At 39.8% G+C, this 115343-nt stretch carries 121 protein-coding genes, 2 tRNA genes, 3 riboswitches and 3 other annotated features (2 of these 129 cut by a window edge); of the genes, 7 read left to right on the top strand and 116 right to left on the bottom strand.

Annotated elements, in window-relative coordinates:
• The 15 genes from arsA to SAY88_RS03325 all read right to left on the bottom strand — a co-directional run.
• A protein-coding gene (gene arsA, locus SAY88_RS03395) for an arsenical pump-driving ATPase (RefSeq protein WP_332629300.1) crosses the window boundary here: on the bottom strand, window positions 1-1613 show its 5' portion. The gene continues 154 nt to the left of window position 1, outside the view; only the first 1613 of its 1767 coding nucleotides appear in the window; its start codon is at window positions 1611-1613; its stop codon lies beyond the left edge, outside the window.
• Window positions 1610-1966: an arsenite efflux transporter metallochaperone ArsD gene (arsD, locus tag SAY88_RS03390; RefSeq protein WP_332629298.1), complete on the bottom strand. Its 357-nt coding sequence runs from the start codon at window positions 1964-1966 to the stop codon at window positions 1610-1612. The genes arsA and arsD overlap by 4 nt, the downstream gene beginning before the upstream one ends.
• 53 nt (window positions 1967-2019) lie before the next feature.
• Entirely contained in the window at window positions 2020-2445 is a 426-nt protein-coding gene (gene arsC, locus SAY88_RS03385) for an arsenate reductase (thioredoxin) (RefSeq protein ID WP_332629297.1), read from the bottom strand.
• 33 nt (window positions 2446-2478) lie between these two features.
• Entirely contained in the window at window positions 2479-3540 is a 1062-nt protein-coding gene (gene arsB / locus SAY88_RS03380) for an ACR3 family arsenite efflux transporter (protein ID WP_332629296.1), read from the bottom strand.
• 27 nt (window positions 3541-3567) lie between these two features.
• Window positions 3568-3918, bottom strand: a complete 351-nt coding sequence (locus tag SAY88_RS03375; RefSeq protein WP_332629294.1) for an ArsR/SmtB family transcription factor — start codon at window positions 3916-3918, stop codon at window positions 3568-3570.
• A gap of 127 nt (window positions 3919-4045) precedes the next feature.
• Window positions 4046-4519 (bottom strand): thioredoxin family protein, encoded by a 474-nt coding sequence (locus tag SAY88_RS03370; protein WP_332629293.1) that lies wholly within the window; start codon window positions 4517-4519, stop codon window positions 4046-4048.
• Window positions 4519-4944, bottom strand: a complete 426-nt coding sequence (locus SAY88_RS03365) for a disulfide oxidoreductase (protein ID WP_332629291.1) — start codon at window positions 4942-4944, stop codon at window positions 4519-4521. The genes SAY88_RS03370 and SAY88_RS03365 overlap by 1 nt, the downstream gene beginning before the upstream one ends.
• Window positions 4945-5102: 158 nt before the next feature.
• Window positions 5103-5834 (bottom strand): MBL fold metallo-hydrolase, encoded by a 732-nt coding sequence (locus SAY88_RS03360; RefSeq protein ID WP_332629289.1) that lies wholly within the window; start codon window positions 5832-5834, stop codon window positions 5103-5105.
• Window positions 5834-6004, bottom strand: coding sequence for a hypothetical protein (locus tag SAY88_RS03355; RefSeq protein ID WP_250097014.1), 171 nt, complete (start codon window positions 6002-6004; stop codon window positions 5834-5836). The genes SAY88_RS03360 and SAY88_RS03355 overlap by 1 nt, the downstream gene beginning before the upstream one ends.
• 297 nt (window positions 6005-6301) lie before the next feature.
• Entirely contained in the window at window positions 6302-6580 is a 279-nt protein-coding gene (rpmA, locus tag SAY88_RS03350; RefSeq protein WP_250097012.1) for a 50S ribosomal protein L27, read from the bottom strand.
• A gap of 5 nt (window positions 6581-6585) precedes the next feature.
• Window positions 6586-6927 (bottom strand): ribosomal-processing cysteine protease Prp, encoded by a 342-nt coding sequence (locus SAY88_RS03345; RefSeq protein WP_332629287.1) that lies wholly within the window; start codon window positions 6925-6927, stop codon window positions 6586-6588.
• 4 nt (window positions 6928-6931) lie between these two features.
• Window positions 6932-7240, bottom strand: a complete 309-nt coding sequence (gene rplU, locus SAY88_RS03340; protein WP_332629285.1) for a 50S ribosomal protein L21 — start codon at window positions 7238-7240, stop codon at window positions 6932-6934.
• 12 nt (window positions 7241-7252) lie between these two features.
• Window positions 7253-7325, bottom strand: a sequence feature (ribosomal protein L21 leader region).
• A 63-nt stretch (window positions 7326-7388) separates the two neighbouring features.
• Window positions 7389-8891 (bottom strand): Rne/Rng family ribonuclease, encoded by a 1503-nt coding sequence (locus SAY88_RS03335; RefSeq protein ID WP_332629282.1) that lies wholly within the window; start codon window positions 8889-8891, stop codon window positions 7389-7391.
• A gap of 96 nt (window positions 8892-8987) precedes the next feature.
• On the bottom strand, window positions 8988-9845 hold the full coding sequence (locus tag SAY88_RS03330) for a M50 family metallopeptidase (RefSeq protein ID WP_332629280.1): 858 nt from the start codon (window positions 9843-9845) through the stop codon (window positions 8988-8990).
• A gap of 2 nt (window positions 9846-9847) precedes the next feature.
• A complete protein-coding gene (locus SAY88_RS03325) occupies window positions 9848-10645 on the bottom strand; it encodes a M23 family metallopeptidase (RefSeq protein WP_332629279.1) in 798 nt (265 codons plus the stop codon).
• 541 nt (window positions 10646-11186) lie between these two features.
• Between SAY88_RS03325 and SAY88_RS03320 the strand changes: the two genes are divergently transcribed.
• Window positions 11187-12107 carry an aldo/keto reductase gene (locus SAY88_RS03320; protein WP_332629277.1) on the top strand — a complete coding sequence of 307 codons (921 nt, stop codon included), beginning with the start codon at window positions 11187-11189 and terminating at the stop codon, window positions 12105-12107.
• A 218-nt stretch (window positions 12108-12325) separates the two neighbouring features.
• Here the strand turns inward: SAY88_RS03320 and SAY88_RS03315 are convergent, their stop codons facing one another.
• From SAY88_RS03315 to SAY88_RS03245, 15 genes are all read right to left on the bottom strand, one after another.
• Window positions 12326-12850, bottom strand: a complete 525-nt coding sequence (locus tag SAY88_RS03315; protein WP_250097006.1) for a MogA/MoaB family molybdenum cofactor biosynthesis protein — start codon at window positions 12848-12850, stop codon at window positions 12326-12328.
• Between the two features lie 275 nt (window positions 12851-13125).
• Complete coding sequence (minD, locus tag SAY88_RS03310) at window positions 13126-13920, bottom strand: septum site-determining protein MinD (protein ID WP_250097005.1); 795 nt, start codon at window positions 13918-13920, stop codon at window positions 13126-13128.
• A 108-nt stretch (window positions 13921-14028) separates the two neighbouring features.
• Complete coding sequence (gene minC, locus SAY88_RS03305) at window positions 14029-14712, bottom strand: septum site-determining protein MinC (RefSeq protein ID WP_332629273.1); 684 nt, start codon at window positions 14710-14712, stop codon at window positions 14029-14031.
• A 170-nt stretch (window positions 14713-14882) separates the two neighbouring features.
• Window positions 14883-15407: a rod shape-determining protein MreD gene (mreD, locus tag SAY88_RS03300; protein ID WP_332629271.1), complete on the bottom strand. Its 525-nt coding sequence runs from the start codon at window positions 15405-15407 to the stop codon at window positions 14883-14885.
• Complete coding sequence (mreC, locus tag SAY88_RS03295) at window positions 15404-16279, bottom strand: rod shape-determining protein MreC (RefSeq protein ID WP_332629270.1); 876 nt, start codon at window positions 16277-16279, stop codon at window positions 15404-15406. The genes mreD and mreC overlap by 4 nt, the downstream gene beginning before the upstream one ends.
• Window positions 16280-16292: 13 nt before the next feature.
• Entirely contained in the window at window positions 16293-17333 is a 1041-nt protein-coding gene (locus SAY88_RS03290; protein ID WP_332629269.1) for a rod shape-determining protein, read from the bottom strand.
• 263 nt (window positions 17334-17596) lie between these two features.
• Window positions 17597-18289, bottom strand: coding sequence for a RadC family protein (gene radC / locus SAY88_RS03285; protein WP_250097000.1), 693 nt, complete (start codon window positions 18287-18289; stop codon window positions 17597-17599).
• A 134-nt stretch (window positions 18290-18423) separates the two neighbouring features.
• Window positions 18424-18996, bottom strand: coding sequence for a Maf family protein (locus SAY88_RS03280; protein ID WP_332629267.1), 573 nt, complete (start codon window positions 18994-18996; stop codon window positions 18424-18426).
• Window positions 18997-19146: 150 nt separating this feature from the next.
• Window positions 19147-20235 carry a hypothetical protein gene (locus tag SAY88_RS03275; protein ID WP_332629265.1) on the bottom strand — a complete coding sequence of 363 codons (1089 nt, stop codon included), beginning with the start codon at window positions 20233-20235 and terminating at the stop codon, window positions 19147-19149.
• Between the two features lie 141 nt (window positions 20236-20376).
• Entirely contained in the window at window positions 20377-20754 is a 378-nt protein-coding gene (locus tag SAY88_RS03270; RefSeq protein ID WP_332629264.1) for a type II secretion system F family protein, read from the bottom strand.
• Between the two features lie 5 nt (window positions 20755-20759).
• Window positions 20760-20918: a type II secretion system protein gene (locus SAY88_RS03265; protein WP_332629262.1), complete on the bottom strand. Its 159-nt coding sequence runs from the start codon at window positions 20916-20918 to the stop codon at window positions 20760-20762.
• A 12-nt stretch (window positions 20919-20930) separates the two neighbouring features.
• The gene (locus SAY88_RS03260; protein ID WP_332629259.1) at window positions 20931-21680 is read right to left on the bottom strand and encodes a prepilin peptidase; all 750 of its coding nucleotides are present in this window, start codon (window positions 21678-21680) and stop codon (window positions 20931-20933) included.
• 80 nt (window positions 21681-21760) lie between these two features.
• A complete protein-coding gene (locus SAY88_RS03255) occupies window positions 21761-22057 on the bottom strand; it encodes a type II secretion system protein (RefSeq protein ID WP_332629258.1) in 297 nt (98 codons plus the stop codon).
• Between the two features lie 104 nt (window positions 22058-22161).
• A riboswitch (cyclic di-GMP riboswitch) is annotated at window positions 22162-22245 on the bottom strand.
• A gap of 234 nt (window positions 22246-22479) precedes the next feature.
• A complete protein-coding gene (locus SAY88_RS03250) occupies window positions 22480-23775 on the bottom strand; it encodes a bifunctional folylpolyglutamate synthase/dihydrofolate synthase (protein ID WP_332629257.1) in 1296 nt (431 codons plus the stop codon).
• Window positions 23776-23943: 168 nt separating this feature from the next.
• Window positions 23944-26586, bottom strand: a complete 2643-nt coding sequence (locus SAY88_RS03245) for a valine--tRNA ligase (RefSeq protein ID WP_332629382.1) — start codon at window positions 26584-26586, stop codon at window positions 23944-23946.
• A 46-nt stretch (window positions 26587-26632) separates the two neighbouring features.
• Window positions 26633-26868, bottom strand: a binding site (T-box leader).
• Between the two features lie 173 nt (window positions 26869-27041).
• On the opposite strand from SAY88_RS03245, the gene SAY88_RS03240 reads away from it, so the two are divergent.
• On the top strand, window positions 27042-27257 hold the full coding sequence (locus tag SAY88_RS03240; RefSeq protein WP_332629255.1) for a hypothetical protein: 216 nt from the start codon (window positions 27042-27044) through the stop codon (window positions 27255-27257).
• A gap of 119 nt (window positions 27258-27376) precedes the next feature.
• On the opposite strand, the gene ysxE is transcribed toward SAY88_RS03240, so the two are convergent.
• The 9 genes from ysxE to hemA form a co-directional block, all read right to left on the bottom strand.
• Window positions 27377-28405 carry a spore coat protein YsxE gene (gene ysxE, locus SAY88_RS03235; protein ID WP_332629253.1) on the bottom strand — a complete coding sequence of 343 codons (1029 nt, stop codon included), beginning with the start codon at window positions 28403-28405 and terminating at the stop codon, window positions 27377-27379.
• The gene (locus tag SAY88_RS03230; RefSeq protein WP_332629252.1) at window positions 28402-29313 is read right to left on the bottom strand and encodes a hypothetical protein; all 912 of its coding nucleotides are present in this window, start codon (window positions 29311-29313) and stop codon (window positions 28402-28404) included. Before SAY88_RS03230 ends, ysxE begins: the two co-directional genes overlap by 4 nt.
• Window positions 29314-29329: 16 nt before the next feature.
• Window positions 29330-30535, bottom strand: coding sequence for a stage VI sporulation protein D (gene spoVID, locus SAY88_RS03225; protein WP_332629249.1), 1206 nt, complete (start codon window positions 30533-30535; stop codon window positions 29330-29332).
• A gap of 152 nt (window positions 30536-30687) precedes the next feature.
• Window positions 30688-31974, bottom strand: a complete 1287-nt coding sequence (gene hemL / locus SAY88_RS03220) for a glutamate-1-semialdehyde 2,1-aminomutase (protein WP_332629247.1) — start codon at window positions 31972-31974, stop codon at window positions 30688-30690.
• Window positions 31975-31989: 15 nt separating this feature from the next.
• Window positions 31990-32973: a porphobilinogen synthase gene (hemB, locus tag SAY88_RS03215; protein WP_332629246.1), complete on the bottom strand. Its 984-nt coding sequence runs from the start codon at window positions 32971-32973 to the stop codon at window positions 31990-31992.
• Window positions 32970-33761, bottom strand: a complete 792-nt coding sequence (locus SAY88_RS03210; protein ID WP_332629245.1) for a uroporphyrinogen-III synthase — start codon at window positions 33759-33761, stop codon at window positions 32970-32972. The genes hemB and SAY88_RS03210 overlap by 4 nt, the downstream gene beginning before the upstream one ends.
• Complete coding sequence (gene hemC, locus SAY88_RS03205; RefSeq protein WP_332629244.1) at window positions 33758-34693, bottom strand: hydroxymethylbilane synthase; 936 nt, start codon at window positions 34691-34693, stop codon at window positions 33758-33760. The genes SAY88_RS03210 and hemC overlap by 4 nt, the downstream gene beginning before the upstream one ends.
• A 580-nt stretch (window positions 34694-35273) precedes the next feature.
• Entirely contained in the window at window positions 35274-36089 is an 816-nt protein-coding gene (locus tag SAY88_RS03200) for a cytochrome C assembly family protein (protein ID WP_332629242.1), read from the bottom strand.
• 18 nt (window positions 36090-36107) lie between these two features.
• Window positions 36108-37487, bottom strand: coding sequence for a glutamyl-tRNA reductase (gene hemA, locus SAY88_RS03195; RefSeq protein ID WP_332629241.1), 1380 nt, complete (start codon window positions 37485-37487; stop codon window positions 36108-36110).
• A 389-nt stretch (window positions 37488-37876) separates the two neighbouring features.
• Between hemA and SAY88_RS03190 the strand changes: the two genes are divergently transcribed.
• Window positions 37877-38353, top strand: coding sequence for a LiaI-LiaF-like domain-containing protein (locus SAY88_RS03190; protein ID WP_332629239.1), 477 nt, complete (start codon window positions 37877-37879; stop codon window positions 38351-38353).
• Between the two features lie 74 nt (window positions 38354-38427).
• Here the strand turns inward: SAY88_RS03190 and yihA are convergent, their stop codons facing one another.
• The 15 genes from yihA to ilvE all read right to left on the bottom strand — a co-directional run bounded on the left by yihA (window position 38428) and on the right by ilvE (window position 59536).
• Complete coding sequence (gene yihA / locus SAY88_RS03185; protein WP_332629238.1) at window positions 38428-39015, bottom strand: ribosome biogenesis GTP-binding protein YihA/YsxC; 588 nt, start codon at window positions 39013-39015, stop codon at window positions 38428-38430.
• A gap of 1 nt (window position 39016) precedes the next feature.
• Complete coding sequence (gene lon / locus SAY88_RS03180) at window positions 39017-41338, bottom strand: endopeptidase La (RefSeq protein WP_332629236.1); 2322 nt, start codon at window positions 41336-41338, stop codon at window positions 39017-39019.
• A 138-nt stretch (window positions 41339-41476) separates the two neighbouring features.
• Window positions 41477-43141: an ATP-dependent protease LonB gene (gene lonB, locus SAY88_RS03175; RefSeq protein WP_332629234.1), complete on the bottom strand. Its 1665-nt coding sequence runs from the start codon at window positions 43139-43141 to the stop codon at window positions 41477-41479.
• 286 nt (window positions 43142-43427) lie between these two features.
• On the bottom strand, window positions 43428-44702 hold the full coding sequence (clpX, locus tag SAY88_RS03170; RefSeq protein WP_250096970.1) for an ATP-dependent protease ATP-binding subunit ClpX: 1275 nt from the start codon (window positions 44700-44702) through the stop codon (window positions 43428-43430).
• 554 nt (window positions 44703-45256) lie between these two features.
• Complete coding sequence (tig, locus tag SAY88_RS03165; RefSeq protein WP_332629233.1) at window positions 45257-46549, bottom strand: trigger factor; 1293 nt, start codon at window positions 46547-46549, stop codon at window positions 45257-45259.
• Between the two features lie 125 nt (window positions 46550-46674).
• Window positions 46675-47733, bottom strand: a complete 1059-nt coding sequence (locus tag SAY88_RS03160) for a hypothetical protein (protein ID WP_332629230.1) — start codon at window positions 47731-47733, stop codon at window positions 46675-46677.
• Between the two features lie 694 nt (window positions 47734-48427).
• Entirely contained in the window at window positions 48428-49006 is a 579-nt protein-coding gene (gene leuD, locus SAY88_RS03155; protein WP_332629228.1) for a 3-isopropylmalate dehydratase small subunit, read from the bottom strand.
• A gap of 13 nt (window positions 49007-49019) precedes the next feature.
• A complete protein-coding gene (leuC, locus tag SAY88_RS03150) occupies window positions 49020-50438 on the bottom strand; it encodes a 3-isopropylmalate dehydratase large subunit (protein ID WP_332629226.1) in 1419 nt (472 codons plus the stop codon).
• Window positions 50439-50581: 143 nt separating this feature from the next.
• Window positions 50582-51673: a 3-isopropylmalate dehydrogenase gene (gene leuB, locus SAY88_RS03145; RefSeq protein WP_332629223.1), complete on the bottom strand. Its 1092-nt coding sequence runs from the start codon at window positions 51671-51673 to the stop codon at window positions 50582-50584.
• 13 nt (window positions 51674-51686) lie between these two features.
• A complete protein-coding gene (locus SAY88_RS03140; protein WP_332629222.1) occupies window positions 51687-53237 on the bottom strand; it encodes a 2-isopropylmalate synthase in 1551 nt (516 codons plus the stop codon).
• Complete coding sequence (gene ilvC / locus SAY88_RS03135; protein ID WP_250096963.1) at window positions 53224-54240, bottom strand: ketol-acid reductoisomerase; 1017 nt, start codon at window positions 54238-54240, stop codon at window positions 53224-53226. The genes SAY88_RS03140 and ilvC overlap by 14 nt, the downstream gene beginning before the upstream one ends.
• 59 nt (window positions 54241-54299) lie before the next feature.
• Window positions 54300-54821 (bottom strand): acetolactate synthase small subunit, encoded by a 522-nt coding sequence (gene ilvN, locus SAY88_RS03130; protein WP_034627024.1) that lies wholly within the window; start codon window positions 54819-54821, stop codon window positions 54300-54302.
• Window positions 54818-56545 (bottom strand): acetolactate synthase large subunit, encoded by a 1728-nt coding sequence (gene ilvB / locus SAY88_RS03125; RefSeq protein WP_332629219.1) that lies wholly within the window; start codon window positions 56543-56545, stop codon window positions 54818-54820. The genes ilvN and ilvB overlap by 4 nt, the downstream gene beginning before the upstream one ends.
• Before the next feature lie 127 nt (window positions 56546-56672).
• Window positions 56673-56916, bottom strand: a binding site (T-box leader).
• 3 nt (window positions 56917-56919) lie between these two features.
• Window positions 56920-58587, bottom strand: coding sequence for a dihydroxy-acid dehydratase (gene ilvD, locus SAY88_RS03120; RefSeq protein ID WP_332629218.1), 1668 nt, complete (start codon window positions 58585-58587; stop codon window positions 56920-56922).
• Window positions 58588-58642: 55 nt separating this feature from the next.
• A complete protein-coding gene (gene ilvE / locus SAY88_RS03115; protein ID WP_250096959.1) occupies window positions 58643-59536 on the bottom strand; it encodes a branched-chain-amino-acid transaminase in 894 nt (297 codons plus the stop codon).
• 300 nt (window positions 59537-59836) lie between these two features.
• Here ilvE and SAY88_RS03110 point away from each other — a divergent pair, with 300 nt between their 5' ends.
• Window positions 59837-60247 carry a hypothetical protein gene (locus SAY88_RS03110; RefSeq protein ID WP_332629216.1) on the top strand — a complete coding sequence of 137 codons (411 nt, stop codon included), beginning with the start codon at window positions 59837-59839 and terminating at the stop codon, window positions 60245-60247.
• A 435-nt stretch (window positions 60248-60682) separates the two neighbouring features.
• Window positions 60683-60851: riboswitch (cobalamin riboswitch) on the bottom strand.
• A gap of 469 nt (window positions 60852-61320) precedes the next feature.
• On the opposite strand, the gene SAY88_RS03105 is transcribed toward SAY88_RS03110, so the two are convergent.
• The 20 genes from SAY88_RS03105 to SAY88_RS03015 form a co-directional block, all read right to left on the bottom strand.
• Entirely contained in the window at window positions 61321-61761 is a 441-nt protein-coding gene (locus SAY88_RS03105) for a phBC6A51 family helix-turn-helix protein (protein WP_332629214.1), read from the bottom strand.
• A 1-nt stretch (window position 61762) separates the two neighbouring features.
• Window positions 61763-62377, bottom strand: a complete 615-nt coding sequence (locus tag SAY88_RS03100) for a hypothetical protein (protein WP_332629213.1) — start codon at window positions 62375-62377, stop codon at window positions 61763-61765.
• Window positions 62378-62414: 37 nt separating this feature from the next.
• Window positions 62415-63104: a hypothetical protein gene (locus SAY88_RS03095; protein WP_332629211.1), complete on the bottom strand. Its 690-nt coding sequence runs from the start codon at window positions 63102-63104 to the stop codon at window positions 62415-62417.
• Window positions 63101-64876, bottom strand: coding sequence for a phage tail tape measure protein (locus tag SAY88_RS03090; RefSeq protein ID WP_332629210.1), 1776 nt, complete (start codon window positions 64874-64876; stop codon window positions 63101-63103). The genes SAY88_RS03095 and SAY88_RS03090 overlap by 4 nt, the downstream gene beginning before the upstream one ends.
• 48 nt (window positions 64877-64924) lie before the next feature.
• Window positions 64925-65272 carry a hypothetical protein gene (locus SAY88_RS03085; RefSeq protein WP_332629208.1) on the bottom strand — a complete coding sequence of 116 codons (348 nt, stop codon included), beginning with the start codon at window positions 65270-65272 and terminating at the stop codon, window positions 64925-64927.
• 243 nt (window positions 65273-65515) lie between these two features.
• Window positions 65516-65818, bottom strand: a complete 303-nt coding sequence (locus SAY88_RS03080) for a hypothetical protein (RefSeq protein ID WP_332629207.1) — start codon at window positions 65816-65818, stop codon at window positions 65516-65518.
• 45 nt (window positions 65819-65863) lie between these two features.
• A complete protein-coding gene (locus tag SAY88_RS03075) occupies window positions 65864-66127 on the bottom strand; it encodes a hypothetical protein (RefSeq protein WP_332629206.1) in 264 nt (87 codons plus the stop codon).
• Between the two features lie 27 nt (window positions 66128-66154).
• Window positions 66155-66310, bottom strand: coding sequence for a hypothetical protein (locus SAY88_RS03070; protein WP_332629205.1), 156 nt, complete (start codon window positions 66308-66310; stop codon window positions 66155-66157).
• A 1-nt stretch (window position 66311) separates the two neighbouring features.
• Window positions 66312-66704, bottom strand: a complete 393-nt coding sequence (locus tag SAY88_RS03065) for a hypothetical protein (RefSeq protein WP_332629204.1) — start codon at window positions 66702-66704, stop codon at window positions 66312-66314.
• On the bottom strand, window positions 66677-66967 hold the full coding sequence (locus tag SAY88_RS03060) for a hypothetical protein (RefSeq protein ID WP_332629202.1): 291 nt from the start codon (window positions 66965-66967) through the stop codon (window positions 66677-66679). Before SAY88_RS03060 ends, SAY88_RS03065 begins: the two co-directional genes overlap by 28 nt.
• A 38-nt stretch (window positions 66968-67005) precedes the next feature.
• On the bottom strand, window positions 67006-67266 hold the full coding sequence (locus tag SAY88_RS03055; RefSeq protein ID WP_332629200.1) for a hypothetical protein: 261 nt from the start codon (window positions 67264-67266) through the stop codon (window positions 67006-67008).
• A complete protein-coding gene (locus tag SAY88_RS03050) occupies window positions 67250-67867 on the bottom strand; it encodes an HNH endonuclease (RefSeq protein WP_332629198.1) in 618 nt (205 codons plus the stop codon). The genes SAY88_RS03055 and SAY88_RS03050 overlap by 17 nt, the downstream gene beginning before the upstream one ends.
• A gap of 31 nt (window positions 67868-67898) precedes the next feature.
• Window positions 67899-68099 (bottom strand): cold-shock protein, encoded by a 201-nt coding sequence (locus SAY88_RS03045; RefSeq protein WP_332629197.1) that lies wholly within the window; start codon window positions 68097-68099, stop codon window positions 67899-67901.
• 83 nt (window positions 68100-68182) lie between these two features.
• Window positions 68183-68398, bottom strand: coding sequence for a helix-turn-helix domain-containing protein (locus tag SAY88_RS03040; protein WP_332629195.1), 216 nt, complete (start codon window positions 68396-68398; stop codon window positions 68183-68185).
• A gap of 75 nt (window positions 68399-68473) precedes the next feature.
• Window positions 68474-69169: a hypothetical protein gene (locus SAY88_RS03035; protein ID WP_332629194.1), complete on the bottom strand. Its 696-nt coding sequence runs from the start codon at window positions 69167-69169 to the stop codon at window positions 68474-68476.
• A gap of 123 nt (window positions 69170-69292) precedes the next feature.
• Window positions 69293-70720, bottom strand: coding sequence for a TOTE conflict system archaeo-eukaryotic primase domain-containing protein (locus SAY88_RS03030; protein ID WP_332629193.1), 1428 nt, complete (start codon window positions 70718-70720; stop codon window positions 69293-69295).
• A 6-nt stretch (window positions 70721-70726) separates the two neighbouring features.
• Window positions 70727-70906: a DUF5659 domain-containing protein gene (locus SAY88_RS03025; protein ID WP_332629191.1), complete on the bottom strand. Its 180-nt coding sequence runs from the start codon at window positions 70904-70906 to the stop codon at window positions 70727-70729.
• Window positions 70907-70920: 14 nt separating this feature from the next.
• The gene (locus tag SAY88_RS25920; RefSeq protein ID WP_431308834.1) at window positions 70921-71124 is read right to left on the bottom strand and encodes a helix-turn-helix domain-containing protein; all 204 of its coding nucleotides are present in this window, start codon (window positions 71122-71124) and stop codon (window positions 70921-70923) included.
• A gap of 821 nt (window positions 71125-71945) precedes the next feature.
• Window positions 71946-72239: a hypothetical protein gene (locus tag SAY88_RS03020; RefSeq protein ID WP_332629190.1), complete on the bottom strand. Its 294-nt coding sequence runs from the start codon at window positions 72237-72239 to the stop codon at window positions 71946-71948.
• Window positions 72229-72486, bottom strand: coding sequence for a hypothetical protein (locus tag SAY88_RS03015; RefSeq protein WP_332629188.1), 258 nt, complete (start codon window positions 72484-72486; stop codon window positions 72229-72231). The genes SAY88_RS03020 and SAY88_RS03015 overlap by 11 nt, the downstream gene beginning before the upstream one ends.
• Window positions 72487-72624: 138 nt before the next feature.
• Here SAY88_RS03015 and SAY88_RS03010 point away from each other — a divergent pair, with 138 nt between their 5' ends.
• Entirely contained in the window at window positions 72625-72852 is a 228-nt protein-coding gene (locus tag SAY88_RS03010) for a helix-turn-helix domain-containing protein (protein ID WP_332629187.1), read from the top strand.
• Window positions 72853-72909: 57 nt separating this feature from the next.
• Here the strand turns inward: SAY88_RS03010 and SAY88_RS03005 are convergent, their stop codons facing one another.
• The 22 genes from SAY88_RS03005 to SAY88_RS02900 form a co-directional block, all read right to left on the bottom strand.
• Entirely contained in the window at window positions 72910-73500 is a 591-nt protein-coding gene (locus SAY88_RS03005) for a hypothetical protein (RefSeq protein WP_332629185.1), read from the bottom strand.
• Window positions 73501-73607: 107 nt separating this feature from the next.
• Entirely contained in the window at window positions 73608-76445 is a 2838-nt protein-coding gene (locus tag SAY88_RS03000; RefSeq protein WP_332629184.1) for a hypothetical protein, read from the bottom strand.
• The gene (locus tag SAY88_RS02995; protein ID WP_332629182.1) at window positions 76442-77158 is read right to left on the bottom strand and encodes a M23 family metallopeptidase; all 717 of its coding nucleotides are present in this window, start codon (window positions 77156-77158) and stop codon (window positions 76442-76444) included. Before SAY88_RS02995 ends, SAY88_RS03000 begins: the two co-directional genes overlap by 4 nt.
• A 6-nt stretch (window positions 77159-77164) precedes the next feature.
• On the bottom strand, window positions 77165-77626 hold the full coding sequence (locus SAY88_RS02990) for a hypothetical protein (RefSeq protein WP_332629181.1): 462 nt from the start codon (window positions 77624-77626) through the stop codon (window positions 77165-77167).
• Between the two features lie 234 nt (window positions 77627-77860).
• Window positions 77861-78115 (bottom strand): hypothetical protein, encoded by a 255-nt coding sequence (locus tag SAY88_RS02985; protein ID WP_332629180.1) that lies wholly within the window; start codon window positions 78113-78115, stop codon window positions 77861-77863.
• Window positions 78097-79068 (bottom strand): ParM/StbA family protein, encoded by a 972-nt coding sequence (locus SAY88_RS02980; protein ID WP_332629178.1) that lies wholly within the window; start codon window positions 79066-79068, stop codon window positions 78097-78099. Before SAY88_RS02980 ends, SAY88_RS02985 begins: the two co-directional genes overlap by 19 nt.
• Window positions 79061-79270, bottom strand: coding sequence for a hypothetical protein (locus SAY88_RS02975; protein ID WP_332629177.1), 210 nt, complete (start codon window positions 79268-79270; stop codon window positions 79061-79063). The genes SAY88_RS02980 and SAY88_RS02975 overlap by 8 nt, the downstream gene beginning before the upstream one ends.
• 128 nt (window positions 79271-79398) lie before the next feature.
• A complete protein-coding gene (locus SAY88_RS02970; RefSeq protein ID WP_332629176.1) occupies window positions 79399-79605 on the bottom strand; it encodes a helix-turn-helix transcriptional regulator in 207 nt (68 codons plus the stop codon).
• A gap of 195 nt (window positions 79606-79800) precedes the next feature.
• On the bottom strand, window positions 79801-80100 hold the full coding sequence (locus tag SAY88_RS02965) for a hypothetical protein (protein ID WP_332629174.1): 300 nt from the start codon (window positions 80098-80100) through the stop codon (window positions 79801-79803).
• A gap of 23 nt (window positions 80101-80123) precedes the next feature.
• Complete coding sequence (locus SAY88_RS02960; protein ID WP_332629172.1) at window positions 80124-80588, bottom strand: hypothetical protein; 465 nt, start codon at window positions 80586-80588, stop codon at window positions 80124-80126.
• Window positions 80589-81355: 767 nt separating this feature from the next.
• Window positions 81356-82132: a helix-turn-helix domain-containing protein gene (locus tag SAY88_RS02955; protein WP_332629170.1), complete on the bottom strand. Its 777-nt coding sequence runs from the start codon at window positions 82130-82132 to the stop codon at window positions 81356-81358.
• 174 nt (window positions 82133-82306) lie between these two features.
• The gene (locus tag SAY88_RS02950; protein WP_332629168.1) at window positions 82307-83296 is read right to left on the bottom strand and encodes a tyrosine-type recombinase/integrase; all 990 of its coding nucleotides are present in this window, start codon (window positions 83294-83296) and stop codon (window positions 82307-82309) included.
• A 122-nt stretch (window positions 83297-83418) separates the two neighbouring features.
• Window positions 83419-83495: transfer RNA gene (locus tag SAY88_RS02945), tRNA-Arg, on the bottom strand.
• 4 nt (window positions 83496-83499) lie between these two features.
• Window positions 83500-83570, bottom strand: a tRNA-Gly gene (locus SAY88_RS02940).
• Between the two features lie 170 nt (window positions 83571-83740).
• A complete protein-coding gene (locus tag SAY88_RS02935; RefSeq protein ID WP_332629166.1) occupies window positions 83741-84253 on the bottom strand; it encodes a metallophosphoesterase family protein in 513 nt (170 codons plus the stop codon).
• An 11-nt stretch (window positions 84254-84264) separates the two neighbouring features.
• Window positions 84265-84855: an XTP/dITP diphosphatase gene (locus tag SAY88_RS02930; RefSeq protein WP_332629165.1), complete on the bottom strand. Its 591-nt coding sequence runs from the start codon at window positions 84853-84855 to the stop codon at window positions 84265-84267.
• 21 nt (window positions 84856-84876) lie between these two features.
• On the bottom strand, window positions 84877-85614 hold the full coding sequence (rph, locus tag SAY88_RS02925; protein ID WP_332629163.1) for a ribonuclease PH: 738 nt from the start codon (window positions 85612-85614) through the stop codon (window positions 84877-84879).
• 136 nt (window positions 85615-85750) lie between these two features.
• Window positions 85751-86836, bottom strand: a complete 1086-nt coding sequence (locus SAY88_RS02920; protein WP_332629162.1) for a GerMN domain-containing protein — start codon at window positions 86834-86836, stop codon at window positions 85751-85753.
• A gap of 421 nt (window positions 86837-87257) precedes the next feature.
• Window positions 87258-88052, bottom strand: coding sequence for a glutamate racemase (racE, locus tag SAY88_RS02915; RefSeq protein WP_332629161.1), 795 nt, complete (start codon window positions 88050-88052; stop codon window positions 87258-87260).
• Window positions 88053-88082: 30 nt separating this feature from the next.
• A complete protein-coding gene (locus SAY88_RS02910) occupies window positions 88083-88526 on the bottom strand; it encodes a MarR family winged helix-turn-helix transcriptional regulator (RefSeq protein ID WP_250096952.1) in 444 nt (147 codons plus the stop codon).
• A gap of 179 nt (window positions 88527-88705) precedes the next feature.
• Complete coding sequence (gene ptsP, locus SAY88_RS02905) at window positions 88706-90421, bottom strand: phosphoenolpyruvate--protein phosphotransferase (protein WP_332629158.1); 1716 nt, start codon at window positions 90419-90421, stop codon at window positions 88706-88708.
• Window positions 90421-90684 (bottom strand): phosphocarrier protein HPr, encoded by a 264-nt coding sequence (locus tag SAY88_RS02900; protein ID WP_332629156.1) that lies wholly within the window; start codon window positions 90682-90684, stop codon window positions 90421-90423. Before SAY88_RS02900 ends, ptsP begins: the two co-directional genes overlap by 1 nt.
• 553 nt (window positions 90685-91237) lie before the next feature.
• On the opposite strand from SAY88_RS02900, the gene SAY88_RS02895 reads away from it, so the two are divergent.
• Entirely contained in the window at window positions 91238-91462 is a 225-nt protein-coding gene (locus SAY88_RS02895) for a helix-turn-helix domain-containing protein (RefSeq protein ID WP_034627048.1), read from the top strand.
• A 172-nt stretch (window positions 91463-91634) separates the two neighbouring features.
• On the opposite strand, the gene SAY88_RS02890 is transcribed toward SAY88_RS02895, so the two are convergent.
• From SAY88_RS02890 to SAY88_RS02870, 5 genes are all read right to left on the bottom strand, one after another.
• Complete coding sequence (locus SAY88_RS02890) at window positions 91635-92021, bottom strand: acyl-CoA thioesterase (RefSeq protein ID WP_431308833.1); 387 nt, start codon at window positions 92019-92021, stop codon at window positions 91635-91637.
• A gap of 183 nt (window positions 92022-92204) precedes the next feature.
• Window positions 92205-92954: a succinate dehydrogenase iron-sulfur subunit gene (gene sdhB, locus SAY88_RS02885; protein ID WP_332629152.1), complete on the bottom strand. Its 750-nt coding sequence runs from the start codon at window positions 92952-92954 to the stop codon at window positions 92205-92207.
• Window positions 92951-94720: a succinate dehydrogenase flavoprotein subunit gene (sdhA, locus tag SAY88_RS02880; protein ID WP_250096947.1), complete on the bottom strand. Its 1770-nt coding sequence runs from the start codon at window positions 94718-94720 to the stop codon at window positions 92951-92953. Before sdhA ends, sdhB begins: the two co-directional genes overlap by 4 nt.
• 13 nt (window positions 94721-94733) lie before the next feature.
• Window positions 94734-95363: a succinate dehydrogenase cytochrome b558 subunit gene (locus SAY88_RS02875; protein ID WP_250096946.1), complete on the bottom strand. Its 630-nt coding sequence runs from the start codon at window positions 95361-95363 to the stop codon at window positions 94734-94736.
• A gap of 295 nt (window positions 95364-95658) precedes the next feature.
• Window positions 95659-97011, bottom strand: a complete 1353-nt coding sequence (locus SAY88_RS02870) for a TrkH family potassium uptake protein (RefSeq protein WP_332629150.1) — start codon at window positions 97009-97011, stop codon at window positions 95659-95661.
• A gap of 393 nt (window positions 97012-97404) precedes the next feature.
• On the opposite strand from SAY88_RS02870, the gene SAY88_RS02865 reads away from it, so the two are divergent.
• Window positions 97405-97800 carry a YslB family protein gene (locus SAY88_RS02865; RefSeq protein WP_332629149.1) on the top strand — a complete coding sequence of 132 codons (396 nt, stop codon included), beginning with the start codon at window positions 97405-97407 and terminating at the stop codon, window positions 97798-97800.
• 41 nt (window positions 97801-97841) lie between these two features.
• On the opposite strand, the gene SAY88_RS02860 is transcribed toward SAY88_RS02865, so the two are convergent.
• From SAY88_RS02860 to pheT, 15 genes are all read right to left on the bottom strand, one after another.
• A complete protein-coding gene (locus tag SAY88_RS02860; protein WP_332629148.1) occupies window positions 97842-99083 on the bottom strand; it encodes an aspartate kinase in 1242 nt (413 codons plus the stop codon).
• Window positions 99084-99200: 117 nt separating this feature from the next.
• A riboswitch (Lysine riboswitch) is annotated at window positions 99201-99388 on the bottom strand.
• Window positions 99389-99455: 67 nt separating this feature from the next.
• Entirely contained in the window at window positions 99456-101234 is a 1779-nt protein-coding gene (gene uvrC / locus SAY88_RS02855) for an excinuclease ABC subunit UvrC (protein ID WP_332629146.1), read from the bottom strand.
• A 136-nt stretch (window positions 101235-101370) separates the two neighbouring features.
• A complete protein-coding gene (trxA, locus tag SAY88_RS02850; protein ID WP_034745400.1) occupies window positions 101371-101685 on the bottom strand; it encodes a thioredoxin in 315 nt (104 codons plus the stop codon).
• Window positions 101686-101933: 248 nt separating this feature from the next.
• Entirely contained in the window at window positions 101934-102911 is a 978-nt protein-coding gene (locus tag SAY88_RS02845) for an electron transfer flavoprotein subunit alpha/FixB family protein (RefSeq protein ID WP_332629142.1), read from the bottom strand.
• Between the two features lie 16 nt (window positions 102912-102927).
• Complete coding sequence (locus tag SAY88_RS02840) at window positions 102928-103698, bottom strand: electron transfer flavoprotein subunit beta/FixA family protein (RefSeq protein ID WP_332629141.1); 771 nt, start codon at window positions 103696-103698, stop codon at window positions 102928-102930.
• A gap of 95 nt (window positions 103699-103793) precedes the next feature.
• Window positions 103794-104573 (bottom strand): enoyl-CoA hydratase, encoded by a 780-nt coding sequence (locus tag SAY88_RS02835; protein ID WP_332629140.1) that lies wholly within the window; start codon window positions 104571-104573, stop codon window positions 103794-103796.
• Window positions 104574-104586: 13 nt separating this feature from the next.
• On the bottom strand, window positions 104587-105180 hold the full coding sequence (fadR, locus tag SAY88_RS02830) for a fatty acid metabolism transcriptional regulator FadR (RefSeq protein WP_332629139.1): 594 nt from the start codon (window positions 105178-105180) through the stop codon (window positions 104587-104589).
• 100 nt (window positions 105181-105280) lie between these two features.
• Window positions 105281-106960, bottom strand: a complete 1680-nt coding sequence (locus SAY88_RS02825) for an AMP-binding protein (protein ID WP_332629138.1) — start codon at window positions 106958-106960, stop codon at window positions 105281-105283.
• 269 nt (window positions 106961-107229) lie between these two features.
• Complete coding sequence (locus SAY88_RS02820) at window positions 107230-108927, bottom strand: long-chain-fatty-acid--CoA ligase (RefSeq protein ID WP_332629381.1); 1698 nt, start codon at window positions 108925-108927, stop codon at window positions 107230-107232.
• A 377-nt stretch (window positions 108928-109304) separates the two neighbouring features.
• A complete protein-coding gene (locus tag SAY88_RS02815; RefSeq protein ID WP_332629137.1) occupies window positions 109305-109718 on the bottom strand; it encodes a DUF350 domain-containing protein in 414 nt (137 codons plus the stop codon).
• A 14-nt stretch (window positions 109719-109732) separates the two neighbouring features.
• Entirely contained in the window at window positions 109733-112093 is a 2361-nt protein-coding gene (locus SAY88_RS02810; RefSeq protein ID WP_332629136.1) for an endonuclease MutS2, read from the bottom strand.
• A 112-nt stretch (window positions 112094-112205) separates the two neighbouring features.
• Window positions 112206-113930, bottom strand: coding sequence for a DNA polymerase/3'-5' exonuclease PolX (polX, locus tag SAY88_RS02805; protein WP_332629134.1), 1725 nt, complete (start codon window positions 113928-113930; stop codon window positions 112206-112208).
• 227 nt (window positions 113931-114157) lie between these two features.
• Window positions 114158-114697 (bottom strand): CvpA family protein, encoded by a 540-nt coding sequence (locus SAY88_RS02800; protein ID WP_250098666.1) that lies wholly within the window; start codon window positions 114695-114697, stop codon window positions 114158-114160.
• A gap of 1 nt (window position 114698) precedes the next feature.
• The gene (gene zapA, locus SAY88_RS02795; RefSeq protein WP_250098665.1) at window positions 114699-114974 is read right to left on the bottom strand and encodes a cell division protein ZapA; all 276 of its coding nucleotides are present in this window, start codon (window positions 114972-114974) and stop codon (window positions 114699-114701) included.
• 239 nt (window positions 114975-115213) lie between these two features.
• A protein-coding gene (gene pheT / locus SAY88_RS02790) for a phenylalanine--tRNA ligase subunit beta (protein WP_332629130.1) crosses the window boundary here: on the bottom strand, window positions 115214-115343 show its 3' end. The gene runs 2297 nt beyond the window's last position; 130 of the gene's 2427 nt are visible here — the last part of the coding sequence; the start codon falls outside the window, past its right edge; it ends in the stop codon at window positions 115214-115216.

Below are 115343 nucleotides of genomic sequence, written 5' to 3'. Positions count from 1 at the left end.
CATGCAGCAAAGCTCTGGTTCACAACCCACCAGCTTGGTGTAATATCAGCACGAGCCAAGTCATCCTGCAGGCGGCTTGCTTCATGAACAGGAGTAGCTTCTGGCAACGTGACAATGACGACATCTGTCTCTTGCTTATTTCGTAGCCTCGGCAATAACTTTGAAACTGATTTTGGCACTTCTCCACTCGCTCGTTTTAACTCTTTATGATAGGATTGTGCTGCGTCTAAAAGAAGTAGCGTATGTCCAGTCGGAGCCGTATCAATGACAACAAAAGAATCGCTAGCTTTATCAACGACATCGGCAAAGGCTCGAAAGACAGCAATTTCTTCCGTACAAGGTGAATTTAAGTCTTCTTCTAAATAAGCAATCCCATTTTCATCGACTGTTTCTCTTGCTTTCGATAATACCTCATGCTTATAAGCTTCTACTTCTGCTTTTGGATCGATTCGACTTAATACTAAGTCACCTTGAACTTGCTTGCCAAGAACATAGGATAAATGATCCGCAGGGTCTGTTGTCGTTAAATGAACAGAATGACCGAGTTCAGCTAGTCCAACAGCAATTGCTGCAGCAACTGTCGTTTTTCCGACTCCCCCTTTGCCCAAAGTCATAATTACACCTTGTTTTTTAGCACCTACTTGTTTGATAATCTCTTTTAAAGCATATGTCTCTATGTTATGATCGCTCTCTTCACTAACTTGTTTTATCATCTGTTGATTGTTAAATAATGTTCGCAACGCCTCAACGCCCGTCAATTGATACGGAACATAGGGAAGTTCGAACGATGTAAGTGTAGTCAATTGCTTTGGCATGTTTGTTAAAGCTTTGTCTTGTTTATAATAAAAGGCTGTAGATATTAGATCACCTTCTACATAACTTTGAAGCTTACCATTTACTAAAAGAAGCTGATTGGTCAAACCAACTTGTTGTAGCTCCATTGCAGCTTTACTAGCCTCTTTAAGCGCCGATTCATCTGGTCTAGAAACAAGAACTAGTGTTGTCTGCTCTGAATTAGCTATTGCTTTTACAGCTCTTGAATACAATTCCTTTTTTTTCCCGAGTCCTGAAAGAGGTCCAAGACACGAAGCACCATGAGTACTGTCTTCAAGAAATGTTGACCAAGCAGTTGGTAGCTGCAACAGACGAAGAGTATGACCAGTAGGTGCAGTATCAAAGATAATATGGTCATATTCACTCGTACGATTTGGATTCGTTAAAATAGACGCAAATTCATCAAATGCTGCAATCTCGACCGTACAAGCACCTGAAAGTTGTTCTTCCATTTGGTCAACTACAGGAGCAGGGAGCTTATCTCTATAAGGCCCTACTACTTTATCACGATAAGCGGAAGCGGCTTCTTCTGGATCAAGGTTTATCGCTGATAGTCCCGGTACGTTTGAGATCGGTGTAGCTTCATAACCGATTTCTACTTCAAATACATCTTGTAAGTTTGAGGCAGGGTCTGTACTGACAATTAACACTTTCTTTCCTTCATCCGCAAGTGCAACAGCTGTCGCACAAGCCGTTGACGTTTTCCCTACCCCTCCTTTTCCAGTAAAAAATAAATAAGGAGTTACATTTTTTGAAGTTGGTTGAAATCGTTTTGTCATAGTAACTCGATTCCTTTTGATTTTGTCTCTGTTTTCGTCAGTGTCTCTACAGGAAGATTAGCCCACTCTGCAAACTCTTCATTCGTCGGATACCTGCCTGCAAGCTTTACTTCGCCATCTACCATAACAGCAGGAAGCGCATCTGTTCCTTTTGTATTTAACAAATTTTGAATCTTTCTTTCATCTATAAACGCTTGTGGCTCAGAGCCTAAATTATAACGAGCAATATCTATATTCTTTTTTTCTAACAGAAAGATAGCTGTAGCGACACGAGTTAATTCTGGATCAACACTTGGCCCACAAACTCCCGTTGCACAACACATCGCAGGATCATAAATTCTTATTTTAAACATATCCATCTCCTCCTTCAACGATGTAAAGAGATAAAGAGGGGTCTGACCCCTCTTTATTTCCCTGTCTCTCCGAATGTTTTGATACGGTCACCAATTTCATCGCGTACCCGTTGGAAAAACGCCCACTTTTCCTCGTCTGTACCTTCTGCTTTTGCTGGATCATCAAAGCCCCAGTGAACACGGTCCTTGTTTGGTGGGGTAGCTGGACATACATCATTCGCATGACCACATAATGTTACTACTAAATCAGCCTTCTTTAAGATTTCTTGATCAATCGTATCTGAAGTTTGACCAGAAATATCAACGCCAGCTTCAGCCATTGCTTTTACTGCATTTGGATTCACTCCATGTGCTTCAATGCCAGCAGAATAAACGTCATATTTATCTCCAAGGTATTTTTTACCCCATCCCTCTGCCATCTGGCTTCGGCATGAGTTTCCTGTACATAAAAAGTAGATTATTGGTTTTGATTTTGTCATGTTTCTCGTCTCCTTGTTATTTTATTGTTAGATTTAATTAGTAACCGGTTTTGCTGGAAACCAATGTCTAGTGTTATTTGCAATCCTGACTAAAAAGAGCATTAGCGGTACTTCCACCAAAATACCAACAACGGTAGCTAATGCAGCACCTGAATGAAGGCCGAATAAGCCAATAGCAACGGCAACAGCAAGTTCAAAGAAATTACTTGTGCCAATCATTGCAGCTGGAGCTGCTACACCATGATTAACTCTCCAATACTTTGCCCAAAAGTAAGCAATAGCAAAAACAAAGAAGGTCTGTATTGTTAATGGAATGGCGATAAGAACAATATGAAGAGGATTGCTCATAATAACCTCGCCTTGGAATGAAAATAAAATAATAAGTGTTAGTAAAAGTCCAACAATCGTAAACTTACCAATTGTTTTTAAATACACATTTTCAAACCATTCTTTCCCTTTCTTTTTTATAAGTATTACTCTAGATAAATACCCTGCAATGAGGGGGATTAACACATATAAAACAATGGAAAGTAAAACTGTATCAAACGGCACACTTACATTTCCGACTCTCAAAAGTAGCATCACAATCGGTGCATACAAAACTAATAAGATTAAGTTATTAATTGCTACTTGGACAAGAGTGTACCCTGCATCGCCTCTGGTTAAATAACTCCATACGAATACCATTGCTGTACAAGGTGCGGCTCCTAATAATACGGCACCCGCAATATACTCTGTCGCTAAATCAGAAGGGATGATTCCTCCAAAGATCACCTTTAAAAACAACCAAGCAAAAAAGAACATTGTAAAAGGCTTAATTACCCAGTTAACGATAATGGTTATGACTAATCCTTTTGGCTTCTTACCTGCATTTACAATGGAGCTAAAATCAACTTGAGCCATCATAGGATAAATCATTAACCAAATTAAAATGGCAACTGGAATCGATACTTGTGCATACTCAAACCTTGATAAGGTTTCTGGAATTAAAGGGAGAAATTGTCCAATTGCAACCCCTACAACAATACAGATAATAACCCATATCGTTAAATATCGTTCAAAAAAACCAATTCCTTTCCCGCTTTCATTACTCATTTTTCCTCACTCCTTCTTTCTCTCCAACTAGTCACAGCATACTCGTAACCCGCGTTGTTCTAATTCAATCAGCTTTCCTTTTTGATCTGGGAGATGGGCAAGTAGTGATTGAACGAATGGGTATCCCTTATGTGCAGTATTAATACTGTAGAAAATCCATTGACCTTTCCTGTTTTCTTCTACAAGTCCAATATCTTTTAGTTTTCTGAGATGCTGGCTAATCGAAGGCTGACTCATTTGAAATAATTCTACAAATTCACACACACAGCACTCATCTTCTGACAACATCGCCATCATTGTTAATCGCGTTTTGTCTCCAAGGAGCTTTAATATTTTAGTTGCTGCATCAATCTCCACAGTAGAAATCGAATTACTCATCCCAATCAGTCCTTTCGTTCATGCTGTCAATTATATAATTATATGCTTATATACGCAATTGATTTTATGTAAAGAAAAAGTAAAGGATAAGTAAAGAATTAATCCTTACTTACCCTCATATAATCTCTTATTCACTTAACACATATTCGTCAAAAAATTGCTGAAACTCTTCATCAGGGACTGCGCTAACAATTCTTCCCGCTTCCGCCCCATTTTCAAAATGGATAATCGTAGGAGTAGAATCTAAATTGTATTGGTCCCACCCTTCCTCAAATTCCTTTAAATTATATTGAACTAAGTTGATCCCATTCTCTTCTGCTAACGGAACCAATCTTGGGGTCGCCTCTTTACAATACGGACAATCCGAACTATAGAAGTAGACTGTCACTGCCTCCTCATCTGCAAGCTTCTTTTCTAATTCCTCTGGAAGAATAACATTTTGATAATTCGGATCATCTATTAATTCAATGGTTGCTGGATGTAGGCGATCTTTTCCAAATGGGTTTCCTGCTGCCTTTTGTGCTTGATTTAAATTTGAAACAACAATTAATGCAACAAAAATCAGAACAACAATACTACCAAATATAATAACTTTCTTCATTATGAATCCTCCTTAGATAACCTTAAGATCAATAAACTACATATAAAAATAATGATAAAAGCAGTCAGTGCAAGGAATGGGATTGTTACAAATCCAAACCAATTAATGTATTGCCCTGTACAAGGAACACGACCACAAGCAGGAGCAGTCTGAGTGAAAAACGGGATTTTTTGTAATGCGTAATGATAGCTTGATAGACCAATTCCAATCAACGATAAGACAGCTGAGTACAGAGCAACCGTTGCATCCTTTTTAATAATACCAATGATCAATATGATCACTAGCGGATACATAAAGATACGTTGATACCAACAAAGCGTACATGGCTCATACATTCTCACTTGAGAAAAGTATAATGAACCTAGCGTTGCTATTAACGATGTTATCCATGCTACGATAGTCAAGTTCTCTATTTGTTTTCTCATTTAAAATCCTCGTTTTCATTTTCTAAATTACTAGATTCATTATACAGATATTCAATTTTCATTGCTACTTTCAAACTTTGACAATCTTGAGAAATGAGAACAAAAAACACAGCAAACTAGGGTACTAAAAAGGTCAGTTCCTTTTTCAGTACCCTTTGTCATTCCTTTATTAAGCCACTAGAAGCAAGAACGATCTCACCTGCAAAATGCTCAGCAGCTTCTTCAACTAACTTATTATGATCTCCAAAGTGTGGAAGATGACTTAAAATTAGTTGTTTTGGCTTAGCGATGTCAGCAAGTTTACCAACGTCTTCACTTGTCATATGACCAAATTGAGCGATTTGATCTCCTTTATAGCCACTGCATTCTGCAATTAAAAGATCAGCTCCCTTTGCAAACTTAGCTAATTCTAGAAAGTAACTAGAATCAGCTGTGTATACATACGTTTTCCCTTTGCTCTCTATTTTCACTGCAAAACAAGGAACAGGATGATGCGTCCTTAAAAACGAGAACGTAAACGGTCCGATCTGTAGCGATTGATTGTCGTCATAGGTCACCGCCTTTACAACATCTTTATATCCAAGCTTCGAAAAAGCTGATGCATCTTCTATATGTCCATAAATAGTTGGTTGCTTCATCTTTGTCCCTAACCCTTTATGCACAATTTGAGCATACTGATATGCGCCAATATCTGCTTGATGATCATGATGATAATGAGATAATACGATCGCATCAAGCTCCGTAACCTGACAATAAGCTTGCAAGGATGAGAGCACCCCACTGCCACAATCGAGCAATACTTTGTAATCTTCTTCTTCAACTAAATACCCTGAGGTAGCTTCTCCATGTTCTGGGTAGGCATGCCAATAACCAACAACAGTTACCTTCATTACTCCTCACTTCCCCAATTAGAGTGAGATTGATTGCATTCTTCAATGCGTTCTCTTTCCATAATGATAGCCAATTCTGTCATAAGTTTCTTTTGCTCGTCTTCATGCTTTGCATCAGAGGCGCACTCTTGTAATCGCTTTATTTTTTCTTGTTCTTTATTTTTTTCCACCTTTAACACCTTTCCCATTTTCAGCATACCCTTAATTTTGTACAGAGAGTTAACGTAAGTACATTGCTTCTGGGGTATTATAAAAGGAAAATCTACCCATTTTCAATACCCTCTATCCCTCATTCATTATATACACATTCTCTATTAATAAACGTTTTTTCCACTTTCGCTTAGCCTATTAGTACATGAGCATTCCAAATGACAATATCTGCATCCCATGCTTCTCCAACTCGAATTTTACAATTCAAAACAAAAAAGTCCCCTCATAGCTAGTGCTATAAAGGGACTTTTTCATAATTATGCAGGGTATACGCTCACTTGCTTGCGATCACGACCAACGCGCTCATATTTAACAACGCCGTCTACTTTCGCAAATAGTGTATCGTCTCCACCTTTACCTACGTTCACACCAGGATATACGCGTGTTCCGCGTTGGCGTACTAGGATTGAACCACCTGTTACAGTTTGACCGTCAGCACGCTTAGCGCCTAAACGCTTAGAGATCGAGTCACGTCCGTTCTTTGTACTACCTACCCCTTTTTTCGATGCGAAAAATTGAAGGTTCATTTTTAACATGGAATTCACCTCCCGTATGTTTCATTGACTTGCATATTACGGCTGTATTCTTCAGAGATCGACTGAAGGGATACGACCATCCCTTCGAGTAGAAGTTGTACTTTCTCATATGTCACAGCATCCAAATCGTTCGGAACATGACAGCGGAGAAAGCCACCATCCTCCTCCATTTCAACATCAAGCTCTACTTCACAAAGTGCAGCAATCGCATTGACGGATCCAAAAGAGACAGCTGAAGCTCCAGCACAAACAATATCATGACCATGCGGACCAGCGTCTGCATGTCCACTCATCGTAAAAGAGACAATGTTACGTTCGTCGTTACGTGTTATCTCAACCGTAATCATAGACTTAAGCGTTAATCTTCTCGATTACCACTTTTGTGTATGGTTGACGATGACCTTGCTTACGACGGTAGTTTTTCTTAGCTTTCATTTTCCAAACGATGATTTTCTTTGCACGACCTTGCTTTTCAACTTTAGCCGTAACAGTAGCACCCTCTACGTATGGAGCACCAACTTTCACCTCATCGCCACCTACGAATAAAACGTTTTCGAAGCTAACTGTTTCACCAGCTTCTGCGTCTAATTTTTCGATGTAAACTTCTTGGCCTTCTTGAACCTTTACTTGCTTACCACCAGTTTCAATAATTGCGTACATACTTGCACCTCCTCATATACTCAGACTCGCCATCCCAGGTAGGTTTGAACCTTTGAAAACCTGCTCTGTGCGGTTATAGTTGTTTGGGTGCGACCAAATAACTAACAAGCGATATTGTAGCATATTTTCTTGAATTATGTCAACGTGTTTATTTCTCTTTTAATCGTTCAAGTTGTGCAATAGCTTCTTCTAAATTCCCAATATACCGAAAAGAAAATTTCTCTTCTTGCAAACTTTTATTTGGGTAGACAAGAATACGGAAGCCAAGTGCTTCTTCTAGCCGTTTTAGATGCTCACTTTTTTGTCCAAAAAGTACTGTTGAAACAGTAGCTGGCAACTCCAAGACAATTGCTTCTTCATCCATCCCTCGGTGCTCCCATAAATGTCGTTCAATCTTAAACGCCTGGGCTTCATTCGAAAGAACAACCCCTTTTCCTGTACAGGTTGGACACGTCTTTGAGAGACTTGCTTGAAGATTCTGGCGTACTTTTTTTCTTGTCATTTCTAACAAGCCTAACCCTGTTATGCCAAGAACATTTGTTTTCGTTCGATCGTTTTTCAATGCTTTTTCAAACACACTTTGAACATATTTACGATCTTCTTCTCGCTTCATATCAATAAAATCAATGACGATAATTCCAGAAATATCACGTAAGCGGAGCTGTCTCGCAATTTCCTTCGCTGCTTCGCTGTTCGTTTTCCGAACGGTATCATGTAGGTTTGTTTTCCCTGTAAACTTCCCGGTATTTACATCAATTACCGTAAGTGCTTCCGTTTGGTCTATCATTAAATAAGCTCCATTTTTCAACCATATTTGGCGTCGTAATGCACGCTCAAGCTCTTTTTCAATTCCATATGCCGAGAAAAGGTTTTCCTTCTCACGGTAAAGCGACAACGATTGCTGCAGTTTGGGAAATGGTTCGAGAAGTTCCTTAAGTAATTTATAATCATCAATACAGTCAACAACTAATTCATCAATTTCCGTAAAAGAAAAATCCCGGACAACTCTTTCAATCAAACCAGAGTCTTGATGGATTAACGCTGGAGCTTTTTTGCTCTTACCTTCTTTCCAGAGTTCCTTCCATAACTTACGTAAAAAATGAAATTCTTGCGTAATCACTTCTGCTTGCTTTCCTTCACAAGATGTACGAATAATTAAACCTTCTTTATCCTCAATAATTCCTTCTGCAATTTCTCTCCAACGCTCGCGCTCCCCCTCGTTTGAAAAACGACGAGATACCCCGACATAATCACCTTCTGGCATATAAACAAGAAACTGTCCCGGAAAAGATACAACCCCCGTTAGTCTTGGACCCTTTAAACCGAATCCTTCCTTTGTTACTTGGACTAACAATTCTTCACCTTGCTTAACAAATTCAGAAATACTACGTTCTTTTTTCTTATCCTCATCTTCGTTACATAAGTGAAAGGAGAGTAGGTCATCACGATAAAGGAAGCCATTTTTATCACGTCCAATATCAACAAAAGCTGCTTGCATCCCTGGTAAAACGTTTACAACTCTACCTCTATACACATTGCTTACAATTCTATTTTCAAGTGTGCGTTCAACCATTAATTCAACGACACGACCGTTCTCGACAACAGCCGCTCTTCTTTCTCTTGTCGCCATATTAAAATATATTTTCTTCAATGAGAAAAGCCCCTTTAATTGAATCTTTTCTTCATTGTACCAGTTTCAATGCAAAAAGTCGTACCCATGTACGGTTACGACTTTTTGCCCTCATTTTTATTTATGAAGCAACTGTGAAAGGGGAATATGTGGCTTTTTACTCGTAAAGAGCATTTGTAATAGCTCTTTTTCTTCGATTATGCACGCTGTTCCGTTTTTCACTTGGAATACTTTGTATAAATGATAACGCCCTCGTTTCAGTAACTTCATTGCTTCTCGCAGCGAAAGTGAATCGCGAACCGCTATAATAGACGTTTGCTCTGGCTCGCCACCTTTTTCAGATCTTCGCGCCATAAGAAAGCGCATAAACCTGTAATGCCGCTGCTTCCATTCAAGATAATTTGTAATAAGCAGAAATGATATGACAACCCATAAATTCAAATGATAAGGGAACCAAATTAAGCTTATTAAAATAATCACTATTAAAACAAAACAGGAAATCCACCTAGAAACAGTGAGTGCTTGAACATAAGGAAAACGGTACGTACACCATAGTTGAACAAGTCTTCCTCCATCAAGAGGTAAGATCGGAATCAGGTTAAACAGAAGAATCATTATATTATGCCAAATAAAAAGATGATGATCCGTACTAGTCCAAAAAGACGTTTGAACTAAGCAATAAGACAGAACCATCATCCAAATATGTTGTAGCGGCCCTGCGATAATAACAATCAGTTCTTCGTGAAAAGGCCGATTTCCGACATCTTCCACTTCGGCCACTCCACCAAATGGCAATAATTCAATTTTATGAATTCTCCATTTGAACGAGTGTGCCGCAATCGCATGTCCCATTTCATGAATGAACACAATCAGAAATATCATCAACACTTCTCTAAAATACCCTGTAAACACACCGATGCCGAGGATGAACCAAAATAATGGGTTAACCTTAATTTTCGCTGCAAGTTCTCTCATAATTAATCAAAAGAAATAACTTCGCTAGGATTAATATATTGGTCGCCGTCCTTTAACGCAAAATAGAAAACCCCTTTTTGTGCTTCTTCATTTGTAGAGACTAAACCAATCTTATAACCTGGTTGGATATGGTCATATAAGTTCACTTCCACCTTATCAAGCATGCCATACACTGCTTCTGTACCATCATAATGTTTTACAGTGACGGTCTTCCCAAGATTTCCACCCTCATCATCGGCTCCAACCTTGCTCACCTGTCCACCTTTTACTGCTTCAATTTCTGCGTTCATTCCTGTCTCAATTAAGATTCCTCTTCCATCATGATCAAAATCCTGACTTATTGTACCTGATGCCGGAACCGCATATACCATTTCTACTTGCTCATTTGGATCGCCTTGAGCCATATCCCGATTTGCTGGCACGAGAGCTAATGGTCGCCCGAATTGATTTTCATACCAATTAGCCACTGCTGCAAACTGAATTTCTTGCTCATACGTTTGTTGTACAAAACGTTTCGCCCCTTCTGCTTGAGGAACAGTTGATTGAAAAAGTATAGCAGTCATTAAGAAAATACAAATGGATGCCATTAAGCGAAAAAGGAAAAAATCCCCTTTCGGTACATGTACTTTGGCTCCTTCATCATTTGTAGATGGTGGTACATAAAAGTCAGGCTCTTCTCTCGCATCTTCATGTCGATTTAAGAGCATCGGCACCGTCCGTTCGCGATGTTTAACATTGCTATTGATTTGACGTCGTCTATTTTCTAGTTTTCTACGTACCTTATTTATATCCTTGGACATTTGCTCCCCCATCCTTTTTAAACTAGTTTACTTAACTATATGACTTGTCCGCAGGTGTTATGACATAATAGAGATAGATAAAAAAAGCGGTCTTCCTTTTTTATCTATCTCTATGCAATGTGCGCAGCCGCAGCCTATGTTTTTAGCCCTTTAGGAGCGGTTTTCTCCTAAAGGGCGTGCGGCGTGCGAAGCCATTGCCACGGGCACACTCTTTTGATGTAAAAAGGCCCTTGCTTTTTCATTTATCTCTATTGCAATGTGCGTAGCCGCCGTTTTGTTTTTAGCCTTTTGAGCGCTCTTCTCAAAAGGCGCACGGCGTGCGGAGCCATTGCCACAGAGGACGCTCTTTTAATGTAAAAAAGGCGGTCTTCCTTTTTTATCTATCTCTATGCAATGAGCGCAGCCGCCGCCTATGTTTTTAGCCTTTTGAGCGCACTTCACGGGAAGGCGCACGGGGACGCTCTTTTTTCATGTTTTATTCTTCTACGAACCGGAAAACAAACTAGTATGAAATACCTTATTGCGGAGAGGAGACCTGATAATGAAAACACGTAAACTTGGTCGATCTGATTTAGATGTTAGTGAAGTTAGCCTTGGCTGTATGAGCATTGGAACCGAAATAAGTCACGCAAAAAAAGTCATTGAAGCGGCGCTTGATGGCGGCATCAATTACTTAGACACTGCTGATTTGTACTATCAAGGGGTAAACGAGGAACTTATCGGTGAGATAATTAAAGGCAAACGGAACGATATTATTCTTGCTACAAAAGCAGGTAATCGTTTTGAACAAGGAAAAGAGGGCTGGAGTTGGGACCCTTCAAAAAAACATATAATGACAGCTGTAAAAGATAGCTTACGTAGACTTCAAACCGACTACATCGATTTATACCAGCTTCACGGAGGAACAATTGAAGACAATATTGATGAAACAATAGATGCCTTTGAAGAGCTAAAGAAAGAGGGGGTCATCCGCTATTACGGTATTTCTTCCATACGTCCCAATGTCATTCGCGAATATGTAAAGCGTTCATCCATTATTAGTATAATGATGCAGTATAGTTTACTTGATCGTCGTCCTGAAGAGTTATTTTCTTTTCTAGAAGAAAACGAAATAAGCGTTGTCGCTAGAGGACCTGTCGCTAAAGGATTACTTACTGATCGAACGCTTGAGACAATGTCTGATACCATTAAAGAAAAAGGCTATCTTTATTATTCATACGAAGAACTCGTATCATTACGCTCTAAATTGGAGCACGAGCTACTCGATGGTCGTCCGCTCCAAGCGCTTGCTTTGCAATACTGCCTTAACTCTCCAGTCGTAGCTTCCGTTGTAACCGGGGCAAGCAGTGCTGAACAAGTAAAAGAAAACATTCGTTCCATCGAATCTTTTGATGTTTCAAATGATGAAATCGCTTGGCTAAAACAAGTAACAAAACTAGAACTGTACGAGCAGCATCGGTAGATAGACGAAAAGTTGTGGGGGTGTCTCAAAGATCTGTTTCTGACCTTTTGAGACACCCCCTAAGCAATGAGCGGAGTCGCTAAATCTTTTAAAAGCCTTGAGAGGAGTGGGTTCCTCCCTCAAGAACGTTTTAATTCCAGAAAAATGGCTTAAACCAGCCCGCAACAAAAAGACTGCCCGAGAAATTAATCTCTAAGCAGCCTTTCTTACATTATTTATTACACTCTTACTTTATCCATAAGTATTTCTTTCATGACAGATCCGATTTCAGGAAGAATAATTCGGTCCATTGCTAATTGAATCGCTCCTGTTGGTCGAGGCATCGAGAAGATCGCCTTCCCGTCACGTACACCTGCAATTGCACGACTTAAAATCGCAGCTGTACCGATTTCTTCTTTAAAACTTAAATGGCGAAATAACTCTCCGAATCCCGGCATCTCTTTATCTAAACTATCTCTAACAGCTTCATGCGTCGTATCATGAAGGGCAATTCCTGTTCCTCCTGTAATTAGAATCGCATCTACATCGGCACGAATCGCAGCGATTTTAATCCAGTGTTGAATTAAACTATATTCTGCATTAATTATCTGGTACTCTGTCACACAGTGTCCTTCTTTTTCTAACATTGACCTAATCAGTGCTCCACTTTCATCGTCCTCGTACGAACACGAATCCGTTACCGTTAACACCATGCAGCGAATGCTCTTTGTAGTTTCTTCCAAATGTTCTTCCATCATCGTCATGTATTTTGGCCTCCTATTTTTAAAAACCACATTCTTGAAAACAATCATAACATAGCCTACTTCCTCTGTTACCGAAGTCTGCCAAATAATTGGTACGGAGCTCAGAAAGTGAATGAAAAGAAGCGTCTCGTTACTCACCGCTTCTAATCCTAGTTACTCGATAATTATCAAGAATATTGACAAAATATGAACTTTCAAAATAGAACCTGCACAACCATGCTTTAAAGCATTAAAAAGAGCAAGTGCCTCACATTGGTCACTTGCTCTACAACGTATTACCTTACGCTGAATAGCTTTTTGATTTTAGCAAACATACCCCTTTGTTCTTCGAGTGCCATTAATGGAACAGTTTCACCAAGAATTCTTCGTGCAATATTCCGGTAGGCAATCGAAGCTTTGCTTGTTGTATGAAGCGCGATTGGTTCACCTTTATTTGAATGCTTAATCACTTCTTCGTCGTCGACAACAATACCAAGAAGATCAATCGCTAATATAGAGGCAATTTCATCAACGTCTAACATATCTCCGTTTTTCATCATATGACCGCGAATACGGTTCACAATTAGCCTTGGAGCTTCAACGTCCTCTTGCTCAAGCAAACCAATAATTCGGTCGGCATCACGAACAGCTGAAACTTCAGGTGTCGTCACAACAATTGCACGATCTGCTCCCGCAACTGCATTTTTAAAGCCTTGCTCAATTCCTGCAGGGCAGTCTATAAGAACATAGTCATATTCTTGTTTTAATTCATCAACAATGACTTTCATTTGATCAGGTTCAACAGATGTTTTATCTTTCGTTTGTGCAGCAGGTAGCAAGTACAAGCAGTCAAAGCGTTTATCTTTGATTAATGCTTGCTTCAACTTACAACGCCCCTCTATCACATCAACGAGGTCATAAATAATTCGATTCTCAAGTCCCATGACAACATCAAGATTGCGGAGCCCGATGTCTGTATCCACTAAGCAAACTTTCTTCCCCGAAAGCGCAAGGGCTGTGCCTATATTAGCAGACGTTGTCGTTTTCCCAACGCCACCCTTTCCACTTGTAATGACGATTGCCTCTCCCACGCTGATGACCCCTTTCTATAACGCTCTTCTAAAATCTACGTTTAAATTAATAGTTTTTCACCTTAAAACAAGTGTGCGATCAAAAGACTATCCTCATTAAACATACTCTTACACTTGTAATTGTGCTTCATTTTTTGCAAGTTCTGGATGGGATTGTACAAGCTGCTGAACTCGTCCAATTTTAAAGGCCTTCTGTTCAGTAAGAAATGCACTAGCCATCATTTGTTCAGTTCTTTCTTCTGTATCAAATTGTTTAATTTCATCAGCAATTCTTAACTGAGCAGGAGCTAACAGAGAAGCAGATATGACGGCTTTTTCATTGCCTTCAAAACCGGCATGAGCAATTCCCCTAAGAGCACCCATCACATAAATATTGCCGTTAGCGATTAATGTTCCGCCTGGATTAACATCACCAATTAATAGGACATCTCCATTGACATGAAGCACTTGGCCTGAGCGAACAATACGGATTAATGTTACCGTTTGTGCTTCTTGACGTAATCTCTCAGACTCTTCTTTTGATAGTACACGAGATTCAAAATGATCAACAGCTAAATTACGTCCTTCTGTAATAATGTTCTCTAGTTCGGCCTGCTGATGTTCTTGGAGAAAGCGATATCCAATATCGACTTTTACGAGAACATCAGGACCTTCTGATTGTTGATAATGCTTTGAGGATAACTTTTCGATCAATTCTTCTAGCAAACTTTCATAAGAACAGCTATCATCCAATAGGAAGATTAACCCATCCTTTGTACCTTTTATTGTAACATATTGCTTCTTTTGAACCATTGTTGTGTCCACCTCAGCCTCACTCACCTTCGTTGCTACTCAATAGTATGTTCATTTTACCTGAGTAAAACGAGAAAACAGTGATATTACGTTATTCAACATATCGCATCGAAAACCCTTCTTCCTTATGTAAGAAGATGTAGAAAAATACCGCATATTTTGTCACATTCTTATCGATCACGGAGACTAGCTTGTTTCTGAACATAGGAAAATAATTTTTTTGCAGGGAAGTAAATAATAATGGCAAACGAGACATTTACTATTAACCCTGGTAGGAATCTCTCATGAAAGAAAAGTACCGCTCCTATATCAGCTAATCCAATCAGTCTGTATAGGCCATACTGATAATATTCAAATAAAGAGACAGCCACTGTTGCAAATAACAGATGAAAAAATAAAGAATCCTGGATTTGTTTATATGTATAAGCAAATGCATATCCGATCAAACCAAATCCAAACATATACACACCAAGTAATTGAGTATAGACAATATCATATATAAGACCAAAAACAAGACCGTAAACAATAGAGCTATATCGGCCGAAATGAATACCAATAAAAACAATCATCACGACAAGAAATCGCGGAACTAACGTAACATTCATATCGTGATGAGACGGCGTAATAATCTGAAATAGAGTACCTTCTATAACCAACAATAGAAAGACGAATGTAGGAATATAGAAGCGGCTCACGATGGTTCCTCCTCTAGCAATTCAGGATCAAGGGATGTACTCGTACGTTCAATAATATAGACATAGTCTAAAGCATAAAAATCAGCCGTTGGTTCGATGTAGGCATTTTGAGTTAAACCATATTCATCAGGCTCAACTCGTACAATTTCACCAATTAATAACCCACTCGGATAAACGCCACCTTTTCCAGACGTCATTACCATTTGGTCCTCTTCAATCTCTGCCTCAATATCAATCTTGCGCATAATTAATAACCCTGAATCCACATCATACCCTTCAATAAAGCCATATTCAGGTTGATCCATTGAAATCATTGCTGACACGCGGTTCGTTCGATCATTATCAGATAAAAGTTGAATTCTCGAAGAAAATTCACTTACTTGCTTTACCTTACCTATAAGACCACCTTTAGAATCAATAACGCCCATGTTTGGTTCAATTCCATCATTAGAACCTTTGTTTAAGCCAATATAATCTGTCCAACGGTCAGGGCTACGATGTATAACAACTGCTGATCTCATTAAATAATCATTTAAGCTTTCATCTAGTTCAAGCATATCTTTTAACGTATTGTTTTCATTGCGTAACAAATTCCGTTCTACAGAAATTTGTGCATATTCTTCAAGTCTTGCTTTTAATAGCTTATTCTCTTCATAAATTTGACGGATGTCCCGGACATTTTCAAAGAAACCCGCTACAGCGTATGCGGGTTTCGTAAAAGTGGTCTGCACCCATCCAACAGCATCTCTGATGACTTGTTCTGGTCCTGTGACTTGCTCTCTATCTGTACGCGAGTATCCAATCAACCCGACCAATATGATTATGCTGACAAGAAGAATAATTAATTTTTTATTAGAAAAGAAGGATGGCATGCCGGACACCTACTTACAATTTTCTATCTGAGCGTGATGTGATCCCCGCTTTTGAACGGAATAAATGTAGATTTTCAAGCGCTCTACCAGTCCCAATCGCAACACAATCTAAAGGATTCTCAGCAACTAATACTGGCATGTTCGTCTCTTCACTTAACACACGGTCAAGATTACGCAAAAGCGCTCCTCCACCTGTTAGGACAATTCCTCGATCCATAATATCCGCTGCAAGCTCTGGCGGAGATTGCTCTAATGTATTTTTCACTGATTCAATGATCGTTGCCACAGTATCTGCAAGGGCTCCAGCAATTTCTTCGGCTGTGACTGTAATGGTCTTAGGTAAGCCCGTTAGTAAGTCGCGTCCACGGATATCCATGTCATCAACACCTTCCGGAGCGCCTGCAGAACCAATTTCGAGCTTCAATGCTTCTGCCGTTCTTTCACCGATCATTAAATTATATTTCTTCTTAATGTATTGGATAACCGATTCATCCATTTCATCCCCTGCGACACGAATCGATTGACTTGTTACAATTCCACCAAGTGAAATGATTGCTACTTCTGTTGTTCCTCCACCAATATCAACGACCATACTACCAGTCGGCTCCCATACTGGAAGGTCCGCGCCAATCGCTGCTGCGAATGGTTCTTCAAGGGTATATGCTTCTTTTGCACCAGCTTGCTTTGTTGCATCTTCTACAGCCCTTTTTTCAACTGCTGTTATTCCAGATGGTACACAAACCATCACAGAAGGCTTACGTGTGAAAATCGAACGGTTTTTTAAAGCTTGTTGAATAAAGTATTTCAGCATGGTTGCTGTTGTATCGAAGTCAGCAATAACCCCGTCTTTCATTGGGCGAACAGCCACGATATTGCCTGGCGTACGACCAATCATATTCTTTGCATCATTACCGACAGCTTCGATGGAACCTGTATCAGTTCTTAGTGCAACAACCGACGGCTCACGAACAACGATGCCTTTGCTTTTAACGTAAACGAGCGTGTTTGCTGTTCCTAAATCAATTCCTATATCTTTTGAGAACCCACCAAACATCTATGTATCTCCCTTCATACAAATCCGAAATCATAACCTTCATTATAACGAATTATCATCAAAAAAAATAGCCTTAAGTTCCCCAAGTTTCGTAAAAATCTACGAATACAAAAACTTTCGTGAACATTTCTCAAATTCATCCTTTCACCCTTTACAATGGATACATACCAAAGAAAAAGGCAACACCCCTATGTTACCATTCTCTTACCCGAATCGCTATGCTCTTTACTCGCTCACATCCTTTATAATCATCTGCCGAATCATTATATGACATATCCTTGTTCTTTCAGACTAACAAATTTACGATCACCAATAATAATATGATCAAGAAGCTCAATTCCGAGTACTTTTCCTGATTCTGATAACCGTTTCGTCACTTCAATATCCTCTCGACTCGGTGTCGGATCGCCACTAGGATGGTTATGCATACAAATAATCGAGGCCGCCGAACGGCGAAATGCTTCTTTAAACACCTCACGGGGATGAACAATGCTCGCATTCAAACTGCCAATAAATATGGTTTTACGTAACAGGACTTGGTTCTTCGTATTTAAATACAAGCAATCAAAATGCTCCTGCTGCAAAAAGCGCATATCCTCCATTACATAGTTGGATACATCTTCAGGAGATCGGATCACATAACGCTCATCTGGTTGCATGTTATGAATTCTCCTACCAAGCTCAATGGAAGCTGCTAGCTCAACTGCCTTCGCTTCTCCTATACCATTAACTGTGCACAATTCCTCAATAGCAGCATCTTTTAATAACATAAGTCCATCAAACTTCGCTAAAAGGTGTTGAGCTACTTGTAAAACCGATTCTTTCCTCGTACCACTACGAAGGATAATGGCGAGGATTTCTTGATTCGTCAATGCTTGAGGGCCTTCTTGTAACAAGCGTTCTCGCGGTCTTTCTCGAACAGGGACATCTCGAATAAGGAAGGATGAATGGGACAAAGGAAACACTCCTTTCTACTTTGCACAAAAATGGAGATTTTATGAAGTTTTATAAAAGAGAAAAGAAATTGTTTTTGTACTTGATATGAATACTCGTAATAAGAACATGCTATGCTTCCCAAAAGAACAATCCATTACATGTTTGGCGTTATGTCGATTTTTTTTAATTCTCGCATCGTTCTAGCAAGAGGAAGTCCAACAACAGCGAAATAATCACCAACAATGCGTTTTACTAAAAAAGCACCAAAACCCTGGATCCCATAGCTACCTGCTTTATCAAACGGTTCACCACTACGAATGTACATCGTAATATCCTCCTCTGATAAAGAATAAAACTCTACATCCGTTTTCTCATAAAAAGTCATCACGCCTTCTTGTGAGCAAATAGCCACACCCGTATAAACGCTATGAGTATGCCCAGATAACATTTGGAGCATTGCCTTTGCTTCCTCTTCATTCTCTGGTTTCCCAAGAATTTTATCTTCAAAGGCGACTACAGTATCTGAGCCAAGCACAACAGCACCCTTTGCTTTTGACCATACATCCTCTGCTTTTTGCTTGGCTAATTGCTGTACAACCTCTGCAGGAGACAATCCCTCCTCAACAATTTCTTCTACTGCACTTGTTTGAATGGAAAAAGAATAATGAGCTTGTTCAAGTAGCTCTTTACGCCTCGGGGAACCTGAGGCTAAAATGAAAGATTTCATGAAGGGGTCACCTCTACAATGTTTTCTTTTTATTGTACAGGTTCAAGAGTATAATACCAAATTCTTCTTATCTCAACAATTCGTTTGATAGAAAAACTACCACGACACAAAAAAGGATGAACTCTCTAGCAAGTTCCATCCTTTCTGCTATTACTGCAACGCTTCTACGATTAGCTCATAATTAACAAGTGCATCCAAAAGAGCTTGCTGTGCTTGCCAGAGATCTTTCTCTTCTTTACTATTTACATATGCTGAAAGTTTATCTCCAGCAAGAACCAGATTATCTCCAAGTGCTAGTGCTTGATCTTGAACTGGCTGATTTAAATTAGTAAAGGCTTGATCTCGATCTGCTTGCAAGCTAGCTGTCGTCTTTTCAACTTGCTCGATACGTTCGGAAGTTAATAAAGAACCTCCACCAAAACCATCTACAGTTAACTGTAATAGTTCCTTATAATGAGAAATTGCGTTTGTGAACCAAGCCGTTACTTCTTCTGCTTGTCCAGTAACCGTTTGACCATCAACACGATACGTCTTTAAATACGTATCTTGACCATACCCTTCATATAAAGAACTTATTTTCGTCGCCTGAGCTCGATCTCCACCAGCTCCAATGAACATGTAAATCGGATCTGTCGATTGCGTTAATGCCGCAGCTAACCCTTGCTCTTGTAGCTTAGCAACAATCTCTTGTCCAGTAGATTGCTCACCAAATGCTCCCCCTTGCACCACTTCTAATGCCAAATCTGGGAAAGTATTTCCACCAGCTTCAGCAGCCGTTGGAATCGCACTGGTAACAGTTTCTCCTGCACCTGCTATACTAGCTCCACTCCCCGTAAAGACAGTTAGAACCATGAAGCCCAAGCTTAACCCCACAATAACGGCAGAAAATAAGGCTACCACCAACATAACCGGAAACTTCGGTTTATTTTTAGCATGGTACGATTTTTTCTTCCGTTTAAAAGGCAGCTTCGGACTTTTCTCACTGAAGCCATCATCCCAATATGGCTGTTGATTTCTTTTTCTTTCTTCTTGTTTACTCCCAAAATCTATGATGTTATCTGGTTGAGGAATGATTTCAGATAAATCTTCTGCTGTATTGTCACGGGCCGCTACGATTTCTTCTGAAACATCTTGTGCATTATGTGTATTTTTACTAGAATCATCTTCACGAATGCGATCTTCAATTTTTTGTTCTTTCCCGTTTAAGCGGACCGATATTTTATATTTGTCTTGTTCCATGTAACCACTCCCTTCCTCATTCTTTTTCTTATAATCCTATTCTATTAAACAATAATGGTAGATAGAACAAATTACTGAAAAATTTACTATGAGGGGATAAAAAAAGAAACCTCTATTTTACATAGACGTTTCTTCTAACCTTTAGCCTCCAAAATCGTTGTAAATTGTGAACATTGGTAGAATTGTCGCAAGAACAATCGTACCGACAATTACTTCTAGAATAACGATCATTAGTGGGTCAATGATCGAACTCATGTGGGAGGCCATTTGCTCTACTTCTTCATAAAAATCAGCAACTTTTTCAAGCATCTTATCAAGTTGCCCGGACTCCTCCCCAAATTTAACCATGTGACTAACTAGCTTCGGAAAAACCCAGCTATTATTTAGTGGTTCTGATAAACTTTCCCCCGCACGTAATGATTCTTTTGAGTCATCTAATACTTTTTTGATCACATCATTATTAGCTATTTCCGAACTCATCGTTAATGTTTGTAAAACAGGAACAGAGCTTGCAAACAAACTCATTACAGTCTGAGCAATATAAGATTTCGTGTATCTTGATCTTGGCTGACCGTACGAGAAAATGTCCCTGTCATAATCGTTAGTAGAGGAACGAGGATGATTCCAGCTATAACAATCGCCACAAGCAATTCAATTAACGTTACACCTTTCTCATCCCTCACCCTACTACCTCCTTACCAAAAGCTTGTATACCAATTCCAAATATCAAATCCAAATAAATAGGCAGCTATCGTTCCAATAAAGATAAAAGGCCCAAAGGCAATCGGTTGTTTCCGTTTCACTACTCCTGTCAGCAACAAAATTCCACCAACAACAGCACCAGCAAATGAAGCAAGCACTAGACTCATCACTGTCAGCCAAGGGCCAAGTGCTACCCCAATAGCTGCATAAAGCTTTATATCGCCACCACCCATGCCGCCACGACTGGCAATTGCGATTACTAGTAACAAAACAAAACCAACAACCCCACCAGCTAGATAATACCAAAATGGCTCACTACCAATAAATAGTCGACTAATGAGCAAAACGCCAAGCATTGGCAAAGTAACCACATCTAGAATCAGTTGTTCCCGAATATCTGTTAACACGGAAATAACTAATAAAACTGTAAGGATCAAAGCAGGGATCAATTCCAACTGAAACCCAACAAACGTATAGACAACAAAGAAAGATGTAGCTGTTAACAGCTCTCCAAATGGATATAAAGGAGAGATCTTCACCTTACAATAACGACATTTTCCTTTTAAAAAAAGAAAGCTAAAAGCTGGTATTAGATCAAAGACTGACAGCTTATGTTTACAATGTGGACAATGAGAAGAAGGGAAAGCAATAGATTCTTTTTTTAATAGACGGATGGCTACAACGTTGAAGAAGCTGCCGAGTATAAGACCTAAGACAAAGATATAAATGTCTATAAACACCATATGTATTCCTCTCCTTAATTTAATTTAGAAAAAAGCTGTCGCTATTAGAATTGCGACAGCAAATTACTCAAAACTATACTTTAAGAAGTCGGTTCAGTATAAGTAACTTCGACAGTTCCTTCTGCAATATTTACGCTAGCTCCAGAACGAAGATTAATTTCACCCGAAAGATAATCTGGCACTAACTCATCATAATCTGGTTGACCTGTACTTGTTCTTGGTACATTATTCTCATTTTCGACCATATAGCGATTAACTGCATCTTGAAGCAATTGTACACTTCTTTCGTCTGAAGTAACTGAAGCATTGTCTTGATTAGTCATCACCATCGGAATAACAATCGCAGCAATAATCCCTAAAATAACAATAACAACCAATAACTCAGACGGGCCCACCGTGCTTTTATGAGCTTTTTCAAAATTCAAATTCACTCAAAATTAGTTTATTCTGCATAAAAAAAGACCTCATTTACTTCAAAAAGCAAAATCAAGGCCGGTTGCACCAGTTGCTCTGTACGACTTAGGTGCCCACATACAAGTCGTACTTCATCGCGTTCCAAATATGTAATATTGTTAAACTTAGTGTAATTTCATAGTATCTTAATGTCAATACTATTATCCTGCTAAACGGCAATATCAAGTATTTTCAACAATTTTGTCAATGTTTAAACAAGACTTTTGTTACACTTTTCCAAAAAAAAAACGGTGGTCTCAAATCTCTTCTCCTTCTTTTTACCTATTCGTCCTTTAAAAAAAGAACTCACTAGTTTTATCTAATGAGCTCCTTTCCCCTCTTCACTCTACTCCTTCAACCACTTACCCCTTACAGAAGAAATAAAGTATAGAGAACCTGCAACAATAAGCATTTCATTCTGTTTTAATGCATGTACTTCCTCTTCTAAAGCTTTCTCCCAATCATCTTCAAAACGCTTATTTGCAACTGGGGCTTGTTCATATAATGACTTGCTAGCAGCTGCTCGGAAGAAATCAAAACTAGTAAATGTAAACGAGGAATTCAATTGTTCAAATGGCTTTAATAAAATGCCCATATCTTTTTCTTTCGTTGCCGCAAGCAAAAATCGATATGTTTTATCTGGGTAATGAAGCGTAAGCGTTTTTTCTAGCGATTCCATCCCTTCTTTGTTATGCGCACCATCAATCACGATGAGTGGATCTTCGCTTACTTGTTCAAAACGCCCTATCCAAGTTGTTGCACGTAATCCTTTGTGAATAGAAGACATAGGAATATCAAAATGATAATTCTCCACCAATATTTCCAAAGCCCTTATCGCTACAGCCGCATTTTCTCTCTGATGTGGCCCCGACATTTGAATGGTTACATCATTTATTTGGTTATTCATTTTTTCATAAGAAAATACTTGAAATCTTCCTTCAATTCCGATTAAGGTTTCTTTAAAGTCAATTCCAAGTTGCGTATAAGGAGCCCCTACATTGCGCGAAACATCCCCTATAATCTCCTGAGCTTTTTTTTGCGAGACACCCGATACGATCGGAACACTTGGTTTTATAATCCCTGCTTTTTCAGATGTGATTTCCGGAAGCGTTTCTCCTAATATATGCATATGGTCAAATCCGATTGATGTAATAACTGATACTAGTGGAGTAATCACATTTGTCGAATCAAACCTCCCACCTAAACCGACTTCAAGCAATACAATGTCCGGCTTAGCAATCGTAGCAAAGTAATAGAAAGCAATCGTGGTGATGACTTCAAATTCAGTAGGGCTTCCAAGTTCGGTACTCGTTAATTCATCAACTAATGGTCGAATTTGTTTTCCAGCTTCAACTAGCGCTGCCTCCTCAATAGGAGTTCCGTTAATCGAAATCCGTTCTTCAAAACACTCAATGTACGGGGATGTAAACGTTCCTACTTTATAACCAGCTTGTTCGAGAACATGTCTCATAAAACTGACAGTCGAACCTTTGCCATTCGTTCCACCTATATGAACTGCTTTTATTTTTTGTTCAGGATGTTCAAGACGCTCAAGCATCCACTCCATTCGTTTTAATCCTGGCTTTATTCCAAATGGGAGCAACGAATGGATCCATTCTATCACTTCTGTTCCTGTTTTCACTGTAGACCCCAACCTTTTTTATTATGTATTCAAAAAGTCTATTCTTAATAGTACCGTAGAAGCCTGTCGAATGAAAGGCGGTCTTCTTTTAATAGAAAAATGATCGTAACTTCACCTTTTTTAAACTCAAAAGAAAGAAAGCCCCAAAAGGCTTTCTTTCCTTATTAATTATGCTTTTAACTCAGCTATTCTTGCTTGCACCGTTTCGCGTTTAGCCATATAGTCAGCTTGCTTTGCTTTTTCTTCTTCAATCACTTTTGCAGGTGCTTTTGCAATAAAGCCTTGGTTTCCTAATTTCTTTTCAACACGTTCTACTTCTTTGTTTAACTTATCCAGTTCTTTTTCTAATCGAGCAATCTCAGCATCTAAATCTAGCAAACCAGCAAGAGGCAAAAATAATTCTACTCCTGAGAGAACTTGTGACATTGACTTTTCAGGCGCCTTCACATCTGTTCCTATTTCAAGCTTACTCGAATTACAGAACTTCTCAATATAGCTTTGTCCCCGTGTTAATTTCCCTAACACCTGATCATCTTTTGCATGAACGAGTAACTCAATTTGCTTGCTCATTGGAACGTTTAGCTCCGCTCTCGTATTACGAACAGAACGAATCATTTCCTTAAGCAGTTCCATATCCTCTACGGCCTCTTCGAACATATATGCTTCCTGCTTCTCAGGCCATGCAGCAATGGTAATTGATTCGCCTTTATGCGGCAAATGCTGCCAAATTTCCTCGGTAATAAACGGCATCATTGGATGAAGAAGTCTCATCGTCTGATCTAATACATAGGCTAAAACAGAACGTGTCGTTTTCTTAGCTGCCTCGTCTTCTCCGTATAAAGGCAACTTCGCCATTTCAATATACCAATCACAGAAATCATCCCAAATGAAGTTATACAGAAGTCGTCCTACTTCACCGAATTCATACGCGTCGATTAAGCGTGTTACATCAGAAATCGTTTCTTGAAGACGGGTAAGGATCCACTTATCCGCAATTGTTTTATCACCACTTAAATCAATTTCGTCATACGTTAATCCTTCCATATTCATTAACGCAAAACGTGAAGCGTTCCAGATCTTATTTCCAAAATTCCACGTAGATTCGACCTTTTCCCAGTAAAAACGCAAGTCATTTCCCGGGGAACTACCGGTAGATAAGAAGAATCGCAATGAATCTGCGCCGTATTTGTCGATAACATCCATTGGGTCAACACCATTACCAAGTGATTTACTCATCTTGCGTCCTTCTGAGTCACGTACAAGCCCATGAATTAATACATCATCAAATGGGCGTTTCCCTGTAAACTCAAGACCTTGGAAAATCATTCTAGATACCCAGAAGAAAATGATATCATAACCTGTTACTAATACATTTGTAGAATAAAAACGGTCATAGTCGGAAGAAGACTCATCTGGCCAGCCCATAGTCGAGAACGGCCATAGTGCGGAGCTGAACCATGTATCTAATACATCTTCGTCTTGCTTCCAATTCTCTTCATCTTCTGGGGCTTCATGACCAACATACACCTCTCCTGTTTCTTTATGATACCAAGCTGGAATACGATGCCCCCACCAAAGCTGTCTTGAAATACACCAATCACGAATATTTTCCATCCAGCGTAAGTATGTTTTCTCAAAGCGTTCGGGAACAAAGTTTACTTTTTCTTCTGATTTTTGAAGGTCAATGGCTGCATCAGCTAATGGCTGCATTTTGACAAACCATTGTGTTGATAAATACGGTTCAACAACCGCGCCACTTCTCTCTGAGTGACCAACAGAATGCATATGTTCTTCTATTTTGAAAAGAATTCCTTCTTCTTGTAAATCCTTCACAAGCTGCTTACGGCACTCAAAACGGTCTAATCCTTTGTATTTTCCAGCTTTCGCATTCATAGTGCCATCTTCGTTCATGACAAGGATGCGTTCAAGATTATGCCTATTGCCAATTTCAAAATCATTTGGATCATGAGCTGGAGTGATTTTTACTGCTCCTGATCCAAATTCCATATCAACATAATCATCAGCAACAATCGGAATTTCACGATTCGTAATAGGAAGAGTTACCGTCTTACCTATAAGATGTTTATAACGCTCATCTTCCGGGTGAACGGCCACAGCTGTATCACCAAGCATTGTTTCCGGACGCGTTGTTGCAACTTCAATATGTCCGCTGCCATCTGTTAAAGGATAATTCATATGATAGAATGCGCCTTGAACATCTTGATAGATTACCTCAATGTCTGATAGAGCGGTTTTCGTTTGCGGATCCCAGTTAATAATGTATTCTCCACGATAAATTAAGCCTTTTTCATAAAGTTTAACAAATACTTCACGAACTGCTTTTGATAGCCCTTCATCAAGGGTAAAGCGCTCACGAGAATAATCCAATGAAAGCCCCATTTTTGACCACTGGTTGCGAATGAACGATGCATACTCCTCTTTCCACTCCCAAGACTTTTCTAGGAATTTTTCTCTTCCTAAGTCATAACGGCTGAGTCCCTCTTCTTTTAATTTCCCTTCAACCTTTGCTTGAGTTGCAATCCCCGCATGGTCCATACCTGGTAACCAAAGAGTATCATAGCCTTGCATTCGCTTTACACGCGCGAGAATATCTTGTAACGTTGTATCCCATGCATGACCTAAATGCAATTTCCCAGTTACGTTAGGCGGTGGGATTACAATTGAATACGGTTGTTTCGTTTCATCACCTGTCGCCTCAAAGAATTTTCCTTCCTTCCAAAAAGAATACCATTTCGATTCGGTTTCTTGTGGATTGTATTTTGTTGGCATCGTTAGCTTTTCATCACTCATCATTCTTCCTCCTTAAAATCAAACAAATAAAAAAAACCCCCTCCATCCAAAGGACGAAGAGAGTTCACTCGCGGTACCACCTTTGTTTGCAGCACAAAAAAACTTATGTACTACACACTCAATCTGATAACGGTCAGTTGCCGGCTAAACTTACGAATCAAGGATTTTTCAGGATAGCTGCTCCTAGGCGACATTCGAATCATACATCTTAAGAAATCTCTCAGCTATTGATTTCTCTCTCTGAAAGGTTCTGATTCTACTCTTCCTATTCAATGCATTCATTATTGTGGTTATATTTTAGCTCGAATCGAGCTCATTCGTCAATAAAAGCATCGCCTATTTTTTTCTTTTATATACGTTTTTTGTTGTAATTGAGTAGTAACCAAAGAGCTAGCACAACTATCCTCTAGCTGCATACCGTAATAGAAAGGAGTTCATGAAAGTGAGGTGTTACGATGCGTCGACGTAATTGGCGTTTCCATCATCATCATCACCACCACCATAAAAGCCCACGCTGGTGGTTAAAAGTAAAGGCCATTTTTGCTCAAATTCTTGTTCCTCTTATCTGCTTTCAGTTATTGCGTACTCTAATCTTACCAACTACCTTTGATTTGATTCTGTTAACCATTATGGTCGTGACATATTTTTCAATCACATTACGACTCATATGAAAAAGAGGTTGTCTCATATGGATCTGACCCCCATCGTGACGTACAGTATATATACTCTCACTTGTATAGAGCATATATAGTGTGTGCTTGGGGGTCTGAAACTTAGTTTTGAGACAACCTTATGTTTTATCTATCTGTTGTGCTTGCTGTTCTTGTATGATAATAAGCTTTTGCGTTAGTCGCTGCACTCTGCGCATTGAAGTAAGGCGCTTTTCTAATCTTTGGACATGCTCAAATTCTCGCATTGACCCTTTGCTTGCTACATAAGAATCGACTGCAAAAGCTATTGGCTCTGGAAAGTTTAAATAGGCACATATCAAATGCTTTTCTTCCTCTAACAATGGCAAATGTCGTTCATAATTCATGAACCATTGAAGGACTTCTTCTTCCACCCAATATGCATACTTGAAACTATACCTGCAAAAACTAGCCAAATCTCTTGATGGAGTATCAATGCCCGCTCGCTCAAAATTGAGTAACAACGGTTCATTTTCCGGAGAGAAAAAGGAGTGTGAGCGGTTAACTCTACCATGACATAAAACGGTTCGATATTTCTCTTTCTCTAAGCATTTATCATACCATTTCTTTAAATGGCCCTTCGCAGCTTCCGCCATTTGATCGAGCATAAAAGCATGTGTTATAAATGTTAATTCAAAAGGTGACATATACGTCTTTTGTTCAGCTTGATCAGCGAATCGTTTTAATTCAAGCTGCCGCATTTCCCAGCGATGAAGTAGCTGCTGGTAGGCTTCTTCTACATTCTCTTTTACAAAAGGCTGAGTCTTTACAGTTAAGCGATGTATAATACCAAGTTGAGACGCTAGCTTTTGCTCTTGTGACTCTTTAGCTGTATATTCATTGGTTTCCATCCATGGCATAAGGTAATACGTATGTGTTCCTGTTGAAATTGTGTACTCTCCATATTTCGTTGGAAGAATGGGGATTGCTTTCTTATAACCAAGCTTTGTTAATTTCCTAAGAGCATGAATGAATCCATCAGCTTGTTGTTTTCCCATCGTTGTCTCTTTTAAAGCATACACACCATGATTAGTTGTTACCTTTTTTATTTTCCCAAAATCTTCAACTGACTGAGGATAAAGATCATAGTAAAAGAGCACAGAATCATAAGGCGATTGTGCTTGAATCATTGGGTTAACACCTTCTTTTTCTTTTCTATGAGTGAGCTAATTACTTGAACAAGCTCTTTTGACCGCTCCCATTCACTCGTTACCTTTTGTAACTCTCCTTCGATTTCCTTATCGGTTACATTTCGTTTCACAACGGCCACAAGTCGGTCTAGTTCATACGCTTTTAAACACTCAATTAGTAACAACATTGCCTGATCTCTGGACACCTTTTCGTGCTCGACGATTGCTGATATTAACCGAGTAGCAGAATCCTTCCCATGTTGTTCTAACCAAGTTGCTAAAAATTCTCGTAATGAATAATAGCCTAGCTCAGGGTGCTGCTTTGTTCCATACCAAATGATAACGTCATACACTTTCTTTACCTGATCTATTGATGAGATCGGATCCATTAATGGCATTTTCTCTTCCTTAACTTGTTCCTGTAGAATCTTTACTTTCTTCATTCGATGATCGGATTCACGAAGCAGCGAACGGATAAATGTCCTTTGTTGCTCATTAAAGTAAGACAAATGAGAATACAGAGAACGAAACATGGGCTCCTTTACATTTTTCGGTTTCATTTCCGTTGTTGAATGAAGACCATAATGTATCATACAACCAATCATATTTCCGATCTTGTCTTCATTCGATACTACTTGCAATGGTTGATCAACTTCATCGTGAACCGTTACCCAACCATCTTTCCATTCAATTGCTGGCTCTTGCTCCTTATTCCTAATCATCCGGTCGGTTAGCATATATGGCGTGACACTACATTTGTCACGCCACGTTATATGCCAATCAAGGAGGGCTTTATCGGACCAATAGCGCAACCTTTTTCGACCATGGTCTGTCTCTATCAAAGCTTCATTTACAAATTTGACGTTTCGCCATTGATAATTCTCCTTAAGCCAATCCAACAATTCCATGTTGTAACTCCTTTTTTTAAGACTCTTTGCTAACCGGTATATAAAGGATTTGTCCTTCTTCTACTTGCTCCCCTTGCAAGCGATTCATTCTTACAATTTGACTTGTGCTAATTGCATACCGATCAGCAATCGTGTCTAATGATTCATTTTCTTGAATAATACACATTCTCCATTTTGAAAATCTCTCTTCTCCTTTGGAGAGCATTTTGGTTAAGTATAGAGCATTTTCTTCACGAGGAGTCGGTGCTTTGCTCTTTGATTCATCCGGTTCTTCTTCCTCAGGACGATCTTCTAAAGCCGGTTGCTCATCAATTTCTTTTAATGGGTTCAGATTGATTTTTGTTTCTGGTTGTGCTGGTTCCTCTCTAACTTCTTCAACTACCTCTTCTACTTCATCAACTGCTTCAAGCACTGGTTCAGTAGATTCAACCTGCTCTGTTTCTACTTCTTCTACTCTAGCTACTTCAGGTGTAGCATCTGTAGATAATTCTTTGTGTGAATCATTAGGTCTCAATGTAGGTTCCTCCTCTTTCGGTTGCTCATATCTTGATGTTGGAGACCCCGCCATTGCAGGTGGTTTTTCCTCAGGTTTGTAATATTGATTGTGTGAAGTTATTGCAGCTAGTTGTTCAGTTGACTCAGTTTGGGCTGGAACTTCAGGTTCTGGGCGTCTTTTTGCCTCGAACGAGAATGCAGTTGGAACATCCTCTTCTTCAGGTTCAGGTTGCTGTGCTACTGCTTTTTCAATTTCTTTTTCAACACGCTTTTCAACAGTCACTTGATGGTGTGTCATACCCGAAATGCTTATATCAGCCGTTAGCTGAATGCAGCTTCTTTCTGGTAGGTCATAATCAAACGAGTCTACTTCAACATAGACATCATCAAGATTTTGGATTCGACTTAACGGGATTGTCACATCAATTGGGAAAAAATGTTTAATTTGTCCTGAACCGTCTGAAGCAATTGTTACATCACCTGCTGAACGAAAGGACACTTGTTGTTCGAGCGATTGATTGTTATTACTAGATTCATCCGTGCCTGTAGGCCGATATTCCCCAATGAGACGTAACCCACCCCTAATATAGACATGGTGATCTTTTTCTTCGATTACAATTTCAGGCTCAAGAGACATACCTAAAATTTCTTCTACTTCTTGACCTTTATTTAACCAAACCGATTCCTCAATCGAAAATGATAACTTAGACGGGTGTTCTTGTGTCACGTTGCATTCCTCCTCATCGTATTTTCTACCTTCTGCTACGGTCATAGTCAGTACAATATCACTCTATGACAAGTTCTCTGGCATTATGCAAGTTAACGATAAAAAAAGCCTATTCATTACTACAAATCTTAATAATGAATAGGCTTGTCTCTTTATTTTAATTTTGAAAACGCTACTTCTGCAGCGGCAATCGTTTGATCGATATCCTCTTCTGTATGCTTTGTTGATAGGAACATTCCTTCAAACTGAGATGGAGGAAGAGAAATACCTTGGTTTAACATCTCTTGGAAATATTTCGTGAAATAATCTAAATTCGATGTTGCTGCCTTTTCAAAGTTAATTACTTTCTCATCCGTGAAAAAGAAACCAACCATTGAACCCGCACGGTTAATCGAATGCGGAATTTCATGTTTTTTTGCTGCAGCAGCTAAGCCATTTGCTAAACGATCAGCAAGCTGTTCAAAACGAACATAATCGGCTTCCGTTAATTGAGATAATGTTTCATAACCTGCCGTCATGGCGAGTGGATTTCCAGACAACGTTCCTGCTTGATAAATCGGACCACTTGGTGCAATTTGTTCCATAATTTCACGCTTTCCACCATAGGCTCCAACTGGCAAGCCACCACCAATAACTTTTCCAAGACAAGTAAGGTCAGGTGTTACGCCAAGCTTCCCTTGAGCACAATTGTAACCAACACGGAACCCTGTCATAACTTCATCAAAAATAAGAAGGGTACCATTTTCTTCTGTAATCTTACGAAGTTCTTCAAGGAATCCTGGCTCAGGAGGGACAACACCCATGTTACCAGCAACTGGTTCAACGATCACACCAGCAATATCATCACCGAATTCTTTAAACGCATAACGAACACTTTCTAAATCGTTGTAAGGAACTGTTAATGTGTTCTTAGCAACTGATTCAGGTACTCCTGGACTATCCGGTAATCCAAGTGTAGCTACACCAGAACCTGCTTTAATGAGTAATGAATCACCATGTCCATGATAACAGCCAACAAATTTTAAAATTTTATTACGACCTGTATAGCCTCTTGCTAAGCGAAGAGCACTCATCGTTGCTTCCGTCCCTGAGTTAACCATTCTCACAACTTCAATTGACGGTACTCTTTCGATTACTAATTCTGCTAGCTTTGTCTCAAGCTCACTTGGAGCACCAAAGCTTGTCCCCTTTTCTGCTACTTCTTTTAAGGAGGCAACGACTTTTTCATCGGCATGCCCTAAAATAAGAGGTCCCCATGATAATACATAGTCAATGTATTCATTACCATCAATATCATAAATTTTCGAACCAACTCCACGTTCCATATATACTGGATCCATCTTTACCGATTTAAAAGCACGAACAGGACTATTTACCCCACCTGGCATTACTGGTTTTGCTTTTGCAAATGCTTCTTTTGACTTTGTATATGTACGCATGACTTTTCTCCCTTCTTATTGATCTTCGCGTAACCAACGAACAGCATCTTTCGCATGGTACGTTAAAATTAAATCCGCCCCTGCGCGTTTCATGCTTGTGAGCTTCTCTAACACAATTTCTTTTTCATTGATCCAGCCATTTTGACTCGCTGCTTTAACCATTGAATACTCACCACTTACGTTATAAGCAACAAGCGGGTAACCAGAAATGTCTTTTACTTCTCGGATTACATCCAAATAAGAAAGCGCTGGTTTCACAATAAGGAAATCGGCTCCTTCTTCCATATCCGACTCAGCTTCACGAATGGCTTCTAGACGATTGGCTGGGTCCATTTGATACGTTTTGCGATCTCCAAACTTTGGAGAACTATGAGCGGCATCACGAAACGGACCATAAAACGCAGATGAGTACTTCACGGCATAAGACATAATTGGTATGTCAGTATATCCTGCAGAGTCTAATCCATGACGAATTGCAGCGACAAAGCCATCCATCATATTTGAAGGGGCAATAATATCGGCTCCTGCTTCAGCTTGAGATACAGCTGTTTTTGCAAGCAGGTCAAGCGTACGATCATTTAATACTTTGCCTTCTTCAATCACTCCACAATGACCATGATCCGTAAATTGACATAAACACGTATCAGCAATAACCGTTAAATCAGGGTGATTTTCTTTAATTTGACGTATTGCTTTTTGAACAATTCCTTGATCATGAAAAGCCGAGGAACCTACATCGTCTTTGGAATTTGGGACACCAAAGACGATAATCGCTGGAATTCCAAGTTCTACTACTTCGTTTACTTCAGCGTCTACTAAATCAAGCGACCATTGATATACTCCTGGCATAGACGGTACTTCATTTTTTTCATTTGCCCCTTCTGTCACAAAGATTGGATAAATAAAATCTTCACTATGTAAATGAGTTTCTCTTACCATGCTTCGGACACTTGCCGATTGACGAAGTCTGCGGTGGCGGCGAAATGATAGATCTTTCATGATAACTTTCCTCCTCTTGAATGAATAACAATTTGTTCTACTAAATGTTCAATCGTATATGTATGTGGAACAATCGTTACGTTTAATCCGTTGTTGACTGCAGTACGTGCTGCGATTGGTCCAATGCATGCAATTGTTGGTTGAAAATCCTTCTGTTCATGTTTAAGGAGATTGAATAGTTTTATGTAATGACGAACAGTTGAAGAACTAGTGAAGGTGATATAGTCTAGCTGCTTATGTACTTGTAATACTCTGTGTAACTGCTCTTTTGCTTGTATCGGACAAACTGTTTCATAAACAAACAAATCCGTAACCATTGCCCCCATTTGAGATAATTGATGAATTAGATCAACTCTCCCTAGGTTACCTCGAGCTACAATTACCCGCTCCCCTTTTTTAACCTTTCCCATTAGAGCTTCTACTAGCCCTTCTGCAACATATTCCTTTGGGATGACCGTTGCTTTTAAACCAAAGCTTGCAAGCATCTCTTCCGTTTTCTCTCCTACGACAGCTATTTTCAATGCTGTAAAATCGAGCTCTGGCTCCAAGCTTTTAACGTGTTCCATAAAGAAGCGCACTCCATTTGTACTCGTAAAAATAAGCCATTGGTAATCCTGTAATTCGTTTAAAACTTTTTGAACTTGATGGTTATTGGTTGATTGAAATTCAATCAGAGGAACTTCAATTGCTTCTCCTCCCTGCCCTTCAATCAACCTTGATAAATCATGTGCTTGTTCCTTTGCTCGTGTAACGAGAACCGTTTTACCAGCTAAAGGTCCACTTTTCATCCTTCATCTAGCTCTTTCTTCACTTGATCAAGTATTTCTTTCGCTCCTTGATCTAGTAGCAACTGAGATGCTAGTTCTCCTACAGTAACTGGATCTGTTCCGCTTACGGTTTCCTTTAACAATACCTTTCCATCAGGTGAACCAACCAAAGCAGTAAGCTGCACTTCATTGCTGTCAGTTATCGTAGCATACCCTGCAATAGGCACTTGGCACCCACCTTCCATTCGGTTTAAAAAGGTACGCTCAGCTGTTACCGTACGATTTGTATGGTTATTATTAATATGTTGTAACAGTTCCATTAAATCTTCATCATCTGAACGACATTCTAGTCCTAGAGCCCCTTGTCCAACAGCCGGAACACACATGGTTTCATCCAGACATTCAGTGATTAAGTCTTCTGGAAATCCTAGACGTTTAATACCAGCTACCGCCAAGATGATTGCATCAAAGTCTTCTTCTTTTAGCTTTCGTAATCTTGTTTCCACATTACCACGAATCCATTTCACTTCTAGATCAGGCCTAGCAGCTAAAATTTGAGCTGAGCGTCTTAAACTACTCGTACCGATAATTGAACCAGCTGGCAAATCAGCTAATTTAACATGATTATTGGAAATGAGTGCATCACGCGGATCTTCACGCTTTGTAATGGCGGCAAGCGCAAAACCTTCTTGCAACACAGAAGGGACATCTTTCATACTATGAACAGCCAAATCGATTTCCCCATCTGCTAATGCTTGTTCAATTTCTTTAACAAATAATCCTTTTCCGCCTACTTTAGAAAGGGTCACATCAAGGATTTTATCCCCTTTTGTGACAATTTTCTTCACTTCAAACTCATAGGGTAACCCTGTCTTCTTCAGTTGTTCAATTACCCAATCCGTTTGTACTAGAGCAAGATTGCTCTTTCTTGATCCAATTACAATTTTACGCATAAGATCCTCCTGTTTTTTACTTTCATTTTGGCCCTTTTATTCTTAACTTAAAAGGTTATCAGATAGACTGAAATAGAAAAAGGGTAGTTCGTTCTTTTTCCTGAGTTTGCTAGTGCCTTGATTGCAGTGGCTCCTCTCGCCGTGCGCCTTTTGAGAAGCCCGCTCAAAGGCTTAAAACATGACGGCGGCTCCGCTCACTGCTTAGTCGCAAGAGAAAAAGGGTAGTTCGTCCTTTTTCCTGAGTTTGCTAGTGCCTTGATTGCAGTGGCTCCTCTCGCCGTGCGCCTTTTGAGAAATCCACTCAAAAGGCTTAAAACATGACGGCGGCTCCGCTCACTGCTTAGTCGCAAGAGAAAAAGAGTGGTTCGTTGTTTTTCTTTGTTTGCTGGTGCCTCAGTTGCAGTAACATAAAAAGGGTAGTTCGTCCTTTTTCCTTAGTTTGCTAGTACCTCGTTGGCAGTGGCTCCTCTCGCCGTGCGCCTTTTGAGAAATCCACTCAAAAGGCTTAAAACATGACGGCGGCTTCGCTCACTGCTTAGTCGCAAGAGAAAAAGGGTAGTTCGTCCTTTTTCTCTTGCGACTAATACCATATATGGAATGAGGAGTATTGGCCGGATAGGAAATAGTTTATGAGAAGGACTAAAAATCCGGCGATTCCAAGTAGGGCCATGTTGTAGCCTCTTACTAGTTTAACGACTCTCTGGTAGATAAAAACAGCATAAATACCTAATACAATTAAAGAGCTTACTACTTTCGAATCGAAAAATGGAACGTATGTAAGCTGGCTATGGGCCCAAATAAATCCTAATATGAGTCCGATTAACAAAAATGGCCAAGCGATCATAACTGCTATAAAAGAAAATGAATCTAATTTTGACAGTGCTCCAAATCGAAGCAATCGCTTACCCCAAACTTTACGCTTTAACATTTGATGCTGAATGGCGTACATGATTTGACATGCAAATGAGAAGGTAAAGGCTGCATAGGAGAGCAGGATGAACGAAATGTGGATGATGAGGAGCTCTGATGCTAAGAGAGCGGAAAGTGATTCAGGAACATCTCCATCAGGTGTAAACAAACTAAAGGCCATCATACTAAACCCTATGACATTTGTGAATAAAACAAGAAAGTCTACGCGAAAAAACCAGTTGATAGCCAGCGAAAGTGTAACGACTAACCATGCATAGAAAAACAGCCCTTCAAAAGGTGTTAACAATGGAACACGGTCTAGTTCTATAGCTCTTATAACAAAAAAAACCGTTTGAAGTACCCAAACAATAGAAAGCAACCAGAAGGCCATTATATTGACCTTCCGGTTGTGCTGTAAGAAATCAACGAAATAACCAATTAAGCTAATACTGTATAAAACAATCGTAATAGGATAAATCCAATTCATACGTTTGTCCCTTCTTCCCTATGAACGGACAACAGCTGTACGTTGTCTTGATACGTTTACGTATTCTTGTTTTTGATTCTCCCATTGTTTCTCGGCTTTTTCAATTCGAAGCTCTTCTTCTTGTGAAGCTAATTCATCTTCTAGTGCAAAGATCTTCGTAAATAGTTCCAATGCTGCATCGGCATCAGGCTCAGCAGCTAGCTCTTTCACTCTTGTTACTGGATCACGTAAAAGTTGATTTACGATGCTTTTCGTATGCTTACGTAACACTTTTATTTCGCGCTCTGATAAGTTTGGTAGCTTTCTTTCTATACTTTCCATCGTTTCAGCTTGTACAGCAAGTGCTTTTGTTCGAAGTGCTGAAATGATCGGTACGACACCAAGCGTATTCAACCATTGCTTAAACTCATCGATCTCTGCCTCTACCATAATCTCTATTTTCTCTGCTTCACGCTTACGTTCAGCCAAATTAGCTTCCACAATATTTTGTAAGTCATCAATATCATATAGATATACGTCATCAAAATCAGCTATCGCTGGATCTAGATCACGCGGCACAGCAATATCCACCATAAAAAGCGGGCGCCCCTTACGTTTTTTCATAGAGCCTTGCATCATTTCTTTCGTCACAACAAAGTCTCGAGCACCCGTTGAACTAATCAACACATCTGCTTCTGCTAATGTTTGCTGAAGCTCTTCAAAAGGACGCGCTTGTCCGAGAAAACGAGCTGCTAGTTCAACCGCTTTTGCTTCTGTACGATTAATGACTGTAATTTTCTTTGCTCCGTTTGCATGCAGGTGCTTCGCTGTAAGTTCACTCATTTTCCCAGCACCTAAAATCACCACATGCTTTCCTGAAAAATCCCCGAAAATATTCTTTCCAAGCTCTACAGCTGCATAGCTGACAGACACAGCATGTGCTCCAATTTCAGTACCTGTATGAGCTTTTTTTGCAAGTGTTACAGCTTGTTTGAACAGTTGATTAAAGATCGTTCCTGTTGCTTGGTGTTCTTGCGCTAATAAGAAACTATCTCTCACTTGTCCTAAAATTTGAGTTTCTCCAAGGATCATCGAATCTAACCCACAGGAAACACGGAACAAGTGCTCAATTGCATGATGATCTTCCCGAATATCTAAATAAGGGATGAACTCGTCTTTAGGTAAGTCAAACCACTCTGCTAGAAACGCTTTCGTGAAGTGACGGCCTGTATGCAATTGATCAGCCACAACATATACTTCTGTCCGGTTACAGGTAGAGATAATCGTACATTCAAGAATGCTTTTCATATTTCGTAACTGTGCTAATGCATTCGGTAGCTCTCCTTCTTGGAACGAGAACTTTTCTCGTAATTCGACAGGAGCTGTTTTGTAATTAAATCCGACAACAAGAATATGCATCCTGACGTTCACCCCCATTTTTAATATCCGTTCATATCTCTTTATATCTATTATAAAAGTTATTTTATTCGTAAACAACATACTGGATTAACCCTACCAGTATAACTCAGTACATTATAACATGTCTAATGTAGGAGTCCAAAAAAAATTGTGAACAGATCATGAAGCATATGCTATCATGATGGTATTGTTACAACGTATTGGCTTCTAAGCCAAACTCTACCTTTATCGATTATTGTATCCAATTTATTTAATATGTATAAATAATTGTCTAAAATTGCGAAATATAGACCAGTACTGATTAACTTTAAAGAAAAGACAATTTATGCTTACGAAATACCCGTCTTAAAGAGTGCATTAAAAAAGGCACTTATGAAAGGAGAATACTAATGAAGACACAGCGTATCTTCCCTGGTGTCCTACTTATAGGTGTCGGTTGCTATTATTTGCTTCAGCAATTCTCTATACCTTTTGACCAACAGCTTTTAAGTTGGCCCTCTATCTTACTTGTTTTAGGCCTTGCTCTATTATTACAAGCTTACATAGGCCGTGAATATTCGATGACTTTCCCAGGAGTTATTCTATTTGGGTTGGCTATTCACTTTCACTTTCAATCATTGGCAAACTGGTGGCCGAACCATGGGGGGGTCTATACGAGTATTGTCGGTCTAGCTTTCATTCTTTCTGCTAGAAAGCAGAAAAAAGAAGGGATGCTTATAGGCATGCTACTAATTATCTTTTCCCTCCTTAGCTTCGCCTCTATCAATCCATTTAGTTGGTTATACGAGGCCTATTCCTTCCTAAGTTCGTTGTGGCCAATTTTCCTTATTGCCGTAGGATTGTTTTTACTTTTAAAAAGAAAATAAATCTTATTAAATAACAAATAAGAGGTTTCTAAAAGGTGCATTCACCTCTTTAGAAACCTCTTTAGCTATCCCCATTACTGAGATATATAGTGCTGAATCGTTTTCCACACCTGTTCTTTTCCTTGTGCCGTTTCAGAAGAAAAAAGAAGTAATGGATCTGACTCGACTTTTTCTAAATCATTTCTTATCACTTTCAAGTGCTTCTCCCATTTTCCTTTAGGAATTTTATCGCTTTTTGTTGCAACGACAATGACGGGAATATCAAAGTGTTTAAGCCAGTTATACATCATTTTATCATCTGCAGATGGCGGATGACGCAGGTCCACTATAAGCACAACCGCTTTTAATTGTTCACGATCTTGTAAGTACGTTTCAATCATTCGACCCCATGCTTCTCGCTCAGGCTTTGGGACTTTCGCAAAGCCATAGCCGGGTACATCAACAAAATAAAGCATTTCATTGATCTCATAAAAGTTTAACGTTTGCGTCTTACCTGGTCGTTGCGACGTGCGCGCCAACCCTTTTCGGTTAATCATTTTATTTATAAATGATGATTTACCAACATTTGATCTCCCGGACAAAGCGATCTCAGGTAAGCGAGATGTTGGATATTGCTCTGGTTTCACTGCCACATGGGCTAATTCTGATTTTGTTACTTTCATTCTACTCTCCTAACGCGTGCTTTAAGACTTCATCTAGGTGAGATACAAGAATGAACTGTAAGTCTTTTCGCACGCTCTCTGGTACATCTTCTAAATCTTTTTCGTTATCTTTAGGGATTAAGATTGTTTTTAACCCTGCACGGTGAGCACTCATCGATTTTTCTTTTAAGCCACCGATTGGAAGGACACGCCCTCGGAGTGTAATTTCTCCTGTCATTCCAACTTCTTTCTTTACTTTTCGTTCTGTTAGTGCTGATACAAGTGCCGTAGCCATTGTGATCCCTGCAGAAGGACCATCTTTTGGTGTTGCCCCTTCAGGAACATGAATGTGAATATCATTTTTTTCGTTGAACTCAGGGTCAATATTCAACTCAGCTGAACGTGAGCGAATATAACTAAATGCGGCTTGAGCCGACTCTTTCATTACATCACCAAGCTTACCAGTTAAGGTTAGTTTCCCTTTTCCAGGTGCTACTGACACTTCAATAGATAACGTATCGCCACCCACTGTCGTATAAGCGAGCCCAGTTGCTGCTCCAACTTGATCTTCCTCTTCTGCTATTCCGTAGCGGAATCTTGGTTTTCCAAGCATTTCTTCTACTGTATTTGCAGTAAGAATGACTTTTTTCTTTTCAGCGGTTACTATCTTCTTTGCAGTTTTTCGGCAAAGTGTTGCGAGTTGGCGTTCAAGATTACGGACCCCCGCTTCACGGGTATAGTAACGAACCACCTTTTGAATCGCTTCATCCTTCATCTGTAGCATTCCTTTGCTAAGTCCGTGATCCTTCATTTGCTTAGGTAGTAAGTAATCCTTCGCAATATGAATTTTCTCAAGCTCTGTATAACCAGCTAGGGAGATAATTTCCATTCGGTCTAAAAGTGGCCCCGGAATCGTACCGATATTATTTGCTGTAGTGATGAACATAACTTTAGAAAGATTATAAGGCTCTTCAATATAATGATCACTAAACGTATTATTTTGTTCCGGATCAAGCACTTCAAGAAGAGCAGAGGACGGATCCCCTCTAAAATCATTGGCCATTTTATCAATTTCATCTAAAAGGAACACTGGATTTATTGAACCCGCTTTTTTCATCCCTTGAATCAAACGTCCAGGCATTGCCCCGACATATGTTCTGCGATGACCACGAATTTCCGCTTCATCACGAACCCCACCAAGGGAGATACGGACAAACTTTCGATTTAATGAACGCGCAATTGAACGCGCTAAGGATGTTTTTCCAACCCCTGGAGGACCAGCTAAACAAAGGATTGGCCCTTTTAACTCACGAGTCAGTTGTTGAACGGCTAGGTATTCCAGAACACGTTCTTTCACTTTTTCAAGCCCATAATGATCTTCATCTAAGATCTCTTCTGCTCGGACCACATCTAATTGATCTTCGGTTTCATATGTCCAAGGGAGTTGAATAAGCCAATCTAAATAATTACGTAGTACAGAACTCTCTGCTGAATTTGCCGGCATTTTCTCATAACGATCAAGCTCTTTTAAAAATTTCTCCTTCACGGAATCAGGCATTTCTACTTCTTTAGCCTTTTCTCGTAATGTTGAAACTTCTCCTGTACGCCCTTCTTTATCGCCCAGTTCTTTCTGGATTGCCTTCATCTGTTCACGTAAATAATATTCTTTTTGTGTCTTTTCCATTGACTTTTTGACACGTTGGCTAATCTTTTTTTCTAAACCGAGTACTTCTTGTTCATTGTTAAGGATTTCAATTAGTTTAAGTAAGCGAGCCTTAATTGAATGCATTTCGAGCAGCTCTTGCTTTTGATTTAATTTTAACGGTAAATTAGCAGCAATGACGTCAGCAAATGGGCCTGCTTCATGAATATCTTTCACGGAAGCTAACGTTTCAGCTGAAACTTTTTTTGAAACCTTTGTGTACTGTTCAAACATTGATAATAGGTTTCTCATTAATGCTTGTATTTCTGGTGTGAGAAAAGAATCTTCCTCAACAATAAGTTCAGCCTCTACTTGTAAGAATTCATCCTTTTGAATAAACTGGTCAATTTTTGCACGTTGCAAACCTTCAACGTGAATTCGAACTGTTCCATTCGGAAGTTTAAGAAGGCTCTTCACCTTAGCCAATGTACCAATATGATAAATTTCATCTTCTGTTGGGTCATCTATTGATATTTCTTTCTGAGTTGCGAGTAAAATTTGATGGTCTTTCTCCATCACTTGTTCTAACGCCTGAACGGATTTCGGTCTTCCAACATCTAGGTGAAGAACCATAGCTGGAAAAACTAGCAATCCGCGTAACGGTAGAAGCGGAATTTGTCGTCTGTCATTTGATTCGACCATCCGCATACACCTCCATCTCCAATACATCCTATTTCCTATACCAAACCTATTCCAAATTTTACCTTGGTATGATTTGGTGTTTTTACTAAAAGGTTTGAATGATTCAATTTTATCTTATCGCTATATGTTTGTCTAATATTAGACAGGAGCGATGGAAGTGGTTAGATCTGTACTTGCTGGTACAACTTCTTCTTCTTCTTGCTCAATGGCAAGATCAAGCACTTCGTCTAAGTGCTCCACAGCGACTATTTCAACTCCCGTAATCTCCTGCAAAATGGCTTGTTTATTTTCTTTTGGAATGATCACCATTTCTGCACCTGCTAATTTCGCTGCTTCCACCTTTGCAACAACCCCTCCAATTGGCTTCACTTTTCCATGAATTCCAAGCTCGCCAGTCATAGCAATTGTGTTCTTTACTTTCTCTCCCCGAATTGCAGAATAGATTCCTGTTGCAATCGCTGTGCCTGCAGATGGTCCATCTACTGGACCGCCGCCAGGGAAATTTACATGGATATCATAATCCTGTGTTGGAATTCCCATACGTCTTAAAACCGTTACGACATTTTCAACCGATCCTTTTGCCATACTCTTCCTTCTAATTGAACGCATTTGGTTACCAGTACTTTCTTCTTCTGCAATTCCTGTTATATTTACAGTGCCTTTACCCGGATTTTCTAGGACATTCACTTCTATTTCTAATAATGCCCCTAAATTGGGTCCATAGACGGCAAGCCCATTAACAAGTCCAATAGCTGGGTTACTATGGATCTTCCTTTCCGGTCTGGGAGCAATTTGACTCGCATGAAGTACCCACTCCACATCTGCGACAGTCAGTGCGTTTCGATTTTCAGATGTTGCAATCCCTGCTGCAATTTGAACAATGTTTACTGCCTCTCGTCCATTTGTTGCATATTTCGCAATTCGTTCGATGGCTCCATCTTCCGCATCAAAATTAATCTTTTTCGCTGCTTTTTCAGCAATCTGAATAATTTCTTTTGGTTTTAATGCACGGAAATACACTTCTAAACAACGAGAGCGAATTGCAGGCGGCAATTCGTCTGGAGTTCTTGTTGTCGCCCCTACTAGCCTAAAATCTGCAGGTAACCCCTTTTGAAAAATTTCATGAATATGTCGTGGGATTTGCTGATTTTCTTCACTATAGTATGCACTTTCAAGAAACACCTTGCGATCTTCTAACACTTTTAATAACTTATTCAATTGAATCGAATGAAGTTCACCAATTTCATCAATAAAAAGCATACCACCATGCGCTTTAGTAACCGCCCCATGCTTCGGTTGCGGAATTCCAGCTTGTCCCATTGCGCCTGCCCCCTGATAAATTGGATCATGGACAGACCCGATAAGTGGATCTGCAATCCCTCTTTCATCAAAGCGAGCAGTCGTCCCATCAATCTCAACAAACACAGCATCCTGTTTAAATGGAGACCCGGCATTTTTTTTGGCTTCTTCTAATACAAGTCTAGCTGCTGCAGTCTTTCCGACACCTGGTGGTCCGTAAATAATGACATGTTGAGGATTCGGTCCACACAGTGCGGCACGCAATGAACGAATGCCTTCTTCTTGCCCAACTATATCTTCAAACGAAATCGGGCGAACTTTCTCAGATAAAGGCTCACTAAGTGAGATAGAACGCATTTTTCGTAGCTCTTCCATCTCCTTGCGTGATTCACGGTCTATAGAGACCTTTTGATTACGTTGACTTTTTAATAAATTCCAAAAGTAGACACCTATGATGACCCCGAAAAATAATTGGATCACCAAAGCAATTCCTGTCCAGTTCATGATGAAACCTCCCAGAAGTAGTCGTTTTGTTTCCCTTAGTATGACCGGGAAAAACAACACTAATCAAAGAAAGTTTTGAGAATGATTGGAGAAATTCAACATGCCCAATTCAAAATGAGCTACTTAAAATGTGAAAATCACCTGTTCCCTCCTTAAAAAGCGGTTATTTTTTAAATGCAACCGTAAATTTTAAGTGTTAATTACTGTTGGTTTTTTATGTACTTTTTGAAAACAAGCTATCATTGCGTGTAAAAAGCGGATCCGCAAATGCGGATCCGCTAAAAATTTAAGCACTCTCTTTTGGTTCTGTTTTTGGCAACGTGATTTCTTCACCATCTGCAGTGAGCAACGTTGGTAAGTCGTTTTCTGTAACACATTTTTCATGAATGATACATTTTACGATATCTTCACGTGACGGAAGATCAAACATAACATCAAGCATAAGTGTTTCAATAATTGAGCGTAATCCACGAGCACCCGTTTTACGCTCAATAGCTTTATTGGCAATTTCACGTAAGGCTTGTTCTGTAAACTCAAGCTCCACATCGTCTAACTCCAATAGCTTTTTGTATTGTTTAACTAATGCATTCTTCGGTTGTGTTAAAATCTCTACTAATGCATCTACATCCAGTGGCTCTAGGCTTGAGATTACCGGTAGACGCCCGATGAATTCCGGTATTAAACCGAAACGCAGCAAATCTTCAGGCAGCACTTTTCCTAAGTATTCTCCAGGCTTAAGATCTTCTTGTTTCACATCGGAACCAAAACCAATTACTTTTTTACCAAGACGACGCTTAATAATTTGCTCAATTCCATCAAACGCGCCACCACAAATAAATAGAACATTTGTCGTATCAATTTGAATAAATTCTTGGTGCGGATGCTTACGTCCACCTTGTGGAGGAACACTTGCACTTGTTCCCTCAAGAATTTTCAGAAGCGCTTGTTGAACCCCTTCACCAGAAACATCGCGTGTAATCGATGGATTTTCGGATTTACGTGCAACTTTATCAATCTCATCAATATAGATGATTCCTTTTTCAGCTTTTTCTACATCATAATCAGCAGCTTGAATTAATTTAAGAAGAATGTTCTCAACGTCTTCCCCTACATAACCAGCTTCTGTTAATGATGTTGCATCTGCAATTGCAAATGGAACATTTAAAATTCGAGCCAATGTTTGTGCGAGTAACGTTTTCCCGCTGCCTGTTGGCCCAATCATACAAATATTACTCTTTGATAATTCAACATCATCAGAACGTGAAAGTGAGTTAACACGCTTATAGTGGTTATATACTGCAACCGATAGTGATTTCTTAGCACGATCCTGTCCAATGACGTAATCATTTAAAATTTGCCTAATTTCATTTGGTTTCGGGATCTCTTGAAATTCAACTTCTTCTTCTGTTCCTAGTTCTTCTTCAACGATTTCCGTACAAAGTTCAATACATTCATCACATATATACACGCCTGGTCCGGCAACTAACTTTCGAACTTGGTCTTGTGTTTTTCCACAAAAAGAACACTTAAGTTGTCCTTTTTCTTCATTAAACTTAAACATTCAATCATCACCCCTTAGAAAATATTGTACCATCCTCAAGTAACTCTGCCTTAATACCGGCTTTTTTATGAATGGACACGACAATACAATAACTACAAACAGATAGTAACTAAGACTATTTAATCGTATGTGTCGTCATTGTATCACATAAACGATAAGAACCACTAAAGATAACCCTTATGGCCTGTAGAATGCACCAACATCGACTCGTAATGAATTTGACCAATAGGTTCTCGCTTCACACCTCCATGTCCCTTTGAATTAACGGAATTTCTATGTACTTGTGACTAGACATAGAAGAAGAGCAATCAAGTATGATTACTTCATTTTATGTATGGATTGATTATACATTCAAGATTAAGTAAGAAAAATCCTTTTTCTTGTACAAATTTCATTACAGTACAATTTTTGTGCGTGCCCATCCTTATACTAAGCTTGTTCAATTCCTGCAAACTCCATACATACAGCCAAAGCAACCTGGAAAGCAAGGAAAAAACAAGGTACGAAAAATCGCACCTTGTTTTTTTAATTAATCTACATTAATAATCAAATTCTTACGCTTTTTTGCTGTTTTCAACAAGAAATTCAACAGCTTTTTGGATTTTTAGATCGCCTTTGATTCCTTCAAGACCACCTTGTGCTGCTAAAATATTTTTAATTTCTTCAGCAGAACGTTGGTACATTTCTGCCATTTTTTCAATTTCTTTATCTACATCTTCATCAGTAGCTTCAAGATTTTCTACAGAAGCAATTGCTTCAAGTGTAAGATTTACACGAACACGCTTCTGGGCATCTGTTTTGAATTGCTCACGCATTGCATTCTCATTTTGTCCAGAGAATTGGAAATACATTTCAAGATTCATACCTTGAGCTTGAAGACGTTGCTCAAACTCTTGAAGCATACGATCTACTTCAGTAGTAACCATTGCTTCTGGAATATCAATTGTTGCATTATCAGCAGCTTTTTGTACTAATGTATCGCGAACTGCATGTTCTGCTTGATGATCTTTATCCTTTTGTAGCTTGTCTTTTAGTTGAGTCTTAAGCTCTTCTAACGTTTCTACTTCTTCGTTTGCATCTTTTGCAAACTCATCATCAAGTGCTGGTAATTCCTTGCGCTTGATGTCATGGATTTTCACTTTGAATGTTGCTGGTTTACCAGCTAGGTTTTCTGCATGGTACTCTTCAGGGAATGTTACTTCTACGTCTTTTTCTTCTCCAGCTTTTAAACCAACTAGTTGTTCTTCAAAACCTGGGATAAATTGACCAGAACCTACTTCTAAAGAGTAGTTTTCAGCTTGTCCACCTTCAAATGCCTCACCATCAACGAAACCTTCGAAATCAAATACAGCTGTATCACCATTTTCAATTGCTCCATCTTCAACGACAACAAGCTCAGCTTGACGCTCTTGAAGCTGCTTAAGTTCAGCATCTATATCTTCGTCTGTTACAGTTGTGTCTTGCTCTTCTACTTCAAGACCTTTGTATTCACCAAGCTCAACCTCTGGTTTCACAGTTACTTTAGCTGTAAACACAAGAGTAGCTCCTTTTTCCATCGTTTCAATGTCAATTTCAGGACGGTCAACCGGCTCGATTCCAGCTTCTGCAACTGCACCAGCATATGCTTCTGGAAGTAAAATATCAAGAGCATCTTGGTAAAGTGATTCTACACCAAATTGCTTTTCAAATAATGAACGAGGTACCTTACCTTTACGGAATCCTGGTACATTAACCTTTTTTACAACCTTTTTAAATGCTTGATCAAGTGCTGCATCCACTTTTTCAGCTGCTACATCAACTGTAAGGACGCCTTCATTTCCTTCTAACTTTTCCCATTTTGTAGTCATTTACTTTCCCTCCAACTTATACACATCTCGTTTTTTTCAAACGATAGATTTCTTCTATTATCTTTGACAACCACTCTAGTATAACATATCGTCAGTTCATTTCAAATAGTTGATCCAAGCCCAGTCTACGTTTCGTCGTTCTTATTAATAAGATAACTTGTATCAATTTGATAGACAGACGATTCTAGTTCTTTTACTTCTTTTACTTTCTCCATAAATAACTTATTTTTAAATTGATAGCGCTCTATTAAATCTTCGAGATTTTCTTCTAAACCGATTCGTTCACAAGCGCAATAATGGAAGACATCACCCCAGAACTCAACATCTTCTGGTTCTGGTAAGAAAGGATAGATTGACCAAAGGTGGGTCCAGCTAAGTTGCTTTGTAATCTCATATAAAAGTGGGTCGTTATGTTCGAGCTCATTACTAAGATAACTTAGTATTTTTTCGTAAAAAGCCTGTTGAACGTCATTGTTCATATCTCTTGGAACAATATGTTTTTCTCTACCTTGTTTCTTTATATGTATGATTTCATCACATTCTTTTTCCTCTAATGTCTTCAGTGCAATGCTTTGCAAGACATAATCACGATCTTCGTCTTTTAAAAATTCAACAATTGCTCTTGTTGCACCTTTATTATCAATCTCTCTTAAATATTGAAGCGCTTTAGACTGAAGTTCCAAAGAATCAGAATGAAGCATTCCTACTAACTCTGGCGAAAGAGGTTCATCCTTTATTTCTAATTGATTCAACCATACTTGGTCTCCTACCATCTGTCTACTGAAATGGAGCAATTGATAAAATGACTCGGCAAATTGAGGCGGAAATTGATTTTCAGATAGAACGGCATCTAATATGTCGACTACTTCTTGATATTTTCCTAACTGAACAAGCAAAGAAATATGTACTTGTAAATTTTCGTAATAATCTCCGATGCCTTCTTTAAGTAGACTATTTGTATGCTCTACAGCCTCTTCTAGCCGACCTAGCTCAACTAAACTTAACATTTTACCAAATAGTACTTGTGGATTTTCGGGCTCATGCTCCTCTGCTGATAAAAAAAAGTCATATGCAGCTTGCCCATCTTTATCCTTTAAAGCGTCCATTCCTTTTTCTATTAAGCGCTTAACGAGGCCGGGGTATAATATTACTTTCTTATCTTTTTTATGTATTCGTTTATCCACTAGAGAACCGCCTCACTCTATATCATGAGTTTACGTGAGTTTAAAAATGATTCATTGTAATTGTTGAATTGTCGTTCACGCTATTACCTAAGTTTATCAGTTCCCCCCCTCCATTACAATGAATCGCATTAAGAAAAGCCGCACACTCTCTTTTCTTAAATGCAATGCGCGAAGTTGTCTCTTTCTTTTTCGCCTATTAAGAGTGAGTTTCTATGCAGGCGTACAATTTAAAGGCTGTTTTCGCATACTTTGTTGTTTTTATGGGGGACGCGTCTCCACATGTTCGTTCCATTGCGCTCGAGCCACTCGCTTTCCGCGGGGAGGTGTCAAGCCTCCTCGGCTACGCCTGTGGGGTCTCGACCCTACCTCTTCATGAGGCCACTGAAAAAGGTACGGTTTATACCTTTTTTCAGTGGCCTCTAAGCAATGAGCGGAACCGTTGCTTTGTCTTAAGCCTGTTATGAGTGGGTTTCTCATAGCAGGCGCGCAACGCGTGGAGCCATTGCTGCTTCCTCGAACCTGCTAAAAAGAACTTTTTCAGTACCCTACCTCTTCATCCCGCAGGAGTCGAGTGACTTCCGCTCCATTTCACTACGAGAAAACACTTTTCTTCACAGCAATAATCTTTACGAAAACAACCTATTTAAAAAAGGGCAATTCTATCTCGCCAATGGCGTTAGAATCACCCTTTTACTTACGCTTTTTGTTCAAATGCTTCTATTTGCTTCTCATACTTAAGAGTTAATCCGATCTCATCCCAACCATTCAGGAGCATTTCTTTCCAATAAGGATCAATTTCAAAAGAAGCTTCAAATCCTTCTCCACTAATCGTTTGCTCTTCTAAACTAATGCTTAGCTCAAAAGATTCATTTGCGCCTTTTTGTAAAAGCTGCTGAACCTTTTTCTCGTCTAGTCTAATTGGTAACATGCCGTTCTTTACACAGTTATTATAGAAGATATCAGCAAAGCTAGGGGCAATGATTACCTTAAATCCATAATCATGAAGAGCCCACGGTGCATGCTCACGTGAGGAGCCACATCCGAAATTATGTGCGGCAACTAAAATGGTTGCACCTTGGTTGTGCTCTTGGTTTAATTCAAATTTAGGATCTGGGCTGCCATCAGCTAAAAAGCGCCAATCATAAAATAAAAATTGACCAAAACCTGTTCTCTCTACACGCTTTAGAAATTGCTTTGGTATGATTTGGTCTGTATCTACGTTTACTCTGTCCATTGTTGCAACGATGCCTTTATGATTTACAATCGGTTCCATTGTTGTCCCTCCCTTACTGCGCTATTTGTTGTTTTTTCCACTCACGAACATCAACGAAATGTCCGGCTATTGCTGCTGCTGCTGCCATTTCAGGACTAACTAAATGCGTACGTGCCCCTTTTCCTTGACGTCCTTCAAAGTTCCGGTTAGATGTTGACGCACAACGCTCTCCTTCTGGAACAACATCAGGGTTCATGCTTAAACACATGCTACATCCAGAGCTACGCCATTCAAAGCCAGCCTCTGTAAAGATTTGATCTAACCCTTCCTCTTCAGCTCGTTGTTTCACTTTTTGCGATCCAGGAACAACAAGGGCTCTTACATGTTCTGCAACTCTTTTTCCTTTAATAACACTAGCAGCTGCTCTAAGGTCGCTTAAGCGTGAATTTGTACAGGAGCCAATAAATACATGTTGGATTTCAATTTCTGAAATTGGCGTACCAGGTGATAGTTCCATATAGTTTAACGCTTGTTGAATCGCACGTTGATCCGTTTCTGTCTTCCCATCTGTTGGTGAAGGAACCAGCTTTGATACTCCTACACCTTGTGCAGGATTTGTTCCCCATGTTACCATCGGTTCAATTTCTGATGCATCAATCGTTACGACTTGATCATACGTAGCCCCCTCATCTGTTGCTAACTGCTTCCATTGTTCTACTAACTCATTAAAAGCAGCTCCAGATGGAATGTACTCACGGCCTTGTAAATAGTCAAAAGTCACTTGATCTGGACTGATTAAACCTGCTTTCGCTCCAGCTTCAATTGACATGTTACAAATTGTCATTCGTTCTTCCATCGTCATCCCACGAATCGCATCACCAGTAAATTCAATAACAGATCCTGTTCCGATGTCTACTCCGAATTTAGCAATAATTGCTAGAATCACATCTTTCGCTGAAAGTTCTGACGATAACTTGCCTGTTACACGCACCTCTAGCGTCTTTGGTCGAGATTGCCATAATGTTTGAGTAGCTAGAACATGTTCTACCTCACTCGTTCCAATTCCAAAAGCAAGCGCTCCAAATGCACCATGTGTTGAAGTATGACTATCTCCGCAAACAATCGTTTTACCCGGCTGAGTCAATCCAAGTTCAGGACCAATGACATGGACAATTCCATTCTCAGGATGATCTAAGTCTGCTAGATCAATGCCGAATTCCTTGCAATTTGCTTCAAGTGTTTCCATTTGAGTTCTTGCAATTTGATCCGTTATGTCATAGCGGTTTACCGTTGGGACATTATGATCCATCGTTGCAAACGTTAAATCAGGTCGTCTTACTTTACGATTAGCCAGTCTTAACCCTTCGAATGCTTGAGGTGATGTCACTTCATGAACCATGTGCAAATCGATGTAGAGGAGACTTGGCTTTCCTTCTTCTTGAATTACTTCATGCGATTCCCAAATTTTCTCAATGATCGTTTTAGGTGCCATATTCGCTCCTCCTCGTTGTTAATAATTTAGTAGACTAATAGGATGACGTAGAAACCCCTATCACTACAACCTTCTAGTATGACTAGTAGACTGAGAAAAAGGCTTACGGTCCCTTTACGTCATCCCTTTTTATTTCAATTTTTTTATGAGATGACCACTTTCTTTGCTAAAGCATCAATTACTTGATTCGTCATTTCTTCTGTCGATAAAGCATTGCTTGCATCATTTGTTAAGTCAGCTGTCCGGTGTCCTGCTTCTAGTACGTCATTAATTGCTTCAGCCAATGCAGTTGCCTCATCCGTCATCTCAAATGCATACGTCAACATCATTACAACGGAGGAAAGTGTTGCTAGTGGATTGGCAATTCCTTTTCCTGCAATATCAGGAGCAGAGCCATGAATTGGCTCAAATAGACCTGGACCGTCTTGACTTAAACTAGCAGAAGGCAACATCCCTAGTGATCCAGTAATCATTGACGCCTCGTCACTTAATATATCACCAAACATATTTTCTGTCACAATAACATCAAATTGTCTTGGATTACGTACTAATTGCATAGCCGCATTGTCGACAAGCATATGACTATATTCAATATCAGGATATTCCTTAGCTACTTCGTCAACAACTTCACGCCATAAACGACTTGATTCAAGTACATTTGCTTTATCAACTGACGTTAAAGCTCCGCCGCGAATCTTAGCAAATTCAAATCCTTTACGTACGATGCGCTCAATTTCTTTTCGTGAATAAACGAGAGTATCAACCGCAAGCTGCTCTTTACCTTCGCCTCGGCGTTCACGTGGTTCGCCAAAGTACAGACCTCCTGTTAGCTCTCTCACTATAACAAGATCGACACCTTGAATGACATCATCTTTAAGTGGTGAAGCATCTGCTAATGCATCATAAATAGTAACAGGACGAAGGTTAGCAAAAAGATCTAGCTCTTTTCTAAGCCCTAGTAAACCTTTCTCAGGACGCTGGTCCCCAGGAAGAGTATCCCATTTAGGACCACCTACTGCCCCAAGTAATACTGCATCACTTTTTTTACAAACTGATAAAGTCTCAGCTGGGAGAGGTGTACCTGTCTTATCTATCGCTGCTCCTCCAAGATCAGCAAATGTAAACTCAAATTCATGTTGATACATTTTTCCAATTTCTGAAAGTACTTTTGTTGCAGCTTCACATACTTCTGGGCCGATCCCATCACCAGGGAGAATCGCAATGTTCTTTTTCATTTCTTTTCCTCCCCTATACGTTTAATGGATTAGTACGTTGTTGTTCATTGAATTGTTTGCGGTTAATTGTTCGATTGACCGCGTTAATATACGCTTTAGCTGACGCTTCGAGAACATCATGTGCCGTACCTCGGCCAGATGACTCCATTCCATCATACTTTACCGTAACATACACTTCTGCTAACGAGTCACGTCCAGCAGTTGTTGATTGAATTCGGTAGTCCATAAGCAAGACCTCTTCATCAATAACACGCTCTAGTGTATTGTAAATTGCTTCAACACTACCAGAACCCGTAGCTGCTTCTTGAACTGTATCACCCGTTGGCAACTTCATCGTAATTGTAGCTGTCGGAATATTTGTTGTTCCATAGTTTACTTGCAACGTTTCTAATTCATAATGAGCAACTGCAGCTCCAACTGTTGCTTCAGTCATAAGTGCAAATAGATCTTCTTCAGTAATATCTTTCTTCTTATCTGCTAGGTCTTTAAAAGCAACAAATGTTTTTTGTAATTGTTCATCTGTTCCATTAAAACCAAGTTCCAACAGCTTTTCTTTAAATGCATGGCGACCTGAATGCTTACCAAGTACCATTCTATTTGAAGAAACTCCTACAAGCTCAGGAGTAATAATTTCATATGTTTCTTTATTTTTCAACACACCATCTTGGTGAATACCAGATTCATGAGCAAATGCATTTGCTCCTACAACTGCTTTGTTGTTTGGTACAACCATCCCTGTTAACTTACTAACAAGAGAGCTTGTGCGTTTAATTTCTTTTAAAACAAGCCCTGTATCAGCTTTATAGTGATCCTGACGAATGTTTAAAGCAACAGCAATTTCTTCAAGCGCTGCATTTCCAGCCCTTTCTCCAATTCCATTAACTGTACATTCGACTTGGCCAGCACCATTTTGAATCGCTGCTAGTGAGTTTGCAACCGCCATTCCAAGGTCATCATGGTTATGTGTAGAAAGAATCGCCCGATCGATGTTAGGTACATTCTCTGTGACATAACGGAACATTTGACCAATCTCATAAGGAGTCGTGTAACCCACTGTGTCGGGTAAATTAATAACCGTTGCTCCTGCATCAATCACTTCACGAATAATTTTAGCAAGAAACGGCAGCTCAGTTCGGCTTGCATCTTCAGCAGACCATTGAACTTGAGGAAACGTCTTCTTCGCTTTTTTTACAGCTGCTACTGCATTTTCAATGACTTGATCAGGCGTCATTTTCAGTTTATATTCCATGTGAATCGGTGATGTTGCTATAAACACATGGATTCTTGGTTCTGCACTATCTTTAAGTGCTTCCCAAGTTGTCCCAATGTCACGCTCAAGCGAACGGGAGAGACCTGTAATTGAACTGCTCTTAATCGTTTGAGCAATAGCTCTTACGGAAGCAAAATCTCCTTGAGAGGAGGCTGGAAACCCAGCCTCAATGATATCTACTCCCAAACGTTCAAGTTGCTTTGCAATCTCAAGTTTCTCTTGAAAGTTTAAGTTAACTCCTGCTGATTGTTCTCCGTCCCTTAGCGTGGTATCGAAGACATTAATTTTTCGCACTACCAACCACTCCTTTAGATTTTACGAATGGCATCATTTCACGAAGCTCGCGACCAACCACTTCAATTGGGTGTTGGCTTTCTGCTCTTGTGATTGCCGTGAATTCAGGACGATTTGCTTGGTTTTCAAGAATCCATCCTTTTGCAAATTTACCAGTTTGGATATCTGTTAGAATGCTCTTCATTGCTTTCTTCGTTTCATCTGTTACAACTTGAGGACCAGCTACATAATCTCCCCATTGTGCTGTATCAGAGATAGAGTAACGCATTCCTTCAAGTCCACCTTCATACATAAGGTCAACGATTAATTTTAATTCATGTAAGCACTCAAAGTAAGCAACTTCAGGTTGGTAGCCAGCTTCTACTAATGTCTCAAAACCAGCTTTAACAAGTGCTGCTGTTCCTCCGCAAAGTACTGCTTGCTCACCGAATAGATCTGTTTCAGTTTCTTCTTGGAATGTTGTTTCAAGAACACCGGCACGAGCTGATCCGATTTGCTTTGCGTAAGCTAGCGCAATATCTTTTGCTTGACCTGTTGCATCTTGGAATACAGCAATTAAGCCTGGTACCCCTGCTCCATCAACGAATGTACGGCGCACAAGATGGCCTGGTCCTTTTGGTGCTGCTAAAAACACATCAACATCTGCTGGTGGGACAATTTGGTTAAAATGAACGTTAAATCCATGAGCGAATGCTAATGCTTTTCCTGCATGTAATTCTGGCTCAATTTCGTTTTTGTAAACTGTTGGTTGATGCTCATCAGGAAGCAAGATCATGATAACGTCAGCTTGAGCTGCAGCTTCTCTAACAGGGAAAACTTCAAAACCATCACTTACTGCTTGATCCCATGACTTTCCTGGACGAAGACCAATGATTACATCTACTCCATTTTCACGAGCATTTTGTGCATGTGCATGACCTTGAGAACCATATCCTACGATTGCTACCTTTTTCCCGCTTAATACTGCTTCGTTAACGTCTCCATTGTAATATACCTTTGCCATAATAAATCTCTCCTCTTGTTTTAATTAGTTTTTTATGTTGAATTTATGAATTCACTAGTTTAATTAATGAGTGTTAATCGATATGGATCATGTGTAGGCTTTTTCGTACTGCGATTAAATGCTGTAATTCCTGTACGAGCAATTTCCTTTATGCCATAAGGGCGAAGCAAATCAATAAAAGCTTCTACCTTCGTATGATCCCCTGTAATTTGAATCGTCATTGATTCTCGACCAACATCTATAATAGTTGCTCTAAATGGATTAACAAGTGCAGCTACTTCTCCACGTTGTTGAGGTGTTGCTACAATTTTAACTAATGCTAACTCTCGAGCCACGATGGACTCATCAGTTATATCTTTCACTTTTAGAACATCGACTTGCTTATTCAGTTGCTTAATGACCTGTTCTACATTTTCCATACTATCGGCAGCAACAACAAATGTCATTCTTGAGATGGATGGGTTTTCTGTTACACCAACAGTAATGCTTTCGATGTTGTAATGCCTACGAGCGAACAGACCAGTGATTCTGTTAAGCACACCTGAAGTGTTATTTACAAGAGCTGTGATCGTACGTTTCATTGTGGCTTAACCCCCTCCATTTGATGTTGTCCTTTCCCTGGTGCAATCATCGGATACACATTTTCTTCTTTTGCTACACGTACATCCAGTAACACCGGTCCAGGATGAGCTATCATTTCTTCTAAAGCACCCTTTAAATCAGATAGCTGTTCGATTTTCATTCCTTTAATGTCATATGCCTCTGCAAGCTTGACAAAATTCGGTTGAATCGGGAACAGTGAGTTAGAATAACGCTCTCCATGGAATAGCTGCTGCCATTGTCTCACCATTCCTAGAGATGCATTGTTTACAATGACGATCTTCACTGGCATATTTAACTCTTGTAAAATGGACATTTCCTGTGCTGTCATTTGGAAACCTGCATCTCCAATCACAGCAATTACAGGTGTTTCAGGTTCTGCAAATTGCGCTCCAATCGCTGCAGGAAAACCAAAGCCCATTGTTCCAAGACCACCTGATGTTACCCAACGGTTTGGCTTATTGAAACGATAAAATTGTGCTGACCACATTTGATGTTGACCAACATCTGTCGTTACAATAGCTTCACCATTTGTCACTTCATGAATCAATTCAATTAGATTTTGCGGCTTAATTACTTCTCCATCTTCTTTATACCAAAGCGGGTACTCGGATTTTCTTTCTTTTTGGGTATCAAGCCATTCCTTCGTATCACCAGGTTTCCCCTCTTCATCCAACAACATTCTTATTGCTTCCTTAGCATCTCCAACAACTGGAATTTCAGTTTTGATATTTTTGCCAATTTCTGCTGGATCAATATCAATGTGAACGACACGAGCATTTGGTGCAAAGTGTGCCAGATTCCCTGTTAATCGGTCATCAAATCTTGCACCAATGCTAATCAGTAAGTCGGACTCATATATGGCCATATTTGCAGTATAGGTTCCGTGCATGCCTGCCATTCCGAGGCATAATTCATGATCGCCTGGAAAACTACCTAGTCCAAGCAACGTATTTACAACAGGAATTTGCATTTTTTCAACATATTCAAATAATTCACTAGACGCTTTTCCATGTAAAACCCCTGCTCCAGCCAAGATAACAGGCTTCTTCGCTTCAGTTACTGCTTCAACTACTTTTCTAATTTGTAATCGATTCGGTACAATAGTTGGCTGATAACCAGGAATATTCACTTCTTTGCTATAATCAAACATTCCCGTAGCAAGTGAAACATCTTTCGGTAAATCTATTAAAACTGGACCAGGACGTCCCGTTGTTGCAATATGGAAAGCCTCTTTAATAATTCTTGGAAATTCTTCAACAGACCGAACTTGGTAATTATGTTTTGTAATTGGCATCGTGATGCCTATCATGTCAGCTTCTTGAAACGCATCTGTTCCAATTACCGTTGTTGCTACTTGACCAGTAATGACGACAAGCGGCAAAGAGTCAATCATTGCATCTGCAATTCCTGTGACAACGTTTGTCGCTCCTGGTCCAGATGTCACAATACAGACACCCGGTTTACCAGATACCCTGGCATACCCTTCAGCAGCATGAATTGCTCCTTGTTCATGCCTTGCTAGAACATGATGAATACCCGTTTTATAGATTTCATCATATGTTGGTAAAATAGCTCCTCCCGGATAGCCAAAGATAACATCAACGCCCTCTTTTGCCAAAGCTTCAATTAGCATACTTGAACCAGAAAGTTGTTTAGGTTCTTCACTTGTTTGTTGTTCTTTCTTTTTCACGTTCGTACTCATGTTTCATGCCTCCTTACAAAGATTCTCTCGTAAACGACCCCAGTATCTTAACAATACAAAGTGAACAACTAAAAAATTTAAAATAAAAAAATCTTTCCACCCCATATAAGCTACTAATCCAATAGCTAGAAGGGGCGAAAAGATTTTTCTTTCCACGGTACCACCCTTATTCATTAAATAGAATCATGCTCTATTTAATCTTGTTGTTTTGATAACGAGTGCTGTGTACACCCGACCAATCTTAATAGAAAAAATCGTTCAGATTGATACTCTGAGGCGAGCTTCGTCAAAGGCAACAACACCGCATCTCAGCACCACGGCTCTCTGTTGAAGTTGCATCATTGAGTACTTTTCCTCTTCTTCGTTTTTACCTATTATATTTTCATAACCCCACCGGTATTGGCTGAAGTAACCAATTTTGCATATCTTGCAAGATAACCCTTTTTCACTTTTGGTTCAGGTTCAACCCAACCTTCTTTACGCTTAGCATGTTCTTCATCGGACACTAACCATTCAATCGTTCTATTTGGAAGATCAATTCGAATACGATCGCCATTTTCAACGAAAGCGATTGGACCGCCATCTGCTGCTTCTGGAGAAATATGCCCGATGGAAATACCTCTTGATGCTCCTGAGAAACGTCCATCCGTGATTAACGCAACTTTTGTTCCAAGACCTCTACCAGCGATAGCTGACGTTGGTGCTAACATCTCAGGCATTCCAGGTCCGCCTTTTGGTCCTTCATATCGAATGACTACGACATGGCCTTCACGAACAAGCCCTTCATCGATTCCTTTTTGAGCTTCTTCTTGAGAGTTAAATACAATTGCCTCTCCATCAAATATTTTGATAGAAGGATCAACTGCCCCTACTTTGATTACGGCTCCATCTGGTGCAATATTTCCGTATAATACAGAAAGTCCACCAACAGGGCTGTAAGGATTATCTTTACGACGAATGACATCATCGTTAGTAATTTCTGCATCTTTTACATTTTCATACAAGCTTTTTCCAGTAATCGTAATTCGATCTGGGTGTATTGCTCCCTCAATGTTACAAAGTTCTTTAATAATTGCACTAACTCCACCAGCATGATGTACATCATCCATCGAGTAATCCGAAGCTGGACTGATTTTTGATAAATAAGGGACTCGTTCAGCTACTTTGTTAATTCGATTAAGGTCATAATCAATTTCTGCTTCGTTAGCAATTGCTAATGTATGAAGAACTGTATTCGTTGACCCACCCATTGCCATATCAAGAGCAAATGCATCATCTATCGTTTCTTCAGTAATGATATCTCTAGGTCTAATATCTTTTTCAACTAAATTCATTAAATGTTTAGCGGCATCCTTGATCAATTGGTGACGATCATTCGATGTAGCAACAATTGTCCCATTTCCTGGTAAAGCTACTCCGAGCATTTCCATTAATGAGTTCATTGAATTAGCTGTAAACATTCCTGAGCAAGATCCACATGTTGGACATGCTGTTTGTTCTATTTCTAGTAACTCTTCTCTTGTCATATTACCTGACGCAAATGCACCTACGCCTTCGAAAACAGAAACTAGCGATAAGTTCTGCCCATCTTTTGTTTTACCAGCTTCCATTGGCCCACCTGATACGAAAACAGACGGGACATTTGTTCTTACTGATGCCATTAACATCCCCGGCGTGATTTTATCACAGTTCGGAATATAAAATACTCCGTCAAACCAGTGAGCATTAATAACTGTTTCTGCTGCGTCACATATAATTTCACGACTTGGGAGCGAATATCTCATGCCAATGTGCCCCATAGCAATTCCATCATCTACACCAATTGTATTAAATTCAAATGGAATGCCTCCTGCTTCACGAATCGCTTGTTTTGCCACTTCTGCAAATTTGTTTAAGTGCATATGTCCTGGAATGATATCAATGTATGAATTACATACACCAATGAATGGTTTATCCATTTCATCTTCTTTTACACCAGCTGCTCGAAGTAAACTTCGATGAGGCGCACGATCAATCCCCTTTTTAATCATATTACTTCTCATTACTACCCGCTCCCTATTTCAATCAATGTCTCTTTATCTCAACTCTAGCTCAACTTTATCTCAAGGTTTCTGAATAAACCTTTTCTCCCTCTATTACAACTCTTTCTCTAAATGCTTCCAATAATCTCTTAGTTTCTTTTCCAGGCTTACCTTCACCAATGACGCGACCATCTACCTTAACAACAGCGATTACTTCTGCAGCCGTTCCTGTTAAAAATACTTCATCAGCAACATACACGTCGTGTCTAGTAAAAGGTTCCTCTTTTACTGTATAACCAAGATCTTTTGCAAACTCTATAATGGCATTTCTCGTTATCCCTTCAAGAGCTCCTACATAACCCGGAGGTGTTAAAAGTTCTGTTCCTTTAACAATGAAAACATTATCTGCGGAACCTTCAGCAACATAGCCTTGGTCGTTCAACATTAACGCTTCACTTACCCCAGCCAAACTCGCTTCAATTTTAACGAGAATATTATTCAAATAGTTCAGTGATTTCACTTTAGGACTTAAAACATCTGGACGATTTCTCCGGGTTGCTACCGTAACAATTTCTAAGCCAGATTCATATAATTCCTTTGGAAAAAGAGCTAACTCTTCTGCGATTATGATTACTTGAGGTCTTGCACATGATGATGGGTCTAACCCTAAATTCCCAACTCCTCTTGAAATGACAAGTCGAATGTACGCATTACTTAGTTGATTCTTTTGTAATGTCTGAACGACTAGTTGTTTCATTTCCTCTTTTGAATGTGGAATGGAAAGCATAATCGATTTTGCTGAATTATATAATCTGTCAAGATGTTCCTGCAGCCTAAAAACATTACCTTCATATACACGAATGCCCTCAAAGACGCCATCGCCATATAAAAATCCGTGATCATATACTGAAATTTTCGCTTCGTGTTTTTCGACGAAGTCTCCGTTTAAATAAATCCATTGCTCACTCATGACGTATACTCTCCTCGTGTATCATGTACATTTGTATAAAGTTCGCCCACAAACATAACATTTATCTCTCTAGAGCGGACATTTGTTTTTTTATATAGTGTTGTTTGAGATTTATCATACGCTCATTCCTCACTATGGTCAACCATTTTTTTAAAATAATTTGACTATTTTGATTAGTCGTTTTTGTTGAATGCGCTTACACCTTTGTTATTACTAGATTTTAAAAATTATATTTCCATTCAAGCCTATTCAGGGCATATTCCGAATACTTACGGACATCCTATACTTGGGTGATAAAATATGTTAAAAAAATACAAAAATTACATTCGTGTATCAAAGAAATTTCCGTACATTCGTTTTCAAAAACGAAAACGTGCCTCTCTCGTGTTAGTAGAAGAATTAGGAAAGATTTGTAATACCGAGGGAGAAAAATTGCTCTATCATCAATTGCGAGCTAAAATGTATTATCCTACTCCACATTATTGGATCGAGAACATCCGTGCAAACTTGGCCCTTGTTCCATACAAGCTTGCATTAATTGAATTACGACCAGGATTAAACGAAAAAAGAATTGTTCGTCAGTTAAAAAAACGTGGATGGCGTGTTCTGTTTTACGATACTGATCAATTATTAGAAAATGAACAAATTTATGTAAATCAGGTACTCCAGCAAGCTCCAACACAAACAAAAAACGTCTCCACCTCATCATAGGTGGAGACGTTTAACTGTTTAACTTTATTATGTAATATAAATGGCGTCCCAGGAGAGATTCGAACTCCCGACCGACCTTTGCACGTTATCTCTCAGCGCTTGTTATATCCGTAAGTTGAAACGGTCGTTGAACGGTCACTGGACCGATAAGACCGATTTACTTAATAATAGCACGTCCATCACCCGATAGCAAGTGCGCCCACTTAATAAGAAGAAACTCGTTATACGCAAAAATAAATCTAATTGCGCGAGAGACGTCGAGAGAAGCATACGAAAAAAGGCAGCCCGCTCAGGACCGCCTTTGTATTAATTATTATCGCTTTTCAATTTTTATTTTGTAGTTTATGAGTACATAAAATATAACGTTAGCAATTAATGAAGTTACAATTGATACATAAATGCCCATAACTATTCCGCTCACCTCGCTTTACTTTTAAGTATCAAAAGTAATAAGCAGGTATCCTGACTTGAGCTTTAAGCTACTCCGGGCCATTCTAGTAGGCTTCGTTTCACAATAATCACTCTTACAGTTGCGGTAACAGTTCTGGACTTTAACCAGATTCCCTATTAAGCCATAAATGGCACATATTCTTTGTAAATCAATATTTAGTTACGCTTATTATAGCTCGTACACCACATATTGTAAATAATAAATTATTAAGTAATTGTATCACGAACACACTTTCGCATATAATGGAATAAAAACAGTAGCGGAGCTGGCGGAAAATGAACGATATCGAGCGGAAGCTTAAGCAGATAATTCAAAACGTAAGGCACACGAAAGGGAGAAATCCTACGCTTGAGGAATTAGCGCAGTGGACCGGAAGGAGCGAACAAGACTTACGCGGTATCTTAAGTAGACTTGCAGAACGCGGATAGAATGACTGCGATCTCTTCTTGCTTTAATTTACGTTTAAGTTGTTTCTCAAGATACTCGATTACTTCGGTAACTGTCGGATTCATGGCGGCACCTCGTTTTTAATTTTATATTAGTCGATATTTGCGGAATAGCAACGCTTTTTGTTAGTTTATGTAACGCATCTTTTAAAAAGCGAGCCGAAGCCCGCCCCTTTTTAATTTAAGTGTTTTGTCATATCCGCTAATCGCTCGGCAATCTCGGAGTCTGTCAGCTGCTTTCTTTCGCCTTCTTCTCCGTTCATGTTAACGATCTCCGACTTATTAACGATACGACCCGCCAATTTGTAATAGAGGTCTAGCGCCTTAATTGAGCCTAGCCCGTTATTCCCTCCGCGAATCAATTTCATAAGCATCGCATCAGCTTCAGCGCGGAAACTATCTAGCTCGATATCCGAAACTAGTCCGAGATACTTTACGAATGCCGGGTCTTTCTTGCGCCAATTATAAAGCGTCTTTTCATCGCATCCAACTTCGTCCGCTAGTTCTGCATAAGTTTTCTTTTCCTTTCCGGCTAGGTCGTTTTGTACCAATAACCATGCGGCCTTTTGTTGCTGCGTCGATAATTTCGTTTCTAATTGTTCCAATACGTTACTCATTTTAATATTCCCCCTTAATTTTTTCGTAGTGTTGACGCCATTTGGCGATTTCCTTTTCTAACTCTTCAGGATTATCTAATAGGCGTTTAACCTCGAGTCTAACTTCCCGTATTTCTTCTTTATTTCTAGCGATATCATTGGCTTTGTAATCGTACGCATCGCTTGAGCTAGGTTTACATCTAAGAAGCTCAATTGATAGAAACAATCGGCGCGAAAACTCAATTACGTTATATTCGTACTCCCCTATACTTGCTTTTCGAATGTGATTAAGTGCGTCTTTCATAACCGCTCCACATAACCTCGAATTAAATCCAGGCGAATTCGTTTCCGCTAATAACAAGCAATCCGAAATATAATCGTCAAATTTAGACGTATCAATTTCGATAAATCGTTCGCTTTGTCTTACAAGCGCTGTATATTTGATAATGAACGCTTTAATGTCCTTTAATCGATTTTCATAAAGCGCAATTGCAACCGGTAAAGGGAGGAAAGGTGCTGGCGGATTGGTCGGTTTCCCTTTTGCGATTCGTTCCGCCTGTAATGCTGGTAGTCCGACTTCTTCCCACTCTTTTACCTCACGTTCTAGCTTCTGCCAGTCTTTTTCTGTTAACGTCATTTCTACCTCCTAATAAAAAGAGAAGCCACCGCGATGACTACTCATTAATCCAGCCTTTCGTATCGACGCTACCATCGAAATGGGTAAGCGTTCCATCTTGCAAGTTTTTCATTATTCCGTAATAGTTACATTTGGTCGACACTGTATCCTGCTCTAAATACGCCAGTGTCGCGTGAACAGTAGCAAGGTAATTAATTACCGCCTCGTGCTCTCGCCCTTGTGCAGCTTGAGGAAATTTTGTGTTTTTTATAATCGCTTCTAAATGATCCGCAGACGGAGCAATAATCGTGCCGTCATACCGAAAATTATTGAAGCGTTTGAATCTTACCCCTGTCTTGAAGTCGTCATATTTAACCTCTCCGGAAGTGCCGTCCTTACAGAAACCTGAAATAACAATCTGCAAGAAAAAGTCCTCATCTTTTTCGGAAGAAAGCGAACCATCGGCCCGCATCTCCCCTAAAACTTTCTCTAACGCCTTTCCACATTCCACCAGGTCAGAAGAAGGCGTCATTATTTCACTTAGCCTCTCTTTAATTTCTGTCCCTAATAACGAGTCACCACCGGAACCGAATAATGTAAAGTCGGATAAACGCGATGCTTTATTCTCGTTATCATGATACCTAAACGTTTTTTCTACATTACCGATCTTTAATCTACTGACTTGACGAGTATCAGCGGTCATCACTGATAAATAAGAGCCAAAACCACCCGACATTACCAAAGTCACGCTAACACAACCCTTCTTTGTGGTGACTTCGCCTGCATTTTAGCAAGTAGTAAGCCAAGCTCCTTCGCATCTTTCTTAGTCTCGACATCACTCTTCTTAATCGGAGAATTAATATTGAGCGCATTTTTGATTCCACCAGTAACCGTGCTCGCAATATTTCCAATAGCTCCAGCAACAGCGCCGACTTTCGATACAATACCCTTAATAAGCCCGTCTATAATGCTCTTACCTATCTCGAATAAGTCAATATCTTCAAGGAAAGATTGCGCCTCGTTCCATATATCGGAGATTGTCGATTTCGCATCATTCATCTTTTCACGAACGGAGTTGACCACATCGGAGAACTTCTGCTTCACTGTCGACCAAATTTCCGATAGAGTCGTAGAGAAGAACGCCTTAATGCGATTCCATATTGACGAAATTAACTCGCGACTGTTTTCCATCTGCGCCTTGATTGCGTTTTTCATTCCGGTAAAATCTCCGGTGACTAGCGCCTTCAAGAAATTTAGAGTATTCGTAAACGAATTTTTTATCCAACCCCAAATATCAGATATAATTCCAAATGCCATCGTCATGTAATTTGAAATTGTGTTATAGACGAGCGTAAAGTTTTTCTCGACATACGAAGCAATTGAGCTAGTTATTTTGGAGAAGAAGTCAGCTATTGAGCCCCAAATTTCCTTAGCTTTACTTGCGACCATATCCCAGTTCTGCCATAACCAAACTCCCGCGGCTACTAACGCAAGTATCGCAGCTATCTTCAATCCGATAGGCGAAAGTATAAAGAGAATCGCTTTGGACAGCACACCGAATACAGTAGTTAACGTACTAACCATCGAAATAACTTGTCCTGCGACCATCAGAACAGGCCCGAGTGCAGCAACTAATGCTAAAGTAATTCCGATCGTCTTTTGCATACCCGGACTTAAAGAACTGAACCATTCGACTAGCTCTCCTACTTTCTTTCCGAATTCTTGTACGGCTGGAATTACCGTGTCTTGAATAGCCGGAAATAGTTTATTAGTCATAAACTGCATAGCTTCGGTTGCTATCGGCATGAAGCCCGCTTTAAATGATCGCGTTAAGTCGTCCATCGAATCCATGAAATTCTCCGAACCCCTTACAGCAGATTCGTCCATCACTCCGCCCATTGCGTGAATTTTTTCAGTAGCCTCTTCTATCGACAGGCTTCCATCTTGCAGAGCCGGCATTAAATCCCTTCCGAGTTTAGTTCCAAAGACTTCAGCTGCCATAGCCGATTGAAGCGCAGGGTCTTCGATTCTTTGTAATGCGGCAATCGTATCACCGAGTACATCCTCGGTTGCCATGATGTTCCCGTTTCCATCCTTTACAGAAACGCCCAACTCTTCGAAGGCCTTTGCATATTTGTCGTTACCTGTTGCCGCTTGCCCTATACGCTGATTAAGGCGACCAACAGCACGCTCCATTGAATCGGTCGAGAGACCATTCTGTCCTGCCCAATAATCAAGCTCCTGGAAAGCATCCGTACTTATTCCGAGTTTAGTCGACGTCTTCGCAATCGCATCGCCCGTCTTAGCAAATCCACCCGCTAATCCTACTAGCGCGGTAGCTCCTGCAACCATTGGCATTGTTACGCCTTTCGTTAGTCCACCTCCTATGTCGCCTATTTTCTTTCCAAAATTATCAGCTTTATCGCTTATTGACTTTAGTCCACCATCTAATGAATCGAATGTGGAACTAAAATCATCCAAAGCACTAATGGTGAATTTCACATCTGACATTTTCCTCACTCCTTTAATGTTTGACTTAAATAAAAAAAACGAGCTTATAGCCCGCCATTACAAACGCTCAATACCTCGCTTAATACACTCCCCGCCCTTTTTCATTTCAGACGCGAATTGTTCTGAATCTACGTTATAGACAACGCTGGTACCCACCTTTAACAGATGAACCGCATTCAAAAAATGCCTTAATCCTTCTCGCAACAAAGTAATCGCCGCTTTATTCTCTTTGACTTTGTACGTATCAGCTATCGTTCTTGTAATTGACTCCCTAATCTTTGAAAGGCGCTTGTGTAACGTCTTTTTGTCAATCTCATTGTTTGCGTAGCTTGTAAGTAACGGTTTGAGTAATCGCGTGTAATTTGTAGCATCGTCTGTAACGCTTTTAGGAGTTACTTTCCTCATCTACTCACCTCCTTTCGGCTTACTAAATCGAATCACCGCGTAAGCTATTGCGCCGAATACAAAAATAGGTAATGTTACGCTTAAGGTTAAAAAAATTCCAATTGTTTCTAACGTTGTAATCACTTCCTTTACGTATAAATAAAAAAGCGCCCCATAATCGGAGCGCCTTTCACCTAACTGCGACCTATTTAAGAAAACCGGACCTTTGACGCTAACCGGGAACGACTCCGGAATCATCGCGTCTTAATGCTGCTCACCGTTAAAGCTGAACGATTTAAATACCGTCTTATTGCCATGCTCGCGGACAAACCAGTCTTTCTCCGCTTCCGTAAACGTCATAAACGGCGCATCAATCGAAAGATCAATTACCTTCGCATCAATCTCGTCGATTAACTCCATAACGTAGTTCATCGCATGAATAACCGCGCCCCCACCGTTTGAGCCGACCAAGCGCGGAATCTCCTTCTCTTGGCCTTCCGTTGTCTTTAATACTGTTACAAAGTCCTTACCGTCTTGCGTAATACTTACTGTTAATGTCGTTTCCATTTTTCATTCCCCTTTTTCGTTCAATTTTTGTCATGCCGCCTGATGCTACTTGATCCACGCGTACTTATTGAGATACGCAATTACATGCTTCGAAGAAGGTTCTACTTTCGTAACCTCATACTCATCATTATTTAAAACCCACTTGTTACACTCTTCGAAACTCTCGAAAACCATCGTTTTCTGCTCAATCAACTTCTTCTTAGCTTTCTTTTGCTTCTGTTCGAAAGGCTCCTCAGTTATTGATGGCCTAATGCTTGAGCTTGCATCCTCAATCTTTACTCCGATATTTGCTTGTCCTCTTGAAATCATTCTAATTCCCCCTATTTTTTAGTTAGTTTATCGACGAAACTTGCCCGTAGCTTTCAAACGCTCGTAAAGCTCTTTCGGACTTATATCTGATTGCTTCTTTTCGTCAGAGCCGACCTTTTTCTTCAACTCTTCGTTTTCTTTCTTCAATTTCTCGTACAACTCTTGATAATTTACTTCGCTCATATTAAAGACTCCCTTCTGCGATACTTGATTTGCGCTGTTCGGCGTCTTCTAACAGTAGATACGCGTCAGAGTGATAGAATTTACGCAATAACTTAACCTCGATACCTTTTTCCTGCGCGTAATCCAATTCGGCCTTAAACCTTCGTTTCTCAGTCATACGCGAAAGATCAGCGCGAAACTTGATCGAATCATATCCGGCTGGCATCTCGTCAATTAATCTGCGGATAGCAAATCGTAGGCCCGCATATTTAGAAGCGCCTGCCTGTTCCGACTCATATAAACTTGCGATTTTAACCGTTGAATACAGCCGGTCATCGTTTAAGACTCGGTAATCTGCGCCAATGATTAGCGCTTCTTCCGTTTGCTTTAGTTCGAGATCGCAGAACACTCGCATTCTTCAACCTCCTCCGGATGGTCATAATAGATCGTTTCACTTGCTGTATCGACCCTTCGGACGTGGTCAAATCCAAGCGACCGACATAACTCAAAAGCACTATCGAGACTAGTGCGCTGGACATATCCACGTTGTTTACGTGGATACTCTCTTTCGAAGGTTTCAATAAGCTTGTTCTGATTAAGGTCGTAAATTTTAATCGTAGCTTTATAGACTCCACACCTGGCTATTGAAAGTTTCTGCACAATGACTGCCTCTCTCATACTTATCTCCCTCCACGCGATTAGTCTTTTTATTTGTCTTATGCTTCGTCTAATGCGTCCAAGAAACGCCGCTCAGTGTTTACAAGGTAACTCTTGGCCCCTCCAATTCTTTCGGCGCGCTCCATTCCCTCAAGAATCGCTGCAACAGCGCACTCTTCGTCACTTACTTCATCTATATTCGTTTCACCGTAGAAAGAAAGTTCGTTAAATATCGTTCTATTATCACGCGGATAGAAAGTGACTGTATCTTTTCTCTTCGAATCCTCTTTCGTTTGCTTATGCTCAACCACGTAAACCATTTGCTACCCCCTCCTTATAATACTTATCTAACGCGGTACGGACCTTGCGAAGAGTAAAGTCAGTTTTATGCGCTGTTAGATCATCGACCACGTTCCAGCGATCAGTGCAGTTAATTTCGGCTAGGTAATCGACTAACGCGAAGAACCGTTCTTTTGTGAAAGATTCGTTATTTCTATAATGAAAATCAATTAACGGTAAATTGTTTTTCTTCCTATTGCACGGATCGCAAGATATAACGATATTACCTTTACTGTTTGGTCCATCTTCCGAAAAACTTCTGACATGCTCCAAAACTATGTCATCTTCTAACTCTTCTCCACAATAGACACAAGCGTCCTCGAAATAACCGACAACTTCTTTTACTTCTGTTATAGTTAGGTCGTCAACTACTCCGAACCTTTTTGCGCGCTGCTTCGCATTTTCTAACTTCCGAGATATCTTACCGGTCCTAGTAGCTCGATACTTTAACGTAGCTTCGTACTTACACGCGTAACATCTGTTAGTACGTTGATCCCCCGACTTAATTCGTTTATCAACTTCAAACTCTTCATTCAATTTTTCTTTTCCGCAAACTCTACAACTTTTAGTTTCAATTTTCATAAACTCATCTCCATCTCCATAATCATTTTTATTAATCGAGTGGCATTACGTTAATTGCTTGCAGTCCTCGTTCGGTATCTTCAGCATCGAAAGACACTACTTGTCCGTTCTCAAGCGTGCGGAATCCCGACATTAAGATTTTTGTTTGATGTACAAAATAGATTTGTTCATTCTCTCCATTAATAAAGCCGTAACCTCTTTCCGGATTAAATCGTTTTACTGTACCTTTCATATTCATTCTCCTTTACTATTTTCTTATTTAATGTTAAATTTTAAATAATGGCGCAAGTATGCTTTAAATCAAATAAAGTGAAACTAGTCTCTAATTCTATTCGCTTTTTCTAACGTTTCTAAGAAACCCACATCAACATCGTAAACTTTCGCAATACACATTCTTGTACGTAAGGTTATTGGAGTTATACCGCGTTCGATATTACTGATAGTATCAGGCGATACTCCAACCTTTTTCGCAAAATCAACCTGTGACAACCCTAGATAAATGCGTAAGGCTTTCATCATACCTGCATTCACATTCGTACCTCCTCGTATTTTTTCGTATTTACCCTTAAAAATAATACCGCCCTGTTACGGGCTTCCCTATATACCTTATTGTAGCCACTTAAAATCTCTCTGCCTTTTAGCTCTTTTAGCTTCAAGTTGTAGCTTTTCCTCTGAATATTTTTCGCGAAGATAAGCATTAACGTTATCAATATTGAAACTCTTTACCTCGCCTGACTCCCGATCACTTTTCGGCAATCTCAACGACACTTTATGCAACTTTACTGCTTGATCATCCTTTTCGCCACCACCATAAGGCACTTGATAATTCGGTTTCTTGCGCCCTCCCATTGCTTCACCACGTTTTTTAGCAGCTTCTATATGTTCGATTTTAGCGTTAGACTTCATACTTTCGTACTTCCACGTATGTTTCAACATCTGATAATCATCGATCCAAAACGGATATTCAATCCACCACACGTAATACTGCTCGAGATGACTAGGCTTCTTCGGTTTCGGATTTAACAGCGCATGGTCCGCTCGTCTTTCAGCTTGCTGCAACGATTTAACCTTCGTCTTACATTCCGGCGAGCAAGTCCGCTTTGTATTACGCAAGCTATCATCGCGCCACCAGTAACCGCAATAGTTACAACGTTTAATTCGTTTGTCCGATTGGTCGTGCAACTCTCCGGCCATCAACTGAACAATTACCGGCAATGCTTGCGCACGTATCATTCCTTTTGCATACTGAGCCGCGAAAGAAACTGCGCCACTCCCAGGCGTTCTATAGTTTGGCTGTTTCATGCTATCTACTCCTTTTTTGGCTGTTTGGGCTTGCTATTGACAAGAACGTGTGATATTATCAAAATAGATAAGTCTGCAAACGTTGAAAAACGGTCTTAATAACTTATTATTTTATAACGTAGATTAAGCGTTTATACGCCACTTGCTTTCAAATTCAGTACGCTTTACATATCGTTTAATTTCCTTCGGATCACATAGTAGATTAACAACGTCTACTAAGCTTTCATTCATCGTCACCTCGACCGATTTATCAGATTCATTCGCCTCATCAAGTAACAACCGATATTTATTCGGTTTATAGAACGCGTGCCCAACTTGCCTGCTTCGCGCCTGATCTAGCTCGCCCTTCCTGACATGTTCGACGTAACCTCCTTCCACCAACTTCTTGATCGTCCTGTTTGCTGTATCTCTCGAATTTGTACCGATCATCTTCATGGCTGTTGAACGCGCCAAGTAAAACGAGCGCCCATATCGTTTAGACGTAACCAACATCGCATAGAGCATCTGCTTCGTTCGAAATGTCCCGCAGCTTAATACCGCCAATATTTCCGACTTATAAACTGTTACTGATAGATCAGCGTTACCTAGTGTATAATTGCGCTCATATGAAAATTGAACGAGCCTCTCTGCTTCTTTGCGCCAATAGTCCGGTGTACTTCCTTCACTGAAATAATCACGCGGAGTATTTAAAAGAACGCCCATAATCATTTCAATCGCTTCGCCTTCGTCAATCCCCTGCTCGTTACAGAATCGCGCAAGATCAAACGTTACTTTGTGTCGCGTATTACTTTCAAGCAACTGGCCCGCTTCAAGAACCTTAACTGCACGCTTCAATCCCGCCTCACGATCAGCCACATTTACGGTAATGTCCGTTTTTTCTACAATCTCGTTAAACTCCTGCGCTTGCTCTTGCGTTAAATCAATGTCGGGCGGTTCCATCGGCTCAATTTGCGCGAGATATTCAAAAGATGCACCCTCTTCCAGTGGCTCGAGCGTGATTGGATCGCAATACCAGCAACGGCGACCTGTCTTCCGGTGAATCCCGAGCGGCAATTTGACACCCTGCGTAAATGTCGGCCGGAATTCAATCTTTCCGTTATCGATGGCGCCAACTTCATTAATGACTTGCGCATAAAACGTCTGAGCTGCTGCAAGTGCGATCGGCTTGTCAAAGAATAGATCGACGTGGTAACCTTTGCCTCCGCTAATGCTTACATGGACGTCGCGGAGAAAGATAGAGAATTCTTCGGTTAAAACGTTCACTAGCTTATAAGTCGTCCACTTTGCCGTCATTGCGTCCTTACAATCGACGTCGAACGTTATGAATTTGTTTGTATAGCCTCCGTTAAAGATTCCGTATGTGTACGTTCCTTTTAAATGATTCGCGATCATACCGTCATTTAGTGGCCGAATCTTTTCGGACTTATCTCGGTCGAGCGTGGTGTATCGGTCCGGAAACTGTACGAGGTACTTCTTTCGCGTTTGAATGTAGAGTTCGTTTATTTTTTTGACTGCTGCTTTTCGGTTGTTTAATGTTGGCTGTTTGGACAATTAAATTCACGCCCCTCTCCTTTCGAATTTCTTCAATTCTTCTTCAAGATTGGGAGTATTTAAGAATACAAACACTAATTTCCCTTTATAACGACGACTTGGCTCAATATCGACAACCGTGAATCCTTCTACGACTAAATGCTTCGCGACCCGCATACTCAAAATACACTTAAACTTTTCTGTCATTACGTACCCTCCTTCTATATTGCAATCTGAAACTTATCGAATATCTTATAGATCAGCGCCTTCTTTGCCGGAGTTAGGTCGAGTCTGTCGTCCAACTTTGCGACAAACTCTTTCGATATAGGTCGTTCACCTCGCTCCACATATGATATAAACTGGCGCGATACTCCGAGTAATTCCGCCATTTCTTGCTGTGACTTCTGATAAAATTTCCGAATCATTGTAAATTGATTAGCCGTCATAACACCGCTCCTTTTCTTGTTTATTAAACGCAACTGATAGGGTAAAAATTAACCGACACACCGCGCGAGTCTGCCTTCATAATAAATCTCTCCTCTTCTTTATTAGTTTTTATTTACCGTGCAAACCTCCGGCGGGCCCTGCCTTCATCGGATTACTTTTTTGTGTACACTATATAATACGAACTCGACTCCGCTGGTGGGGAATTTTCAGCGGAATTTTTTTCTCCTTCTACTATTACTACGTGTGCGTCCTATTCAAAATTGGGACATTTCTATATTATTAATTACGATTGAATTCCATTTTCGCGCAATAAAAAAAGACCCAGTTTGCCGACTAGGTCCGTTATGCTACGGAAAGTTGCCTCATCCCTCCGAGCTATGTACCGGCCAACCGTTGCCGCAGTCAGCCTTATGTATTCCTCCATCGATTTGCCGCTCGTTTCATCGGAATAGTTATTACATTCTTTCTAGCCGCAGATTTGCGTCAGTTGCTTTTCTATCAAAGAACAGACGCAAATAGTCGTACGTACTAAGTGAGATGAGCTTCTTATAGAATTTCATGAACATATCATAATCGAACTCTTCCGGCTCGTCTAGGTGTAATAAGTGGATCGACGACGTGTGTGATATGTCGTAGTCTCCGAATTCCGCGTTATAATTAAAGCTCGACATCTTCAACTCTTTGCCATCAATGAAGAATACAGTCGCGTTATAGTGATCGACCCATCCTGGATACTTCTCTGTTATATATCGATTGTCCGACTCGAAACTGTAAGTTACTTCGACGTGATAGATATCGCCTAGCATACGAATTCCTCCGGATGAACAATCGCTAATACTTGCGTAGAAATGTGGTCATAGCGTAGACCGACTTCTTCTAGGTCGCAGAACATTGATAACAACAGCTCTCCATCAAATTCCGCTACACCTAGTACCGAACCGAGTCCGACTGTGTTTGTATAAAATGTATTGCGGAAGAAAATATCCGGAATAACATGAAACTCGAACCATTCTCCGTAAATATCGATCTTACAACGATAGAAACCCACTCCGACTTTACCTTTTACCTTTTCGTACATGACGTTAAATTTCATTGCGCGATTCCTCCTCTTGTTTTCTAAATTGATAATCAATGTACGCAAGGGCTTCGTTAAGATTGGCGGTAAGTTTGAGAATGCGCTCAGTAAAGTAGTCGTGGTCGATCTTACCTTCAGCAAAACATTCGGCGCAAGCATGTGCGCTTAGTCCGTAATAGCTACGGACATAATCGATCGCGTCCGATTTGAAACTCTTAGTGACGGCGTGCATTGTATGGCGATAAAGCTCGTTAGATTCTTTCATTTCGCAAAACCTCCGTTTTTCTGACTACGTTTTGTTGTTAGTATGAGTATATAACGACAACTTTATGTAGTCAACTACTTTTTGTTGTCATTTTTAATTTTATTTTTGCTATAATATACTTATGGGAGAGGTGAGAGAATGAAGGTTGTAAGGTCAGACTTAAAAAATATCCTTAATGAACGAGGAAAAAGTATCCGCAAACTAGCAGAAGAAACAGACTTGAAATTTGAGACATTACGCCGTATGTACAATGACGAAACGAAGCAATATAATCGTGAAATGTTGGCAAAAGTCTGCGAGAATCTGGATATTACGATTGACCAACTTTTAATTTTAGAAGAAACGAAAGAGGACGCCACCGATTAAGGAGACGTCTTTTTCTATGCGCAAAAAAAAATACCCCACCGAAGCGAGGCGTTTTAATTATTTCGTAGCCTTATATTGTTCTTCTGCACTATTCATCTTTTCAATGCCCCGCTCCATAACAACAACAGCGTAATCTAAATCACCGTCGTCTTCTGTTTCAATCGCGTTAGTCATCATGTCAAGCGATGCTAGAACGTCGTCAACTCCTTCTAAATATGCCTCATGAGTGAATTCAAATTTATCCGGCACGTTTTCCATATCTCTTAAATCTTGCGCCCATTCAGTAAGCTCTTCGACATATTCGTAATATTCGTCTTTCCACATCTCATTGTACGCAAAGACCTGTAAATGTTGGCCAAGTCTTCCTATATCTTGACGAATAAAGCTATTACTTAACTCGAACATACTGGAGTATTGATTAGCCTCTATCGTTTCAGCGTCTACTTCAGCTTCCTCTTCTTCCGGTTTAGTTACTTCTTCCTCTACATCTTCAACTGGCGTAGTCTCTTCTGCCTCAACTGGCGCTGTTGTTTCTTCCGTTGATGGGTCAATAATTGCGATGATAATAACCATTAAAATAAATCCGTAGCCGAATGTAGCGAGGCCCATTTTCCAACCTTTCTTACTGCGGAATCCCAATATTTTCATAAATTTCCTCCTACTGTTTAATTAATAATTTCATATTCTCACATATTTCATAGCTTGTAAACCCTTGATATGACTGCGTTTGAATCGTTTTCCGCCGTTCACTTACGTTACTTTGCGTTAGATTTCCGCTTTTTTTGTTCCTTTTCTTCTTCAATAGCCGCATACCACCTATCGTCAAGCTCCTTATAATGCTTCCGCTTTTCCTGTATCGTTTCTCTAACCTCCTTCCACGGTCTGCCATAACGTTCTGAACTCGCTTGCCACACATGAGAGCGGTCTTTTACTTGCTTCGGAGGCGCAACCATATCCGCAATAAAGGCTGGACACGTCTTCCCACTCGGCAACCTTACTGCGTTTATGGCTACGTGCTTCTCCGGTAGTAGTTCATGTAGCTCCTTCGGGTCGTCATAAGGCTGGAAGTTGTGGGCGAATCTCTTTAACTCGCTTAGTCGTTCTGTTTTATAACTTGTAATCTGTGCGCCACCATCCAATAAAGCGTCGGCTGCTGCTCCCATTTGGTCTATCGAATGGCCGGTAAATAGATTCTTTACGCGATACTTACGAAACTCAACGGAGGTTCCCGACAAACGCCCTTCGATAGCCTTAATAACTTTGTGCGGTTCATCTATCCATTTAAGGACCGGCTTACGTTGCGACTGGTCGACATCGATTCTACTGAACGCATTAAAGTTAACCTTATCCTCGAAGAATCCGAGTATAGTTGCTTGATTCTCTTGCCAGGCGTCATGGCTCGCTTGAACAACAACTACATGACCATAACCGCCTTCTTCGTTATCCATTAACTTCCGCATATCTAAGACCGGCTTGCCTTCGTCGTCTAGCTTCGGCTCTTGATAAAATAAGTTCGCCATAAATTGAGTCGATGACAGCACCTTAATGCGCGAGAGAATCGGATCGACTACACTACTGATCGAACCCTTTTTCGCTTTTTCTTGCAACGCCTCAAGGTCCGCCAAGACCTCCGGCATATCTTTCAACTCTGCGCGGTCTAATAGCTCGGCACGATAAGCCGGACTAGTAAGCGCCATTTCTAAATCAATGAAGGACCAACGCGGACGGGTCGTAATTGCTCGCATACAACTCACAACGTATTGCTTCATGCGGTCGGTGAATTCGCCCGTACTTGATAGGCTGTTAATGAATCCGACAAAGCGGCTCGTTATACGTTCACTTATCTCAAGCGCAGCAAGCTCAGCATCACCGGAAGTACCTGCGAAATCTCTTCCGTAAATGTCTTCCCATCCGAGCGGAATCGCCCAGGACTTATTGTCAAAGTTGAGCGCGTGAATCTTCTCTTCCGGAAAATCAGCCGGTAAGCTATTCACAAAATTTCGTAATACTTGACCGTCAGCTGTATCGACTAGAATAACGGTAAAGCCGGCCATAACCATATCGTAAGCCCAAACAGTACCGAAGCCCTCCGATTTACCCGAGCCTTGCTTACCTTGCCCGAATGTTGACGTACAAAGCGAATCATAAACAGCCTTTTGCGAGACTCCTTCGAAGGCTTCAAGCGGTAAACGGGCCAACTTCTCCTTACCGCGTTCTTTTACATAGCCGATGCGGACCGACTTAATATCGTCCCTAGTAAGCTCCTCCGGCAGATGCGATTGTTTAAGACTTGTAGAGTTAATTTGCGGAAACTCTTTTATTAGATCGCGCCCCGGCAACTGCATAAACTTTCCGGCCTCGTCTGCGCTCATCTTATTCGGCTTTAACCGGATGCTGAAGCCCTTGCGCGTCTCTATTGCATCGAGATACTTCTCGTTCCATTTAACCGGTACGTCGAAGCGTTCTAGCTCATTATCGCCCGTTATATCCTTCCATGCGTTCGCCATTGAATAGGCGGCATCTCTAGCCCTTCCAGCGTTATCGGATTCGACCGCAATTCTAAGCCACGCTTTAAGAATCTCATCGCCCTGCTTACGCTTAGTGGCTGGCTTCATTTCCTCGCGAACTCTAGCCGCTTCTTTATAGCTGCTTTCTTCTTTGCGCCATTTCTCAAGCGCTTCTTTTTGTTCTTTCGTGAATCGCGTTAATTCTAACAACTCATAGCGGAGCTTATCGAATGTCGAGTGGACCGTCCTTAATAGCTTAGTGCCGGCGCTATTGTTCGGAATATATCCGCGGTCGAGCAAGTTGTGCGCTTCTTTCGCTTCTTTAAACCATGACACGCGATCATATGGCTCGAACATTGCGTCAAATATAGCAACGTCTTCGCCCTCAAGCGTTCGGACTGTCGTTAATAAACTCGGAAGCGGGTAGTTATTATCTTTATCTGTCGCGAGACTAAAGATGTCATGCTTGCGGTATCCTAGCTCAGTACAGAACACTTTCGACGGATCCAACTTAGGCAATGCTTCGACTTTCTGTATAGTAATTCCCGTATCCCAAATAGACTCCGCTTTCCTAACGATCTCCCCTTCCTTATCTGTCGGTAATAATAAATAGAAGCTAATACCATCCGCTTTCATTACTACGCGAAAGTTGCAACGGTACGGACTTTTAACGTTATATAGTGAGCCGTTTCGAAAGATACCTTTCAACTCGCTTGGCTTCCGGTAGAAACTAGCCATAACCTTCGCCAGTACAAATGCTTGATTATTCCTGACGCTGGAAGTCGGTGTTATTTCATATATCGCAAATTGGTCCTCTTCGCGAAGATAAAACTTATCCCACGGAATCGAGATCGTTTTAGGGCTGAATATGAATGCATCTTTAAACGTATTCAGACTGTCCCATAATAATTCTTTTGCTGTCCTCTTTCGTCCAAGATAGCCGCCGAACACTGGCTTCTCGCCTTCAATTTCCGTCATTAATTTCATGGCCATTCGATAGGCGGTCTTTTCTTCAGGTGTTGTCGGATTAAGACCGGCTAACCTGAACGCCTTTAACGCTTTATCTAGTCGCATATCTTGAATCATACAAATACCGCTCCTCTCAATACCCAGTAAATAATCCAACCCCAAAATAAATACTTCTTCGGCCATTTTGCGCCTAACATCATCAACCAACCGCCGATAATTGTGGCTCCGATAAGAAAGAAGGCTGTATCGGGACTAGTGATTAAAACGTCTAATCCCGACCAAATTTCGTTCCCTAAGTTCACCGGGTTAAGCCAATACTTTAACCATTCGCCAATTGAATCTAATTTTGAATTGAATTCGCCAATACTTTGCGCGGTAGAATCGATTGATTCCTTTGCGCGAGTAAATGGATTATTTGACCACCAACTTTCGGAATGTTGCTCGACTGCTTTCTCAATGACCGAACTCGGGTCGACTGCTTCACCGTTCTCTTTTACCGTAAAATGAAGATGCGGGCCAGTCGATCGGCCAGTATTTCCCGAATACGCAAGCAAGTCGCCACTTTTCACAACATCACCGGCTTTAACGGCTGCGTCGTTGATATGGCCGTAGATAACGCGTTCCCCACTGTCGAGCTTGACGATAACGCCTTTACCGATATTCTCCTTACCGTAGTTTACAACGCTCTCTACAACGCCCTTACCGATACTATAAAGCGGAGTGTTTTCGGGTAGCGCGAGATCAATTCCGTTATGCGGTGTTTTATGGAGTGCGTCCTTAACGTTGAAGCCGGTTGTCACTCTGAAGCCGCTTATTGTTTTCTGTATCATTGCGCATCATTCCCCACTTACCGGCGTGCCCATATTGCTATTGTTAATCTGCTCCCATACGTCGACTTGTAGGCTGTTTTGTAGTTCGATAAAGACAAGCGGAATCAATAAAATACCGATATAGCCCAAGACGCCTTTTAAAATACGACCGCGCCAGCCAGGAAAGTCGAGCTGCATTTCAACGATTCCCCATATCGTGATTCCAAGACCGACCCAGAATGATGCCTTTTGTAGAAGTATAATAATGTTCATACCTCCGCTCATTCCCATTGTGTACGGCATTGTTAAGACTGCTAATGCGTAGACCATTGTGCGATAAATTTCTTTTTTGTGTTTCTTAATGAATCCGATACACTGATCGAGCTTGCTGATTTCTTTTTCTTCCATACGCAATATAGGCAATTCCTCAAGTACGACTGATCTATAACCATCGAAACATTGCGCGTTAAATGTAATCTTACTTACCATCTTTAGAACCTCCCTTAATCGCCGTGACAATAGCAACAATCGTAAACACCGCACCCGCGTATACATAGAAACTAAACATTAATTTCCTCCGTTCTTTATGTCCAAGTTGTATATTTTTATGTCTATATGGACATAATGAAGATATAAAAGTAAAAGGAGTTGATTACTTATGCCTTTCGTATTAATTGCTGTCGGTACTGCTATGATGATTTATGGCGCTCCCGCTGTTTTCGGTTAAAACTCACCAAGTAAATTATCAAGACCGGCGTGTATTTCCTCGTCGGCTTTTTCTTTTTGTTCCAGTACAAAGTCGTCAATCGGTTCAAGTTCGACATGTCTTGGCTGTGGTCTCATTCCGCAAAGATGTTCCCTAAGTGCCTTTCTTACAATGTCGCTACGGTCCTCCGTCTTCTCCGCTTCTTGCAATGCCTTCGCGATGTCATCGTCTTTACCTGATCTTAAACGGACTCTTATCGGCTTCCATTCCATGACCTTCGCCCAATCTTTTCGTAGCCTCTGACGTTTGCAAGCTGCGGATCAGGCAAGACGTACGAATCGCCAATCTGTAAATAATGCGCAATCAACGGAGCGGCACCGCCAGTAATAAGACAACGATTAAAATTCATATTCAAGCTTTCGACTTCGTTCTGTATTTGCGTGGCTAGTGCTCTAAATGCCTTCGCAACAAGAGGCTCAACGTTATAGCCTTCGTACTCATTCGAGATAACGACATAGTCTAGTTCGTGACGTGCTGGCGCTTTGCCTAGCTTCTCTTTTAAATACTGCTGTAATAAACGATAAGCGGTATCTACGCCTAATTCCGGCGGGCTGCAACTCTTCTTATTAATCTCGAGCGCATCAATTACGAGAAGGTCCAGCGTAAAATAACCGACATCGACGACTAAGATTCGTTTCTTTGCTTCATCTAACCGCGCAAAGTTTCCGGAATCATCGAGCAAATAATCCATAGCGGAGCCGAGCGGCTGAGGAACAATTTTGGATGCGCGAATAGTTGGGCGTGCTGTGTACGTAACCTCTTTCGCAATATCGATCTTATAATAATCACCGCAGTTAAATTGCTGAAGCATTTCGTTAAGAGCGTCCTTTTGGCTGAAATAGAAATCGATAGGCAAGCCGGTAACTAGGTTAATTCCTTCGCGTGGTGCCAGACAGCCTAGCGCCGTTTTAAGTAGCACGTTAGTCGTCCACGATTCCGCCTTCGAGTCTTTAATTGACGCATACTTGACGTCTGAATGCCTTACCGCAAGATTCCCGACAAAGAAGCGCCCTTCTTCACCTTCGTAAATGATATCGCCTGGCTTCACGTTCTCTTCGAATAGTGGCTTCGCTTCACCTAATACGGAGGGCTGGCGCCATGTTGCAGCGCCTTTAACCCCTTTCGTCCAGCCGAATCCTAAGTCGATAGCTGCAATGTTATCCATTACGTAAAACCTCCTGTTCTCTATCGTGCTGATCCATAGCGGCTTGCATTATTACTGCGGCTTCCGCGTCATTGGCAGTTTTTAGCGTAAAATCTTGTATCAATGTTAAGCCGTTCAGATCGCGATAAATAACACGGTAGATACGATAATCACTGTCAATTACCTCTTTAAAAAGGATAGACTTGATCTCTGTCTTTATCATGGTGATCCCTCTTTCCTGGGCTTTTGCCCTTTGATTAATACACTGTATTCCAATGGAACACAAATAATGTCTGTCCGCAATAAATTTATGTTCAACCGGTCATAACGAACGCAAAAAATAGGCTACCATTAGTTATCTGGTACCCTTTCGAATAGTTCGTTCACCGTTTTGTTTAGTTTACCGCTAATCATTAATGCAGTTTCAAGATTCGGCTGCTTCCGGTTGTGTTCGTACTTATTATATTGATTCACGTTCAAGCCGAGTAGATCAGCAAATTCCGTCTGATTCATGCGGTAGTCATGCCGTATATCTTTTAAGTTGTTTTTGACTGACAATGTCGCTCACCTCGATAATACATTCGATATAATGCAATGATTTCCTCCTATATAACGTAAAAAAAGCGCCCCTCCGGAGAAGGGCGTAGTTTCTTTATGGACGCTGTTTGCGTTGCTCTTAGCATTCGCTTGCGAGGCGTTACGCTACAGCTTATGCGGGATATCGCGAAAAGTTGCTAGTACACACGAAAAAATTTAAACTTTTCTAATCACTTCTCGTCTTGGCTGCCTCTTTCCGTCTTTAACAGGATTCAATGTTAATTCGTACGATGCATCTAAATTATTTTGGATATACTTTAGAGGGTCATGCGTAACTACTTCACCACTTAACCTCTGCGATTCTACATCCGCAAACATTCCTAATGAGCGACATACATAATCTAAAGCGTGTTTTAACCTTTCCGAATCATTCTCGTAATCTCTATCAACCATCTGAGCTGAAATCTCACGCGTTTTATCACTAATTTCACGTAAACGTTCGATGTCATACGTCATTAGGTCACGCCCTTTGCAGTTTTTTAGATGCCGTAAGCATTGCGGTAGTGGCTAGGTAAGTATAAATTAAACGTATCAACCGAAATAATGTAGCGCAAATCTATATCGAATCCAAGCTCGTTCAGTATTTTATGAGTGCCGTGCGGGCCTGTTCCTGCGTAACCACATGAGCATCCGGTTAGATGTAGTTGATTTCCTGCGTCATCAATTAACACTAGATACCGATCCTCGTCCTCAAACACTCTCTTAGCTTTCAATACATTGTCATATTCCATTTTTCCTTCCGTACCAGAGCAAACTTTGGCGTTAACAAATTCTCCGAAGAGATCTTTCACCGCATTAAATAAATCTTCACTTTTATGCGTTACACCTAAATCAATTCCATGCTCTCTGATAGCGAAAACCTCTTTACCATCGTAACTCTCAATGTAACACTTTTCATACTTCTCACCGTTACGCTCATGTACATCTTTTCTTCTTCGAAACATAAGTACACCTCCGATAAAATTGGTCTATTAAATATACTCAGCGACCATGGAGATTATTTCCTTTTTGTATCATAAATCCGTCCACTCTGCGATTAGACCCCGAAGTTTTAAAAAATACCGCGCGAAATTTTTGTGGCTTGGCGTTGTGTTTCCGCTGTCCGATTTCAATACCGAGATAAAAAATATGATGCTTATTAGTTGTGGTTACTTGGTGAGCGATCCTGGGCGACCCTACCCCCGCCGGTATCCTCAAGCCCGTCCACTCCGTCAATTTTATGCGCAAATGTCGAATCTACGGTGTATATCGCATACAACGTTATTCATACATTACTTCGTAGTATCTACATTTTACGTAATAATCTCGATAATTACGCGCAAAAAAGCCTAATATATCAACGGTTACAATATACGTCCGTAACGATACCCTTTTATACAATTATACAGTCGCCTATACCGTATTGTACCGTTCCATTATGCATACACCTGCGCATACCCTATGCATAAAATTCTGTATATCACCGCCTAGAATTGCGCCTAGTCCTCATACAATTGCGACACTCTTCGACATACCGCATATCTTTAACCCCGAGGTCTTGGCGGCCTGTCCACGCTCGGACCCTCCGGCTGATAAAATCGGCCCTAAACGGAGGGAATTCACCCATATACGCAATTATCGGCAAATCGCTCAATTACCATATATCAGCGTTATTTACGTTACTCTTACCGTATATAATAATAAGTTATTATGACCGTTTTTCAACACTTTTTCAGCTCCATCCTTCCGGAACACTAAGACGCACTCCCCCGCTAATCTCTTGCAACTCTTCGCGAAACAAGTCGTCCAGCTTCGACACCATCCCGCCATAAAAGTAACCGCCAAAAGTCTTACGTATTCCCCCTCGCTTCATTGCGAAGATGGCCCTCTTAAATACACCTATCGCGATATCTAAGACCGCAGGTGAATCGATCCTTGCGTCAAGGTTACACTTATCATAGGCGAACTTAACACGCTGCCATAGCTCATATATTTTATTGGCGCCAAAGAACGGCTTACATGCTGAAGTAAAACGCGCTGGAATGTTATCAGGCGTATATGATGCGTCTAGTACGTAATTATTAAGTTTATTAGATATTGCGGTTTCTTTTAGTTCAATACCCTTTTGCGCCTTACTCTCGCGCACATTTCCGGACTCTTCACGACTGGACACTTCCGCCTGGACAACCGGCAAAATAACGCAAATGTCGTAACCTCTCCCACCCTTTTCGCGGATAGTTGGCACACGCTTAATAATGCCGATCTCTTCTAACGTCTTGAGCGCCCTTCTAGCGGTCTTTTCACTCTTCTCGATCAATTGCGCTATCGTGGCCGCTTTCATCCAACTAACGCCGATTACTTTGCATGAGTAACGCGATAGAAGCTTCAGCACGGTAACGGCGGTCTTATTCAATTTGTCCGCGTTGAAATAAAGCGCCTGGCGGACTGCTTCGTTTAGATCGTCCATATTGCGGAACGACTGATACTTTTCGTATTCTTCATAGTACATTGCGGTTGCTCCTTTTCAGGCGACCCACCACGAATATACGTTCGATCTGATAGACAGACGAATTACGTATTGACTTGTCCGGCTTTTTTCGATAAACTATTCTTAGGCGTGAGTGGTTTACCGATCAAGAGACAAGTTCTCTTCGTGAAGGTGGGTCGCTCTTTTTTTGTCTTTTTATAGGTATTGGCGCAAACTATTCATTACTTCCTCTTTATCTAAATGTAAATAACGCGAAGTCACGTCTATATCACTGTGGCCCAACGCCTTAGAGATCAGCGCAATGTTTGCATTTTTATCTAATAACCTTCGCGCAAACCCTCGTCTTAGGGCGTGCGGATTCAGATTCTTAATGCCGTACTCTTTCGAATACTTGTTTAATCGCTTTTGTATGTTGTTATGCGATTGACTGCTCGTTACTTTTTCCCCGTATCGCGTTATAAATATAAAATCATTTTTTGCTCCATTCTCACGTCTGACAATACGGTTCTGACGCATTAGAGCCTCTAATAAGCGACTTAATTTATCGTCAAAGGGTAAATGTATCTGTTCGTGATTCTTCAATAGTCCACCGTCTACACGAAGCGTGTTCGTCTCTAAGTCGACGTGATGGCTTTCGAGCTGCGCTAATGTGCTGATTCTTATTCCGGTCTGATAAAGCAATAAGACCGCGGTCGCATCCCGTAGCTGAACGAAGTCACTCAGGTCAAGCAACGATAATAGTAGCATGATATCCCGCTCTGTTGCGCCAGGCTTAACCGGACTATCGACCTTAATACGTATCTGCGCCCAGAACTTCGACGCGATCCAACCGTTATCAAAGCACCGTCCTAAGAACGCCTTTAAGCATTTAAGGCGCGTTAGCTTCGTTTGATTGCTCACGTTCATACTTGCGAGCCAATCGTATATATGGTCCGCGGTAATGTCTTCAAGCGCCTCTATACCGGTTATCTCTGCGAAGTGGCTTACGTGGTGCTTGTAGTCGCTTATCGTTCTCTCACGTAGCCCAATCGCCTCTAATTGACGTATAATCGTCTTGAGCGCTTTCTCTATCGGATATGTATCTGTGTTTATTTTGCGTTCGGGGACTGTAATCTCTGCGGACGCGTCGGAGAATAGATCGGATAAATCTGCGGAAACAACAAGTGACGTTTTCTTTTTAGTCAACGCAAAAAAACCTCCTATCCGTTAAGTGAATTTCGGTAGTTGATCGGAATGTGACCGAATCGTTGACCGTTTCACTAAACGTGATAGAAGGCTTATGTAACGTGCATTATCGTTGTTTTAAATGGCGTCCCAGGAGAGATTCGAACTCCCGACCGACGGCTTAGAAGGCCGTTGCTCTATCCTGCTGAGCTACTGGGACAAAAAGCGGGTGATGAGAATCGAACTCACGACATCAGCTTGGAAGGCTGAGGTTTTACCACTAAACTACACCCGCACAGTGTATTAATATGAAAGTTCATTGTTTGTCGTCGTCATTACCTTGCGGCGACATATATTAATATAGCGCAATCTAAAAAGAATGTCAACAATCCCTCAGAAAAATTTTAAAAAAATTTATCTCTCTCTACTAAGTAGCTATTTCGTAGAGAGAGAATAAAGTCTCTTCTAGTTTAGCTCAAAATGATAAACCATGTCTTGAACAATTTTTCCGTTATAATCATAATACGTAACAGTAGCGTTACTCTTATTATACTCACATATGCAATACGTTTTCTCTTCTCTATTTCGTGGAAGTCGAATGCTGCCTGGATTTATGTAGATTACTCCGTTTTCCATAAAAACACCCGCTACATGTGAATGACCGTAGCAAGCAATTTGAGCACCTTTTTCTTCCGCTCGATAACTTAAAGGAACATGAGTCATTTTCACATTGTAAAGATGACCATGAGTAACATATATTGTCACACCTTGAACCGTTTCCTTGAGATCATCGGGGAAACTTGAACCAAAATCACAGTTACCCTTCACTACTTTTACTCCCTTAAGTGCAGAATGTCCACCTTCAAGCTCAGAATCACCACAGTGAATAAGAATATCAACTTCTTCTCTATGTCGGTTAACAACTTTCTCAAGCTCACTTTCCCAACCATGACTATCACTAATAATGAAAGCTTTCATTGTTCCCCTCCTCACGAACTCCATTCTTCTTTATGAGCTAGTAATTGTTTTAAAGCATTCGCTCTATGACTACGTTTATTTTTCTCTTCAACTGTCAACTGTGCCATCGTCTTTTCAAGATCAGGAACGTAAAAAATGGGATCATAGCCAAATCCATTGGTCCCACGTGCTTCATTCGTTATAATCCCCTCACACGTGCCTTCATAAATTTTCGTTTCTTGATTTGGACTAGCTACAGCAATCAAACAGATAAATCGAGCCGTTCGATCTTCACTTGGTATATCCTTTAATTCCCTTAATACTTTATCCATATTATCTATATCATTTTTGCTAGGTCCTGCATACCGAGCTGAATACACACCAGGTCGTCCATCAAGTGCATCAACTTGCAAACCTGAATCATCAGCAATAACCATTCGATTTAAATAAGTTGCTAGCGTTTCTGCTTTCTTCGCTGCATTCTCAGCAAATGTCATTCCATCTTCGACTATGTCGGGAATATTCGGATAGTCTAATAAAGAACGAACTTCTAATCCTTCAAATAATTGCTTAAACTCAGCTATTTTCCCCTTGTTCTGCGTAGCAATAACAATCTCTTTCATTTGCAACTCCAACTTTCTTCACTATTTCATTCTTGCAGCAATGTCACCTAGAGCCTCTTTTTGCTTTAATATAAGAGCATCGATTCCTATCTCTGCTAAGTCTAGAAGTTTGTTTAATTGAGGTCGTGAGAATGTTGCTTCTTCACCAGTACCTTGGAGCTCAACAAATTCATGTTTGCCTGTCATAACAACATTCATATCTACCTCTGCAGATGCATCTTCGACGTAACATAAATCTAGAAGCTCTCCTTTCTTCGAGTCGACTCCAACTGATATTGCTGCTAAATAGTCGTGAATTGGCCAATCTTTTACTTTCCCTTTAGACATTACTTTATCCATCGCTAAAGCTAATGCAACAAAAGCACCTGTTATAGAAGCAGTCCTCGTCCCCCCATCAGCTTGGATAACATCGCAATCGATCCAGACCGTCCTCTCACCTATCTTTTCTAAATTTATTACCGAACGCAAAGAACGTCCTATCAATCGTTGTATTTCCATCGTTCTTCCCGATACTTTTCCTTTGGAAGACTCTCGGATATTTCTTGTTTCCGTTGCACGTGGAAGCATAGCATATTCTGCCGCAATCCATCCTTTTCCTTGTCCTCTTAAGAAAGGCGGGACTCGCTCCTCTACCGTTGCTGTACAGATGACTCGCGTGTCTCCCATTGAAATTAAGACAGAGCCTTCTGGATGTTTCACAAAATTGGTCTCAATAGAAACCTCTCTTATTTGATCCGATGCACGTCCGTCAACTCTCATTTTGTTACCCCCTAATTGGCATTGTATGTTCATTGTAAACTTTTTTATGTAAGGTTAAAAAGGAGGAAGCATTACGCCCCTCCTTAGTAATTATTTATAATTATAAAGAAAATTATTAAGAGAGTCCAATCAAGCCTTAGTAACTTCCTGTATTCACAAGGCTTGGCCTTGAAACAGGTTCTGCAACGTCCCCAGACTCTGTTAACACATTTGATTCACCATTTACTTGAACAGCTACTTTTTCGATGCCTTTTTGTTCTGTTAAAGTAAGTGCTAACATATTTAACACTTCAGAAGAAACAGCTGTTGATTGATTCTGAGAAAGAAGTGATTCATTAAAATTCAACGTAACTGTTCCATTTTCATACATCGGTTCCTCTAACAGAGCTACCTCTTGACGGAAATCTGTTAACAGCTGTGTTTCATTTGAAGGCCCTTTTAGTAGCTCTTCAACAGCTGCTGTTAAGGATTCCGTCCCTGAAGCTACTCGTCTTGTAACCGGAACATAGTACGTGTTCTCACCATTTTGGGCTAAGAAGTAAAGGGTTACCCCTTTACTATTAACCACATCTGTTACAGAACCCGTTTCGAGGTTAATCCCGTTGGCACGGCTAACCCCTTCACCTATCGGAGTTCCACCAACCGGCATTGTATCTTGTTTATACCCATTAATATTAATTTGAACACTATCCACATTTTCAAATTGTGTTAAAGTCCATGTTATCGCTTCAAGAATTTGCTTTTCTTGATTTGGGTCATATTCTTTAAACTCATTCGAAAAGTCAGCCACAGCAATCCCATCTTCTTTAAGATTAACACTTATTTCCGTCCCTGCTGGAAGAACAGCACGAAACCCGTTTGGTAACAATTCTGTTACAGGACCTCCATCAACTAAATATTCAAGGGATTGTTTTAGGACACTTTCTGTTTTTGGCAACTCAAGAGTTTGGGGAACAACAAGTCCATTTGAATCTATTAAGTATAATTCACGTTGAACAGAATCAGGTGTCGCTTCATCTCCTGTTCCTTCTTCCCCATCTCCTTCTTCAACTGGAGCTTCTTCCGGATCTTCTTCTAATCCTAATGATTCATTTTCTTCTACGTAATTCGTTGGTGGTGTATCCATTTCATTGGCCGCTTCATTCGAACCAAACGAACAAGCTGACATTGTTAACATTGTAAGTGCAAGAATGGGAACCCCTTTTCGTAAAACTTTGCGCATTGTTTTCCCTCCTAAGATAGTTTGTACTACATGTATACGAGCCTTAAAAAATAATAGACCACCTTTATCTATTTTTTTGTTCCATTTTTTCTTTGGTATTTTTTCACAACACAAAAAGAGGTTTCTCAAAAGGTCTGTTTTTGACCTTTGAGAAACCCCCAAAGCAATGATCGCTACACTTTTTAAAAACCGATGGCACTGAAAAAGTCCTTTTTAGCGGATTCGAGGAAGCAGCAATGGCTCCACACGTTGCGCGCCTGCTATGAGAAACCCACTCATAGCTGGCTTTAAGACAAAGCAACGGTTCCGCTCATTGCTTAAAGGCCACTGAAAAACCTTGAGAGGAGTGGGTTACCCCTCACGGCGCGTAACAAAAAACCATTGTCACCTCTGTTCTGGACTTTTGAGCCAGCCCCTTAAGTTACAATAAAATTATTTTCACACATTCTACATTCATTTCTAACCACTGGTCAGCTAAACTCTTAAAGCGATCAGGATCGCCTGTCGTAAAAAAACGATGGGATGGTTGTCTGTCTTTCGTATAAAGAAGGTTGTTATGATAGAGAAGGCTACTAACTTCTCGGGCAGTCTCATCACCAGACGAAATTAACTGAATATCTCTACCTACTCTCTTTCCAATCACACCCTTTAACAGCGGATAGTGAGTGCATCCTAAAATAAGCGTATCAAAATTTAAATGATCAAGCGGTGTTAGTGCTTCATCTACAATTCGTTCCGCTTCCGGTCCTTCAAAAATTCCTCTTTCCACTAATGGAACGAAGGGCGGACAAGCAAGGCTCTCCACTTTCACTTCACTGTTAATAGCTTTTAAAGCTTTTTCATAAGCTTGACTTCGAATCGTCCCTGTTGTTCCTATAATAGCCACATGGTCCCTCTTCGTTACTTTAAGTGCACTAATAGCTCCTGGATGAACAACACCAACAACAGGAATAGAGAGTTCCCTTTTTACTTCTTCGAGAACAACTGCTGTGGCCGTATTACAAGCAATGACCAACATTTTCATCTTTTCTTCTAATAATTGGTCAATCATTTCCCATGTAAACTTTCTTACTTCTTCTTCTGATCTAGGTCCATATGGACAACGCGCAGAGTCGCCGATATAAACAATCTCCTCTTTTGGAAGCTGCCTCATAATCTCTTTCGCAACTGTCAGACCGCCTAAACCCGAATCAATTACTCCTATTGGTCTATCCAACAACTTCCCCTCATTCTCCTCGATGCTAAGTTACGGGTTCATTCTTGTCGCTTTCATTTCCTCATGAAGAACATGTAAACTCTTCTCAAGGAAGTCTACTTCGTCCTGTGAAAAGTCAGTTAGAATTCCTTCCAAATAATCTTGACGTTTCTTAATAACTTCCTCAATGATCGTACGACCTTTATCTAATAAATGAATCCGGACTACGCGTCGGTCATTTTTATCTTTCACTCGTTCCACTAACTCATTTTTTTCCATTCTATCTACTAAATCTGTCGTTGTACTGCATGCTAAATACATTTTAGTAGACAGTTCACCTATCGTCATATCACCATATTCATTTAACCATTGCAACGCTACAAATTGCGGTGGGGTTATGGGGAATTGCGTTAGGATTTCTCGCCCCTTTTGTTTTACCATTTCTGCTACTCTTCGTAATGAGCGTTCTATTTGTTCAATTTGGCGATGATCCACCTGTACGCACCTCCAGTAATAAAACTAGTACCTTTCATTAATTGTCGCCTGTTTCACTAGGAAAAGCAAGCGATTTATGTGACAATTCCTTGCAAACATTGAGTCTCACTAAAAGATAAAAACTATTACCATTTTTTATAAAACGAAAAGAGGTTGACCAATATGTCAACCCCATCTCCTTAATCCAAGAACGCTTCACGAACTCTTTTTTCTACTTCATCTGCTGTATCCAAATAAATCATCTCATTTGCAAATGCTGCAAGTTCTTCTTTCGAGAGAGATAACATTTGGTTACGAGCTGGTAAAATGGACGTAGCACTCATACTAAATTCATCTAAACCAAGACCTAGTAGAAGTGGAATAGCAACTTCATCCCCAGCCATTTCTCCACACATTCCTGCCCACTTGCCTTCTTTATGAGCAGCATCAACGACCATCTTTACTAGGCGTAAAATAGCCGGATGGTATGGTTGGTATAAATAAGAAACGCGCTCATTCATTCTATCAGCAGCCATCGTATATTGAATCAAATCATTCGTACCGATACTAAAGAAATCAACCTCTTTAGCAAATAAGTCTGCTGCAACTGCCGTTGAAGGAATTTCAACCATCATACCAATTTCGATTGAATCTGAAACAGCAACTCCATCTGCAACTAATTTCTCCTTTTCTTCAAGAAGCATTGCTTTTGCTTGACGGAATTCATCTAATGTAGCAATCATTGGGAACATGATTTTCAAGTTACCAAAGGCACTTGCTCTAAGAAGAGCACGTAATTGAGTACGGAAGATTTCTTTTTCTTCTAAACAAAGACGAACTGCACGGAAACCTAAAAATGGATTCATCTCTTTAGGAAGATCTAAGTATGGTAGTTCTTTATCCCCACCTATATCTAATGTACGAATGACAACTGGCTTGCCTTCCATACGTTCAACCACTTCTTTATACGCCTCAAATTGTTCTTCCTCAGATGGAAGTTCCGTTCGACCCATATAAAGAAACTCTGTTCGATAAAGGCCGATTCCTTCAGCCCCATTGTTAATAACACCTTCTAAATCCTTAGGTGTTCCAATATTTGCTGCTAGTTCAACGTGCTGACCGTCTTTTGTCGTTGTTTGCTCATTTACAAGTTTCGCCCATTCTGCTTTTTGCTTCGCAAAATCATCACGTTTTTTCGTATATGTCGCAACTTCTTCATCAGAAGGTTCTACAATTACAACACCTTCTAATCCATCAACAATAACAGTCATACCAGTTTTAATTTGTGCCGTTACTTCTTTTGTTCCAACTACTGCTGGAATTTCTAAAGATCTAGACATAATAGCTGAATGAGAAGTACGTCCACCAATATCAGTAGCAAATCCCTTAATAAATACTGGATTTAATTGTGCTGTATCGGAGGGCGTTAAATCTTCAGCAATAATAATCGTTTCTTCTGAAATTGTTGCTAACGACTGAACTTCAATTCCAAGCAAGTGACCAAGTACGCGCTTGGAAACGTCACGAATATCTGCCGCACGTTCCTTCATGTATTCGTTATCCATATTTTCAAACATAGTAATGAACATTGATGAAACTTCATTCATGGCATATTCTGCGCTTTGTTTTTCACCTGTAATCTTTGCTTTCACTGCATCAACAAGCTCAGGGTCACTAAGAACAAGTAGATGAGCAGCAAAAATTTCAGCCTTATCAGGTCCAAGCTCTTTTTCTGTCTTATCTTTAATAACAGCAAGCTCTTCTTTTGACTTAGAAAGTGCATCTTCAAGACGCTTAACTTCACTGGCTGGATCTTGAATTTCTTTTAATTCAATTGTCATATCAGGCTCTTCATGTACGAAAGCCTTCGCAATCGCTACACCAGAAGAAGCAGCGATACCAGTAAGTGTTTGCATTATTCCCCTAATCCTTCCTTAATAACATCTTCAATTGCTTGAAGAGCTTCATCTGCATCTGAGCCTTCAGCCTTTACTGTAACTTCTGAACCTTTACCAACACCTAATGACATAACACCCATGATTGATTTCAAGTTTACTGATTTCCCTTTGAACTCAAGAGTAATATCTGAAGAGTATTGTCCTGCCTTGTTTACTAATTGAGTTGCTGGACGTGCGTGAATTCCCGTATCTGCTGTAATTAAAAATGTTTTTTCTGCCATAATCATCTACCTCTTTCTTTTCATTAGAATTTTAATTAAGAAAAAGAGATCTTTTTCTTTTTTTCCATATACTTATTGTCTTCTACATTTGCACATTTAAACGAAACTTACGAAAGATACTTAAAAAAGGCATAAGTAAAGAAAGGAATATGAAGATCACAATAAGCGAGTACGATTATAGAGTACCCTAACTGAGTCCCATATACACTTCAATACTTATGCCTGATCGAATCAGTAACACGTATTTAAATGCACAATTTGGAAGTAATACAATATAGTATTTTATAATGTATGCTTTCTTAAAGCCATATTTAGTATAGCATACGGATTTAACCCTTTTCAATATATTTACTAGAAATAAAGTAGAACCTTGTCGAAAATTCGATAAAAGTTAAAGAAGCAAAAATTAACTATAAAAAAGGCTAAAGTTAATGTCGAAAATAAAACACGTAGTTTGCCTCGCACACATATACTATCGAGACTAAAACCCTTCATTGGTGGGAATTTAGTCCCCACTATTCGCTCTCAGCCCGAGCAAGAAGGAGTGAACTCATTGAAAGGAGCAGAATTCGGACCTAAACCCTTACTTACGAAAAGGGAACGCGAAGTTTTCGAATTACTTGTCCAAGACAAAACAACGAGAGATATCGCACAAGAGCTTTTCATAAGTGAGAAAACCGTACGAAATCACATCTCTAATACGATGCAAAAGTTGGGAGTAAAGGGGCGCTCTCAAGCAGTTATTGAGTTAGTACGACTAGGAGAACTTGAAATATAGGTACGCTACTATTCACAGGCTCATCCGTTATTTCGTTGGATCGCTTACGTTTTAGTCGTCTCATATTTTACTGAGGTTGTCTTATAAGGATCTGTCCCCTATAAGCATATTATCTAGCGTTTGCTTATGGGGGACACAACTTATTTTTGACAGCCTCTTCTTCTGTTTTTATTTAATCAGCTAAAAGCTTTCGTGCTTCTTCATCAAAAGCAACACCGCGACCTGTTTCTTTACTTATCTGTACAATCGTTCCCCTTCCAGTTAGACAAATGTCCCCTTTCGAAGTTACGGCTACATAGTGCAAATCAACAGATGATGTTCCAAGCCTTTGAACTTTTACTCCAACTTGTAATTGCTCATCAAAGGGGACTTGTTTATGAAAGTCACATTGAAGATCGGCTACTACAATAATCTGAGAATAGGAAGCTTTAGACCACTTTTGCATCAAACCTAACTCTTTAAACAAAGCTATCCGTGCATCTTCAAAATAAACAAAAGCATTTGTATTATTTAAATGACCGAACGCATCTGTTTCTGAAAACCTAACCTGTACAGGCATAAAAAAATCAAAAGAGTTTTTCCAGCTTGCTATATCTTGGATGTAAGACGGTGCTCTCAATTCAACCACAACCTTTTCTTATACTTTGATACATTTGTTACTAATAATAATTTGAAAACGATTACTTATATACCTTAGAAAAGGTCTAATCTCTTACCTAAAAAGAGATTAGACCTTTTTCAATTAAGCACCAAAGAAATTTTTAAAGGATTGTAATGTTGTTGATCGGTTTAATGCAGCAATCGATGTTGTTAGCGGAATGCCTTTTGGACACGCCTGCACACAGTTTTGAGAGTTTCCACAGTTCGCAAGCCCACCGTCTCCCATAATCGTTTCTAAACGCTCTTCTTTATTCATTTCACCAGTTGGATGAGCGTTAAATAATCGAACTTGAGATAATGGTGCCGGTCCAATGAACTCAGATTTGCTATTTACGTTAGGACACGCCTCCAAACACACACCACATGTCATACATTTTGAAAGCTCATATGCCCATTGACGCTTTGTTTCAGCCATACGTGGCCCTGGTCCAAGGTCATATGTTCCATCAATTGGAATCCATGCTTTCACTTTCTTCAGAGAGTCAAACATCCGACTACGGTCAACAATTAAGTCACGAACAACCGGGAACGTCTTCATTGGTTCAAGTCGTATTGGCTGCTCAAGCTGGTCGACTAAAGCCGTACAAGATTGACGAGGCTTGCCATTAATCACCATTGAACACGCACCACATACCTCTTCTAAACAGTTCATATCCCAAGCAATTGGTGTCGTCTCTTTTCCACTAGACGTTACAGGGTTACGACGAAACTCCATTAGTGCTGAGATGACATTCATGTTCTGACGATAAGGTACTTCAAACTCCTCTACATAAGGAGCACTGTTCGGATCATCTTGACGTGTTACTTTAAATTTAATTGTTTTTTCACTCATGATTTAGCAGCTCCTTGCTTCTTTTGTGAGTAGTCACGTTTACGCGGCTTAATAAGCGACGTATCAACTTCTTCCCATGAAAAGTCAGGACCATTTTTCGCAGGGTTAAATGTTGCCTTCGTTGTCTTTAAGAATTCTTCATCATTACGTTCAGGGAACTCCGGCTTATAATGAGCCCCGCGACTCTCATTACGGTTGTATGCACCAAGTGTAATAACACGAGCTAAGCTTAACATTCCGTCTAATTGACGTGTAAATGATGCACCTTGGTTGCTCCATTTAGCTGTATCGTTGATGTTAATATTTTTATAACGCTCCATCAACTCTTGAATCTTCTCGTCTGTTTTTAACAGCTTCTCATTGTAACGAACTACGGTTACGTTGTCAGTCATCCATTCACCAAGTTCTTTATGAAGAATGTAGGCATTTTCCTTTCCGTCCATCTTCATAATGTCATCAAATGCTTGTTGCTCTTTCTTCACTTCATTTTCAAATAAAGAAGAAGGCATCGAATCAGCAGTTTTATCTAAGCCGTTCATGTATTCAACAGCTTTCGGCCCCGCTACCATACCACCGTAAATAGCTGATAGAAGCGAGTTAGCACCTAAGCGGTTTCCACCATGTTGCGAATAATCACACTCACCAGCTGCGAATAACCCAGGAATGTTTGTCATTTGATCATAATCAATCCACATACCTCCCATAGAGTAGTGAACAGCCGGGAAGATCTTCATTGGTACTTTACGAGGATCATCACCCATGAACTTCTCATAAATTTCAATTATTCCTCCAAGTTTGATATCAAGCTCTTTCGGATCTTTATGAGAAAGGTCAAGATAAACCATGTTTTCACCATTAATTCCAAGCTTTTGCTCAACACACACATCAAAAATTTCACGTGTAGCAATATCACGAGGAACTAGGTTACCGTATGCCGGATATTTTTCTTCAAGGAAGTACCAAGGCTTGCCATCTTTATATGTCCAAACTCGTCCACCTTCACCACGAGCAGATTCACTCATTAGACGAAGCTTATCATCACCAGGGATTGCTGTTGGGTGAATTTGGATAAACTCACCATTAGCATAGTGAACACCTTGTTGATAAAGCTTAGCAGCTGCATAGCCAGTATTGATAACTGAGTTTGTTGATTTACCGAAGATAATCCCTGGGCCACCAGTAGCCATAATAACGGCATCTCCTTGGAAACTACGAATCTCAGATGATTTCAAATCCTGAGCAGTAATCCCGCGACAGGTTCCTTCATCATCAACGACAGCTGAGAGGAATTCCCATCCTTCATACTTCGTTACTAATCCACTTACTTCATGTCTACGAACTTGCTCATCAAGTGCGTACAATAATTGCTGACCTGTTGTTGCACCCGCAAATGCTGTACGGTGATGTTGCGTTCCACCGAAACGACGAAAGTCTAGTAAACCTTCAGGAGTACGGTTAAACATTACTCCCATACGGTCCATTAAGTGAATAATTCCAGGTGCTGCTTCTGTCATCGCTTTTACCGGAGGTTGGTTTGCTAAGAAGTCTCCACCATAAACTGTATCATCGAAGTGCTCCCATGGAGAGTCTCCTTCACCTTTCGTGTTAACCGCACCATTAATTCCACCTTGTGCACAAACTGAGTGTGAACGTTTTACCGGAACTAATGAGAAGAGATCTACGGGTACCCCTTTTTCTGCTGCTTTAATTGTTGCCATCAGACCAGCTAGTCCGCCTCCGACAACAATAATTCTACCTTTACTCATATTGACCCACTCCTTAAATGTTTGCTAAGTCTGGATTAATGAATGCTAGAATTGCTCTAATTCCAACAAACGTTAATGCGAAGAAAATACCCATTGTTACATATGTTGCAATTTGTTGTGAACGTGGTGTTACTGTAATCCCCCAAGATACTGCGAATGACCAAAGACCATTAGCAAAGTGGAACGTCGCTGCAATAACCCCAACAATATAAAATACGATCATAAAAGGATTGCTGAAAATATTAGCCATCATATCAAAGTTTACTTCTGCACCGAACGCAGCAGCTACTCTAGTTTCCCATACATGCCACGTAATCCAAATTACTAGAAATACTCCAGTCCAACGCTGAATACGGAACATCCAGTTACGGAAGAACCCATATCTAGCTGTGTTATTTTTTGCTTGGAATGCAATGTATAATCCATAAATTGCATGATAAAGCAGTGGAATAAAAATTAAAAAGATTTCTAGAAGATAACGAAATGGTAAGTTTTCCATAAAATGAGCTGCCTGGTTAAAAGCACTAGCACCTCGTGTTGCAAAATGGTTAATTACAAAGTGTTGAACTAGGAATAGTCCAACTGGAATGACACCAAGTAAAGAATGTAGCTTACGATTAAAAAATTCCCGATTGCCAGCCATACCTTTTTCCCCCCACAAATGATTTTTTCCTACCAAACATGTAACTCGATGATTTTTTTCTATCCTTGTATAGTATATTGAGGCTAGCAAACAAAATATGATAGATTGCAAGCATCAATATTATGAAACTTTTAGCAAGTTTCTGTGAAAAAAATCTGACAAATTTATTGTACTCCCAACAGATAACATCGTCAAGAAAACGTATACAACTCTTCCAAGATTCTTATAGAGAAAAAAGCCCTGTACAAAGGGCTTTTCAACGAAAATAACAATATTTCCATTTTATCTACTAAATTTACCCGATAATAATTCTTTCTGTCGGATATTTAAAGTGTGTTTTCGTTTCACGTTTTCGAACAGAGAACAGAAAAGCGATTAATCCAACTCGACCTATAAACATCAATATAATTAGAACAGATTGACTTGCTATAGATAAGTCAGGAGTTATCCCCATTGATAATCCACATGTACCAAACGCAGATGCTGTTTCAAAAATGATAGCAAGCAAAGTGACATTTGGGTTTCTTGACTCAAAAGCAGTAATAAGCGTAACTGCTGCAAATAATAAAACAAGGAAAACAGATAAGACAATGAAAGCCTTTTGTTTGTCTTCAGGATGAATTTCACGCCCAAAAACTTTTACATCTTCTTTCCCAAGTGCGAAACTGCGAATTGTCAAAAACATTACAGCGATCGTGGTAGTTCGAATTCCCCCACCTACACTGGACGGACTTGCTCCAATAATCATTAAACCAGAAATAAAAAGCAAAGTTGCTGGATTTAATTCCGAGATATCCATTGTGGCAAGACCACCACTTCTGGAGGTTGCTGAATTAAACACAGAATAAAACAATTGTTGATGCCACTCAAGACCTACATAATAATGGCCACTTTCAAGCGCCCAAATACCAATTACCCCTAAAACAAAAACTGCAAAATAAGTAGTAGTTGTTATTTTTGTAAATAAACTAAACTTGAAATTCTCATCTTTTTTTGAAAAGTACTCTTTTATTTCAAGTAGTACTGGAAATCCTATAGCTCCTCCAAAAATGAGCAATATTGTTACAAATTGAACGTAGTAATCATTTGCAAACGGAATTAGTGATTCTCCCGTTACATCAAACCCTGCGTTCGTAAAAGCGCTGAGTGATGCAAATGCCCCTTGATAGTAGGCTTGTCCGATCGTATCAAAATACCTAATATAATATGTACCAAGAATAAGGGCGCCTATTGCTTCAATAATTAAAGCTACGATTAATATCCCTCTCATTAAATTAACAAGTCCCGAAAAATTAATCTGGTTTTGGTCAACCATTATTAGCATACGCTGAGCAAAATTAATTTTTCGACCAAATAACATCCAGACGAAAGTTCCCATCGTCATAATACCAATTCCACCAAGTTGAATAGCCATAGCTAAAAAAATAATTCCGATGTAGCTATACGTTTCCGAAACATTTACAACCGTTAACCCAGTCACACTTACGGCACTTACCGAAGTAAATAAAGCTTCAGAGTATGTTAAAGTTACACCGGGCTGATGGGAAATTGGTAAATATAATAGAAGACTGAATATCACCATTGCAACAATATATGAAATAATGATGATCCTAAAAGGTGAAAGAAATTGATTCAACCCTGATTTCATTTTTTATGTACCTCCGATTTATTCGCGGTTAAGTATACCATTTTAAGAGGTGAATGAAAAAGGGCGGGGTTCCCCTTTTTCTTTCACCTCGAAGCGATGAGCGTAGCCGCCGTGATGCTTTAAGCCCAAAGGAGTGGGGTTCTCCTTTGAGCGCACGGCGTGTGGAGCCAGCGCCACTTCTTCGCTTTTTTTCAAAAAGGGCGGGGTTCCCTTTTTCTTTCACCTCTCCTACTTTCGTTCTGTATTCCAGCTTATTCCTTGTACCCAACAACGACATCGTTTATGATCAAAAAGTAAATATATTTCAAAGGCATTTGGAACGATAGTATACATAGACGATCGACAAGCTGTCTGATCATTTTGGCTTCAAAGTATGGAGAGGGGCATGTTTTTATGGAAGTTCGAACAGATCAATTTGGGTATGACCTTATTCGAAATGACGTTCTGCAAGACCTATTAGGTAAAGATCATGATGCCATTTTATATTGGATTGGAAGGTCGCTAGCCAGAAAATATCCAGTTTCAACAGTTGAAGATGCCATCCTTTTTTTTGAAAAAGCTGATTGGGGTAATCTTTCGAAACTTAAAGAGAAGAAGCAATTGCAAGTGTTTGAATTAAAAGGGTCATGGATGAACAATGATGATAAGCGGTGCTATCAACTAGAGACTGGCTTTCTAGCTCAACAAGTTGAAATGTGGTTAGAATGTATTAGCGGAGCTACCTATTCAAAAACGAAAGATAGTGTCCTTATTACCGTTGAAACAGATAAACGTGATTCAATTCAATAAAAAAAGTGAAGCTCAGTTAGCTTCACTTTTTTTACCTTTATTTACACTGTAACAACAGCTTCTTCAACTTGTTCTGCAAGCTTAAATTCTTCATGCAACATTTCTACAGCTAAGACCATATCTATCTCTTGGATAACGACAGACACTTTAATTTCTGATGTACTGACCATTTTTACGAAAATATCGTTTTTAGCTAAGACGTCAAACATTTTTGCTGCAACACCTGGATTGGATACCATTCCAGAACCTATGATTGAGACTTTCGCTAATTCTTCTTCAAACGTTACATCCTCAAATTGCAATTCATCTTGAGCTTCCTGCAAAACAGCAAGAGTTCCTTTTAATGAGCTTTGTGTAATGGAAAATGAGATATTTACGTGTTCGTCATCATATTGATTTTGAATAATAATATCCACATTCACTTGATTTTCTGACAATGTAGTAAATAGTTTTGATAATGTGTCTAGTCGATTAGGTAAGCCTTTTACCGTTACCTTTGTCACATCATTCTCAAATGCAATTCCTCGGACGATTAAATTTTGTTCCATCGATACTTCCTCCTCTATCATGGTTCCTACTGTATCTTCCATACTAGATGCAACCATAAGTGGTACATCATAATTCTTCGCAAACTCAACCGCTCGTGGGTGTAAAACCCCAGCCCCAAGATTAGCCATTTCAAGCATTTCATCATAAGAAATAGAGTGTAACTTTCTCGCTTTCTTCACGTAACGCGGGTCCGTCGTAAAAACACCTGTTACATCTGTATAAATATCGCAACGACTCGCCTTAAGAGAGGCTGCAAGTGCTACCGCTGTTGTATCAGAGCCTCCTCGACCAAGAGTGGTAATTTCACCGCTTTCACTGATTCCTTGGAATCCCGCAACAATGACAACCTTACCCTTAGCTAGTTCTGCTTCAATTCGGTCATTATTAATTGATTCAATCCGTGCATTACCATGACTAGCTTCCGTTTGCATACCAGCCTGCCAACCAGTTAATGAGATTGCCTCGATGCCTCTAGCTTGTAATGCCATTGAAAGCAATGAGATCGTTACTTGTTCTCCAGTTGTTAGTAACATGTCCATTTCCCTTTTACTTGGCGAATCTGTAATCTGGTTAGCCAAAGAAACTAATTCATCTGTAGACTTCCCCATTGCCGATACAACAACGACAAGCTCATCTCCTGCCAACACTGCCCGTTCTACTCTAGATGCGACATGTTGAATCCTTTCTACTGAACCTACTGACGTTCCGCCATATTTCTGTACAATTCTAGCCATAATCCGATTCCTCTCCTTGTTCCTCACGTTGTGATGGAATGCAAAAAAGCAACAATAAGGAAAACCCCCTCACTGTTGCATGTATACCAGTCCGGTACCACACTGCTCCCTGTTCTCTCGTGAGATAGTTCTCCACATACCACTTGGGTCTAGGTATGTGACAGCCCTATGCTTCTTCAACATAGGTCCAGCACTAGAAAGATGAGTCTTTCTTGCACTTCGGCGAATTCCCCTTTCATCCTTCTTCAACGAGCCTCATTACTCTCGGAAAGCCTACTATTGGTTTTCGCTCCTCTACCAATCACTTCGTTTGAAGTGTGGCATATTCAATTGATTAACATTCTAGCAAAAAATCAATCTAATCGCAAGAGATTATTTATCGTTTCCATTTAATGTTTCAACGATGGTTTGAGCTATCTTTTCCGGAATCGATAGCTTTCTTAACTCATCAACACTTGCTTCTTTCAACTTTTTCACCGATCCAAAATGCTTCAGCAGCTGGCGCTTTCGTTTTTCTCCTACTCCAGGGATATCATCTAATTCCGATTTAAAGAACGTCTTTGAACGAGTTTGCCGATGAAAAGTAATAGCAAAACGGTGTACTTCATCTTGAATTCGTTGTAACAAATAAAATTCATGGCTGTCTCGCTTAAGAGGAACAATAGCAGGGGGGTCTCCCATTAGCAATTGAGATGTTCGATGCTTTTCATCTTTTGCTAAGCCACAAACAGGAATGGATAGCCCAAGCTCGTCAACGATTATCTCTTGAGCAACAGCAATTTGGCCTTTTCCTCCATCAATAACGATTAAGTCCGGCAAAGGAAGAGACTCTTTTAAGAGGCGGACATATCTTCTGCGAATCACCTCACGCATCGAACCATAATCATCTGGTCCTTCAACCGATTTAATTTTATATTTTCTATATTCTTTTCTGCTTGGCTTTCCATCTACAAAACAAACCATTGCTGAAACAGGATCTGTTCCTTGAATATTAGAGTTATCGAACGCTTCAATTCGATATGGAGTCTGAATCCCCATTGCTTCCCCTAATCGATCGACCGCTTTTATTGTTCTTTCCTCATCACGTTCAATTAACGAAAATTTGTCTTTCAGTGCAATAGCAGCATTTTGATTTGCAAGGTCAAGTAGCTCTTTTTTCTTCCCTCTTTTTGGATGATGTGTTTTCACTTCTAACAGTTGTTCCATCAAGTCTTTGTCTACTTCATCGGGAAGTAATATCTCTGCTGGCTTTATATGTTCTTTTTTCATATAAAACTGTCCAATGAACGTCATTAAATCTTCAGATGCCTCTTTATAAAAAGGAAAAATGGAAACATCCCGTTCAATTAGCTTTCCTTGACGAATAAAGAACACTTGAACACACATCCATCCTTTATCATAAGCAAAGCCAAAGACATCGCGGTCAACGAGGTCACCAATCATCATTTTTTGTTTTTCAATAACGGTATCCATATGGGCAAGCGTATCACGTATTTCTTTTGCTCGTTCAAAATCCATATCTTCTGCTGCTTTCATCATTTTCTCAGTGAGCTGTCCTTTAATTTCATCATGGCCAGAGCGAAGAAATTTCGTAATATCTTGAACCATTGCTTGATTTTGCTCTTTTGTAACCTCTGACACACACGGAGCAAGACATTGTCCAATATGGTAGTATAAACAAACTTTATCAGGAAGCGTCCGGCATTTTCTCAGTGGATAAAGTCGATCCAGCAGCTTCTTTGTTTCATTTGCCGCTCCGGCATTTGGATAAGGGCCAAAATACTTCCCCCCATCTTTTTTCACTTGGCGAGTCGTAATCAGCCTCGGATGCTCTTCATTTGTAATTTTAAGATAAGGATAAGATTTATCATCCTTTAACATGACATTATATTTCGGGTCATGTTTTTTAATTAAATTCATTTCCAGGATTAATGCTTCAATATTTGATGAGGTAACAATATATTCGAAGTCAGCAATCTCACTTACAAGACGCTGTGTTTTTCCATCGTGTGAACCAGTAAAATATGATCGAACTCTATTTTTTAGTACTTTTGCTTTTCCAACATAAATAATTGTATTTTGCCGATCCTTCATTAAATAACAGCCAGGCTGATCAGGAAGAATCAATAATTTTTCTTTAATTTGACTCATCGTATTCCACCTCACCTTCTATTGTTCGCTAGAAGGCAAACAAATGCAAGTTAGAAAAACTGGAATTACACGAAATGTAAATAAAAGAAAAAGTGACCCCTTCATCCCTTTTCGAATAATGGAGTCACTCTAAGCTTTATAGATGTTTATTTAGAAGCTCAGCTAAAGCTTCTTTCGGTTGAAACCCAACTACTTGGTCGACAACTTCTCCATCTTTGAAAACAAGAAGTGTCGGGATGCTCATGACGCTGTATTTTCCAGCTGTCTCTTGATTCTCATCCACATCAAGCTTAGCAATTTTTACTTTATCGCCCATTTCAGAATCTAGTTCTTCAAGGACTGGAGCAATCATCTTACAAGGTCCGCACCACGGTGCCCAGAAGTCTGCAAGAACAACTCCTTCACTTGTTTCAGAAGCAAATGTTTGATCTGTTACGTTTACGATCGCCATATTAAAATCCTCCTTTTTTCCTTCACATGATAACTTCAGCACAATTATACCAAACACTTCCACTGCTGGCGAATTTATTGCTCACCCTTATTGTTTCCTGACTTTATCCCTTTTGATTCCCGTACTTTTTGTATTTTGCTTATTTCCGGAATCATTCCTCCCTTCTGCAACCACTAAAAAAGACGAAAATCAAAATGATTTTACGTCTTTTTTTCCACAACTAGCCTATTCCTTCAAACATTCTTCCCTTAACTTTTCACTAATACGTTCTTTAATTCTTCTGTTAAGATCGGTACTATTTCAAACAGATCACCAACGATGCCGTAATCTGCTATTTCAAAAATAGGAGCTTCTGGATCTTTATTAATCGCAACGATTACTTTGGAGTTTGACATCCCTGCAAGGTGTTGAATAGCTCCTGATATACCGATCGCAAAATATAAATCAGGTGTGACGACTTTTCCTGTTTGCCCAATTTGCAGCCCGTAATCGCAGTAGTCTGCATCACAAGCCCCACGGGAAGCTCCAACAGCTCCACCTAATAAATCAGCTAGCTCTTGAAGTGGTTCGAAGCCTTCTTTGCTTTTAACTCCCCTTCCTCCTGCCACAACTACATTTGCTTCAGAAAGGTCTACACCGCCTGTAGCTTTTCGTACTACATTTTTAATGGTTGTACGTAAGTCTTTGATTTCTACTGTAAGATTGGAGACATCCGCTTTTCGTGCAGGGTCCGGCTCAAGTGCAGCAATGTTATTCGGACGAATCGTTGCAAATACTACACCTTCCTTTACTTTTTTCTTTTCAAACGCCTTTCCTGAATAAATTGGACGCGTAAAAACAGAATCTTCTCCATCAAGTTCAACCGAAACAGCGTCTGAAACAAGACCTGCCTGTAACTTCATTGCAAGACGTGGCGAAACATCCTTGCCAATTGATGTGTGACCAAGAATAACTCCTTCCGGATTTTCAACATCAAACACTTGCAACAATGCTTGTTGATAGGCATCTGTTGAATAGCTTACCAAATCAGCATGATCAACAACGACAATACGATCAACCCCGTATTGAGCCATCTCCTCAGATAAACCGCTTACATTCCTCCCTAAAAGAACACCTACCACTTCTCCTCCATTGGCAACTGTTTTTCCTGCGGCTATTGCTTCAAACGAGACGTTGCGTAACTCTCCATCCCTAACTTCTCCAATGACAAGTACTTTTTTCGCCATATTGATCCCCTCCTATTTATATGACTTTCGCTTCAGATTTAAGTAATGATACAAGTTCTTTTACTTGAGCAGCAGAATCCCCTTCGAGAATTTTCCCTGCTTGCTTTTCTGGTGGTAAGAAGATTTCGACCGTTGTTGTTTTCGCTTCAACACCTTCTTCATCCAAGTCAAGATCATCTAAATCAAGTGTTTCCAATGGCTTTTTCTTTGCCTTCATAATCCCTGGTAATGAAGGATACCTCGGCTCATTAAGTCCTTGTTGCGCTGTAACAAGAACCGGAAGAGAAACGTCAATCGTTTCTTCGTCCCCTTCAACATCTCTGACAATTGTTGCTGTTTCATCAGCAACCGTCAACTTTGTGATCGTCGTTACTTGTGGAATGCCTAAAATTTCTGCCACTCTTGGGCCGACTTGACCAGAACCCCCATCTACAGCAACATTTCCACCTAAAATAATATCAGGCTCTTGATCTTTTAAATAAGCTGCGAGTAAAGTAGCTGTTGTAAATTGATCTAATTCATCTAATTCCTCACTGTCAATTAAAACAGCTTTATCAGCCCCCATTGCGAGTGCCATTCGTAGTTCTTTTTCTGCCTCTTCTTCACCAACAGTGATAACTGTCACTTCTCCACCATGTTCATCTCGCAAGACAATCGCTTCTTCAATTGCGTATTCATCGTATGGGTTAATGATAAATTCAACTCCGCTATCATCAATCTGGCCACCACTAATAGTAATTTTTTCCTCGGTATCGAATGTGCGTTTCATCAAAACAAAAATATTCATTTTCGTCCCTCCTAATATTCTTTTAAGATTACTAGTTTTAAAAGGTTGAAATTACCATTGTTATTATTCTATTGATAAATACCACTAAATCATGATTACTTCTTGTTTTTATTAAAGATTGGTTTGCGCTTTTCCATGAAAGCGTTAATCCCTTCTTTTGCATCATCCGTTTTAAATATTTGACCAAATAACTCAGCTTCACGAATCGAACCTTTTTCATGGTCATGAGGTTGATCATACAACAATAGCTCTAAAGTCATTTTGACTGCTATTTTGCTTTTTGCTGCTATTTTACTAGCTAGCTTTTGAGCTTCTTCTAAAAGAGTCTCTTCTGAAAATGTTGCATTCACTAGCCCTAGCTGCCTTGCCTCCAGACCGGTTATTGGGTCACTTGTTAAAAGCATTTCACAAGCTTTCGCTCTACCTACAAAACGAGGAAGCCTCTGACTCCCAGAAAACCCAGGTATTAGACCAAGCTGTAATTCAGGTAGCCCTAGTTTGGCATCCTCTGTTGATAATCGAATGTGGCATGCCATCGCAAGTTCCAATCCCCCTCCTAATGCAGCACCATGAATAACAGCAATAATTGGTTTAGAGAATTGTTCCATTCTGTCAAATAATTGTTGCCCACTTCTCGCAAGTTTTTCATGGTCTTCCTTGTCTGTTACTTGCGTAAACTCTTTAATGTCTGCACCAGCAGCGAAGAACCGTCCCTCTCCATTAATAAGAAGAACGTTTACCTCTTCCTTTGCTTCAAGCTCTGTCAAAGCTTGATCAAGTTCTTTCAAGACAGCTCTTGACAAAGCATTAGCTGGTGGCCTTTGTAATATAATTGTAGCAATCCGATTACTAATATTAACTTTTATAAACTCCACATTCTCACTCCTATCATGAAGGTTTCGAACGAAGTCCGCCGAGTAGCATTTTGTGAATTGGAACAGCTAACCCGCTTAAATCATACTTGCACTCTTTCATTACCCAGTTTGTCACTACCTCATCAATGGTTCCAAATATCATTTGCCTTGCTAATCGATTATCTAAGTCTTCAAGAAAAAATCCATTTGATTTTCCCTCAGTTAATAATTCATCTACTAACAATAAATACCCTTTTAAAATATCGTTAATTTTCAAGCGAAGATCTGTATTGGATTGACGTAATTCAAGTTGTGTAACGATCGCCAAATGATGATCTTGTTCTAGTTGTTCTAGATGTTTTGTAATGAGTAGTAAAAACTTATCTTCAATTGATAAATCTTCTGTAATCTGGTTACGAATAATCTGTACAAAATTACCCATTTTTTCCTCAAATAGTGATGTAAGTATATCTTCCTTATTTTCGAAATATAAATAAATGGTTCCGTCTGCCACACCAGCTTCTTTCGCGATTTTGGAAACTTGAGCTTGATGATAGCCGTGATTTGCAATCACTTTTACTGCTGCATCTATAATCTGATTATATTTAGGTCCTTTTTTCTTTCCCACTGTTGTCTCTCCTTTGCTGTGAATGAATATTCATTCATATTTCTTATTTTAGTGAAAAAGAAAATTAATGTCAATGATATCCTTGTAATTTTCGGTCAGATTAACTTGTTTTTTCTTTCCTTAGCTTTTGCTTTTCTTCGTCTATTAATACTCGTTTTAATACTTTGCCAACCATCGTTTTAGGTAATTCATCTCTAAATTCATACTTCCTCGGAATTTTATATGCTGCAAGATTTTTTCGACAATAAGCAGTTAACTTTTCTTCTGTTAACGTTGAACCTTCTTTTTTTACAACGAATACTTTCACCGTTTCACCACGATATTCATCGGGGATTCCTATCGCAACAGCCTCTTGAATGTCTTCATGATTATAGAGTACTTCTTCAATTTCTCGTGGATAAATGTTAAATCCGCCGGCGATAATCATATCTTTTTTTCGGTCGACAATATAAAAATATCCTTCTTCATCCATATACCCCATATCTCCAGTTAGAAGCCATTCTCCATTCATCGCTGCTTTTGTATCTTCAGGACGATTCCAATACCCCTTCATCACTTGTGGACCACGAATAGCTAATTCGCCAACTTCACCAAGCTCCGCCGGTTCTCCTGTCTCCATCGACAATATTACCGCTTCGGTATCAGGCCACGGAAATCCAATACTTGCTTCTTTGCTCTTCCCCCATACCAAATTACAATGAGTTACTGGTGATGCTTCTGTCAACCCATACCCTTCCACAAGCTTTCCACCGGTCAGCTTCTCAAAACGCTGTTGTACATCAACAGGTAATGATGCCGAACCACTTATACATGCTTTAATTGAAGAGAGATTGTACTTTTGAATATCGTGTTGATTAACTAAGCCAATATACATTGTTGGTGCACCTGGAAAGGATGTGATCTTTTTATTTTGAATAACCTTCAAGATTTGTTTTGGATCAAACTTTGGTACAATGTGTAGCTCATTTCCCATTGACAAGGTAAGATTCATGCATGTAGTCATCCCATATACATGAAAGAAGGGTAGTGCAGCTAGTGTTCGTTCTTTTCCCTCCTCTAACTTGTATAACCAATGGCGACATTGAATTGTATTGGCAACTAAATTTTGATGGGTAAGCATAACTCCTTTTGCAACACCTGTTGTTCCACCTGTATATTGCAATAGAGCAAGGTCTTCTTTTGGATTTATACATACATTTGGCCGCTCGTCTGATCCAGACTGTACTAATTGTACAAAGCGGTGTGTTTTCTCATTGTATAAGATGTCTACTTTTAATCCTGTATTCTTTTTTTGAATAAATGGGTAAAATAAGTTTTGTGGAAATGGCAGATAATCTTTGATAGCGGTTACAATTATATGTTCTAGTTTTGTTGATTTCCTGACCTTCATTACTCTTGGATACAATAAATCCAGACACAAGATGATCTTTGCTCCTGAATCAACTAATTGATGCTCTAATTCTCGTTCGACATATAATGGATTTGTTTGAACTACGATTCCACCAGCCATTAACGTTGCGAAATAGGCAATCACTCCTTGAGGACAATTAGGTAGCATGATGGAAACTCGTTCACCTTTTTGTAAGCCTAGCGTTTGTAATTGATTTGCAAAGCGCCTGACAGATTGATCGAACTCTCTATATGTAAGCGACTTACCCATGAATTCAAGCGCTACATGATCAGGGAAACGATGGCCAGCCAGCTCCACTAATTCGTGTAGAGAAAAATTAGGATACTCAATATTGAAGTTGGTATTTCTGTGTGGTAATGTTCTAGCCAATTCTTCTTAACTTCGTTTAACAAGTAAATAGCCTCCTTCTTACTCTCCTCTCATTTTATATTCATCCTCTCTCCTCCATTGTAATGAATGTTCATTCATTTTTAAATAGATTTTCAGTGATTTTTTTATTTTTCTTGCCTCGTTGATGATTTCGTTATTTGAAATTCGTTTTTTAAAAAAGTATCAGGGTTATCCAAAAGGAAGAAATACGACCTTTGGAATAACCCTTCTAAATAGAAATAATGATATATATAAAATTTCCCTACTTCTTACTCATTACTTGCTTTTTGTTCTTCTGCAAGCTTTTCTTTTTCTTCTTCTACAAGAACACGCCGCAAAATCTTACCTATTAATGTCTTCGGTAATTCATCCCTAAACTCATAATATTTCGGTACTTTATAAGCAGCCAAATGCTTTCTACAATATTGGTCTAACTCTTTTTCTGTAAGAGTTCTTCCTTCTTTTAAGACAACAAATGTTTTCACAGTTTCTCCGCGATACTCATCAGGAACACCAATCACAACAGCCTCCTGTATCGCTTCATGTTCATAAAGAACTTCCTCAATCTCTCTTGGATATATATTGAATCCACCAGCAATGATCATATCCTTTTTACGATCAACGATATAGAAATAGCCCTCTTCATCCATATAGCCCATATCACCAGTTAAAAACCAATCCTCTTTAAATACTTGTGCAGTTTCTTCTGGACAGTTCCAATAGCCTTTCATCACTTGTGGTCCACGAACAGCTATTTCTCCAACCTCTCCAACTTCACATGATTCGCCTGTTTCTGCTGAAATAACTGTTACATCCGTATCTGGCCAAGGGATACCAATACTTCCATTCTTCCTTTTTCCCCAAATCGGATTGGCAACAGCTACTGGAGATGTTTCTGTGAGTCCATAGCCTTCTACAAGTTTTCCTCCTGTTAATGACTCAAATTTTTGCTGCACTTCTAAGGGGAGTGGAGCTGCCCCACTTAAACAAGCTTTGATTGATGATAGATCATAATTCTTAATTGTTGGGTCGTTAATTAACGCGACATACATTGTTGGCGCGCCTGGAAAAAGGGTGATTTTTTGTTTTTCTATTGTTTTTAACGCCTCTTTTATGTCAAACTTTGGAAGAATAACCGTTGTAAATCCATTCATAATGCTTAGATTCATACAAACTGTCATTCCATAAACATGGAAAAATGGCAATACAGCCAACATTTTTTCTTTACCTGGTGTTGTTTTGTATGTCCAATGAATACACTGCATTGTATTTACTACTAAATTTTGGTGAGAAAGCATAACTCCTTTTGCCGGTCCTGTTGTTCCACCTGTATATTGGAGGAGTGCTAAGTCCTCAACAGGGTCCATTTCTATAGTAATTTCTTTAGTTGTGCCGGCTTTTAGAAAAGGTTTAAATTCGATTGTATTTGAATTATAGACAACCTCTACTTTAATGCCTGTATTTTTCTTTTGAACGAAGGGATAGAGTACGTTTTTAGGGAAAGGAAGATAGTCTTTAATACTTGTAACAATGACATATTCTAAATTGGTTTTTGAACGCACCTTTTGAACACGTGGAAAAACTAGATCTAGACAAACGATTACTTTTGCCCCAGAATCGATAAGCTGATGTTCCAGCTCTCTTTCAACATAGAGCGGATTGGTTTGAACGACAACTGCCCCAATCATGAGAGCACCGTAATAACTGATGACTCCTTGTGGACAATTCGCAAGCATGATAGCTACTCGATCTCCTTTTTTCACACCAAGTGATAGCAATTGATTAGCAAATTTCTTTGATTCTTCATATAACTCTTTGTAAGTTATATCCTTCCCAAGAAAATGCAAAGCATCATGATTTGGAAATTTCTCAGTCGATCGCCTCAAATAGTCATGCAAGCAACTTTCATCATACGAAATTGTGGGCGGTACCTCTTCAGGATAGCTTTGTAACCAAACCTTATCCATTGTCGTCAACACTATCTCCTCCTTGCCATCTTGTATTTACTCCTTTCTCATCGTTCATTCTCCTCTTCTCTATTCTATTGCAAACGCTTACAGTTTTGTATACCTTTTTATGTATTTTTGAAATTTTCTTAAATATTTTGACCTATATGATGAAAAAGGCTACTGAAAATATCACCTTCTTCAGAAGCCTTCTTTATTCTTGTTGTATAAAATAGTTTCAAATCCTCAACAAAAAAGCAGACTTACTTGAACTATAGACAAGCCTGCTTTCAATTTCTTAAGGAGCAAAAAAGAGCATAAATATAATTCCTGCTACGATAAATGCACCACAACTAACATATAAAATTTTCATTAAAAGCTCCACATGTATGACTCCTTTATCTAGCAATAATACTTGCTCCGATGACGTATGACAATCCAATTGAAATCACCATCGCAATAAAACCAACGGCCCGATTACCACGTTTTATTTCTTCGTCTACTTTAAAGCCTGGTGTTAAAAACTCAAACACAAAGTAACTTACAAGCAATAAGAAGAAACCTAAGACGCCCCAAGCGAGCATCATTAACATCGAATCAGAATATCCAATGGAATGTCTAAATATATTAGCCACCCCAAAAATTTTGCCTCCTGTCGCTAAGGCAACAGCGACATTTCCATTTTTGATCTCATCCCAGTTTCGATATTTCGTTACTGTTTCAAAGATCGTTAAAAACAGAATCAGGGCCAGAAGAGAGACGCTATAGTATGCTGCTGTTCGCATCCATTCATTTTCAAGTAGTACGTCCATATCAATCGCCTCTTTTACTTCAATTCAACGACCGTATTTCCAAGGCCGCCTTCGTTCATACCGCCATCTCGTTCTCCTTTTACGTGGGGGTGTTTTTTTAGGAGCTGCTTTACACCTTTACGAAGTGCCCCGCTCCCTTTTCCATGAATGATTGATACTTGATGGTATCCAGCTAATAATGCGTCATCAATATATTTTTCGACAAGAAGCATTGCATCTTCAAATCTTTCGCCACGAAGATCTAACTCTGCTTTCACATGAGATTCTCCCCCTCTTATCATCGCAAGAGGTTTCGTTTCTACTGGTTTCGGACGATCTAATAGCTGAAGATCATCCTTTTTCACTTTCATTTTCATAATCCCCATTTGGACTTGGAATTCTTGGTCACTAATTTTTTCTACGACAAAACCTTTTTGTCCAAAACTAAGGACCTTTACTTCATCACCAGGCTGAATGTTTTGTTTCGCTTTTGCTGCATCTTTTTTGATCTTCTTTTGTTTTGACGTTAATTTTGGCGTTGCTTTTTCAAGATGCTTCTTCGCATCGATAATTTGATGCTCTTTCACAGATAGCCCTGCTTTTTGCATTTCTCTTAATTCACCAATAATAAATTCAGCTTCTTCCTTCGCTTCTTTTACTGCTTTTTCTGCTTTTTCTTCTGCTTCTTTGAAGATGCGCTCTTTTTCCCGCTCTAGTTGATCAAGTTGTTTAATAAGATCTTCACGTAATTTTTCAGCCTCGACACGTAGAGAATGAGCTTCTTCTCTTTCGGTTTCTGCCGACTTTTGGCTCGTTTCTAATGAGGTAATCATTTTTTCAATTTGGTTTGTTTCGCTATCAATTTGTTCCTTCGCTCTTTCAATCACTCGCTCATCCAAACCTAATCTTCTAGAAATCGCAAATGCATTACTTCTTCCAGGTACTCCAATCAAAAGACGATACGTTGGTCTTAATGTCTCTACATTAAATTCTACACTTGCATTCATCGCTCCCTCACGATTATATGCATAGCCTTTTAGTTCACTATAATGCGTTGTCGCTACCACACAGGCACCGCGATTATATACATCGTCCAAGATCGAGATAGCCAGTGCTGCCCCCTCTGTCGGGTCTGTACCTGCTCCTAATTCATCGAATAATACTAGACTTTGGAAATCAACTTTCCCCAAAATGTCTACAATGTTTGTCATATGAGAAGAGAACGTACTTAAACTTTGTTCGATTGACTGTTCATCGCCAATATCAGCAAAAACTTGCTTAAATACCGCTAATTCAGATTCTTCTTCTACTGGGACGTGCAAACCCGATTGTGCCATCAGAGTAAGCAAACCAACCGTCTTTAACGTAACCGTTTTTCCTCCAGTATTGGGCCCAGTTATAATAAGTGAGCGATATTCGCCACCAAGTTCAACGTCAATTGGTACTACTACACCTTCATCTAATAATGGATGGCGTGCTCTTTTCAAATACATATAGCCATTTTCATTTAGCTTTGGCTCAGTTGCTTTAATTTGCTGAGCATAGCGTGCTTTCGCAAAAATAAAATCTAATGCAGCAAGAATCGTTAAGTTATGCAAAAGGGGATCAGCAACCTCAGCGACCTGATTTGAAAGCATCGCTAAAATTCGTTCAATTTCTTGCTTCTCTTTCACTTTCGCCTCGCGCAATTGATTGTTTAACGTGACAATGGCTTGTGGTTCGATAAATAATGTTGCTCCAGAACCAGATTGATCATGAACAATTCCTCCAAACGAACTGCGATATTCCTGTTTCACAGGAATGACAAAACGATCATTTCGAATGGTAACAATCGCATCTGATAACATCTTTTGTGTATTTGAGGACCTTGTAATACTCTCTAATTTAGAGCGGACCGCCGCTTCGTAGCTGCGCACTTGCTGCCTAATCGTTCTAAGCTCATGACTTGCTGAATCCAGAACGTTCCCATTGTCGTCTATGCATTGTTTTATTTCACGCTCAACATCAGTTAATGGTTCCACTTGCATAGCATAGTCATAAAGTAACGGTAACTCAATTTCTTCTTCTTCCACCATTGTTGTGATAAACTTTTTAAGCCTGCGACCTCCATAAATCGTGCTAGCAATGGAAATTAACTCATTTGCTGCGAGAGATCCTCCTATCTTTGCTCGTTTGGCATTTGCTGCAACATCAGTAATCCCACCAAGTGGAGCTTGGCCTTTTAACCTTAAGGCTTTTGCCCCTTCTGCTGTTTCATGCTGCCATACTCGCACTTCTTCTATATTCGTTGACGGTTGTAATTGATCAATTTTTTGCCTCCCTAAAGAAGATGATACATGATCAAGCAACTGTCTTTTCATTTTTTCAAATTCTAATACTCGTAACACACGTTCCATAGACGTAACTCCTTCTTAGTCACAGGGGCATAAGTCAATTAGAAACAACTCATCCACCCTATCTCCTTTTATATAAGAGTACCTTTTAATGAGAGTCAGGAATTTATCCTTCCTACCTGTTAAGAAAAGCTTGTAGTTTTTCTAATGACCAAGTATTAATGACGGAATCTGGTCTTAGCATCGCTTTTCTTGCCACTGAAGTACCGTAAGACATAAGCTCCAGGGATTCCTTATTATGTGCATCTGTATTAATGGCTAGAACGACACCTGCTTCTTCTGCCTTCTTTAACCAATATGCCGATAAATCCAATCGATGTGGATTGGCATTTAACTCAAGGGCCGTATTTGTTTCCTTCGCTAATTGTATAAGCATATCGACATCAACATCATAGCCATCACGTTTGCCAAGTAAGCGTCCCGTTGGGTGGGCAATTAAATCGACATGTTTATTTTCAAGTGCCATTCTTAAACGGTTCATAATCGTTTCGCGGTCTTGCTGGAATGATGAGTGAATCGCCGCAATGACAAAATCTACATCTGCTAAGATCTCATCATCATAATCAAGTGTACCATCAGGTAATATATCCATTTCAATTCCTGTTAATATCCTAAAGTCATCATACTCTTCATTTAATTTCTTTATTTTCGCATGTTGTTCTTTTAATCTTTCAACCGTTAGTCCATTAGCAACACGTAAAAATTTAGAGTGGTCCGTGATGGCAATATACTCATATCCCTTTGATCTTGCAGCTTTCACCATATCTTCAATTGAGTGAGCTCCATCACTCCACGTCGTATGCATGTGCAAGTCACTTCGGATATGTTCATCTGAAATGTAAGTAGCAGGAATATTCATTAGTATTTCTGCTTTTTCTACTTCCCCTTGGTCTTCCCTAGCTTCAGGAGGAATAAATGCAAGCTGAAAATGTTCGAAAAACTCTTCTTCTGTAGAAAATGTTTTAATCTCGCCAGTCTCAAGATTTTCGACCCCATACTCACTAATTCGTTCTCCTCGTTGTTTAGCAAGTTGACGCATCTTAACATTATGATTTTTCGACCCTGTAAAGTGATGAAGAGTCGTTGCAAACTCTTCTGGTAGTACTAATCTAAAATCAATCGATATCGGAAATTCACCTGTAATTTCAACAGAGACTTTTGTATCCCCACTTGCAACTGTTTTGCTAATTCCGTCTAGATTTAGGAGGCTAGCCTTCACTTTTTCTGGCTCAGTTGTTGCAATAATAAAATCAAGATCTTTCACGGTTTCGCTTATTCTGCGCAAACTTCCTGCACGCGAAAAACGTAATACACCATCCATTTTTTCTAGAGCTCGTTCAACTGCTTGAGCAATAGGTAATACAACAGGAAGTGCCAAGCGTTCTGGACGGGTACTTGCCTCTTGAATGGCAAATAGAATTTTCTCTTCCGTTTTCTTCCCAAATCCAGCGAGCTGCTGAACTTTTTTCTCTTCACATACTTGCTTGAGTGTATCAACACAAACAACATTAAGTTCTTTATATAGTTTTCCAATCTTTTTGCCACCTAATCCTTGAAGCTTCAGCAGTGGCAATAAACCAGAAGGTACCTCTTCTTGCAATTGTTTAAGTAAGGAACATTCTCCAGTATTCTTAAGTTCTGTAATGACCTCAGCTGTTCCTTTCCCAATGCCAGCAAGAGAGGCTGGATTGTCAATCTCATCTAACGTACGCTCATCAGACTCTAATGCAAGTGCCGCTTTTCGGTAAGCTGATATTTTAAAGGGGTTATCCCCTTTGATCTCTAAATAAGTCGCAATGGTCTCTAAGTAACCAATTACATCTTTCTTGTTCATCTTCATCGTCCCTTTCTTCTATCCTCCATCATACCGATAGTTAGCAGAGAAAATCAACGCATGTACATAAGAGCCGCGCATGCGGCCTTTTCTTATTCGAGTAAACTGTAAGGCTTCTGCGAAAGATCCCTGTTAGGTTCTCTTACCTTTTTAAAAAAAGGCACAGAAAAAGGTCGTTTTCACCTTTTCAGTGCCCTTTAAACAATGAACTTTCAAAAAATGCCTGCTATTCGTTATAGTTGATTATTTATCCATAGCTCTTTCAACCAATTAGAGAGAAAAGGTGTATGATTAAGCATGACTTGAGCAACGATGGAGCGTTGCATTACATCCTGAACAACCTCAATTGGTAATAATGCTACAACAAATAAAACAACAAACAAGATGAGATACGTCTCTACGAAACAAAGGATTCCGCCCAATAATTGATTAATAGAACGTAAAATTGGCAAATGTGCAAGAAAATCCAACATAGAACCTAACAAATGCAGGACAATCTTTGTACCAAAGAAAAGTATAGCAAAGGCAATCCCCGAATAATATACACTTTCAGCATCAAACGTATTAATTATCATGCCAACTGTACTATCGGAAGAAAATTGCGGGTATGGGACCCATAAACGAATGTACGAGGCAAATTCTCCAAAGTATGTATACGCTACAATAAGAGCTACAACAAAACTAATTAAATGAATAATTTGAAGAATGAAACCTCTTCTTCTACCAATAAAGAAACTACAAAATAAGATAAATAGAATAAGAAAGCTAAGCATGTTAATCGTCTCCTGTCGATCTTTCTTCGTTGACTTTTTCGTTTAACATTTCATTTTCCTTCTGTAACTTTACATAATCATCAACAATATTTACAGCTGTTAGTACCGCTAAACGTGTTGTATCAAGATACGGATTACGTTTTTTTATTTCTCTCATTTTCTGATCCACTATACGGGCGACATCTTTTACATATGCCGGAGGCTCTTCACCGACGACTGTGTACTGTTGACCATATATTGAAACAGTTATCCGTTGCTTTTTCTTTTGCTCTGCCACGGAAAAGCCTCCTATCTATCAGTAAAAATGCGATGTTGAAATTAGCCATAAAAATACCATCTTCTATCATACCATGAAGGTTCTTTTAAGGAAATACAGTGTTTCAAAAAATGTGATATATTTAGTCATTTTTCGCTCTAATAATCTAAGAGTATACATATTACAAACCGCACTAAGTTATTACTTATTATATATAGTAAAAAGGCTGTTGAGCGGTATTTACTCAACAGCCTCATTCTTTATCCTCTTAATGAAGCTCCTACTTGTTCTTCAAGCATCTTTAATACTTCTGTATGAGCTTTTATTACTTCTTCATCAGTTAATGTTCTCTCAGGATCAAGATACGTTAATGAGAAGGCAAGTGACTTT

Origin of the sequence: Halalkalibacter flavus (assembly GCF_036663575.1) — a bacterium.
Classification (GTDB): domain Bacteria; phylum Bacillota; class Bacilli; order Bacillales; family Bacillaceae_D; genus Halalkalibacter; species Halalkalibacter flavus.
This window is presented reverse-complemented; position numbering and strand designations above follow the sequence as displayed.

Bases quoted from the DNA above. Each gene is read 5' to 3' on its own strand.
- arsD (WP_332629298.1), bottom strand. From the start codon at position 1,966: ATGTTTAAAATAAGAATTTATGATCCTGCGATGTGTTGTGCAACGGGA.
- arsC (WP_332629297.1), bottom strand. From the start codon at position 2,445: ATGACAAAATCAAAACCAATAATCTACTTTTTATGTACAGGAAACTCA.
- arsB (WP_332629296.1), bottom strand. From the start codon at position 3,540: ATGAGTAATGAAAGCGGGAAAGGAATTGGTTTTTTTGAACGATATTTA.
- SAY88_RS03375 (WP_332629294.1), bottom strand. From the start codon at position 3,918: ATGAGTAATTCGATTTCTACTGTGGAGATTGATGCAGCAACTAAAATA.
- SAY88_RS03370 (WP_332629293.1), bottom strand. From the start codon at position 4,519: ATGAAGAAAGTTATTATATTTGGTAGTATTGTTGTTCTGATTTTTGTT.
- SAY88_RS03365 (WP_332629291.1), bottom strand. From the start codon at position 4,944: ATGAGAAAACAAATAGAGAACTTGACTATCGTAGCATGGATAACATCG.
- SAY88_RS03360 (WP_332629289.1), bottom strand. From the start codon at position 5,834: ATGAAGGTAACTGTTGTTGGTTATTGGCATGCCTACCCAGAACATGGA.
- rpmA (WP_250097012.1), bottom strand. From the start codon at position 6,580: ATGTTAAAAATGAACCTTCAATTTTTCGCATCGAAAAAAGGGGTAGGT.
- SAY88_RS03345 (WP_332629287.1), bottom strand. From the start codon at position 6,927: ATGATTACGGTTGAGATAACACGTAACGACGAACGTAACATTGTCTCT.
- rplU (WP_332629285.1), bottom strand. From the start codon at position 7,240: ATGTACGCAATTATTGAAACTGGTGGTAAGCAAGTAAAGGTTCAAGAA.
- SAY88_RS03330 (WP_332629280.1), bottom strand. From the start codon at position 9,845: ATGAGAGAACTTGCAGCGAAAATTAAGGTTAACCCATTATTTTGGTTC.
- SAY88_RS03325 (WP_332629279.1), bottom strand. From the start codon at position 10,645: ATGTCCAAGGATATAAATAAGGTACGTAGAAAACTAGAAAATAGACGA.
- SAY88_RS03320 (WP_332629277.1), top strand. From the start codon at position 11,187: ATGAAAACACGTAAACTTGGTCGATCTGATTTAGATGTTAGTGAAGTT.
- SAY88_RS03315 (WP_250097006.1), bottom strand. From the start codon at position 12,850: ATGACGATGATGGAAGAACATTTGGAAGAAACTACAAAGAGCATTCGC.
- minC (WP_332629273.1), bottom strand. From the start codon at position 14,712: ATGGTTCAAAAGAAGCAATATGTTACAATAAAAGGTACAAAGGATGGG.
- mreC (WP_332629270.1), bottom strand. From the start codon at position 16,279: ATGCCATCCTTCTTTTCTAATAAAAAATTAATTATTCTTCTTGTCAGC.
- SAY88_RS03290 (WP_332629269.1), bottom strand. From the start codon at position 17,333: ATGTTTGGTGGGTTCTCAAAAGATATAGGAATTGATTTAGGAACAGCA.
- SAY88_RS03280 (WP_332629267.1), bottom strand. From the start codon at position 18,996: ATGAAATCTTTCATTTTAGCCTCAGGTTCCCCGAGGCGTAAAGAGCTA.
- SAY88_RS03275 (WP_332629265.1), bottom strand. From the start codon at position 20,235: ATGGAACAAGACAAATATAAAATATCGGTCCGCTTAAACGGGAAAGAA.
- SAY88_RS03260 (WP_332629259.1), bottom strand. From the start codon at position 21,680: ATGGTGTTTATAGACATTTATATCTTTGTCTTAGGTCTTATACTCGGC.
- SAY88_RS03245 (WP_332629382.1), bottom strand. From the start codon at position 26,586: ATGAGTGATGAAAAGCTAACGATGCCAACAAAATACAATCCACAAGAA.
- SAY88_RS03240 (WP_332629255.1), top strand. From the start codon at position 27,042: ATGCGTCGACGTAATTGGCGTTTCCATCATCATCATCACCACCACCAT.
- ysxE (WP_332629253.1), bottom strand. From the start codon at position 28,405: ATGATTCAAGCACAATCGCCTTATGATTCTGTGCTCTTTTACTATGAT.
- SAY88_RS03230 (WP_332629252.1), bottom strand. From the start codon at position 29,313: ATGGAATTGTTGGATTGGCTTAAGGAGAATTATCAATGGCGAAACGTC.
- hemL (WP_332629247.1), bottom strand. From the start codon at position 31,974: ATGCGTACATATACAAAGTCAAAAGAAGCATTTGCAAAAGCAAAACCA.
- hemB (WP_332629246.1), bottom strand. From the start codon at position 32,973: ATGAAAGATCTATCATTTCGCCGCCACCGCAGACTTCGTCAATCGGCA.
- SAY88_RS03210 (WP_332629245.1), bottom strand. From the start codon at position 33,761: ATGAAAAGTGGACCTTTAGCTGGTAAAACGGTTCTCGTTACACGAGCA.
- hemC (WP_332629244.1), bottom strand. From the start codon at position 34,693: ATGCGTAAAATTGTAATTGGATCAAGAAAGAGCAATCTTGCTCTAGTA.
- SAY88_RS03200 (WP_332629242.1), bottom strand. From the start codon at position 36,089: ATGAATTGGATTTATCCTATTACGATTGTTTTATACAGTATTAGCTTA.
- hemA (WP_332629241.1), bottom strand. From the start codon at position 37,487: ATGCATATTCTTGTTGTCGGATTTAATTACAAAACAGCTCCTGTCGAA.
- SAY88_RS03190 (WP_332629239.1), top strand. From the start codon at position 37,877: ATGAAGACACAGCGTATCTTCCCTGGTGTCCTACTTATAGGTGTCGGT.
- yihA (WP_332629238.1), bottom strand. From the start codon at position 39,015: ATGAAAGTAACAAAATCAGAATTAGCCCATGTGGCAGTGAAACCAGAG.
- lon (WP_332629236.1), bottom strand. From the start codon at position 41,338: ATGGTCGAATCAAATGACAGACGACAAATTCCGCTTCTACCGTTACGC.
- lonB (WP_332629234.1), bottom strand. From the start codon at position 43,141: ATGAACTGGACAGGAATTGCTTTGGTGATCCAATTATTTTTCGGGGTC.
- clpX (WP_250096970.1), bottom strand. From the start codon at position 44,702: ATGTTTAAGTTTAATGAAGAAAAAGGACAACTTAAGTGTTCTTTTTGT.
- tig (WP_332629233.1), bottom strand. From the start codon at position 46,549: ATGACTACAAAATGGGAAAAGTTAGAAGGAAATGAAGGCGTCCTTACA.
- leuD (WP_332629228.1), bottom strand. From the start codon at position 49,006: ATGGAACCGATTGTAAATCATAAAGGCATCGTTGCAACAATGGACAGA.
- leuC (WP_332629226.1), bottom strand. From the start codon at position 50,438: ATGGCACCTAAAACGATCATTGAGAAAATTTGGGAATCGCATGAAGTA.
- leuB (WP_332629223.1), bottom strand. From the start codon at position 51,673: ATGAAAAAGAACATTGCGATTCTCCCTGGTGATGGGATCGGCCCAGAA.
- ilvC (WP_250096963.1), bottom strand. From the start codon at position 54,240: ATGGCAAAGGTATATTACAATGGAGACGTTAACGAAGCAGTATTAAGC.
- ilvN (WP_034627024.1), bottom strand. From the start codon at position 54,821: ATGAAACGTACGATCACAGCTCTTGTAAATAACACTTCAGGTGTGCTT.
- ilvB (WP_332629219.1), bottom strand. From the start codon at position 56,545: ATGAGTACGAACGTGAAAAAGAAAGAACAACAAACAAGTGAAGAACCT.
- ilvD (WP_332629218.1), bottom strand. From the start codon at position 58,587: ATGAGAAGTAATATGATTAAAAAGGGGATTGATCGTGCGCCTCATCGA.
- ilvE (WP_250096959.1), bottom strand. From the start codon at position 59,536: ATGAGTGAGCAATGGATTTATTTAAACGGAGACTTCGTCGAAAAACAC.
- SAY88_RS03110 (WP_332629216.1), top strand. From the start codon at position 59,837: ATGTTAAAAAAATACAAAAATTACATTCGTGTATCAAAGAAATTTCCG.
- SAY88_RS03105 (WP_332629214.1), bottom strand. From the start codon at position 61,761: ATGAGTAACGTATTGGAACAATTAGAAACGAAATTATCGACGCAGCAA.
- SAY88_RS03100 (WP_332629213.1), bottom strand. From the start codon at position 62,377: ATGACGTTAACAGAAAAAGACTGGCAGAAGCTAGAACGTGAGGTAAAA.
- SAY88_RS03085 (WP_332629208.1), bottom strand. From the start codon at position 65,272: ATGAGGAAAGTAACTCCTAAAAGCGTTACAGACGATGCTACAAATTAC.
- SAY88_RS03080 (WP_332629207.1), bottom strand. From the start codon at position 65,818: ATGGAAACGACATTAACAGTAAGTATTACGCAAGACGGTAAGGACTTT.
- SAY88_RS03075 (WP_332629206.1), bottom strand. From the start codon at position 66,127: ATGATTTCAAGAGGACAAGCAAATATCGGAGTAAAGATTGAGGATGCA.
- SAY88_RS03070 (WP_332629205.1), bottom strand. From the start codon at position 66,310: ATGAGCGAAGTAAATTATCAAGAGTTGTACGAGAAATTGAAGAAAGAA.
- SAY88_RS03065 (WP_332629204.1), bottom strand. From the start codon at position 66,704: ATGCGAGTGTTCTGCGATCTCGAACTAAAGCAAACGGAAGAAGCGCTA.
- SAY88_RS03060 (WP_332629202.1), bottom strand. From the start codon at position 66,967: ATGAGAGAGGCAGTCATTGTGCAGAAACTTTCAATAGCCAGGTGTGGA.
- SAY88_RS03055 (WP_332629200.1), bottom strand. From the start codon at position 67,266: ATGGTTTACGTGGTTGAGCATAAGCAAACGAAAGAGGATTCGAAGAGA.
- SAY88_RS03050 (WP_332629198.1), bottom strand. From the start codon at position 67,867: ATGAAAATTGAAACTAAAAGTTGTAGAGTTTGCGGAAAAGAAAAATTG.
- SAY88_RS03045 (WP_332629197.1), bottom strand. From the start codon at position 68,099: ATGAAAGGTACAGTAAAACGATTTAATCCGGAAAGAGGTTACGGCTTT.
- SAY88_RS03035 (WP_332629194.1), bottom strand. From the start codon at position 69,169: ATGAAACAGCCAAACTATAGAACGCCTGGGAGTGGCGCAGTTTCTTTC.
- SAY88_RS03025 (WP_332629191.1), bottom strand. From the start codon at position 70,906: ATGACAGAAAAGTTTAAGTGTATTTTGAGTATGCGGGTCGCGAAGCAT.
- SAY88_RS25920 (WP_431308834.1), bottom strand. From the start codon at position 71,124: ATGATTCGGAAATTTTATCAGAAGTCACAGCAAGAAATGGCGGAATTA.
- SAY88_RS03020 (WP_332629190.1), bottom strand. From the start codon at position 72,239: ATGAAATTTAACGTCATGTACGAAAAGGTAAAAGGTAAAGTCGGAGTG.
- SAY88_RS03015 (WP_332629188.1), bottom strand. From the start codon at position 72,486: ATGAAAGAATCTAACGAGCTTTATCGCCATACAATGCACGCCGTCACT.
- SAY88_RS03010 (WP_332629187.1), top strand. From the start codon at position 72,625: ATGAAGGTTGTAAGGTCAGACTTAAAAAATATCCTTAATGAACGAGGA.
- SAY88_RS03005 (WP_332629185.1), bottom strand. From the start codon at position 73,500: ATGAAAATATTGGGATTCCGCAGTAAGAAAGGTTGGAAAATGGGCCTC.
- SAY88_RS03000 (WP_332629184.1), bottom strand. From the start codon at position 76,445: ATGATTCAAGATATGCGACTAGATAAAGCGTTAAAGGCGTTCAGGTTA.
- SAY88_RS02995 (WP_332629182.1), bottom strand. From the start codon at position 77,158: ATGATACAGAAAACAATAAGCGGCTTCAGAGTGACAACCGGCTTCAAC.
- SAY88_RS02990 (WP_332629181.1), bottom strand. From the start codon at position 77,626: ATGGTAAGTAAGATTACATTTAACGCGCAATGTTTCGATGGTTATAGA.
- SAY88_RS02985 (WP_332629180.1), bottom strand. From the start codon at position 78,115: ATGGAATGGAAGCCGATAAGAGTCCGTTTAAGATCAGGTAAAGACGAT.
- SAY88_RS02980 (WP_332629178.1), bottom strand. From the start codon at position 79,068: ATGGATAACATTGCAGCTATCGACTTAGGATTCGGCTGGACGAAAGGG.
- SAY88_RS02975 (WP_332629177.1), bottom strand. From the start codon at position 79,270: ATGATAAAGACAGAGATCAAGTCTATCCTTTTTAAAGAGGTAATTGAC.
- SAY88_RS02965 (WP_332629174.1), bottom strand. From the start codon at position 80,100: ATGACGTATGACATCGAACGTTTACGTGAAATTAGTGATAAAACGCGT.
- SAY88_RS02960 (WP_332629172.1), bottom strand. From the start codon at position 80,588: ATGTTTCGAAGAAGAAAAGATGTACATGAGCGTAACGGTGAGAAGTAT.
- SAY88_RS02955 (WP_332629170.1), bottom strand. From the start codon at position 82,132: ATGTACTATGAAGAATACGAAAAGTATCAGTCGTTCCGCAATATGGAC.
- SAY88_RS02935 (WP_332629166.1), bottom strand. From the start codon at position 84,253: ATGAAAGCTTTCATTATTAGTGATAGTCATGGTTGGGAAAGTGAGCTT.
- SAY88_RS02930 (WP_332629165.1), bottom strand. From the start codon at position 84,855: ATGAAAGAGATTGTTATTGCTACGCAGAACAAGGGGAAAATAGCTGAG.
- rph (WP_332629163.1), bottom strand. From the start codon at position 85,614: ATGAGAGTTGACGGACGTGCATCGGATCAAATAAGAGAGGTTTCTATT.
- SAY88_RS02920 (WP_332629162.1), bottom strand. From the start codon at position 86,836: ATGCGCAAAGTTTTACGAAAAGGGGTTCCCATTCTTGCACTTACAATG.
- ptsP (WP_332629158.1), bottom strand. From the start codon at position 90,421: ATGCAAACACTTACTGGTATCGCTGCTTCTTCTGGTGTAGCGATTGCG.
- SAY88_RS02900 (WP_332629156.1), bottom strand. From the start codon at position 90,684: ATGGCAGAAAAAACATTTTTAATTACAGCAGATACGGGAATTCACGCA.
- SAY88_RS02890 (WP_431308833.1), bottom strand. From the start codon at position 92,021: ATGCCTGTACAGGTTAGGTTTTCAGAAACAGATGCGTTCGGTCATTTA.
- sdhB (WP_332629152.1), bottom strand. From the start codon at position 92,954: ATGAGTGAAAAAACAATTAAATTTAAAGTAACACGTCAAGATGATCCG.
- sdhA (WP_250096947.1), bottom strand. From the start codon at position 94,720: ATGAGTAAAGGTAGAATTATTGTTGTCGGAGGCGGACTAGCTGGTCTG.
- SAY88_RS02875 (WP_250096946.1), bottom strand. From the start codon at position 95,363: ATGGCTGGCAATCGGGAATTTTTTAATCGTAAGCTACATTCTTTACTT.
- SAY88_RS02870 (WP_332629150.1), bottom strand. From the start codon at position 97,011: ATGAAATCAGGGTTGAATCAATTTCTTTCACCTTTTAGGATCATCATT.
- SAY88_RS02865 (WP_332629149.1), top strand. From the start codon at position 97,405: ATGGAAGTTCGAACAGATCAATTTGGGTATGACCTTATTCGAAATGAC.
- SAY88_RS02860 (WP_332629148.1), bottom strand. From the start codon at position 99,083: ATGGCTAGAATTGTACAGAAATATGGCGGAACGTCAGTAGGTTCAGTA.
- uvrC (WP_332629146.1), bottom strand. From the start codon at position 101,234: ATGAGTCAAATTAAAGAAAAATTATTGATTCTTCCTGATCAGCCTGGC.
- trxA (WP_034745400.1), bottom strand. From the start codon at position 101,685: ATGGCGATCGTAAACGTAACAGATCAAACATTTGCTTCTGAAACAAGT.
- SAY88_RS02845 (WP_332629142.1), bottom strand. From the start codon at position 102,911: ATGGCGAAAAAAGTACTTGTCATTGGAGAAGTTAGGGATGGAGAGTTA.
- SAY88_RS02840 (WP_332629141.1), bottom strand. From the start codon at position 103,698: ATGAATATTTTTGTTTTGATGAAACGCACATTCGATACCGAGGAAAAA.
- SAY88_RS02820 (WP_332629381.1), bottom strand. From the start codon at position 108,927: ATGGATAAGGTTTGGTTACAAAGCTATCCTGAAGAGGTACCGCCCACA.
- SAY88_RS02815 (WP_332629137.1), bottom strand. From the start codon at position 109,718: ATGGACGTACTACTTGAAAATGAATGGATGCGAACAGCAGCATACTAT.
- SAY88_RS02810 (WP_332629136.1), bottom strand. From the start codon at position 112,093: ATGGAACGTGTGTTACGAGTATTAGAATTTGAAAAAATGAAAAGACAG.
- polX (WP_332629134.1), bottom strand. From the start codon at position 113,930: ATGAAGATGAACAAGAAAGATGTAATTGGTTACTTAGAGACCATTGCG.
- SAY88_RS02800 (WP_250098666.1), bottom strand. From the start codon at position 114,697: ATGCTTAGCTTTCTTATTCTATTTATCTTATTTTGTAGTTTCTTTATT.